Origin of the sequence: Exiguobacterium sp. E4787, from assembly GCF_018618375.1 — a bacterium.
GTDB classification, from domain to species: Bacteria; Bacillota; Bacilli; order Exiguobacteriales; family Exiguobacteriaceae; genus Exiguobacterium; species Exiguobacterium chiriqhucha.
The window spans coordinates 283,906-398,123 of record NZ_JACSLY010000001.1 but is presented as its reverse complement, the minus strand read 5'-3'; the positions used below and the strand labels follow the sequence as shown (position 1 = coordinate 398,123).

Here is a 114,218-nt window from a genome sequence, read left to right as displayed (position 1 = left end):
TAACGTCTTCCCTCATTTCGACATCAAAAAGTAATGAACGGGCAGGATATTTTTTTGTTGATGGGGAATGTTACTACTAGATTGGCCAAAAGGGGGATGCCGTTATGAAGATTCGAGAAGCCGTGCCAGAAGATGCCGCCACCATCCGCGACATTGCGCTCGCGACGGTCAGTGAACGAGACGAGGTTCGTTCGAAAGTAATGGAACGCGCCTATCAACAAGAAGAGATCGTCCGCGCCATCAGTTCAAGCGAGGAAGCGAAAGAGCAGTTGTTCATTGTCGGTGAGGCCGAAGGCGACGTCATCGGCTTCTATCACGCCATCGACCGCGGGGACACATGGGAAGTACTCCGTCTCTATCTTCATCCGGCTCATCACCGTCAAGGCCTAGGGACGGCACTGTTGTCGCATCTACGGGAACGGAAAGTCCAACCGATCGAGCTGTACATCGAAAGCTCGAACGAGCAAGCCATCGCTTTCTTGAGTCATGAGGCGTTCATCGAACTGAATCGAATCCAAGAGGAAGTGTACGATCAACCGATGGAACTGATTCATTTACGGTACGACCCGCGCTAAGACCCTAGACGGATTTTCAACCAAACATCAGTCTCGGCTGATGTTTTTTGTTAGTATAAAGATATGTGATAACAAAATGAGGTGACAGCATGGCTTATGAAGAAGAATCACGAAAAGGGGTCATCGTGATCGTGTATCCGCTCCAGTTCACGTCGCGTTTGAGTGAAGCGTTTTTAGGACGGTTGCGGGACGAGTATGAAGTCCTCGTCGTGACCGGCCAGACGGTCGGTTTGACGGCAGAAGACCATAAATTGTTAATCAAGAACACGTTACGTGAGGCGAGTCAGTACAAGCTGCCGATTCACGTCATCGCGTTCAGTCTCGGGGCGTTGTTGACGAACCGCTTGCTCCAGGAATATGACGTGCCGCTCGGCAGTCTGACGTACATCTCACCGCTGTTCGACTGGCATCCGTCCCGCCAAATCGGCGGACTGAAACAAGTCGTGGCCAGTGCGGTCGACCGTTTCCGTCCTGACCTTCCGCTCGGCATGATGACGTTCATGGGTGGCGGGGAAGAGTCGTCGCGCTTCGGGGAGATCACGTACGGTCAATACCGTGAAATCGAAGAGGAAATCGTCGAGCATCAAGAAGAGAAGAAACATTTGCCGCGTCTGCCGCTCGCTTGTTTCTACGCACCGGACGATCGCTTCGCCGATGTGAAATTGACACTCAACGTCTGCCGGAAAATCGGCGGCGACCAAGTGTATATCCGCCGGCTTGAAGGGTTCCCGCACTTCGGCTATGAACGATTGAATACGAAGTTCGCGGAGACGCTCATCACGTTTTATGAATTGATTCGAGAATGAAAACAGGCGACTCGCATGAGTCGCCTGTTTTTTTATGCTCGTTTTTCAATCGCCACGATGAACGGGGGATGATTGATTTGATTGATGAAACCGTAGCGGAGGACACCGGCCCGCTTTTGATCGAGCGCCTCAACGTAGGCGAGCACCTCGTCGCGCTCGACTTTGCCGCTCTCATGGCCATGGTAGATGACGACGACGATGACGCCGCCGACGGCCATGACGTCGAGCAGTTGCTCGAGGGCGTCGATGGTCGTATTGCCAGACGTCGTGACCGTCTTGTCGCTCCCTGGTAAATAACCGAGATTGAACACGGCCGCCGTGATCGGACGTGTCTCGTCCGCCACAATTTTTTGGACCGTGTCGTGGCTGTCGTGGATAACAGTGACGCGGTCCGTCAATGCTGCTTCCTCGATACGAGTGCGTGTCGCCTCGACCGCTGCTGCTTGAACGTCGAACGCATAAACGTGTCCCGTCTCCTCGACGAGTTCGGCTAAAAACAATGTATCGTGCCCGTTGCCGGCCGTCATATCGATGGCAATGGCACCAGGCGTGACATGTTCACGAAGTAGGTATTTTGCGAACGGTAAAACTCTCATTAATCCCATGGCTCTCATCCTTCTTTTTTCCTTGGAAAGAATCACGACGCATTAATTCGGCATCGATGGCGTTCAGGACGGCCATCTTGTGCCGGCTCCACGTCGGACCAATCAACAGATCAGGCGGCCCGTCACCGGTCAAACGATGGATGACCATCTCGGGCGGCAATACTTCCAATTGATCGCAGACGAGCGAGACGTAAGTCGCCTCGTCCATGAGCTCGAGCAATCCTTTTTCGTATTGTCTGGCGAGCGGTGTCTGTTTCAAGACGTGGAGCAAATGGATCTTGATTCCTTGTACGTCCATTTTAGCAACTTCTCGCGCTGTGTCGAGCATCATGTCCGTCGTCTCGCCTGGCAGGCCGTTGATGATATGGACAACGACGCTGATCTGGCGTCGCCGGAGTTTGTCGAGTCCTTCCAAGAACGTCCTGTAGTCGTGACCACGATTGATTTTCCTCGCCGTCACATCGTGAATCGTCTGCAGGCCGAGTTCGACCGTGAGTGACGTCCGTTCATTCAACTCGGCGAGATAGTCGACGACGTCGTCCGGCAGACAGTCCGGTCGGGTCGCAATCGATAGACCGACGACACCGTCCTCCTCAAGGGCGGGTTCGAATAATTCCCGGAGCCGGGCGACGGGGGCATACGTGTTGCTGAACGCTTGGAAGTAGGCGATGTAACTGGCGTGTTTCCATTTTCGGTGCAGCCGCGCCTTCACTTCGGCGAATTGGACCGAAATCGGATCACAGGCGTTGCCGGCGAAGTCGCCACTTCCGTCATCCGAGCAGAACGTACACCCGCCCTTCGAGACGAGTCCGTCCCGGTTCGGACAAGTGAAGCCGCCGTCGAGCGGTACTTTGAACACTTTCCGGCCGAACTCGCGGCGATATGCTTCATTTAATTTGTGATATCTGGCTTCGCCAAACGGATGTTGCATGAATATCCTCTCCTTCTTTGCTCATGCTATCACAAAGACGAGGCACCGTTATTTCATAATAAGTAATTTTTCTTGACACTTATGGAGTGTTCCGTTAGCTTGGAGGAGGACTTATTTTTGATTCGGCCGTCGTGCCGAATTTTTATCGTTTAACGGGAGTGAAAGGAGTAACTGGTATGAACAACAAAATGCCGATTTCGGTATGGATTTTGGTCATCGCGATGGCGCTCAATACGACGGCGGCGTCTTTTTTATGGCCATTTAACACACTTTATATAAATGGATATTTAGGCGAGTCGATGACGCTCGCAGGGGTGGCACTCCTCGTCAACTCGGCGCTCGCCATCGCCGGGAACTATATCGGGGGCACGCTGTTCGACCGCATCGGCGGGAAGCGGACGCTCATCCTCTCGGTCGGATTGTTGCTCGTGAGCTCGCTCGGGTTCTTGTTGTTCCATGCCACGTTCCTCGGCTACTTAGGTTGGCTCGGATTAATCGGCTTCTCCGGTGGTCTCGTCTTCCCGACGGTATACGCCTTTGCCGGCTTGATTTGGCCGGAAGGGGGACGTCGCTCATTCAACGCGATTTACGTCGCCCAAAACGTCGGGGTCGCCCTCGGGACAGCGATGAGCGGACAGATTGCGCGCATCGATATCGAGTTGATTTTCTATGCGAACTTCTTCTTGTCGGTCTTGTTCGTCGTCGTGCTCTTGTTCGGACTTCGTTACTTGAAAGACCCGGTCCGTCCGGTCGTTCAATCGCAGCTCGAAGCTGCTGCGACGACGCTCTCTGCCGCAACGATGAAATCGATGTGGTTCGTCGCCATCGGTTACGCGGCGCTTTGGTTCGTTTACGTGCAATGGCAAGGCACGATCGCCGTCCATTCGAAAGATCTCGGCGTGACGATTAGCCAGTATTCGCTCCTTTGGACGGTGAACGGTGCCTTAATCGTATTCGCCCAGCCGCTCCTCAACCGGGTGCTTCGTTACTTTAAAGATGATTTGAAGAAGCAACTCATCGTCGGCGCCATCATCTTTCTCGCCGCTTTCGCGGTGGTCCCGTTCGCGGGCGGCTTTACGATGTTCATGGTCGCGATGGTCGTCATGACGATCGGGGAGATGTTCATTTGGCCGGCCGTCCCGACGATTGCGGCGAAACTCGCACCGCCCGGGAAAGCTGGTCAGTTCCAAGGTCTCGTCAATATCGCGGCCTCGGTCGGTCGGATGATCGGTCCGACCTTATCGGGTCTCGTCTATGACGTATTCGGGATTGGCGCTGTCTTTACGATGCTCTTCTTGCTTACGGCGATCGCACTCGCGTTCTTTATTTTCATGAAGGACATCCGGATGCCAGAAAAATCAAGTTGACGCTCTAAAACGGATTGGGCTAAAATGAACGAGTGAGATAAAACACATGTGTTGAAGAGGAATAGTATCGTGACGTCTATATGTATAGAGAGCCGGTGGTTGGTGGAAACCGGTATGTGGACCGCGAGAACTCGCCTTGGAGCAGTTCGCCTGAACTAGAGTAGGGTGAACCGAAGTTACGCCTCGTTACCGGCGTCTCAAGTGGCAGAAATGCAACATGGGTGGTACCGCGGAGAGCTTTCAAGCCTTTCGTCCCATTACCGGGGCGGAAGGCTTTTTATTATGCAGAGGAGGATGAATGTTGGACTATTTTAAACATCAAGACATCGAGCCGAAATGGCAAAAGCGTTGGGACGAGAAAGACGCATTCCGGACGACGGAGGACCCGGACAAGGAGTGTTTCTACGTACTTGATATGTTCCCTTATCCGTCAGGAGCCGGACTTCACGTCGGTCACCCGGAAGGTTACACGGCGACGGACATCATCGCCCGCATGAAACGGATGCAAGGCTTCAATGTCCTCCATCCAATGGGTTGGGACGCGTTCGGTCTTCCGGCCGAGCAATATGCCCTCGACACAGGGAACGACCCGCGCGAGTTCACAGAGCGCAACATCGGCACATTCCGCCGCCAATTGAAAGAGCTCGGTTTCTCGTACGATTGGGACCGTGAAATCAGCACGACCGACCCGAAATACTACAAGTGGACGCAATGGATCTTCACACAACTTCATGACCGCGGACTCGCCTATGTCGACGAAGTCGCCGTCAACTGGTGCCCGGCCCTCGGGACGGTACTCGCCAACGAAGAAGTCATCGACGGATTGTCGGAGCGGGGAAGCCACCCGGTTTACCGTGTGCCGATGAAGCAGTGGGTGCTTCGTATCACAGAATACGCCGAGCGGTTGCTCGATGATTTAGAAGGGCTTGACTGGCCAGACAGCGTTAAAGAGATGCAACGCAACTGGATCGGCAAGTCGGTCGGGGCCGAAGTCGATTTCAAAGTCGACGGTCACGATAAAGTCGTGACGGTGTTCACAACACGTCCGGACACACTTTACGGCGCGACATACGTCACGCTCGCACCGGAGCACCCGTTCGTGAAAGCGATCGCGACACCGGAACAAGTCGTCGCCATCGAAGCATACGTCGAAGAAGTCTCGAAAAAGACAGACCTCGAACGGACCGATCTCGCCAAAGAGAAGACGGGTGTATTTACCGGCGCTTACGCCATCAACCCGGTCAACGGGGAGAAGCTTCCGATTTGGATCGCTGACTACGTGTTGTCGACATACGGCACGGGCGCGGTCATGGCCGTACCTGGACATGATGAGCGCGACTATGAGTTCGCGAAGACGTTCGACCTTCCGATCCGTGAAGTCGTCACAGGCGGCAACTTGGATGAGGCGGCTTACGTCGAGGACGGCGTCCACGTCAACTCAGGCAGCTTGGACGGCCTCAATAAAGCCGACGCGATCGCCAAAATCATCGAAGAACTCGAACTCGCCGGCACTGGCCGTGCGAAGACGACGTATCGTCTCCGCGATTGGTTGTTCAGCCGTCAACGCTATTGGGGCGAGCCGATTCCAATCATTCATATGGAAGACGGTACGCTCAAGACCGTTGCGATTGAAGAGCTTCCGCTCGAACTCCCGATTATCGATGAAATCAAGCCGTCGGGTACGGGAGAATCACCGCTTGCGAACGCCGACGAGTGGTTGACGTACACGGATCCGGTTACCGGTGAGAAGGGGCGTCGCGAGACGAACACGATGCCACAATGGGCCGGTAGCTGTTGGTACTACATTCGCTTCATCGATCCGCACAATGAAGACATGATCGCGGACCCAGAGAAGTTGAAGCGCTGGCTTCCGGTCGACTTATATATCGGCGGTACGGAGCACGCGGTCCTTCACTTGCTCTACGCTCGCTTCTGGCATAAAGTGCTCTATGATATCGGCATTGTTCCAACGAACGAGCCGTTCCAAAAGCTTTATAACCAAGGGATGATTCTCGGTGAGAACAACGAGAAGATGTCGAAGTCAAAAGGGAACGTCGTCAACCCGGACGATATCATCAAATCGCACGGTGCTGACACGCTTCGCCTTTACGAGATGTTCATGGGACCGCTCGACGCAGCCATCGCCTGGTCGACGAACGGCCTTGACGGCGCTCGTCGCTTCCTTGACCGTGTCTGGCGCTTGTTCGACCAGACGGAGCTCACGGACGGCGCTCCGACGGCCGACTTCGAACGGACGTACCATCAGACTGTGAAGAAAGTGACAGAAGACTACGAGGCGCTCCGTTTCAACACGGCAATCTCGCAACTCATGGTCTTCATCAACGAGGCGTACAAACAAGACACGCTTCCAAAACAAGAGATGGTCAACTTCATCAAGATGCTCTCCCCAGTCGCGCCACACTTGGCCGAAGAGTTATGGGAACGTCTCGGCATGACAGAAGACTTGACGTACGCGGCATGGCCGACGTTCGATGAGTCGAAACTAGTCAGCGACACGATTGAGGTCGTCATCCAAGTGAACGGGAAGCTTCGTGCGAAGATGCACGTGGCCCGCGACGCTTCGAAAGAAGCGCTCGAGGCCGATGCGCTTGCGAACGAACGCGTTCAAGAGTTCACGGAAGGAAAGACGGTCCGCAAAGTGATTGTCGTTCCAGGAAAACTTGTCAATATCGTCGTTGGATAAGCAAAGGAATGTGTGACATTGTCACACGTTCCTTTCTTTTTCGTCATGTCGTTTTCTTTTCGGGTCGGGTTTGTTACACTAAAGGGCGATACTGCATATAAAGGGGACGAAACGTCCATGAAACGTTCATACGTACTATATACGACGCTATTTGCCGTCGTCGTCGGAGTGATTTTATGCTATGTGTTCGTCTTTTCGGACGAGGACATCCAAAGCCAAATCGCCTCGACGTTTGAGAAAATCGATATTCAAACGAGCCATCAATCGACTTCGGTACCTCCCGTCGAAGCCTCGCCGGACGAGGAGGACATCGATACGACCGATGCCCTCGAACAGATTCAAGAGATTGATGAAGTGTACTATAGTGACACGATCGGATCGTATCTCGTCTTGACGAAAAATAAAGAGTTCTTCGAAGTGAGCGGGAACGCCAATCGCGTAAATTCGTCGCTCATATTGGAGAACGAAGCGCAACCCTATCGGTTCGGCGAGTTCATCGGCATGCGCATGATTTCCGAAGACAAGATATATGCCGTCACGGCGAACGGGGTTCTTGTGACAATCGAGCGGGTAGAAGGCCGTTGGACGGAACAACGACGCAAATTGATTAAAGGAATCGCCTCGACAGATCGGTTGTTCGGCCTCGGTTACGATGAAGAGACGAAACGATTGATTATCATGAGCCGTTTGGAGGACACGCCGGATGTAGAACTGTTGTACGTCCAAGAACGGACGCTCGAGGAAGAGACAGTCGACGACAGTGAGGCGGAAACGGATACATCGTCGGAAACCGATTCAGACGACGATTCGACATCGACGACAGATGAAGCAGATGCTGAAGCAGCACCGGAACCGAAGACGGAATGGGCTGTCGAGTCGAGAAAACCGCTCACGACCGAAGGAATGAGCGCCTCGATTCAACAGAAGTTCGAGAACTTCCGCGGTGTCGGCCTCGTCGAACGCCAAGGGCGCATTTACGTCCTTGATTCGGAAGAACTCGTCCTCTATACGGTCAACCCGGACGAAGGGACGATGAACGGACAGATGGTGACACCCCGCGTCTACGGCTCGACCGGCATGTTCCTGCAAGACAATGAGATATTCGCCATCGTGCGACCAGATGTGTTCGACCTTGACGATTTCGTCTCGGTCGACTGATAGGAGAGAATGAGATGAGCAAACGTTACTTTTATGAAGAGGTTCGCCAGTTCCACAAGACATTCGGACACCCGGAGGCGAGTGCACCGCAACCGCTCGGCTTAGACCGTGCCGTCAAACGTTCGGTCTGGACGGCAGAAGAAGCTGTCGTCGAATTTTTACATCAATCGGCACGGAATGAAGAAGAGTTCCTTGCTGCCGTCGCCACGTTCCAACAAGGATTCGAACAGGCGGTTCAAAAATCGCTCCAAGACGCACCGCCGACGGACGACGTCGCTCGCCTCGTCGGACAAGGTGATGCGCTCACGGACGCCCTCTATTTCGTGATGGGCAGTTTCGTCGAACTCGGGCTCGACCCGGTTCCGTTGTTTGAAATCGTGCAGCGTGCCAATATGGCGAAGCTCGGACCAGACGGCAAGCCGATCCTCCGTGAGTCAGACAATAAAGTCATGAAGCCGGAAGGCTGGTTGCCACCCGAGCCAGAGCTCGAGGCGGAAGTAAGACGTCAACTTGAAGCAAAACAGTGACACTAAAAAGAGAGCCGATCGCACGTGCGATCGACTCTCTTTTTTTATACGGTCGTGCGTACCGCGAACTGTGCCGCGTGTGAACCGGCACAGTGTCCGGTCGTGAAGGCGGCCGTGATGTTATAACCACCCGTATAGCCGTGAATATCGAGCACTTCGCCGGCGAAAAACAAGCCGTCTGCTTTCTTCGACATCATCGTTTGTGGGGCGATTTCTTTGACGGAAACGCCGCCGCCCGTGACGAACGCTTTATCGAAATCGAGCGTTCCGGTGGCGTGCAACTCGAACGTCTTCAATCGGGTCGCGAAATCGATGACCGATTGTTTCTTCAGTTGGCTCGCGTCCTCTTCGCCGAACGCGAGGTCGGCCAACAACAAGTCGAGCATCCGTTCCGGGATGAATCCTTTCCAGACGTTCTTGACGGCCCGCTTCGGTTGGTCTTGTACTTGGTTCCAAAGCTCTTGATACAGCTCGTCACGTGCCATGTCCGGGAACAAGTCGAGCGAGAGGGCGACGACGCGCTCTTTGCTACGTTTGCGTTCTTTAATCGTATATTGACTGCACCGGAGGGCAATCGGACCCGAAATGCCGAAATGCGTGAAAATCATGTCGCCGCGGTGTGTCTTAATCGGCTTGCCTTTCTTGGCGTGAACGGTGAGGGCGACGTCACGGAGCGACAACCCTTGAAGTTGTTTCGTGCCGATGAACGCATCGTTCAACAAAATCGGTACTTCGGTCGGGAACAGCTCGGTGATCGTATGGCCGGCTTTCTCGGCCCATGGATAGCCGTCCCCGGTCGAGCCGGTGTGAGGGACGGATTGTCCACCGACAGCGATGACGCAAGCACCGGCCTCAATCCGCTCTCCGTCCTCGAGTTCGACCGCTTCGAACTCATTTGCTTCATTAAAATGGAGCGTCTTCACTTTCGCATTTTTGCGAATCTCGACACCGAGTTGGTCGATGGCCTCGAGGAGCGTGTTGACGACGTCTTGCGCTTTATCCGTCACCGGGAACATCCGGCCGTTATCTTCCTCTTTTAAAGGGATGCCGAACCCGGTGAACAAGTCGATAATCGACTGGTTGTCGAACTGGGCGAGGGCGCTATATAAGAAGCGTCCGTTCCCCGGGATGAATTGAATCAACTCGTCGACGGGCTTACGGTTCGTCACGTTACAGCGTCCTCCGCCAGAAATGGCGAGCTTGCGTCCGAGCTTCGAACCTTTATCAATTAGGAGCGTGTTCGCTCCGGCTTTGGCGGCGGCATAGGTCGCCATCAGACCGCTTGGGCCTCCTCCGATGACGATTACATCTTTCATCATGGTATCCCTCGTTTCTCTTTCAAATCAAATTCGTAACTTTATTATCTGCAACAGTAAGAGTATAATGAGAAACGGTCGTTTTGTAAAATTAGGTACATTAGTTGTGAAACAATAGATGGAGGTATCTCATGTCATCAAGCGTCAAACAAGATTCAGGACGAGAGTCCTTCGTCAAAGGCACGCTGCTGCTGTCAGCCGGAAATTTGATTTCACGTGCACTCGGACTGCTCTATACGTTCCCGTTCCAAGCGATGGTCGGGATTGCCGGTGTCACGCTCTATCAGGCGGCGTACACCTATTATGCGCTCATGATTGCCATTTCGACGGCGGGGATTCCCGTGGCCGTATCGAAATTCATCGCCAAGTATAATGCGCTCGGCGAATATGGCACGAGTCAGCGCTTGTTCCGCCAAGGGATGAAGCTGATGCTCGTGACCGGAGTCGTCGCTTTTTTATTACTGTTCTTCTCAGCACCGTGGTTATCGGAACTCATGGTCCGAAACTCGGAGAACAATCAGCAATATATCGACTCGTTGACGCTCGTGACGCGTAGCGTCAGTTTCGCACTCTTGCTCATTCCGGCGATGAGTATGGTGCGCGGCTATTTCCAAGGACATCAGGATATGGCCCCGACGGCCATCTCCCAAGTCATCGAACAGATCGTCCGCATCATGTTCCTACTCAGCGGGACGATGCTCGTCTTGTTCGTCTTCTCGGACTCGGCACTCATTCGTCCGCTCGCCGATTCACTCGGTGGGACCGCGGCAGTGGCAACGACGGAGTTGAACGGCTTGAAAGTGCTCGCCGTCACGATTGCGACGTTCAGTGCCTTTATCGGTGCGATCGGGAGTATCGTCGTGCTCGCCATGTACTGGCGAAAACGGAAAGACATCCATCGTCAAACCGATAATCCGGCCGGCACACCGGTCCGCTCGATGAAGTCACTTTTGCTCGAGTTGCTCAGCTACTCGATTCCAATCGTCATGGTCGGTCTGTCGACGCCGCTCTATCAGTTCGTCGACCAGTTGACGATGGTCAATACGTTGCTCAACTCTGGGAAGTCGGTCGCCGAAGCGACGTCCGCGTTCGGATTCCTGACCGGGAACGCCCATAAAATCGTGTTGATTCCGGTGTCGATCGCGGCGAGTGTGTCGATGGCGACCATTCCGCTCGTGACAAAATCGTTCACGCACGGCGATATGAACAAAGTCCGCAATCAAGTGAACCATATTTTCCAAGTATCGTTCTTTGTCACCATCCCGGCCGTCATCGGATTGGTCGCGCTCGCGGAGCCGTTGTTCGGGACGCTGTTCCCAGGTGACCGCGAAGGGTGGGTCTACCTGCTTCACTACGCGCCGAGTGCGTTCTTCCTCGCTTATTACTCGGTAGCTGCGGCCATCCTGCAAGGGATTAACCGTCAATATTTCACAATCTTCGCGACGGCGATGGGTCTCATCACGAAAGCTGTGCTCAACGTACCGTTCGTGTATGCACTCGGCGGGATCGGCGCTGGTTATGCGACGATTGTCGGTTATATCGTCGCGATTATCCTCATGATTTGGAAAATCCAACGGGCGCTCCAGTTCCCTTATAAGCAACTGTTGCGTCGGACGATGCTCATGTTTGCCATGGGTGGCGCGATGTTTATTGTCGTGTATGGCTCACTATTCGTCACGCTCAGGAATGAACCGAGTTGGGGCAATGATATCGTTGCCACAATTGTCGGTTTCGGAATCGGTCTCGTCGTGTACGGCTATCTCGGGTGGAGAAGCCACTTGGCCGGAAAACTATTAGGGAAACGATTCCAGTATCGGAGGAAAGCTTAATGCGAATTGATAAATTATTGGCGAACATGGGATACGGTTCGCGCAAAGACGTCAAGATTTTACTGAAACAAGGGGTCGTCCGTGTCGATGACCAACCTGTCAAAGACGCGAAACGCCAAGTCAACCTTGAAACGGAACGGGTGACCGTGCAAGGCGAGGTCGTCGAGTACAAACCGTTCGTCTACTTGATGATGAACAAGCCAGCAGGTGTCATCAGTGCGACCGAGGACAAGGTCGAATCGACGGTTGTCGATTTGATTGACCCGTCCTACGCCCATTACGAGTTGTTCCCGGTCGGACGTCTCGACAAGGACACGACCGGTCTGTTGCTCCTCACAAACGATGGGGCGTTCAATCATGCGCTCATGTCACCGCGTAAACATGTCGACAAAGTGTATGTCGCCGAAGTTGACGGGGAGATGACGACAGACGATGTCCGTCACTTCGCAGAGGGTGTCGAGCTTGAGGACGGCTATACGACGAAACCGGCCCGCCTTGAGCTCATCAGCAAATCCGGACGTCGTTCGACGGTCCGTCTGACGCTCTCGGAAGGGAAGTACCATCAAGTAAAACGGATGATTGCCGCGGTCGGCAAACACGTCGAGCGGCTTGAACGGGTCCAAATCGGTGCGCTCGAGCTCGACCCGACGCTCGAACCCGGTGCGTATCGGGAGTTGAGCGAAGAGGAAGTCGACTTGTTTTTTACATGAAATGAAGGCACGTGTCAGCCGACACGTGCCTTTTTGGGCGCAAAAAAAGGGACCCGTTGTCGGAATCCCTCGTAACTTGTTATTTAATTTGCCGTCTTGAGCGAACGTTTTGACGACGTCCACGTTCCGCGACTCGGACTTTCAACCAGATTGTTGTATTCAAGCACGTTCAAATCACGCTGTACGGTGCGCGATGTGATCCCGAACTCCTCTACTAGTTCAGAAGTGGTGACGCATTCCCTTTCGTTAATGAACAAATAAATGGACTTGATGCGGGTTAGCATACGATCTGTTGAACCTTTCATTGGATGACCTCCCAATGCGTAGAATGATGAAAGACAAAACCTACGGACGACAAATGAAATATGAAATTGTTATTTTCTAAAATTACATCTTTAGTATACCGCTCCTACATAGAATTGCAAGGGAAAAGAACGAACAATCAAAATGTAAAGAAACGATTATGAACGTAAATATCGAATGAAGGATATGTAAAGACGTGAACAAAAGGCTAAAAGACGAACGAAAAAATATTTTCGAAATGAATGTTCGTCTTTCTAACATTTGGATATACTAATAAGGGAGAGAACATTCGCAAAGGAGAGATCCATATGAATTGGAGACAAGAAATCGACGCACGAAAAGACACATTTTTAGAAGATTTAACAGGGTTATTGCAAATCCCAAGCGTGCTTGATGAGACGAAGACTGGCCCGAACGAACCGTTTGGACCTGAAGTCCGCCGAGCTCTCGATTATATGTTTGCACTCGGAGAGCGAGACGGGTTCGCTACGAAAGACGTCGCCGGATACGCGGGGCATTTAGAATACGGCTCAGGGGAAGAAATCGTTGGCATCCTCTGTCACTTAGACGTGGTGCCGGCTGGGGAGGGATGGACGTATGGGGCGTTCAATCCTACCATCGCCGACGGGAAAATATACGCCCGTGGCAGCAATGACGATAAAGGACCGACGATGGCTGCTTATTACGGACTGCGCATCGTGAAGGAACTTGGATTGCCGCTATCGAAACGCGTCCGCCTGATTGCAGGTTGCGATGAGGAGAGCGAATGGCGTTGTGTCCGCGAATACTTCAAACAAGAGGCGATGCCGACATATGGCTTCGCACCGGACGCTGACTTTCCAATTATCAATGCTGAAAAGGGGCTATACGATGGCGTCTTGAAGCAGCTCCCAATTCAACGGGTGCCAGGCTCGAAACATCACTTGGTCTCGTTCGTGAGTGGAGAACGGCCGAACATGGTCCCGGACTTTGCGACAGCGGTACTTGAGACAGAAGACGTTCTCGAAGAAAAGTTTGAAGCGTATCTCGAAAAATATGAAGCGGACGGCACGTGCACATGGGACCAAGGGACGTATACGATCACGATGAAAGGTGTGGCCGCCCACGCCATGGAACCAGATAACGGAGTCAACGCGGCCTACGTCCTCGCTGGCTTCTTGTTGACGCTCCCGCTCGACATTCAAGGAGAGCGCTACATCGAGTTCATTCGTCACGTGTTCGCCGATTCACGCGGGATTTCACTCGGTATCGAAGCAAGTGATGAGACGGGCGATTTGACGATTAACGGTGGCGTGTTCCGCTATCAAGGGGACGAACGGACGGCGACGGTGAATATCCGTTATCCATACACCGCGAAATTCGAGGAACGGTTGCAAAACTTGAAAGAGATCGCCTTGTCGTTCGGGTTTGAACTGTCGACGCGTCATCATATGCCGCCGCACCATGTGGCCGAAGACCATCCGCTCGTGAAAACGTTGGCAGACGTTTATGAACGTCAGACCGGCGAGTCAGCGCACTTGATGGCCATTGGCGGAGGGACGTATGCGCGCTCGCTCGAGGCTGGTGTCGCTTTTGGGGCGCTGTTCCCTGGAGCGAAAGACGTCGCCCACCAAGTCGATGAATACATGGAAATTGAAGATTTACTTCGCGCCGCCGCCATCTATGCGGAAGCGATTTATGAGCTCGCTAAATAATAACCCGTGAGAGCTGACTGATTCGGTCGGCTCTCTGTCTGTTAGGAAGGAAGTTTACTTTGAACCAACAAAAAATATCGTTTCAATCGATTTACGTCGCCATTTTCTTTGCCCAAGGAGCCCTCATTCCTTACATGACGCTTTTCTTCTCCCAGTCACGTTTTGATTTGTCTCCGGGTCAGGTCGGGACAATCGTCGCCATCATGCCGATCCTCTCAATCGGTGTCCAACCGCTATGGGGCATGCTTGCCGACCGAACGGGGCGGGTTCGGGCTTGGTTGATTATCGCAATGCTCGGGGCGGCTGCCTTATCGCTCACGTTCTTGTTCGCGACGTCTTACGTATGGATTATTATGTTGATGATCGCCTGGTCCATCTTCCAATGTGCACACATCCCGCTCGTCGATATGATGACACTCGAGTATACGTCACGCGCCAAAATCGACTACGGGGCCATCCGTCTGTTTGGATCGGCCGGATTTGCGATTGCGGTGTTCGTCATGGGTCGCATCTCGGACACGACGTGGGGACTCGCGAGTACGTTTTTACTCAGCGCCGTCATGCTGGCAATCGGTACGCTGTTCGTGCGGAGCGTATCTGAACAGGAACCGAAGCAAGTGCACACGACGGCACCGTTCCAATGGTCGGCCGTCTGGAATGGGCCGTTCATCGCCTTTTTGATTGGGGGCATGCTCGTCTTCGGCCCTATTTACGCGAATAACTATTACTTCGGAATTTATGTGACGAGCATCGGAGGCTCAACGACGCTCGTCGGGACACTGTTCCTTGTCGCGGTATTATGCGAAATTCCATTCATGAAAGTGGCTTACCAAATCGTCTCACGTCTAGGTACGGTCAACGTGCTGGCGGGAGCCGCCTTGATTTCGGCGCTTCGCAACGGCTGGTTAGCACTTGAGCCCCCGATTTGGGTCGTTTGGATTCTTGCCATCGTTCAAGGACTGGTCGTCGGATTATTGATTCCGGTCGCACTTCAATTTGTCCGCAGCCTTGTCAGCCGCAACGTCGTCTCGACGGCGATTGGCGTCTATATGGCCATCACGTCAGGACTAGCGACGGCCGGATTCAACCTCCTCAGTGGATTTATCATTGAATATAACAGCATCATCGGTGTATTTTGGATGTACACGGTGGTCAACATCCTAGGAGCGGTCCTCTTCTTTGGACTGAGACGTTTTCGAGTGAAAGGATGATGGTCATGTCGACACATTATTTTTTGGCACTACCCATCGAGGACGAAAAGTTCGAACATGTACAGCGGGACATCTTGCCGTTTTATTCGTATCGTCGAACGTATCGTCCGGAGGAATTTCATTTGACACTTCAGTTTCTCGGTTCATTGGACGATGATGAAGTCGAGGCAGTGAAAGAACTCACACGTGAAGTGACAACGTCGACGGCCCCGTTCGCGCTGACGTTCCAGCAAATCGACCACTTCGGTAGACCGGATCGTCCGCGTGTCTTGACGATCGTCCCGGAACCGTCCGTGGACTTGACGGCGCTTACCGGGACGCTTCGACGAAAGTTATCCGAAGAGATTCCAGCACTCGACCGTAAACCGTTCGTCCCCCACGTCACACTCGCGAAGAAGTGGGACACAGGCACACGAATCCCGTACATCGCCCCGACGTTTACCATCGAGGAGCCGATTGAAACGGTCGTACTTTATCGAATCAATCCAAACCATACCCCTGCCTATGAGGCAGTCGAAGTATTTCCGTTACAGCGGTCAGAGGAGGACACATGGCGATCCCGATTAAAATTTTTGACGTAACATCTAAATATGAACGAAACATGCTCGACCAGTTCAATCGCTTTCAAGAGTATGTCGAGTCCGATGTCGCTCGCATGCGTCGTCTTCACGATTCCAATCGGTTGAATCCTCCCGAAATCATGGAGTTTGAGAACCCGTGGTGGAAATTTTGGCGCCGTACGGAACGCATCGAGCTCGAACCGACACCGCTCTCGGAGTCGCAGTTCCAGACGTTGCTCACGAACCGCCGTCATATCCAAAAACTGCAATACGCCTGTGAAGGGGCGACCGAGGCGGACGTCCCGTTGTTGCCGTTTTTGCGAGAATACGGATATCGCAAGATGGTATCCGAATGGAACGACCAACACTTCTTCATGTATCGTCCGGTCGTCGAATGGAACGGGGCGACGGTCGAACTGAGCCATCTCATCATCGGACCATCGCATATTTACCTGGTCGAATGGCTCGACGGCGACCGCAGCATCTATCACATATCGAAGCAGAAGACGTGGATTCATCAACCGCTCAAAGGGGAAAATAAACGTGTAGTCAACCCGCTCATCGCGTTGACGCGCACCGAAGAAATCGTTCGACAGTTTCTTCCGTCCTATGACGGGGTCATCCAAAAAGTGACGGTGGCCCCACAAGGCTATTTCGATCATGTGCCTGAAATTCGGTCGACTCAGTTCATCTCACGCGCGGATTATGAGCCGTGGATGAAACAAGTGAACACGAGGGCGCCGATCGTCAAAGCCCAACAAATTCGAGATGTGGCGAAACTACTAGATGCGACAGCCCAGATGCCGTTTCGACAATTTTTGGACCAGTAGGTAGGAGAGGATGGAACGCGTATGCATTACACACCAAATCAGCAAACGACGTCTCATGTGACGATTGAACAGGCTTCCTTGCTCTCATTCAAGACGATTCGACTCGAGGTCATTGCCGAATATGAATCCGTACCGGTACAAATCGAACAAAACGGTCGACCGGTCGATTATGTGGTGCTCAACGAATGGACGACAGAGGCGGGCACGATTGAACGAGATATCCAATTGACGCGCCCGGTTACGCTCGAAGCGGTCTATACCGTGTTTCACCCTGGACATAAGACGATTGTCGTCGTGCCCCGCGAAATTGTGCATACGGACGAGTTTGAACGTCGCTATGCCTATGACGGACCGCTCGGCCTTTCATTTTCCGGGCAATCAATTGAGGCATATGTCTGGTCGCCCGTCGCGTTTTCGATTTGGTTCGTCATCCATGATCCCGAAACGCATCGTGAGATTGAACGATTTCGCATGTCTCGGAGCGGTCGAGGCGTCTGGCATGCCGATGTTCCTAGACTGTACGAAGGCTATTTTTATCGACTGTACGTCAAGACACCTGTCGAAACGAACGAGGTCGTCGATCCTTACGCCAAAGCCGTCAGCCTAAATGGCGAATTTGGCGTATTGATCGATGTTGAGACAGCCGTCGCTGAGCACGTGGAGCCGGCAGAACGCCCGCCTCTCCGCAAAGCGACAGATGCCGTCATCTATGAACTGCATATCCGTGACTTCACGAGCCACCCTGCGTCGACGAGTCGACGGCAAGGGCTGTACGCCAGCATCGTCGAGACTGGGCTTAAAACCCGGGCGGGGAACAGTGCCGGTTTCGATTATTTGAAAGAACTTGGGGTTACGCACCTGCAGTTATTGCCGGTCCATGATTTTGGAAGCGTCGACGAAGCGACCCGGATGCCCTACAACTGGGGTTATGATCCGATCCATTGGTTCGGGTTGGAAGGCAGTTACGCCTCGAAACCTGACGAGCCGCTATCACGCATTCTAGAGTATGCCGAAATGGTCGATGCCTTGCATCGGCATGACATGCGCGTCGTCGTCGATGTCGTCATGAACCATATCTTCATCCGTGAGCAATCGTCGCTCGAAGCACTCGTCCCGTACTATTATTTCCGTTATGAACATGACGGGGCGGTCGCGAACGGGACCGGCGTCGGAAACGACACGGCCTCAGAACGGTATATGATGCGACGAATGATTGTCGATTGTGTGACGTACTTTGCCGAGACGTATCACGTCGACGGTTTCCGATTCGACTTGATGGGCATTCATGACGTCGAGACGATGAATCAAATACGGGCCGCACTCGATAAAATCGATCGCTCGATTTTGATTTACGGGGAAGGATGGGATTTGGCAACACCGCTCAGCCCGTCATTGAAAGCCTCGTCGCATAACGCGGCTTTCATGCCCCGAATCGGTCATTTCAATGACATGATGCGGGACGCCTTGAAAGGGTCGACGTTCAATGACCGGGAGCGCGGGTTCGTCTCCGGGAACGAGTGGCGGGAGTGGGAGCTTCGTGAATGCCTCACCGGAGCGGTACAGATCCCGAACGTCACCGTCGGGCGTTTCCCAAGCCCGCAGTATACGATCAACTACGTCGAAGCGCATGACAATTATACGACGTACGATAAATTGCTCTTGTCGTGTGAAGATATGGACGAGACGATGCGGTTGCGGATGCAACGGTTCGCCACAGCCATCGTCATCACGTCGCAAGGCGTCCCGTTCCTTCACGCCGGCCAAGAGTTTGGTCGGACAAAACAAGGGGTTGAGAACAGCTATAATGCACCGGACCGAATCAATCACTTCGATTGGGACTTACGTGACGAGCGGCAAAGCGAGGTCGAGTTCGTGAAGACACTACTCAAGTTACGGCGCCGTCACACGTGTTTCCGCTACGATACCCGGCAAAAAGTCATCGAACAGTTCAAGTTCCTACCGTCGCCCCCGGGCGTGATTGCATATGAGCTGACGGCGAGCCATTCTTATGATGCCTGGCAGCGCGTCCGCGTCTATCTGAACGGAACGTTCCACGATGTGACATTCCAAGCGGAGGGGGACTGGAACGTCTACGTCCAAGGGGAAACGGCGAGCCTCGTCCCGATTGAACGAAATCCGAGCCAGATTCAAGTCGAGTCGTTGTCAATGACGATTATCGCGTGTTAATATGGTGATTGTATCTTTGTAATTCTTAATGAGATTTGAGCGTGATGAATATGTATTCAGATATAATCGGTGCGCTCGGTGAAGAGTGGACGGTGGCTTCCGCAGGCGGCATTACAGGCGAAGCGTACGTAGCGACGACGCGCCAACAAAAAATCTTTGTCAAACGAAACTCGTCCCCGTTTTTAGCCATTCTTTCCGCCGAAGGCATCGTCCCCAAATTGCTGTGGACGAAACGGATGTTTAACGGTGACGTCCTCAGTGCCCAACAGTTCATCGAAGGTCGTGAGCTCTCGCCAGCCGATATGAAACGGGCTGATGTGGCGGCACAGCTTGGGAAGATTCATCATTCGAAAGAGCTATTATTCATGTTGCAGCAGTTGAATCATACACCGGTCACGTCCTCACTGTTGCTTCGGCAATGTGCCGCTTACGAGCAAGACGAGGCGGACGTGACGATTGATGAGGCAATCCGTTGGTTGTCGGTCCATCAGCCGATTGATGACGAACGTGAACTCGTCGTCTGCCATTCAGACTTGAACCATAACAATTGGATTGAGGATGAGACCGGTCTGTTATATTTGACCGACTGGGATGACGCCATCATCGCCGACCGTGCCTTTGATTTGGCCATGGTCGTCTACAGCTACGTCGACGAGGTAGACTGGGAGACGTGGTTCAGCCATTACGGCATCCGTTTCACCTCCGAGTTACACTATCGAATGCACTGGTATGCGATTGCCCAGACGGTTCTGACCTTATATGGGGAACAGAACGGCATCGCCCGAGCAGAAGGATTGACCGTGCTCCGGGAATTGCTCGATGAAGCAGAGGAACGGACACAATGAAAAAAGGGATGGATCACGAGTGTGAGCCATCCCTTTCCATATGCATCAGACATCATCAGGTTTCATGAAATACGCCCATACGAACGTCGCGATGACGGCGCCGAAGAACGTCAACGGAGCCGCGTAAAAAATAAGAAATTGATCTAACGTGCTCATCGATATAACCTCCTTGTGAAGGATGATTCATGTTCATTAAACAATGATTTCGTGTATAATCGCAAGGGGACTGCTCGCGCGAAGCGGCTAGTCAGCTGAAACTTGAACATTTCTTGAACGAAAGGTTGGAAAAACATGCGTTTACGTCACAAGCCTTGGGCTAAAGAATACATGGAAGCTCAAGAACACGTCTTTATCACTCATCCCGAAACGTTAAAAGGGAACTGGACATCAGAATTTAAGAACGACAATCCGCTCTTCATCGAAGTCGGGTCGGGGAAAGGGCAATTCATTTTAGGGATGGCCCAGCAGTTCCCGGACGTCAACTTCATCGCCATCGAGTTGTTCGAGAGCGTCGCCGTGTCGATCGTGCAAAAGCTCGTCGAAATGCCGATGCCGAACGTCCGCGTCTTGACTGTGGATGCCAAGCAACTCGTCGACTATTTCGAAGCCGGCGAAGTCGACCGCGTCTATTTGAACTTCTCAGATCCATGGCCGAAGACCCGACATGCGAAACGTCGTTTGACGTATAAGACATTCCTCGCCACGTACGAGGCTGTGTTGCCACGCGGAGGCGAGATTCACTTCAAGACGGATAACCGCGGACTGTTCGAATATTCACTCGAAAGCATGAGTCAATACGGCATGTACTTCACAGATATTTCACTTGATCTTCACGCGAACGAACCGGCAGATAACGTCCGTACCGAGTACGAAGAGCGCTTCAGCGCCATGGGACAACCGATTTATCGGATGGAGGCCGCGTTCCGCCCGAAAATTTGACACGCTTTTTTCTTATTTTAATAGCATTTTCTTCACACTTTTTTCTTTCTTCTTGGTACAATAGGAATGACGCTAAACTGGAATTAGAGAAGGGGGAACATGGGGATGTTGAAAAAAGCATGGGCAAGCCTGCTTGCACTAATCTTCATTCTAACAATCGCACCACTTAATACCTCGGCAAATGAGGCGTTCTTGGACGCCCTTGAAGAGGATTTGAAGGCCACGCACTATGATTACAAAGAAGGAACGGCTGAAATCGTAAAAGAAGAGACGCTCCGTCACTCGAATGGCAACGAAGTCATCGCGGCGGTCGTTGAAATTGATACGGTCCGTGACGGCATCTTCATCACACGTAAGACGGAGTTCCATTACTATGATGCGACGGACAACAAAATCCTCGCAACAGCTGACCTTGCAGAAGTCGAAGGCGCGACTGAATTTGCAGACGCAAACATCGACATGCTCGGACAACAAATCGTCTATTGGTTGCCTGTCTTGATCTTGTTACTTATGATCGCGATTCCGGCTGTCATCTTGTTCGTTGTCGTGCCACGTTTCTACTCGACGACTGAATACATGAACCCGATCTACGAGAAAAACGATAACCCACGTTAAAAAAAGAGCCGCGAGGCTCTTTTTTTATGCCATCTTTAACTGTTCGACGATTTGAGCAACGTCCATGCCGTTACCGGCTGAGACGGAAGCGACGAAGGCACTCTCGACGATTGGACCGTCATAAAACTGGACGGTTTTCTCGCCTTCATACATATCGACGGCCAGTTCGGCGTTCATCGTGGCCGAACCGATATCCGATAAGATGAGTGCCTCTTTGTCGACGGCTTCAATGGCCTCAAGGATTCGGGTCACATCAGTCCCGATGCTGCCGTCTTCAAGCCCGCTCGCTAAATGAATCGGAACGGACGGAGCCATCTCTTTCATCAAGTCTTGAATCCCTTCAGCGATTTTGGCGCTATGGGATACGATGATGATCTCTACGATATCACTCAACCTCCTTCATAATCGCTTTTAAGACGATTGAACTCGAGAGGGCCCCCGGGTCGACGGTGCCGCGAGAGTTCTCACCGAAATAAGACGCCCGTCCTTTCGTGGCGACCATATCCTCAGTCGCACCGACGAGTTGATCAAGTTTCGCGTCAAAGTCGTCGGACTCGTTCAAGTCATTCAAGAACGGATCCCACACATCGACCATCGTCTTTTGGCCAACTTCCGATTTCCCGCGCGCCTTGATCGCTGTCGCTGCTTCGACGAGCGCTTCTTTGACGAGATTGAAATCGGCTTCGGTCGCGTCACCAAATTTAGGCGCTGCCTTGACGAAGGCGGAACCGTAAAGTGGACCGGCTGCGCCACCGACTTTCGACATGAGCGTCATCCCGACTTTCTTACTCAAGTCGCCGAGAGTTGCGTAGTCATCATCGAGGACAGCGACGACCGCTTCAAAGCCACGCGACATATTGATGCCGTGATCTCCGTCGCCGATGGCGCGATCGAGATCGGTCAATGTATCCTTGTTCGCCTCAATCTCTGATTGGGCGTGCCGTAATGCTTGCTTGAATCCTTCAATCGTCAACATTGCATGAACACCTCATTCGTAGATTAGAGTTTGAAACCGAGTGCCGCCGATGGTGCATCGAGATAGCCCGTCAACTCTTCATCGAGCGGCAAGAGTGTGATCGAGAAGCCATGCATCTCGAGTGATGTCATATAGTTGCCGACGTATTTTCGTTTCAATGAATAGCCGGCATCTTCCAATTTTTTCGCGACGAAGTGATACGTCACGTACAGTTCAGATAGAGGCGTTCCGCCCATACCGTTGACCATGACGGCGACCTCGCCGGGGCTGACTTCTTTTTTCAAATGATCGAGCAAGTCATCGACAATCGCATCGACGTTCGTCGTCGGTTTCCGTTCGACGCCGCGTTCGCCGTGAATCCCGATTCCGATTTCCATTTCTTCTTCGTTCAAATCGAATCCAGGTTTACCGCTCACTGGCATATAGCAAGGTTCGACGGCCATCCCCATTGAGCGGACATTGGCCGCGACTTTCTCCGCAAGCGCTTTCACTTCGTCGAGTGATTTCCCGCTCGCTGCGGCTGCACCGGCAATCTTGTGGACGAACACGGTACCGGCGACACCACGGCGGTCTTCTTTATTCGTGATAGCGACATCGTCGGCGACGACGACGTGATCGACTTTAATCCCTTCGGCGTCCGCGAGTTCGGCGGCGAGTTCGAAGTTCATGACGTCACCTGCGTAATTTTTGACGACGAGCAATACGCCGTTGCCGCCATCGGCCGCTTTGATCCCTTCGAGCACCATGTCCGGCGTCGGGGACGTGAACACTTCACCGCATACGGCGGCATCGAGCATCCCATCGCCTACATAACCGGCGTGCGCTGGTTCGTGACCGCTCCCTCCACCTGAGACGAGTCCGACTTTCCCGGACTTGGCCCCGTCGGCACGACAGATGACATTGAATCCTTCCACACGACCGTACAGTTCAGGGTGGGCGTGGACCATACCTTCGACCATTTGTGACACGAGCTCGTTTGCTTCACCGATCAGTTTCTTCACGTGGGATCACTCCTTTTTGAGTTTGAAAAGTACCATATTCAATTTTCCACTCTTTTGGGTGAATTAAACAAAAAAAGTCGGCGAAAATATTCGCCGACCTCATCTCATGCATATTCAAGTAGAGCGCCAGTCTCTGAATCGACTGTGAATTGGTACGTCTTCTCTTCATCGTTCTCGAGAACCGAGATGCCGCCTTTGAAGACGTCGTACTCGCGTCCATCATACGTATAAATCTCAGGTGATGCCGAGATCCATGCCCCTTGGACGTGACCTTTGGCTGAAAATGCACGCTTCGTGTACTCAAGCGCATCCTCGGCCGATAAGCTTCGTTCATCTAACACTTTTTTCGTCATAAGTGCGGCTGCGATGGCAACCCCGATTCCAACTAACCAATATCTTTTCTTCATATGACTACCTCCCCTTGAACTATGGCTATCATGTACATCGTACCAAAACCTGTACCCCATTGGAACGAAAACCATTCGCATCTGTCGAAAAGTTCTGTATATAATGAAACAAGAACGGTTGAAGGGATGGATGGAAATGGAACAAAAAACGAGAGACTTATTCAAGACGTTAACAGAGCTTCCGGGCGCGCCCGGGTTTGAATCAGAGGTCCGCCGGTTTGTTCGCGACCGAATCACACCGCACGTCGATGAAGTCATGACGGATGGCATCGGCTCGATCTTTGGGAAACGAGTCGGCGATGAGGCGGGACCACGCATCATGATCGCTGGTCATATGGACGAAGTCGCATTCATGGTCACCCGAATCACAGAAAACGGGATGCTGTACATACAACCGCTCGGCGGATGGTGGAGCCAAGTGCTCATGGCACAACGATTTGACATCGTGACGGCCGATGGATTGATTCCAGGGGTCGTCGCATCGACGCCGCCGCACTTGCTTGGACCGGAGGCGATGAACAAGCCGATGGACATGAAGCAAATGTTTATCGATATCGGGGCCGATACGAAAGAAGAGGCCGAATCGTGGGGCGTACGTCCGGGTCTACCGGCTGTGCCGACGAGCGAATTCACGCCGCTCAAACATCCGAAAAAAATTATGGCCAAGGCATGGGACAACCGCTACGGCGTTGGGCTCGCCGTCGAGTTGCTCGAAGAGACGACAAAAGCCGATCACCCGAACATCTTGTTCGCCGGGGCGACCGTACAAGAAGAAGTCGGTCTCCGTGGTGCCCAAACAGCAGCCGAAATGATTCGTCCGGATGTCGCGCTCGTCCTCGACGCATCACCGGCCAACGATGCATCAGGCAATAAGACAGAGTTCGGACAGCTCGGGGAAGGGGCACTCATTCGTATCCTCGATCGGGTCATGGTCATGTCTCCTGAGATGCGTGACTTCCTGCTCGATACGGCATCTGATGAAAACATTAAGACCCAGTATTTCGTCTCGCCAGGTGGCACGGATGCGGGTCGCATCCACATGAGCGGGGAAGGGGTGCCGACGGCCGTCATCGGTGTAGCGGCGCGTTATATCCACACGCATGCCTCGATTTTGCATACGGACGACTACGACGCGGCGAAAGCGCTCCTGAAGGCACTCGTCAAACGACTCGATCGCTCGACGATGGAGACGCTCCGGGCTTCACGCTAATTGAACGAAGAACGTCACTCGGGGAGTGGCGTTTTTTTCATATTGAAATTTCACGAGAAACGCTTATACTGATAAAAGTGTGAAGACAGAAACTTTACGACTGACAAGACAGAAAAGAGGAATTTCTATGCTTAAGAAAAAAGGGATTACGCTCAGTCCGTCGCTCTATTTCGTGACGGCTCTCAGTTATATGGCACTCGGATTATTCAGTACGCTCATTATTGGCTTGATTATGAAGACGGCCGGAGGACAGTTGCTTGAGACGAGCCTGTCCGGATTTGGTTCGACACTCATCGAGATTGGTGACGTGGCCATCGGCTTGACCGGGCCTGCCATCGGGATCGCCATCGCCTATGCACTCCAGGCACCACCGCTCATCTTGTTCTCGGCACTCGTCGTCGGGGCGTTCGGCTATGAGTTCGGACCTGCCGGCAGTTATGTGGCGACGTTGCTCGCCGTCGAAGTCGCCAAGCTCGTCTCGAAGTCGACGAAACTCGATATTTTGGTCACGCCGTTCACGACGATCGGCATCGGTTATTTAAGTGCGACCTATATCGGTAAATACGTCGGGTTGTTCATGACACAGCTCGGCACATGGATCGAATGGGGAACGGAACAGCAGCCACTGTTCATGGGCGTCGTCGTCGCGACGTTGATGGGGCTCGCGCTCACGGCTCCGATCTCGAGCGCGGCCATCGCCCTCATGCTCGGTTTGAGCGGGATTGCCGCCGGTGCGGCGACGGTCGGGTGTGCTGCCCAAATGGTCGGGTTTGCCATCACGAGCTATCGGGACAATGGCATCGGAGGCGCCATCGCCCAAGGCATCGGTACATCTATGCTCCAAGTCGGGAATATTGTCAAAAACCCATGGATTCTGTTGCCGCCGACCGTGGCCGGCGCCGTGCTCGCGCCGATTGCGATTCTGTTGTTTGAACTCGAGAGCGTCGCGGCAGGCGCTGGCATGGGAACAAGTGGACTCGTCGGACCGATCGTCATGCTCGAAACGATGGGCTTCAGTTGGTATACGTTCATCGTCGTCTTCGGCTTTTTAATCGTCGGGCCAGCGGTGCTCAGCTACGCCGTCTATCAAGTGTTGGTCCGGATGAACCGGATTCGACCGAACGACATGAAAATCGAATATTGAACATACGAAAGAGAGCGTCCCGGCAAATAAGCGGGACGCTCTCTTTCGTTCACCACCCGAAAAAATTCCGGACGATTTCGACCGTTTCCCGCGGGACGCGGAAGCTCGCGAGGAATAGTACGAGCAAGACGGCATAGACGGGGAGTAAAAAACGTTTTCGAATGATGGGCAGCCTGCGCACAAGACGCTTGCCGACGCGTTCAAGTATGTAAATCACGGCGAATCCGACGACGAGCCAAATGAAAATCTCGCCTCGTGATTTGTCCGTATCGATGAACAAATAACCGTAGCGTAGAATCGCCAACATGCCGATGACGCCGACGAGTTGTTCAAGTGGATGCTTCATTTCTGGATTCAACTGTTCGCGTGTCCATTTTGTCATGACTTCACCTTTTTCACGTAGTCTTCACTCCCGACTATCATAAAACACGAGAGCGGAATGTGACAACGGACTTATGCTATCATGAATGAGGAAAAAAGAACAGGAGTGGTGAAGATGAAACAACTGACAACGATGAACGAATATACAGCAGCGAAACAAGGGAAGAGCGTCCTCATGTTTTCAGCAACGTGGTGCGGCGATTGCCGTTTCCTCGACCCATTCATGCCGGACATTGAAGCGAAGTTCTCAGACTGGTCATTTTATTACGTCGATCGTGATGAATGGATGGAGCTTGCGCAAGAACTCGACATTTTCGGAATTCCAAGTTTCGTCGCTTTCAACGGCGGACAAGAAGTCGACCGCTATGTCGGACGCGAACGGAAGACGCCGGAGCAAGTCGAAGCCTTCCTTCATGGGTTAGGGTGATTCAAATGGAGCGGAATGAATTACGTCGTCATCTCGAAAGTAAGTTCACTGACGGATACCGGACCTCGTACGACCGCGAGAATGAGGTGTTGCGCATCGAACGGGCGACCGATCGATTCGGCGTCAACATCCGTCTCGCCCCGCTCGTAGCGAAAACAAAAGTTCGAGGGGAAATCGCTGTCGATGAGGTCGTAGACTACATCAAGACAGCGCTCACCGCGGACGATGACATTACATTAGCGGGTAATGAGGCTAATCTTTATCCTGTCATCCGTTCTGCTTCGTTCTCGACCGAGACGAAACGGGGCGAGACATTGGCGATGACGCCGCATACAGCTGAGACCGCCGTCTTTTACGCCCTAGATTTGGGTAACGGCTATCGATTGATTGAAGAGCGACATTTGGGCGGAATGACGCTCGAACGCCTTGATGAGTTGGCGCGGAATAACGTCAAAAAATTACCGACCGATTTAAAAGAAGATACCGTTGCCGGCAACACGTTCTATTTCCTGGCGGCACGGGACGGCTACGAGGCGTCACGTATCTTGAACGATGACTTTTTACGAGTTATGGAACGCCGCATCGAAGGCGATATGCTCGTCGGAGTGCCGCACCAAGACGTCATGATTATCGCGGACATCCGCAACGATCAGGGTTATGATGCGATGCAACAGCTCATGTTCGACTTTTTCACGAACGGTCGGATTCCGGTGACGGCTCTTTCTTTCCATTATGAGGCTGGCGTACTCGAGCCAATTTTCATTGTCGGAAAAAAGAACCCACCAACCGACGCATAATCTGCTAAACTATTTGTGTCTAGTTTGAAAGAAGGGGCGTTTTTACGTATGCAAATCAATGCTTTTTATAACCGTGAAGGAATCGGCGATGTCCTCATGGTCCTGTTAAGAGAAGGCGATCGCCATCATCAAGTTGTTGAACGGAAAGACGATGTCGCCATCGTTAAGTCGACGACAGGGAAAGTCAATGGCTACAACGTGTTCAACGCGAGCAACTATTTTGATGTCAGCGATTGGCATGGACCGGTCGAATTGACGGCCGAATTGATTGAGACGCTCGGTGTCATCTTGCGCAAACAAAATATCGAAGCCGAGTTGTCGGGCGTGGACTTCACCCCTAAATTCGTCGTCGGCTATGTCAAAGAAGCTGAGAAACACCCGGATGCCGATAAATTGTCGATTTGTCAGGTCGAGACTGACCAAGGTATGGTCCAAATCGTCTGTGGCGCACCGAACGTCGCGGCCGGCCAAAAAGTCGTCGTCGCGAAACCGGGGGCAGTCATGCCATCAGGTTTGATTATTCGCCCGTCTACATTACGTGGTGAGAGCTCACACGGGATGATCTGTTCGGCGCGTGAATTGAACTTGCCTGATGCACCGCAAGAAAAAGGAATTCTCGTATTAGATGACGAATATGAAGTAGGTAAAGCATTTGAAATCGGTCGCTAAACTCGACCGATTTTTTGCTAAATAGGATTGAGTGAAAAAGCGAGGAATCAAGTATGGATGCATATGAACGTTCATTAAAACAGCAAGCAGACCGAATTCGACGCGAACTATCCCAAGAAGGGAAGAAAGGTGCGCCTGCACCGAAGCCCGAGCCGAAGGATGAATTTGTGCCGTCGGATGTACCGTCTCCGATTTATGGATACGCCCGACCGAAACCGAAAATCATCCTGCCGACTGAACATTCTCCGGAGACGCGAGACGATTCAGCGATGCGTCAAGCGAAGCGAGTGGCCGTCCCAGACGAGGAAATGTCAGAGGCGGTGCCGCCAAGCGTAGCGCCTGAGCCTGAGAACGAACCGGTAATTGATTCTGTAGATGAGTCGGTGATGGAGTCAGTAGACGAATCCGTTGTTGAATCAGTAGACGAATCAGTGGACGAATCAGTGGACGAATCAGTAGATGAATCGGCGCCGGACACGGACGAAGCGACGACGCCACAGTCCGACTTTGATGTCACAGCGGACGAACTGCCAGTAGCAGAGACGCTTGAGGAAATGGTGGCCGAGCAAACAGAGTCACCAATCGAAGCGTCGATTATTTCCACAGAAACGTCGGAACCGATTGATGAGAGTCCGACCGACTTGGAAGATGAGCAGGATGAATCAGACACAAAACCGCTCCTCGGGGAAGTCTCGATTGTAGAGAGCGGATTTGCTTCGGTCTTCATGGGGTCGACCGATTTGAAATCGTCAAAGATTGCCGTTCGTGAAGAAAAACAAGATGTGACCGAACCATCGTTGCCGACTGAAGCATCGGTCGAGACGGTGGCACCGATTGTTGAGGATGTTGCGAAAACATTACAGTCGGACGAACCGGTCGATGTGCCTGATGAAGAAACATTGACGCCCGCCATGGGCGTGTCATACAAAGCGGATGGCCCTCCGCTCAACGTCATGATGACACCGCAAGACCGGATGGCGATGTACAAGAGTCGCCGATTGGCTAAAAAAAACAATAATCTGTAATAGCATGACTCCGGTAGTTTTGCTATAATGACAAAGGTTTGTCGCATTTTTGAAACAGACCGCAATGAATTAGGGGGGCTATTTACAGATGAACCGTTATCACTTCGTCGGAATTAAAGGAACGGGCATGAGTCCTTTAGCTCAAATTTTAAATGACATGAATAATGAGGTCCGAGGTTCGGACGTTGACAAAGCATTTTTTACTGAAGAAGCATTGAACCGTAAAGGAATTGAAATCCTTCCGTTTGACCCTGAAAATATTACTGAAGGGCAAATCGTCGTCCAAGGTAACGCCTTCACAGACGATCACCCTGAAGTTGTTCGGGCACGTGAACTCGGATTGACGATATACAAGTACTATGAGTTTCTAGGCGAGTTGGCTGACCACTATACTAGTGTCGCCATCACTGGATCTCACGGGAAAACATCGACGACAGGTCTGTTGGCCCACGTCATGCGTGGCATCGAGCCGACATCATTCTTGATCGGCGATGGTACGGGTGAAGGTGTCGAAGACTCGAAAAACTTCGTCTTCGAGGCTTGTGAGTATAAGCGTCACTTCTTATACTATCGTCCGGACTATGCCATCATGACGAACATCGACTTTGATCATTCTGATTACTTCTCAGGACTCGATGATGTCATCGACGCATTCCAAGAGATGGCCAAGCAAGTGAAGAAAGGCATCATCGCTTGCGGGGATGACGAAAATCTTCAACACATTCAAGCGAACGTGCCAATCGTCTATTACGGTTTTGGCGCTCATAACGACTTCCGCGCCGAGAACGTGAACTCGACGGATAACGGGACGACGTTTGACGTGTATTTGCGTGACGACTTCTATGGGACGTTCCGGATTCCAGGATACGGGAACCATAGCGTCTTGAACGCACTTGCCGTCATCGCGACATGTGACTACGAGAACTTACCGAAAGAGTTGGTCAAAGACCGCCTCGAGACGTTCAACGGCGTGAAACGTCGTTTCAGCGAATCGACGCTCGGAAGCCAAGTGTTAGTGGATGATTATGCCCACCATCCACGGGAAATCAGTGCGACAGTGGAAGCGGCGCGTAAAAAATACGTCGGCCGTGAAGTTGTAGCTATCTTCCAACCGCACACGTACACGCGTCTTAAATCATTCATGGATGATTTCGCTGCGGCATTAGCCGAAGCGGATGCCGTTTACTTGTGTGACATCTTCGGTTCGGCTCGCGAACAAGAAGGTACGGTCACGATTGAAGACCTGCAATCGCGTATCGAAGGCGCGAACGTGTTGAAGCGCGGCGGAACGCAAGTGCTCCAGGCACATGGCAATGCCGTCCTCCTGTTCATGGGGGCTGGGGACATCCAGACCTATCAACGCGAATATGAGAAACACGTCCAACTTGAAGCGTGAATCGAGAGCGAACGGCTGATGCCGTTCGTTTTTTTGTGTTTAACATCGAGCTAAGACGGTAATAATACTAGCGACTGAATTTGGAAAAGGAGATGTTAAGGATGGCAAGTCAAGGCGCACTAAACACATTGAACAAAGAGGTAGCCAACTATGGCCTCTTATTCGTCAAACTGCACAACTACCATTGGTACATTAGCGGCCCTCACTTCTTCACGTATCATGAAAAATTAGAGGAACTGTATAATCTGGTCGCCGAACTGTACGATGACGTGGCGGAACGTCTATTGATGAACGATGGCGAACCGTATGCGACGATGAAGGAGTATCTCGAACATTCGACGCTGCAAGAAGGGGACCGCCACGCGGATACCGAGCAGATGATCAAAGATGTCATCAGCGACTTCAAACAGATTCGCCAAGAGATGCAAGACGCGATGGAGAACTTCGAAGACGGGGACGAAGCCATCGAGGACACATTCGTGTCTCATATCGAACGACTCGAGAAAGAGATTTGGATGATGTCGGCTGCACTCGGCAAAAAGACGAAGCTGTAACGAAAAAACAAGCGTGCCGCCATCGGCACGCTTGTTTTTGTTATTTCAAGTTCTCTGGGTTGAGTGGCAAGAGCGAGTCGACGACGAAACGACCGTCCTTACGAATCAAGACGTCATCGAACCAAATCTCACCGCCGCCGTAATCAGGGCGTTGGATATTGACAAGGTCCCAATGGATTGACGAGTTGTTGCCGTTATAAGCGTCGTCATACGCCTGACCCGGTGTAAAGTGGAAACTGCCGTCGATTTTCTCATCGAACAAGATATCCTTCATCGGATGTTGGATGTACGGGTTGACGCCGATGGCGAACTCGCCGACGAAACGTGCCCCTTCGTCCGTATTGAACACTTCATTGATTCGGTCTGTGTCGTTCGCTGTCGCATCGACAATCTTTCCATCTTTGAACGTCAACGACACGTTCTCGAACGTGAAGCCGTGATACGGTGACGGCGTGTTGTACGTGATGACACCGTTGATCGAATCTTTGACCGGCGCTGTGAACACTTCACCGTCCGGAATGTTCATTTGGCCAGAACACTTGATGGCCGGAATGTCTTTAATTGAGAACGTGAGGTCCGTCCCTGGTCCTTTGATTGTGACACGGTCGGTCGCATTCATGAGGCTGACGAGCGCGTCCATGGCCCGGTCCATCTTACCGTAGTCGAGTGTGCAGACGTTGAAGTAGAAGTCTTCGAACGCCTCAGTCGATTTACCAGCGAGTTGTGCCATCGACGGCGATGGATAACGGAGCACGACCCATCTCGTTCCTTTGACGCGGTCCTCGGTATGCATTTTACCGATAGTGGCCCCGACGAGTTTTTGTTGCTCGGCCGGAACGTCTGACAGTTCGTTGATGTTGTCACCGGCACGAAGGCCGATGTAAGCGTCCATCGCTTGCATCTGTTTGCGTTCGATATCGGCCATGAGTTCGAGCTGTTCCCGGCTCGCTCCCGTATAAAGTTTGCGCAAGATGCGGCTCTCTTTCAATAAGACGAACGGATGCCCCCCAGCCTCATACGCCTTTTCGACGAGCGCTTCGACAAGCGATTCCTCGACGCCGAAATTTTCAATGAGAACGCGTTCCCCCGGTTTCAATTCGACTGAATAATTGATTAATCCATCAGCGAGTTGCGTGATTCTTGGATCTCTCATACGAACACCCCTTTTAACTTTTTTAAATTTATTTCTATTTTAGTGTAATCGAAAACATAAAAACGGGTAAAGGAATAATCAGACCGGATGGCGAAAACGGTTGTGACAAATCTTTTGAGTCATAATGGTGCTATAATGAAACCACCACATTATCGAATAGGAGGAATGGATGCATGGAAATCACATTAGGAGGCATTGCAGGGCTCGTCGCAGCACTCGCATTTGTCGTACTCGTATTTTTCTTGGCACGTGTCTTGTCGAACGTCAATCGGACACTCGGCAGCGTCGCCAACACGACTGAAAACTTAGAACGTCAATTAGACGGAATTACAATGGAAGTGACGGCGCTCTTACATAAGACGAACCGTCTCGTGGATAACGTCGAAGAGAAAACGGAATTGCTCGCACCGGTGGCACACGCCCTTGATGAGCTCGGCACGTCACTCAACGAAGTGACAGAGTCGGTACGGACGGTTTCTTCTTCTGTTCACGTAGCAGCAGACGAGAATAAAGAGCAGATTGCCCAAGCGGTACGTTGGGGATCGGTCGCTGTAGAATTATTTAAGAAAAACAAAACAGAAACGTCTTCAGACGAACGACCATCACGTCGTCGCGGCCGTCGGGACCGTAAACAAGAACCGACTACGGTTTCACCAGGGTTGATTGCGACAGACGATACAATCAAATCATAACTATCACAAGGAGGAAGTAACGATGACATACGACAAAAACAAGACATATACGACTGAACAGCAATCAAGCGGTGGGTTTTTAGCAGGTGTCGTCCTCGGCGGCGTGATTGGTGCAGCAGTAGCACTCCTCACATCACCGAAGAGCGGACGTGAAGTACGGACATACCTCGACGAGAAAACGGCGACGTCGCGTGAGCGATTGACCGTCAAGTCGAAAGAAGTTCGTGAAAAAGCAGAACCGGTCGTCGGCGAATGGATTAAAGTAGCGAGCGATAAAGCGGCTCCGGTCTTAAACCTCGTCAAAGACAAGGCCCGTGAAGCGGCTGAATTGAAACAACAAGTCGATGAAGACGAATTGTCAATCGAAGAAGCGATGGAGAAAGCTGACCAACTCGTAGCGGAGGCGGAAGCCGAAGTGAAAGAGCAACTCGATAAGGCTTCAGAAGAGCAGTCGAACGAAGCAAAAGCTTCGAACGAAGCGAAAGCCTCAAATGAGTCAAACGAGTCGTCGAAGTCAGAAGCGTCGACAGACAAACCGAAACAATCAGACAGTAAGCCGAACGCGAACAAATCGAACGCGACGAAATCGGCTGCAAACAAACAAAACACAACGAGCAGCCGTGACCAGTCGGAAGACTATGAGTCAGACTTCGAGGCACCTGTGAAAGACTTGCTCGACGATGAGTCGAAACAAGAATTGAACAACTTGAAGCAAGACCTTAAAAACGGCAACAAATAAGTGATGATGCGTCCGGGACCATCCGGGCGCTTTTTTTGTTGATTTTGTGTCGTCAGCCCATTTCCCTATGACAAAGCGATTAAAGTTCGTTATAATTAGGAATCTGGAAAGAACGGCTTAGAAATGAGAGGGTAATTATGAGTCCACAAGATCAGTTGAATCGATTACGTCGCGAGATGGATGAGTTGAATCGTGAGATGCTCGACTTGCTCAGCCGCCGCGGCACACTCGCTGTTGAGATTGGAAAAGTAAAACGTCTGCAAGGTGTGGAGCGATACGATCCGGTACGTGAACGTGAGATGCTCGACTTCATCGCGGCAGAGAATCCGGGTCCTTTCGAGACGGCTCGCTTGCAACATCTGTTCAAAGAGATGTTTAAAGCTTCGGCCGAACTGCAAGGCGAAGACCGTGACAAGACGTTGCTCGTTTCACGGAAACGCCAAGCCGAAGACACGATCGTCACGCTCGATGATGTCAAAATCGGCAATGGACGTCCGCAACTGATTGCGGGACCATGTGCGGTCGAATCGTTTGAGCAAGTGAACGCCGTCGCTGAGAAATTGGCGCTGTCCGGAGTGAAAATCTTGCGGGGCGGGGCGTACAAGCCACGTACTTCACCATACGACTTCCAAGGTCTCGGCTTCGAGGGATTGAAAATGCTGAAGCAAGCGGCAGATCGTCATGACTTACGGGTCATCTCTGAAATCATGACGCCTGGTGCGGTCGAATCGGCACTTCCATACGTGGACATCATCCAAGTCGGTGCGCGCAATATGCAAAACTTCGACTTGCTGAAAGAAGTCGGGAAGACGGATAAACCGGTGCTCTTGAAGCGTGGCTTATCGGCTACGATTGAAGAGTTCATCTATGCGGCCGAGTACATCATGGCGAGCGGCAACAGCCAAGTCATCTTGTGCGAGCGCGGCATCCGGACATATGAACGGGCGACACGCAACACGCTCGACATCACCGCGGTCCCGATTTTGAAACAAGAGACGCATTTGCCGGTCATGGTCGACGTGACTCACTCGACAGGACGACGCGACTTGTTACTGCCAGCGGCCAAAGCGGCGCTTGCAGTCGGGGCGGACGGGGTCATGGTGGAAGTACACCCGAACCCGGCCATCGCCTTATCGGATGCCCAGCAACAACTCGATTTCGATCAGTTCGATCAATTCGTGGACGGGCTAACGGCCCAGTTCCCTCAACTTGATTTGGTGAAAAAGTAAACTTTCCAATTGGAAACGTTTTATATAGCGTGAAGACAGGGTAAAATGATGACAGATACCTGTCTTCCTTTTTTGACACGTTTTTTGAAAATCGTTTGAAAATCATTGCTTGTAGGAGGAGTTTTAATGAATAGTAACAATGTAACCATCTATGATGTCGCACGAGAAGCCGGGGTGTCGATGGCAACCGTCTCACGCGTCGTCAACGGAAACCCGAACGTCAAACCGACGACCCGCAAGAAAGTCCAGGATGCGATTGACCGTCTCGGCTATCGTCCGAACGCTGTCGCACGTGGACTGGCCAGTAAGAAGACGACGACGGTCGGCGTCATCGTCCCAGACATCTCGAACATCTTCTTCGCAGACCTTGCTCGCGGAATCGAGGACGTCGCGACGATGTACAAGTACAACATCATCCTCGGGAACTCGGACTCGAACCGTGACAAAGAGATCCATTTGTTGAACACATTGCTCGGGAAACAAGTCGACGGCATCATTTTCATGGGCGGTCGTCTGCACGAAGACCTCGTCAACGAGTTTAAAAAGTCACCGGTCCCAATCGTCCTCGCGGCGACACTCAACCAAGGGTATGACCTCCCTGCGGTCAACATCGATTATGAGCAAGCGGCATACGATGCGACCGAAATGTTGATTGGCCACGGCCATAAACAAGTCGGCTTCATCACAGGTCCACTCGAGCAACAAATCAATGGCGAGAAGAAATTCTCTGGTTACCGCCGTGCCCTTGACGACGCCGGACTCCCGTTCCGTGAGAGTGACGTCGTCCTTGGGAATTACACGTACGCATCAGGCCTTGAGGCGATGCAGAAGATGCTCGAACGTGACGATTGCCCGAAAGCGATTTTCGCCGGTACGGATGAGATGGCACTCGGTGTCATTCACGCGATTCAAGACGCCGGTTTCTCGGTCCCGAACGATTTTGAAGTCGTCGGCCATGATAACACGCGTCTCGCTACGATGATTCGTCCGAAATTGACGACGGTCGTCCAACCGATGTATGACATCGGTGCCGTTGCCATGCGTCTCTTGACGAAAATCTTGAATGCGGAAGAAGTCGAAGAGAAGAACGTTGTCTTGCCGCACCGCATCGAACGTCGCGATTCGGTACGTCAAGACTGAATAAAAATCCCCTCGCCTGCCGGAGTCACTCCGCGGACGAGGGGATTTTTTTAGACATATAGTGATTTGCGATCGTTCGAAATGAACGGCCAGAACGCCCGTTTCGTCACTTCCCAATTTTTCTCCTCAATTTGTTGGCGTCGGGGAATATGTTGGAACGTGTACGGATGGTCATCCCAGCGTGTCGGCAAGGCTAAATCCGCTTTGTCCTGCCACTGCTCGATCCATTCGGGCGGAATGTCGCCGCTGTACGGCGCCTCGCGCGTCAGTCCGGCCCACACTTGCGCCCAAGCCCGGGGTACGGTCCGATACCAATCATAGCCGCCGCCGCCGAGGGCGACGAGTCTTCCTTCCGTATACTCGTCGGCAAGTCGAGAGGCTATTTGAGGAATCTGTTCGAACGTCCGAATCGTCGAGGCAAGGTGTGTCAACGGATCAAAGGCATGGGCGTCGGCACCGTTCTGCGTCACGATGATATCCGGCTTGAACCATTCGCACGCTTCCCGGAACACTGTCTCGTAACAGCGCAAGAACGACTCGTCTTGGGTGAACGCATCGACCGGGACGTTCCAGCTATAGCCGTACCCATTCCCGTTGCCGCGCTCTGTGACGGCTCCTGTCCCCGGGAACAGGTAGCGGCCGGTCTCGTGGATAGATAACGTCATCACATCGTCATCGTCATAAAACAGCCATTGGACGCCGTCTCCGTGGTGGGCGTCAGTATCGACATAGAGGACCCGGCTGCCGTACGCTTTACGGACGTGGGCGATGGCGACCGCCGCGTCGTTATACACGCAAAATCCAGACGCTTTCCGCCTCATCCCGTGATGGAGGCCGCCCCCGACGTGAAAGGCGCGCTCCAGTTTACCGCTCGCGACCAAATCAAGCGCGTGAACGGTGCCCCCGACGAGCCGGGCCGCTCCTTCATGGATGGTTGGGAAAATCGGCGTGTCTTCAGTGCCGAGGCCGAACTTGTTCGCTTTCAATGTCGACAGCTCACCGGCCGCCGCCGCTTGAACCGCTTCGATATAATCAAGGTCATGGACGAGCGCGAGCGACTCGACCGAGGCGAGGGGCGGGGCGATACACTCGGAAGCCTGAAGTTTACCTGAGGCGATGAGCAGGGACGTCGTCAGCTCCAGGCGGACCGGATTGAACGGATGATCCGCATGGAAGCGGTACGAGTTCTCGTTCTCCCCGAATATGTAGGCCGGTCTCATTGGGACATCTCCGGACCGAGCACGTCATAACCCTCGCGTTTCAACCGTTCGATGATGCGGAGCGGATTCATCGTCTGGACGCGGAACGAGATGATGCGTTTATATGGGTCGGGCGTCGGGTGAACGAACACGTTGATGATGTTGACGTTCGTCTTGGCGAGGAGCCGGGTCACTTTCTCGAGCGTCCCCGTCGTGTTCTCGACCAAGAGCTCAATCTGAGAGCTCGGCTCGAGCGCGCCCGTCAATTGGACGAAGTAACGCAATAAGTCTGTCTCGGTCAAGACGCCGACGAGTTTGCCTTGTTCGACGATCGGCAGGCAGGTCAGGCGATACTCATAAAACAGAGCGGCCGCATCTTCGAAGAAGTCGTACGGATGTGCCGTCGTCACATCTTGACGCATGATGCTCGAAACGGGGTTTTTGAAGTCGGCGCTCTCACTCTCCGGATGGAACACGCTCGTCGCTCCGCTCATCTCGAACTGGCCGACGATTCCGACGACTTGTCGGGCCGGGTTGGTGACGATGAGATGGCGCACTTGATGATCACGCATGAGCTTGGCCGCATGGGCGATCGTGTTGGTCGGTTGAATCGTCACGACATGACGGTTCATCATTTGTTCAATCAACATCCAGTTCCCTCCTTAGTCATACATGAACCGGCGCCGCAGCCGGAGCGAATCGAAATGGTCGATCGTTTCTTGCCGGACGTTCTTGCCAATCCGTGCCATGAGACAGTTGGCCGGATGCGAGGCAATCTCGGGGTCATCGGTCGGGAAGAAGACGAGTCCGCCGTGGTTCATCATCTTTTCCATCACTTTCCGATAGTCCCAGATAGAGAGCCCGCTCCCTTTCAAGTCCCAGTGCCAATAATATTCGGTCGTCAAAATCAAGAAGTCATCCATATGCGCGTCCATCATCGACACTTCGAGCAGTTGCTTGCCAATCCGTTGGCCACGGAAGCGCGGGCTCACTTCGATCGCGCCGAGCTCGAGGATATAGGGGTCGTTCCCTTCGCTCCAACGTTCATATGGGTCCGGATATAAATACGTGACATAACCGATGACGAGGTCATCGACGCGGGCCACGATGATGCGGCCTTCTTTCAAGTCAGCGATTTCGACGAGCGCCTTGTGTTGGTCCTCAGGTTCACGAAATGCGGTCAATCCCTCATCGAGCCTATACGTGGCCAACACGTCGCTCTCGATCGGTCCATCGATGATTACGGCTCCGAGTGAGGTTTCCCACACCTTTGAATGATATTGTTTTTCCATGGAGTCACCACCTTTTCCACCTTCTATTATAGCGCTTTCATTTAGCTTGTTTCACACTCTTTTGGAGATTTTGGAAATTCATTGATTTGTCATAATATTAACACTATACTGAAAGTGGTTATACCATTCATTACAGGGGAGGCGAATCTTTAGTGATGGAAAAATTGAAAGCGTTATCAGGGGAACATCAATTGGCGTCGTATGAAGATGCTTGTCAGTCGTTCGAGTGGACACAAGCAGAAGCATTATTTTCTTGGGATTTGACGGGGAACGTCAACACGGCGTACGAAGCAATCGACCGTCACGCAGAAGGTGAACTCGCCACGAAGCTGGCGTTGCTCTATTTCGATGGGGAACGAGAAGAGCGCTACACGTATGAGGACATGAAACGAGAAAGCAATCGGGCCGGAAACGTTCTGAAATCGGTTGGAGTGGAGAAAGGCGACCGCGTCTTCATCTTCATGCCACGGAGTCCAGAACTTTATTTTATTTTGCTCGGTACACTCAAGCTCGGGGCGATCGTCGGTCCGTTGTTTGAGGCGTTCATGGAGCAAGCCGTCCACGACCGTCTGCTCGACTCGGAAGCGAAAGTCATCGTCACGACCGAGGCGCTCCTACCGCGTATCCCGGTCGATCAACTCCCGCACTTGGAGACGATTTTAATCGTCGGTGACGAGGTAAAAGAGGCAGGGAAAATCATCGACTACCGCAAATTGGCGGGTGATGCCTCGACCGATCTCGACATCACGTGGGTCGACCGCGAAGACGGTATGATTTTGCATTATACGTCAGGGTCGACCGGGAAACCGAAAGGTGTCTTGCATGTCCATAACGCCATGGTGCAGCATTTGATGACCGGCAAATGGGTGCTCGACTTGCAACCGGATGACATTTACTGGTGCACAGCCGATCCAGGTTGGGTGACGGGTACGAGCTACGGGATTTTCGCACCTTTCTTAAACGGGGCGACGAACGTGATCGTCGGGGGACGATTCAATCCTGAGTTCTGGTATTCGGTCATCGAACGGTTCGGTGTCACGGTCTGGTACAGCGCGCCGACAGCGTTCCGGATGCTCATGGGTGCCGGAGAAGAGGCGTTTGAAAAATATGATTTGTCGTCACTCCGCCATATCCTGTCGGTCGGAGAACCGCTCAATCCGGAAGTCATTCGTTGGGGGAACGAATCGTTCGGATTGCGGATTCATGACACGTGGTGGATGACAGAGACCGGTGCGATGATGATTTGCAATTATCCGACGATGGATATCAAACCGGGGTCGATGGGCAAAGCTATCCCGGGTTGTGAAGCGGCCATCTTAGACGACCGAGGTCAACCACTCCCGCCGCACCGGATGGGCAACTTGGCACTCAAGACGCCATGGCCGTCGATGATGCGGAAAATTTGGAAGAATGACGCCAAGTATGAGAGCTACTTCTGGGGTGACTGGTACGTCTCGGGTGACTCGGCGTATATGGACGAGGACGGTTACTTCTGGTTCCAAGGCCGCGTCGATGACGTCATCATGACGGCAGGGGAGCGGGTCGGTCCGTTCGAAGTCGAGAGCCGTCTCGTCGAGCACCCAGCTGTCGCCGAGGCCGGTGTCATCGGGAAACCGGACCCGGTACGCGGGGAGATCATCAAGGCGTTCATCGCGCTCCGTAAAGGCTATGAGCCGTCGGACGAGTTGAAGGCGGAGATTCAAAAATTCGTCAAAGAAGGTCTCGCGGCTCACGCGGCTCCGCGTGAGATCGAGTTCAAAGACAAATTGCCGAAAACGCGAAGCGGGAAAATCATGCGTCGCGTCTTGAAAGCATGGGAGTTGAACCTCGAGACGGGTGACTTATCGACAATGGAAGATTGATCGACAAAAGGTCGACACGCGACGTGTCGACCTTTCTTGTCGGATTAGGCGCCGTCTGCAGCTTCGGCGTCTTCTTTCTTCTTGTCTTCCTCAGCCTTTTTCTCAGCTTCGGCTTTCTTCTTTGCTTCTTCTTCAGCTTTCTTCTTATCAGCTTCCGCTTTTTTCTTTGCGTCGGCTTCTGCTTTCGCTTTTGCGTCAGCCGCTGCCTTTTCCTTCGCAGCAGCGTCAGCTTCCTGTTTCTGTTCTTCAGCCTCTTGTTTCTTCTCTTCGGCTTCTTCTTTCTTCTTCGCCTCTTCTTCGGCTTTCTTCTTCGCTTCCTCTTCCTTCTTCTTCGCCTCTTCTTCGGCTTTCTTCTTCGCTTCCTCTTCCTTCTTCTTCTTCTCTTCGACTTTTTTCTTCTCAGAGAATGAACCAGAGTCACCGAAGTCGCCAGCTCTTACGCTAGCCGGTTGTACGAAGCGAGCGTTCGAATTGAACACTTCTGGACGATCGAGATAGACGTTGTTGGCAATCTTAGACCACATACCTTGTGTCCGTTGGTAGTAACGGCCATAGACACCTCCGTCTGTCAAACCATTTTCTTTATCATAACCGGTCCAGACGGCAAGAGTGACACCTGGCGTCGAACCGACCAAGTAGGAGTCGCGACGATCTTGGGTGGTTCCGGTTTTGCCCATCCAGTCACCTGGGACGTTCAAGAGCGAGTTGGCATACGTCGCTGTTCCTGACGTGTAGACGTCACGGAGCATATCGACAATCAAGTAGGCTGTACGATCCGAATAGATGCGTGTCTTCTTCGGATTTTTCTCGTAAATGACTTCGCCTTGGTACTCGACACGGTCGATGATATACGGTTCGACGTGTTCACCGCCGTTGGCGAGCATCGCATAACCCGAAGCAAGGGAGGCTAACTTAACTGAACTAACACCGAGTGCCATTGATGGGGCATCACGCGTATCTTCAGGAACATTCATGCCCATTTGGAGCAGTTTCTCCGTGGCCCCTCTGAAATCGCCTTGTTCTTCGTAAATTTTAACGGCAGGAACGTTTCGAGATTGTTTCAGCGCATCACGAGCTGTCATCGGTCCTCGGAACGTCAAGTCTTCATTGTTAATTTCAACGGTGTTCGGATTTGAACCATTTTGATATTTGTACTTTTCATCAATGATGACGGTGTCCGTCGTGATGAATCCTTTCTCGATTGCATTCGCATAAACGAGTAGCGGTTTCGCCGTCGATCCAATTTGACGTTCCATTTGACGGGCGCGATTAAAGTCATCGGCCTTGCCGTTTACGTAGCGACCACCGACAAATCCGAGGATGCGACCGGTCTTGTTCTCGAGCATAATGGCTGCCGTTTGCTCCGGACCTTGGTCAGGGTCGACTTTCGGTGAGTTGTTAGGTCCGAAGTTATTGACGTTTCGGGCCGGCTGTTGCATCGATTCGTGGACTTGTTTATCAAGCGACAAATGAATCTTGTATCCACCTTGGCGGAGTGCGTTGTGAGCGCGACGTCCGTACGTGCTCGTAATTTCTTTGCGCTCTTCTGCGCTCAATTCGTTCACGTTCACGCCGTCTTGTTTAAGCATGTGGTCCCGAACGATAATGAGGGCATCTTCTTCAGCCCATTGCACGACATATGGATAGCGGTCACGCGGCTTCGATTGCGTCTTCATGAAGTCTTTTGTGATGTCGTAGTTGTATGCGGCATCATATTCTTCTTTTGTGATTTTCTTGGCCACATACATCCGGTTGAGTACCGTCTTCATACGATTGATAGCCGGTGCCACGTCCTCTTTAATGACACCGCCTTGGTAGTACGGTGTGTACAAGAACGGGTTTTTCGGAATCCCGGCGAGGAAAGCAGCTTGTGGCAACGTCAACTTCTCAGCCGATGTGTTGAAGACACCGCGAGCGGCCGCTTCAATCCCTGAGATGTTGCGTCCCATCGAGTTTCGCCCGAATGAGACGACGTTCAAGTACGCGTTCAAGATCTCATCTTTGTTCATTGCTTTCTCGAGGCGAAGGGCGAGTAAAATCTCTTTCGCTTTTCGTTCGAACGACACCTCGTTCGTCAGCATTTGGTTCTTGATGAGCTGTTGGGTGAGCGTTGAGCCACCGGTCCGGTCTTCAGACCCGGTCGCTTCTTGTAAGATGGCGCGGAGCGTCGCTTTCGGGACGACACCAACGTGTTCGTAAAACTCGACGTCCTCTGTGGCGAGCAACGCGTCGACGACGAACGGAGAGACTTTATCGACGGCAACCGGAACCCGTACTTCATCCGTCGTATAGTTTCCGATTCGTTCACCGCTTCCAAAATAAATGTCAGAAGTCGATGAGTAGGTGTTGATTTGTGACGTCATCGTCTTATATGCAGGTGCCGGCATATCCTTGACGAGAGAAGCGAAATACCCCGCTCCGATCCCGGCGCCTAAAAATCCAATGAGAACGACCGATATAATCGTTAGGAGCAGGACGTTCCACGACACATCGTAAAATACATTGGCATAACGGCGGGCTTTCAAGGACTTAGGTTGGTTCCATATGTCTCGAATCTTTTGCAGCATGACAGCCTCCTTAATATGGTGTAAAACTATTTTGGACAGTAATATATACGATTATAGCACAACTCGTTGCCGACCTTCCTCCCAATCCACTGTCGGATGCAAGTTTCCATCTTCCAGTTGACAATTTGGAAATGGAACTTATAAAATGTAAAGCATAGTCCATAAACAAAGACGCTATGAAGAAAGCGAAGTAGTCGACTGACCGCTTGTCCAGAAAGCTAGTGGGTGCTGTGAACTAGCCAATGTCAATCGATGAATTACACTTTTGGAGCGTGCCGTTCGGCCGGGTCGAGACCGTTATCTCTCGCTACAAGTGGCCACAACTGTGGCAATTAGGGTGGTACCGCGGAATCTCCGTCCCTTCTCATATGAGAAGGGACGTTTTTTTATGTCAATCGAAGGAGTGGAACAGATGGAATTATTGAAGGATTTAGAATTTCGAGGTCTCGTCAACCAATTGACGGACGAAGCAGGGTTAGCTGAACAACTAAAAAAACCGACGGCATTATACACGGGATTCGACCCGACGGCGGACTCGCTCCATATCGGGCACTTGCTCCCGATTTTGACGCTCAAACGTTTCCAAGAGGCGGGACATCACGTCATCGCTCTCGTCGGTGGGGCGACCGGCATGATCGGTGACCCGTCCGGTCGTTCGGACGAGCGTTCGCTCAACACGCTCGACACGGTCAAAGAATTTTCGGATCGCATTAAAGACCAATTGAGCCGTTTCCTCCCGCTTGAAGGTGAAAATCCGATCTCAATCCGCAACAACTACGAGTGGACGGAAGAGTTGTCGATTATCGACTTCTTGCGTGATATCGGGAAACACTTCCCGATCAGCTACATGCTCGCCAAAGATTCGGTCGACTCGCGTTTGGAGAACGGAATCTCGTACACGGAATTCTCATACATGCTGTTACAATCGTTCGACTTCTTGAAGTTGTACGAAAACGAGAACTGCCGCCTTCAAGTCGGGGGCAGCGACCAGTGGGGCAACATCACGGCCGGTCTCGAACTCATCCGCCGCTTCGGTCACTCGGAGAAGGCGTTCGGGTTGACGGTGCCACTCGTGACGAAGTCGGACGGTCAAAAGTTCGGGAAGACGGCGGGTGGTGCAGTCTGGCTCGATGCCGACAAGACGACACCGTACGAGTTTTACCAGTTCTGGATTAACGTCGACGACGCTGACGTCATCAAGTTCATCAAATACTTCACGTTCATGTCGCACGAAGACATCTTGGCGCTCGAAGCAGAAGTGGCCGCTGCACCTGAGAAGCGTGCCGCCCAACGTCGCCTCGCCGAAGAGATGACGAAGCTCGTCCATGGAGAAGCGGGTCTTGATCAAGCGCAACGTATCACGACTGCCTTCTTTAGTGGCGACTTGAAAACGCTCAAACCAGAAGACATGGATGCCGCATTCAAGGGCATGCCACAGTTCGAGCTCGACGGCGAGCGCAACCTTGTCGACATTCTCGTCGAAGCGAAGATTGCACCATCGAAACGTCAAGCCCGTGAAGACGTTCAAAACGGGGCGATTTACTTGAACGGGGAGCGGGAACAGTCGCTCGATAAAATGGTGACACGCGCCGATACGCTAGGTGAGTTCACCATCATCCGTCGCGGTAAGAAAAAATACTTCGTGATCCGTCACGTCTGATGCATGCGTCCATGTCCGCCAATGTTGCGAACATGGACGTTTTTTTCTGACTCAACATCGATTCGGTCTGCTACGATAGCAAGTATAGACGACAAGGAGGCTTTATTATGGATATTGAAGAATTTTTTGGCGAGCAGTTCCATCAATGGCGCGAGCGGTTCCGGTACTACGAGATGGCGATCACTGAACTCGAGAGCGATCTCGGCATCATCGACCTCGATTGGCAGACGCGGCTCGGCTATTCGCCGATTGAACACGTGAAGACGAGGATGAAGACGCTGCCGTCCATCATTCGGAAGATGAATCAAAAAGGACTTCCCCTAGAAGTGGAAGCGCTGTGGGAGAATATATCTGACGTCGCCGGAGTGCGGATCGTCACGAGTTTTCGTGATGACATCTATGCCATCCTCGATCATTTGAAAAAACGGGACGATTTAGAAATTGATGAGATTAAGGATTACATCCAACATCCGAAACCGAGCGGCTATCGGAGCTTGCATCTCATCGTCCGAACGAAAGTGTATTTGGCGGAACGCGTCATCTGGGTGCCAGCCGAGATTCAAATTCGCACGCTCGCCATGGACTTTTGGGCGGCGACGGAGCATAAGCTTCATTATAAATACCAGAACGTTGTCCCGGAGGCGTCGAAACTCGAGTTGATTGAAGCGGCGAAGATGGCGGATGCCCTCGATACCCAGATGGGCCGGATTCGTGAACAGATTTTAAAGAAATAAAAAAATCCCCTTTCCTGCCGAGGCAGGAAAGGAGATAAAAGCATTAACGTGAGTAGTACTCAACGATGAGTTGCTCTTTGATTTGGTCGTTCAATTCAGCGCGCTCAGGAAGACGTACGAATGTACCTTCGAGCTTCTCAGCATCGAATGTGACGTAGTCTTTTGTAGCTGGTGCTACTTCGAGAGCTTCAGCGATCGCTTTGAAGTTTTTAGACTTCTCGCGAACTGAGATGACTTGACCTGGTTTTACACGGTAAGACGCGATGTCTACACGTGAACCGTCAACTTGGATGTGACCGTGGTTGACGAGTTGGCGCGCTCCGCGACGTGTGCGAGCGAGACCCATACGGTAAACGAGGTTGTCAAGGCGTGACTCGAGCAAGAACATGAAGTTCTCACCGTGGATACCTTGCATTTTCCCAGCATCGTTGAAGATGCGACGGAATTGCTTCTCGTTGATTCCGTACATGTGACGGAGTGCTTGCTTCGCTTGAAGCTGAAGACCGTATTCAGAGATTTTACGACGACCATTTCCGTGTTGACCTGGTGCGTAAGGACGTTTTGCTAATTCTTTACCCGTTTCGCTAAGCGAGATGCCTAAGCGACGCGAGAGTTTCCAAGCTGGACCTGTGTAACGAGCCATGTTTGGACTCCTCCTTGTTGTTCATGTATTTTGCACAAAAGAACAACGATGTCAAAGACGGGTGACGCCCCTTTCTAGGTTCAAGCACCTTCACTTGATAGCGAAGCTACGAGATGCTCCTCCGACTCAGTCGAGGCCCGAAAGGTGGATACGTCTGTCAATGACTGCTATCGTCATTTCATGCACAAAAATCAGTATACGACGAAACGATTCGCTTGTCAATCAGATGAAGCGAAGTAATGTCTGGCAAAATTGCTCGAGCCCTTGGCGGTCGACATCTGAGAAGCGGTCGAACTCGGGGCTGTCGATATCGAGGACACCGATCGTCTTGCCGTCGCGAACGAGCGGGACGACGATTTCTGAGTTAGAAGCCGCATCACAAGCGATATGGCCAGGGAATTGATGAACGTCTGCAATGAGTTGCGTCTCTTGCGTCGAGGCCGCAGTGCCGCAAACTCCTTTACCGAACGCGATATGGACACAAGCCGGAAGGCCTTGGAACGGTCCGAGGATGAGGGCATCTTCTCCCTCTGTTAAATAGAAGCCGACCCAGTTGATGCGGTCGAGGAACTGGTTAAGCAATGCGCTCGCGTTCGATAGGTTGGCGACACGGTTCGTCTCGCCTTCTAAAAGTGCTGCCAGCTGTTTATTGAGTAGGTCGTACCCGGCGGCCAAGTCGCCAGTGTAAGTCGTTGTTTGAAACATTTGATTCCCTCCTATGAATGAATGCATGATGAATTAGCATTATGGTACACGCATTTTTTCGGTTTGTCTTCTTAAAAGATTCGCGTGAAAAACAACATTCTCTCCCTAAACCGTTGGAAAACCTATGCAAATCATTGGTTCTATAATATGATTAGTATTATCTATACTCATAAAATACTTCATTTATTCATTTAGATACATAAGTCCATGAAAGCGGCTTGGAGGTTGTGACAGAGATGGATTACGGAATCTACGGAATTTTAATTGGAATCATTGTCATCGCATTAGGGGCCATGCTGGGAAGCATGCTCGTACGAAGGAATTTTTACCAGAAAATTGATGATTTAGACATGCGCAAACAAAGTGTGCTCAGCGCCAGTGTGCCGGCTGAACTGCAGAAGTTCAAACAATGGCCGATGGAAGGCGAGACGAAAGAAAAGTTCGAACGATGGCATCAGTCGTGGGACGAACTCGTCAGCGTACATACGGGACAAATCGATGAGGCGCTCTATCATGCCGAAGAAGATTTGGACAAATATCGCTTCCTTAAAGTGAAATCCGATTTGAACGCGACGGAACAGTTGATTGAAGAGCTCGAGTCGATGGTACACGCCATGCTCGATGAGATGGATGAGTTCAATCAACACCATTCGTCGCTTCTCGATATCGTCAAAAAAGACGAGAAAGAGTTGTATCAATTCCGGAAGACACTCGTCGCCCAAAACAGTGCGTTTGGCCCGACATACGAGCTCGTCGAGTCTGAAATCGCGGCAGCGGAAGCGAAGCGGACCGAGATGATCACGTTGAAGCAAGAAGGACAAGTATCTGAGGCGTATATCGCCGGCCAAGTCTTGTCTGAGAAAGTGACGAAGATTCGTGAACTCGTCGGCGTCATCCCGCAGTTCGTGCGCACGGTGCAAATCGATTTGAAACAACAGCTCAACCAGTTGCGCTCGGGTCATAAAGAGATGCAAATGGACGGCTACGCGCTTGAGCCGCTCGGTTTAATGGAAGAGATCGAGCAAGCGGAAGATCGCCGGGCCGCGCTCATGGACCGGATTGAACAACTCGACTTCGCTCATTTCGAGATGGACATGCAACAGCTCAGCTCGGACATCGATCAGCTGTTCGAAGCGTTCCGGACCGAAGTCGATGCACGCCAATACGTGAAAAAAGAATTCGCGACCGTGAAAGAACGTGACCGCCAGACGAGTGAAGTCATGGCTCGTCTCCATCAAGAGATGACCCGCCTCGTCAGCAATTACGAGATTAATGCCCGTGTCGGCGAAGAGTTTGAACAGCTCGAACGGGAGCGTGCGACGCTCACGGCGAACGTACTCGACATCGAACAGGCGCTCGTCGCCCAGATGATTCCGTTCAGCATGATTAAATCAAAAGTACAAGAAGCGAAACGTTCGCTCGATCAGTTCAGTGCGATGCATGAACGGTTCATCGAGAACACGAACTCCCTTCGCAAAGAAGAACTCGAAGTCCGCAACAAACTCGAGTCATGGAAGCGCGAACTGTCGGCCCATCGCCGTTTGCTCGCGAAGAGCGCCATGCCGGTCGTTCCGACTGATTTGACGAGCGATATGCGCCAGTTGCAAAAAGGCGTGCAATCGTTGGATGAACAGTTCGAGAAAGCACCGTTTAATATGACGTATATCGTCGGCCTCAGCCACGACGTCGAAGAGACGATGGACAACTTCCGGGACCGGGTCAAAGCACTCTTGCGCCAAGTCACGTACGCCGAACAACTTCTGCAGTATGCGAACCGCTATCGCCGTCGCGACAACGAGGTGCATATCGCTTTGACGCTCGCCGAGAACAAGTTCTTGCATGGGGAATATGGGACGGCCGTCGAGATTGGCGAGCGTGTCCTCGGACGTTTCGATGAAGGAGCGGCCCGTGAGATTCGCCAACGCGTCGAAAAAGGATTGGAACAGCAAGAGCTATTACGAAAATAATGATGCATGAAGATTGACGTAAACGGGAATTAACGTGTACGTCAATCTTTTTTGAATCGAGGAGGAATTTTGTGATGGGAACGCTATGGGTTAACGGAAAGATTTATACGATGAACAAAGAGCATGAACATGCTCGTGCCATGTACGTGGAGCACGGCCGGATCTTGAAGATGGGGGAAGAAGGCCACCTTCGTCGTACATACGCCGGAAGAATCAAGCAGATTGTGAATCTTGAAGGGAAGAGCGTCTATCCGGCGTTCACCGACTCACACATCCACTTGATCGGGTACGGGGAAGCGCTCGACCGGATCGATGCGACCGAGACGACGGACTTGCAAGCTCTGCTCGAATCGATGAAGCAAAAGGATGGTAACGACGATTGGATTGTCGCGGAAGGGTTCAATGACCGTCTGCTTGGCGAGATGCCGACGCGTGAGATGATTGATGCCGTCATTCCGGACCGGCCCGTCGTCTTGAAACGGGTCTGTCGTCACGTTGCCGTCGTCAACTCGAAAGGATTGGAGCGGCTCGGCTTGATTCATCATACTGTCATCGAAGGCGGGAAGCTCGGACGCGATGCGGATGGCAAGTTGAACGGGGTGCTGTACGATGCGGCGCTCGACCTGCTCCACAAAGAGCTGGGCGGAAATCGCGAGAAAAATGTCGCCTCGCTCCACCGGGCCATCGACTCTCTGTTCGCCCACGGCATCGTCAATGCCCATACGGAAGACTTGTTCTATCACGGTGATCCGCTCGAGACGATTCAAGCGTATGAAGACGTTTTGGCGGACCTCCCGTTCCACGCGCATCTGCTCGTCCATGAACAAGTCGTTGATACGTTGATTCGTCACGACGCGCTCGCCAAGCGCCCGCGTTTTGATTTCGGGGCGATGAAATTATTCGTCGACGGATCGTTCGGGGGACGGACGGCACTCTTGTCGGAACCGTACACGGATGATCCGGCACAGCGGGGAATCGAGGTTCATCGTCCGGATCATCTCGAGGCGCTTGTCAAAAAGGCGCGGTCCTACGGGATGAACGTAGCGGCCCACGTGATTGGGGACGCCGCCGCCGAACAGTTCATCACGCTGCTCGAGAAATATCCGGCCAAGCGTGGGACGCGAGACCGAATCATTCACGCCTCACTCTTGAACGACGCGCTCTTAAAACGGATTCAAGCGCTGCCGGTGTTGATTGATGCCCAACCGATCTTCTTGTCGGACGACATGAACTTGTTGTTCGACCGGCTCGGCAACGAGCGCGTCGATGACGCCTACCGCTTCAAATCGATGCTCGATACCGGAGCGCTCGTCCTCGGAGGCAGTGACGCCCCGATTTCTACCGTCGATGTACGGAAAGGTTTATATGCGGCGGTCACCCGTCAGTCATTTGAGGAGTCGGGGGCGCTCAACCCGCCGGAACGCCTATCGATGTATGAGGCGCTCCGCAGCTTCACGTATGCACCGCGTGTCGCGACAGGCACACACGGACGCGACGGCTTGTTGATTCAGAGCTATAACGCGACGTTCACGGTGTGGGAAGAGGACTTCTTCGACCTGCGTGGACGCGACATCCTCGACAATCGACTCGTCATGACGGTCGTCGAGGGGACGCCGGTATACGAGGCCAATGTCGTCAACGCATAAGGAAAGGCTAGCCATCCACGAGGGACGGCTAGCCTTTTGTCGTTTAGAAAAATGAACGCTGGACTTTGTGCCAGAACGAGTTGTTTTTCAGTTTGACGGTCTTAATGACCTGATCAGAAAGTTCGATATCGATGCGGTCTGTATATTTCAAGCTGAGCGCCTCGTTGTCCATGCCGATAATCGGATAGTCGTTCCCATCCTCAACGATGCGGAGCGAGAGTTTGCGCGAGTCGTGCACGATGAACGAAGAGCCGAGCGTGCGGTAACGATTGTTGTTCACCGAGGCGATCTCGCTCACTTGCATACATGGGATGAGCGGATCGACGATAGCGCCGTCGAGTGATTTGTTGTACGCTGTCGAGCCGGTCGGTGTCGAGACGACCATGCCGTCGCCGCGGAACGTCTCGAAATGGAGGTCGTCGATGTACACTTCGATGGCGAGCGATTTGATGATACTCGACTTGATTGAGGCTTCGTTCAAACAAAGCATCGGAGTCGATTCATTGATGGATGCCGACAAGAGCGGGTATTTCCGCACCTCGAGACCGGCTTCGATACGGGCGCTGTTGTCCGAGAACAAGCGATCGACTTCGTCGAGTTTATGTATATCGAAATCGCAATAAAACTCGTTCAAGCCGCGGCCAAACCCGACGTAAATGGCATCTTGACGGAATCCCGTATAGCGGACAGCCTGCAAGAACGCGCCATCTCCCCCGATGGCGACGATGATGTTGGCGTCTTCAGGGCGATTGACGACGTTGAAGCCGTATTTCTCACCGATTTCGATTAATTTTTTTACTTCTTTTGTAAAGTCGTTGACGTTACGATGGTACAAAAAAACGTTGTTTCTCATCCTAGTCATCCCCTTTGTCAATTGAGTCTCTTTCATTATACAGCGTTTTAGACGCTCGATATAGGGAAAATCACAATCAGGCCGTCTGAGGCAGGATGCTTGTCATCGAGACGGCGCCATCGCTATGATGAAGAAGTATAAATCATGCAAAAGGGGATGAAACGATGCCAACATTTAAAGGCAATACCGTTACACTGCAAGGGAACCCGGTCAAAGTCGGAGATACTGCACCGGACTTTACAGCGCTCACGACGGCACTTGAAGAGGTGACGCTCGCGTCATACCCAGGCAAGAAATTGATTAGTGTCGTTCCATCGATCGACACAGGTGTCTGTGACACGCAAACACGCGCATTCAACGAGAAGGCGTCATCGCTCGGCGGTACCGTCTTGACGGTGTCAAACGACTTACCGTTCGCACAGCGTCGCTGGTGTGCGGCGTCAGGACTTGATAATGTCGTCATGTTATCGGATCACCGCGACCAATCGTTCGCGAAATCGTACGGCGTATTGATGGAAGAACTCCGTCTTCTCGCACGTTCGGTATTCGTCATCGACTCGGCCGGTACGGTCCAGTATGTCCAGTACATGGATGAGATGACAGAGGAAGTTGATTTCGATGCGGCGCTCGAGGCGTTTGACGCTGCGAACTGATTCGCTTGGCGAAACGACCACGAATCGCTTACACTAATAGAAGTGAACCGACCGGCTCTCCACAAGAGGGCCGGTTTTGTATGGAAAGGATGATCGAAGATGGAACGATTTGAACAACTGTATCGGGATTGGAAGAAAGAAGCGAAGAAGCTGACGACAGACCTTGACTTATTGCCGCTCGAGGCATTGATTGAAGTGTTTGAGCGAGTCAATGTCGAACAGGAGAAAACGGATGATGTCCGCAAAGCCGTCAGTCTGCTCGTCCTCGAGGAGACGACGACACTCCCGCCGAACCATCAACCGACACCGGACGCCGTCAGCCTGTTCATCGGGTACTTGGCGACGAAGCTCGTCAAGGACGGGGCGAACGTGCTGGAACTCGGCAGCGGAACGGGCACGCTCGTCCACGCCGTGTTGACACAATTGAAAGATGCCACCGCGCAGGCGGTTGAAGTCGACGAGACGATGCTTCGCCTGTCGTACGCAATCAGCAACTTGCTCGGTAAGCCGGTTTCGTACTTCCATCAAGACGCACTCGCACCGCTATTCGTCGAGCCGAGCGACTTAGCGCTCGTCGATTTGCCGATCGGCTATTATCCGAACGACGACATGGCATCCGGCTACGCCTTGAAACGGGATGAAGGCCATTCTTACTCGCACTTCTTGTTGATCGAGCAGGCGATGCGTCACTTGAAACCAGGCGGTCACGGGATCTTTGTCATCCCGAACAATTTGTTTGAACAGGATGACGAAGGGAAATTAAAACAGTGGATGGACCGTGAGGCCGTCGTCAAAGGTGTTCTTCAATTGCCGACGACGATGTTCAAAGATGAGCGGTATGCGAAAAGCCTATTGATGTTACAAAAGCTTGGGGAAGGCGTCAAACGCCCGAAACAAGCACTCCTCGTCGAGTTGCCATCGTTCACGGATGTACGTGCTGTTGCCAATATTGTGAAACAGATTGATGATTGGTTTAAAACAACATAATTTTTATTGGGCAAAAGACTTGAAAAACATATGCCATATCAAGTATCTTCATTATGATACAGTTATCGGTTTTTAAGAGAACAGATAAAGACTCGTGTTTAAATCGAAAGGTAAGAGGTGTATGACATGACAAAAATTATGGCAGTCAACGCAGGTAGTTCGTCATTAAAGTTCCAACTTCTCGAAATGCCATCTGAGAAGATGCTCGCCGTCGGGCTCGTCGAGCGTGTCGGAAAAGAAGATGCGATCTTCACGATTAAATATGGCGAAGGACAAAAGTTCCATATCGTCACACCGCTTCATTCACATAAAGAAGCGGTCGAGCTCTCGCTCGAAAAATTGATTGACCTTGATGTTATTCAGTCGTTCGACGAAATCGCAGGCGTCGGTCACCGTGTCCTTCATGGAAAAGAGTTGTACGCGGATTCGGTCGTTATCGACGATGAAGTCATGAAGAACATCGAATCGTTCGTCGAACTCGGACCGCTCCACATCCCGCCAAACTTGACGGGGATTCGTGCGTTTCAAACGATTTTACCGAACGTACCGCAAGTCGCGGTCTTCGACACGGCGTTCCACCAGTCGATGCCAGAAGAGAACTTCTTGTACAGCCTTCCGTATGAGTACTACACGGAGCACGGCGTCCGGAAGTACGGTTTCCACGGAACGAGCCACAAGTACGTCACGCAACGTGCGGCAGAGCTTCTCGGTCGTCCGCTTGAAGACCTTCGTTTAATCTCGTGCCACCTCGGTAGCGGTGCTTCAATCGCAGCGGTTGCCGGTGGTCGTTCGATCGACACGACGATGGGCTTCACGCCACTCGAAGGAATCACGATGGGAACACGCTCGGGATCACTTGACCCGGCCCTCATCCCGTTCTTGATGCAGAAGACTGGCAAGTCGGCTGAAGACGTATTGAACGTCATGAACAAAGAGTCAGGTGTCTACGGTCTCTCGGGTATCTCGAGTGACTTGCGTGACATCGAGCAAGCAGCGGCTGAAGGCAACCACCGTGCCGAAGTCTCGCTCAAAATCTTCTCGAACCGCATCCACGGTTATATCGGTCAATATGCGGCAGAGATGAACGGTGTCGATGCGATCATCTTCACAGCTGGTGTCGGAGAAAACTCTGACGTCATCCGTGAGCGCATCCTTCGTGGCCTTGAGTTCATGGGCGTCTACTGGGATCCATCACTCAACAACGGAGCACGTGGCAAAGAGTTGTTCATCAACTACCCGCACTCACCGGTCAAAGTCATCATTATCCCGACGAACGAAGAATTGGTCATCGCACGCGATACTGTTCGCATCGCCAACCTCGTCGAATCACACGTTTAAGCTGTTACAGCGTCCGTGCCGGATTCATCCGGCACGGGCGTTTTTTAGTGCTTTTGGCATACGGCACGAGATGGTTTTGTGACGATGGACCGAATCGAAAGTGATTGTTTGTAACATTTGGCGTAAGAAAACATGGTTTCCGTAACAAAGCAGATATATTTATTCCTTTAATTGGGAATTGATATGACGAAACCTAAAGAATTTTATTTAAACCGTCATCCAGGCTTAAAGGATGACGGTTTTGTAATGTAATCGTAACTTAGCTGACACTCAAATGAATTTTAGTTGTAAACGCACGGTCATGCGATTCGTCATATAGTTATCTGGACGAAACATTCCGTAATCGATACGACATGTTTCAACTGGAACAGCACCACAGATTCGACAACACGAACTTACTACGAACAAACCGACTAGGAGAGGACAAACCACATGCTCAAAAAAATTGGAACGGTCTTACTACTGACGGTCATGACACTCGCTATGCTCTTACCCCAACAACAAGTTGAGGCGTCTTCAAAAGTATACGTACAAAGCCAAGTCAACGGATTGAACGTCCGCTCGGCAGGGACGCTCAGCGGTAAAGTGATTGGGAAGATCAATAAAGGACAACAACTTCAGCGTACTGGCTCAAAAGGAGCTTGGATTCGCGTCAACTATAAAGGGAAAACGGGTTGGGTCTCTGCTAAATACTTAAAAGCAGTAAAGAAATCTGCGAAGTCGGTAGCAAAAACCAGTATGAAGTCTAAAACGTATAAAATGAATGCTTCAGCTTACACACCATATTGCAAAGGATGTTCAGGCGTTACGGCGCTAGGCTGGAACGTACGTGCGCAAAAACGTAACGTCATCGCTGTCGATCCGCGCGTCATCCCGCTTGGTAAGAAAGTACAAGTATATGTCGCAGGAAAGTTGATGGGCACATATACAGCGGCTGATGCAGGCGGCGCCATCAAAGGTAACAAAATCGACATCTTGATGTACTCGCAAAGTGCGGCTCTTAAATTCGGTCGCAAAACAGTGACTGTCAAAGTGTTATAATACGTGAACGAGGGGCTATCGCATTTGCGGTGGCCCTTTTTTTGATTCGCTGAAACGGATTGCACCGGATGAAGATCGAGGTGTGGCAACTTGAGTAGAAGGAAATTGAATGGTTGTCGAGAAGACCGTATGCAGGTTGAAAGGGGGGAAGGTGACGTGGAGACGACTTACAGTGCATTGATCTCATATGTAAAAGATATTCAGCACCTCAATCAAAGCAGTGCCGCCGCGCTGCTAGTCCTGCAAGACGATCGCATCGTGTTCGAACATTATGACGGCTTCCATTCGAATCATGATTCAAAAGTGGTTGACGTCAATTCGATGTTCAACGTCGCTTCGGCCCGTAAAAGCTATTTGGGACTGGCGATTGCCTATGCGTTGTATGAAGGAAAGATTCGGCATCTCGATGATTTGGTCTCTGATTATTTTGACGAGTATGACGTGGGCACGTTTCGAGGGACGACGATTCGGCATTTGGTCACGCACTCGCACGGATTGAACTAGGATGAGACGGGTTTGGTATTTCGTGAGTTCGATGCAGGTGAGGGATGGGCATATCAGGGTGTGAACGTCGAAATCGTGACGAATTTGTTTAAACGGTTGTACGGATATGATTTCACTCACTTATTAAGAGAGCGGGTGTTTCAGCCGATGGGACTCTCACGAACGGAATGGGCGACTCGTGCGGCACCGAGTCTTGTCAAAGTCGTGGACGTTCCTGACGAGGAAGCGTCGTATAAGTTGTATCCTTTTGATGATGGGATGGGGTCGAATCTACATACGACTGCGCGAGAATTCGCTGCATGGGGCAATCTTCATTTGAATAACGGACGTCATCGAGGCGTTCAGATTGTGCCGGAAGAAGTGATTCGTCTCGCGACCTCGATTCAAAGTCCCGAGTATGCCAATTCAACGTTCCCGACAAACGGGCTGTTCTGGTATGTCCAAGGCGTGCCGAAAGCGTGGAGCGAACTAGGGGAGGCTGTACCGACAGGGTCGTATCAAATCCTCGGGAACACCGGACCATTGCTATTGGTCATTCCCGCCTATCGAGCCGTCGTTGTCAGGATGTATAACAAACGCTATAACTATGGGGGCGACCGCTATCTCGATTATCTTCGCGAGTTCAGCAATCTGGCGGCTGAGACGCTTCGGCCGACCGACAACCCGATATCATAAGCAACCCCACACGAAAGGGCCAACGCGTGCGCGCTGGCCCTTGGCTTGTTATTGGCGGACAATGAGAACGTCACACTTCGAGTAGCGGACGATGCTTTCAGAGACGCTACCGATGAAGAAGCGTTCGACGGCGTTCAACCCGGTTGCTCCACAGATGATGAGATCAATGTCGTGATTCGGTGCGATTTTTTTAGCGATCGTCACTTTCGGAGAGCCGTACTCGATGACCGTCTCCACTTCTTTGACACCTCGTTCTTTCGCGCGATTGACGTAGTCCTCGAGCAGTTCTTTCGCATACGTCTCAGCACGCTCGGTAATCGTCCGGTCGTACGCTTCAACCGTGGCGAATGTCCGTGTATCGATGACGTGTCCGATATACAGTTTGCCATCGTTTCGAAGTGCGACGTCGATTGCTGTTTCAAATGCACGTTCGGCCTCTTTCGAGCCGTCGACGGCAGATAGAATATGTTTGTAGACAATTGCCATGTAAATCCCAACCTTTCGCTTGAAATGTACGTGCGGCTTACATGTATAGTATACCACTTCTGCTTCAATTCACGCCCGGTTCTTTCAGAAATGTGTGAAATTTTCACAACTTTCTGATGGAACAGGTTGAAGTTTGGAAATGGGCAAGCGGAACGGGTAAGATGATACAGAGGAGGGATGACGATGAAACATGTAGTCATCACGGCCGGTGCGAAAGGGATCGGCCGCATTGTGACGGAACGATTATTGGAGGAAGGTTGGCACGTCAGTGTATTGCAGCGGAAGCCGATCAATTGGCAACATGAACGGTTACATATGGTCGAGGCCCCGTTGACGGACCGCGAAGCTGTTCTGAGTGGCTATGAAGAGGCGGTGGCCAAATTCGGAGAGCCGGACGCGCTCATCTTGAACGCCGGGCCTTACATCTTCGAACGGAAGTGTCTCGTCGATTTGACGGACGAGGAGTGGGACGAGGTCATCAGCGGCAATTTGTCAGCCTCGTTTTGGCTGATGCGCCGGGCTATCCCGAGTATGCGGGCAAAACGATTCGGCCGCATCATCACATATGGCTTCCCGGAGAGTGGGACGGCACCGGGCTGGGTTCATCGGTCGGCTTTCGCGGCCGCCAAAACCGGGCTCGTCAGTTTGACGAAATCGGTCGCACTCGAGGAAGCGGCACACGGCATCACAGCCAATATGATTAACCCGGGCAATATCGTCGGCGCGCAAAAAGAAATGCGAATCGAAGCGGCCGAACCGGACGACCAGACCCCGGTCGGACGACACGGGACGGGCGAAGACATCGCCCGCATGATTCTATTCCTGCTCGCCCGCAATTCCGATATGGTCACAGGTGCCATCATCGATGTGACCGGAGGCGTCAACGTCGTCCATCAATACCGAAAATAAGGGGGAAACCGCATGAAATTGGCCATGTTGACCGATATCCATGGAAACGTCCAAGCGCTCGACGCGGTGCTGGCCGAGCTCGATTGCCAGCAGGTCGACGAGATTTGGAGTTTGGGCGATATGATCGCGATGGGGCCCGACTCGAACGAAGTGATGGCGCGTCTGCTCGACCGTGGTGTACACTTGATCACCGGCAACCATGATGAGGCCGTCTTATCGCTTATGGCCGGGACGGGTCACCCCGACAGTTATGCCCATACCCGTCCGCATCATGAGTGGGTGGCGCGCACGCTCAGGCCTGACTATGCGGACGCGCTCTTCAAGTTGCCGCGTACGATTGAACGCGTTGTCGAGGATACGCGGGTATATGGGATTCATTATCATATCCCGAGCGAGAAGCGGGACGTGCCGATCACCGAGGAGCCGTTCCATGACATCGTCGAGGCGACGCTCTCGAACATGCAGTCGCTGTACGGGTCTTATGAAGCGGACGTCATCTGTTTCGGGCACCATCATCCGGAGCATGTGTTCCATGACGACACGAAACATTATTTCAATCCCGGTGCGCTCGGTGTCGCCCGTGACGATTTGGCCCGTTACGGCATCCTCGAGTGGGATCAGACAGGCTTCGCCATCCATCCGCAGTCGGTCCGTTATGACAAGCGGGCATTTCTGGAAACGATGGAACGGAATGATGTGCCGCAACGTGACGTCATGTTCAGACTCTTTTATTGACCGTGAAAAAGACCAGCCGCGTACGGCTGGTCTTTTTTGTGACTCAATTGATTTCTTGGAGCGTCTTCGGGTAACTCGTCAACAAGATCGGACCATTCTCGGTCATGACGATATCGTCCTCGATGCGGACGCCGCCGACGCCAGGGAGATAAATTCCTGGTTCGACGGTGAACGTCATCCCGACTTGGGCCGTCATATCATTGTTAGCAGCCATCGACGGGAATTCGTGCACCTCGATGCCGATTCCGTGTCCGACGCGATGCGTAAAGTATTCGCCGTAGCCGGCCGACGTGATGACTTGGCGAGCCGCAATGTCGATTGACCCGAGCGTCGTCCCGACGTTCGCCATCTCGATGGCGGCTTCTTCGGCCTTAAGGACGGTCTCATAAATTTCACGTTGCTTCGTGCTCGCTTCGCCGTAGACGACGGTACGCGTGATATCCGAGGCATAGCCTTGCCAAATGACACCGAGGTCGAACAAGGCGAAGTCGCCTTTCTTCAAGCGGTTATTGCCGGGTACGCCGTGCGGATCGGCACTGTTCTCGCCGAACAAGACGAGTGTGTCGAACGACATCTCGCGGACACCTTGTTTCTTCATCGCATATTCGATCTCGGCGATGACCTCGAGCTCGGTCACGCCTTCACGCAAGGCGCGAATTCCTGCCTCAATCGCCATATCAGCGAGTTCGGCGGCGCGTTTCATCAGGCGGACCTCGTCCGGAGACTTGATCATGCGAAGCGCCTGAAGCTCTTCGGTCAAGTCGATGATCGAGAGACCGGCAAAGCCGGCCCGGAGCTGTTCGACACGGTTGTAGGTCAAATGCTCGCCTTCAATCCCGATGCGCTCGGGGATAATCTGTTGGTCGAGGAACAGTTTGACGACTTTGTCCCATGGATTTTCGTGGTCCATGTACGTGACGATATCGCCATTCCAGTCGCTCGCCTCGACAATGCCTTTTTCAAGTGCCGGACAGACGAGAGCGGTCGTGCCGTTCTTTAAGACGAGGATGGCGATGAGCCGCTCATGTGCCTCGGCATATACTCCCGAAAAATAAAAGACCGATGCTTTCGACGTGACAAAAGCAGCGTCTAACCCTTTAGTGGCCAAAGATTGTGCAATATGGTTGGTTCGTTGATTCAACTCGTTTCCCTTCCTTCTCGTTCATTGGCGTTCTGTTTCATTATACCGTTTTCCAAAACGGAAAGGAAATGTCACATTTTCAGTAGTACAGTTTGAAGAAGGAAGACTGATACAGTATACTGAAGATGACAGAAAATGTATTGAGGAAAGGGACTCGTGACATGACAACAAAACATGAACAGATCATAGCACATATCGAGTCGCTCGATGTCGGATCTAAAATTTCGGTCCGCCAAATCGCGAAGGAATTGGCAGTATCAGAAGGAACGGCGTATCGGGCCATCAAAGAAGCGGAGAATTTAGGCTTCGTCTCGACGATTGAACGGGTCGGCACCATTCGCATCAAGCGTAAACATAAAGAGAATATTGAGAAGCTGACGTTCGCAGAAGTCGTCAATATCGTCGACGGACAAGTGCTCGGTGGCCGAGACGGGCTCCATAAAACGCTCTCGAAGTTCGTCATCGGGGCGATGAAGCTTGAGGCGATGATGCGATATATCGACGTCGACTCACTCGTCATCATCGGAAACCGGGAAAAGGCGCATGAACTTGTGCTCCAGTCCGGTGGCGCCGTGTTGATCACGGGGGGATTCGACACGACCGATGAAGTGAAACGAATGGCCGATAAGTATCACATGCCGGTCATCTCGACGTCGTATGACAGTTTCACCGTCGCGACGATGATCAACCGGGCCATCTATGACCGCTTGATTAAAAAAGAGATTCTACTCGTCTCGGATATCGTCATCCCGCTGCACGACACGTTCTATTTGAAAGTGGACGATACGGTCAAACGGTGGCACGAACTGAACGAACGGACGAAACATAACCGTTATCCCGTCATCGACGAGCAGATGAAAGTCGTCGGCGTCATCACGGCGAAAGACTTGCTCGACCGTCCGCACGACACCGAAATCGAGAAAGTGATGACGAAGAGCCCAATCACGGTCGGCGTTCAGACGAGCGTCACCAATGCGGCTCACCAAATGGTTTGGGAAGGCATCGAGATGCTCCCGGTCGTCGACAACTATGGCCGTCTGCTCGGTATCATCAGCCGCCAAGACGTGTTGAAGGCGCTCCAACTCGCCAACCGCCAACCGCAAGTCGGCGAGACGTTCGACAATATGATCACGAATCAGTTGAAAGAAGACCCAGCTTCGAACGGGACGGCGTTCACCGTCGAGGTCGCGCCACAGATGACGAGCCACATGGGGACGGCATCGTCAGGGGTGTTGACGACGTTGCTCGTCGAAGGAGCGACCCGCAGTCTACGTCATATGAAAAAAGGCGACCTCGTCGTCGAAAATATTACGGTCTACTTTATGAAACCGATTCAAATCGAGAGCCAAATTCGCGTCTCGGCCAACGTGTTCGACCTTGGCCGGAAGTTCGGGAAAGTCGATGTCGAGATGACACAAGGCACCCAACTCGTCGCCAAGGCGCTCGTCACAGCGCAATTGATTGACCGCTAACAAAAAAACGAGCTGATGCCATCATCAGCTCGTTTCTATTTCTCTTATGATTGGTTGATTGGCTCTTCGCTAGCGAGCGGATAGATTTTACGATAGCGAATGAACCCGACGATGGCGTTGCCGACACCCAAGACGAGCATAGCGATGCTGACGATCCAACCGATCGTCGAGCCGAGCCCGAGTCCGCCAACCATTTGGTTGATGGCGAAGAGTGCGAGAAACATGCTCAGCCAGATGAGCGCTTGCGTGTTGAACAGTGCTTTCCGGTACGGTGTCTTCGTCAAATAAGCGCGTCGTTTGGAAACGAAGTAAGCACCTAACGAAAACAGAATGAGTCCGATCATAACTAATTGACCCAAGTGAAGAAACCCCTTTCAGACGTGTAATCTGTTATCATCATACCATAGAATAGTGTTCAAGAAAGCGAGGAATGGCAATGGCACATTGGCCAGAGGCAGCAACGATATTGAAATTGATTGAAGCGGCGGACACGATTATGATTCATCGACACGTCCGTCCCGACCCTGACGCGCTCGGGAGTCAGCTCGGATTAAAGCGGATTCTTGAAGTCGCCTATCCGGAAAAACAGGTCTATGTCGTCGGCGGTATCGTCCGTGATTTAGAGTTTTTAGGTAAGATGGAGCATGTCGAACCGGAGATGTATCAAGAGGCGCTCGTCATCGTGCTCGATACGGCTAACCATGAACGAATCGATGGGCCGCACGCCTTGACCGGCAAAACCGTCGTCAAAATTGACCACCACCCTGACGAGGATGCGTATGCGACCCATCAAATCGTCGACACGACCGTTAGTTCAACCTCAGAGATGATTGCTGAACTTGCAGGGATTTGGGGGCTTGAACTTGACGAGGCGTCCGCATTCTTGTTGTTCGCCGGAATCGTAGGCGACACGGGACGGTTCCAGTTCCGCAACGCGACGCCACGTACGTTCGAAGTCGCGGCCGAACTGATTAACCATGGTATCGATACGAACCGGCTGTATCGTCAAATGTATAAGACGAATTTGGCGACGTTGCAACTCCAAGGCTATGTCTTACAAAACGTCATTGTGACCGACGCGGGTGTTGGCTACGTCAAAATCGATGCAGACGTCTTGCGCACGTTCCATGCGACACCGGAAGCGGCGTCGTTGCTCGTCAACAGCTTCTCTGGCCTCGAAGGGCTGAAGTGTTGGGTCATGTTCGTCGAGAACAAGGACGAGATTCGTGTCCGGATCCGTTCGAAAGGACCGGTCATCAACGAAGTGGCGAAACGCTATCGCGGCGGTGGTCATCCGATGGCCGCCGGTGCCACGATTGACAAGTGGGAAGAGATGGACGAGGTGATCGCGGCGCTCGATGAAGTCGCGGCCCCGTTCACGTTCGAAACAGAAGAGAGCTGACCGGTTGGTCAGCTCTCTTCAGCGTTTATCCTCTTCTTGTGGAATGAACCACGTACCACGGTCGGTCACATCCTCGACGACATCGAGTTGATACTCGGTGATATAACGTCGGAGTCGTTCGATAATCTCCGGACTGTCGGCGAAGACGGTCTGGCCGTTCTGTAAATTCTCTAGCTTGTCACGTGCGATTTTACCCCGATTAATAATCATACGGTTTATACCCCCTTTTAGGAGAAGTTTTGTCTATAATTATTGTATCAGACAAGTGCCAAAATGAGTTTGACAATTGTGAAAAAAGAAAGGGGGACTCTTGTGATCCACTTAAATGTACGATCGGCTTATAGCTTGATGCAAAGTACGATTCGGCTCGAACAGTATGTCGCCCAGATGGCCGAACGGGGGAGTCGAGCAGTCGCCTTGGCCGACGATGCGTTATACGGCTTGCCGCAATTCGTCCGATTATGTGAACGCTATGCGGTTAAACCCGTTATCGGATTACGGACGACGCTGCGAATGGATGGATTCGATGTCTCCGTTCTCGTCTATGCGTTGACAGATGAACAAGTGCCCGAACTGTATCGCATCGTCCAGGCCGATGGCTTGACCGAAGCGACCGAACTGGCCGTGCTCATCTTACCGGAGAACTGGAAAACGAACGACCCGGTTCACCGCCGCCGCCTCTATAACCATTTGCTCGGTTACGTGAATGAAGACAGACTGTGGCTCGGGTTGCCGGCGCCGCAATCGACGGAACAGACGCTGATGCTCCGGCAATTACGCGAGATGCGTGACGAACTGGGGACACGACTCGTACCGGCCCCGGACACGTGTTACATGAGACCGGAGGATTTCGAGGCGTATCGCGCCATCGTCGCCATCGGTGAAGGCGAGCTCATCTCACAAGAAGATGTGCATCGGAAAGGAAAGTACGTAAGACTGCCGAGCGAAATGAACGATTGGTTCGAACCGATCGAGCTTGAGGCGTTGGACGAGTTCGAATCCCTCATCTCGGTCACACGCTTGCCGGAGGCGACCTCGTCGATTCCAGAGATTGAACATGCGATCGACCGACTGAAGCGTCTCGTCGCCGAACGATTGAAGGCGCTCGACTTGTTCCAAGAGGAATATATCGAACGAGCCCGCTATGAACTCGACGTCATAGCGCGGACCGGTTTCGCCTCGTATTTCCTCATCGTCGAGGATATCGTCCGCTACGCTAAGGAGCAAGGCATTGAAGTCGGTCCTGGGCGTGGGTCCGCGGCCGGATCACTCGTCAGTTTCGCGCTTCACATCACCGAGGTCGACCCGGTCCGGTTCGAGCTGTTATTCGAACGCTTTTTGAACCCGGAACGAATCACGATGCCGGATATCGATTTAGACTTCGAAGACGAGCGGCGCGATGAGGTCGTCCGCTATGTCCTCGATAAATACGGGGCCAACCACGCCGCCCAAATCGGGACGCTCGCGACGTTCGGCGCGAAAGCGGCGCTACGTGATGTCGCGCGGGCGCTCGGGCTGACGCTTGAAGAAGGGCAGGCGGCCAGCAAACAAGTGAAAGACGACGGGTTGGCCGGGATTTTGGCCAATCCGACAAAGATGAAATGGTTTGCCGGCAGTCAGAAGCGGTCGCAACTGTTACACATCGCCGCCCAGCTCGAAGGATTGCCCCGTCAAGCCTCGGTCCACGCGGCCGGACTCGTACTCAGTCGCGACGCGCTTGATGACGTCACCCCGTTACAGCCGACAGCAGGGGAGCAAGTGACCCAATATAATATGAAGGATCTCGAAGCGCTCGGCCTGTTGAAAATCGATTTGCTCGGCCTGCGCAACTTGACGAGACTCCGTCAGATGGAGACGCTCATTCGCGAGACGGATGAACTGTTCTCGCTGAAGACAATTCCATTGAATGACGCCAAGACGTTGCGGGTGCTCGCTCGCGGTGACACGGACGGGATTTTCCAGTTCGAATCGGAAGGGATGAAACAAGCGCTCCGGCAAGTGAAGCCGACCACGTTCGAGGATATCGTCGTCACGATGTCGCTCTATCGTCCAGGTCCGATGCAGTTTATCGATACGTATGCGAAGCGAAAGCATGGCATGCCGCATCAGCCGGTCCACCCGGTCGTCGGTGAGATTATGCGTACGACGAACGGCGTGCTCGTCTATCAGGAGCAAGTCATGCGCCTCCTGCGAGAACTTGCCGGCTACTCGTATGCCGAGGCCGATTTGATTCGCCGTGCCATCGCCAAGAAAGATGTGGCGGCCATCGACGTCGAGAAGAGTCGATTCTTGGAACGTTCGTCGGAGCGGTTCGACAGCGACTCGATGCGACAAGTATTCTCGTGGATTGAGAAGTTCGCGGGCTACGGCTTCAACCGTTCACACGCGGTGGCCTACAGCTTGATCAGTTATCGCTTGGCTTTCGTGAAGGCGCACTTCGAACGGATTTTTTATCTCGTCACGTACGACAAGACGAACCAACTCGTTCGCATGCTGCGAAAAGGGAAAATTCCCGTCTATGCGCCGGACGTCCTTCATGGCCAAGCTGGTGCTTTTTTAGAAGGGCCAGGGGTCCGTCTTGGGTTGAAGGCGGTCCAAGGCTTGACGAAACGCGACGTCGAACGGTTGATTGAACACCATTCCGAATTCACCGACGTAAAACGTCTGCTCGAACTGATGGAGTGGGGCTCGAAAGATCAGCCGAAGTTGCGGCGCCTGCTCGGAGCCGGTGCCCTCGACCGGATGTATCACGGCGATCGCCACCGTGCGTTCGAGGCCGTGGAACGGCTTCGCGAGGAGACAGAGACGCATCTGCTCCCGGATGAGCTGTCCGCACTCGGTTTGAAGCGCTCGGCACCAATCGAGCCGAATTGGTCCGAAGAAGAACGGGAAGCACTCGGGACGTGGATCGTCCATTCGCCGTTGACGACGGTCGCCCCGCTCTCAATTGAGACGGTGACGATCGATGAAGTGTTGAACGGCGAACGTGGATTCATCGTCGTCTACGTCGATGCGATTCGTACGTTCAAGACGAAAAAGAATGAAGAGATGGGTGTCGTCATGGTCGATGACGGCGTCTCGCAAGACGAGGTCGTGATTTTTCCACGCGTGTTCACCCAATTCTCTCGTTCACTGTATGTCGGGAACGTCCTCTTGCTCGAGGTGCATCCGAATGAGCGGGACGGGCGTCGCCAACTCGTCGTCGAACGCGTCCGGCCTCTCCACGGCCAAGCGTTGTTCGTCCGATTGCGTCTGGATTCGTTCGCCGATCTTGAAGAACTATTGCGAACAGCGCCAGGGGATGTCCCCGTCATTTGCCGATTCTCTGATTCGAAAGAAGTGAAACAACTCGCCTCGACATATGCCGTCAATCCGACAGAAGCATTGTTGCAAGGATTGAGGCAGCGGTTCGGCGATACGGATGTCGTGTTGAAACGGGTCGACTCGAAATTGCCCGGCACGAGAACTAGTACCAAGTCATAAAAAGTGGTATAATCTGTTTAATTGGTCTGACCACTTTAGAGATAATGCCATCCAAAAGGGAGTTGAACGGTCAGATGCATGGAAAACACGCATCCTCATTTCACGAAAACATTTCTAAAATCAGAACGTTAATCGTCCAGGCCGCACTCGAGCCGGGCGACCGTCTCCCGTCAGAACGGGAACTCGCTGAAACGCTGTCCATCAGCCGTGCCTCAGTCCGTGAAGCATTACGGGCTCTCAGCTTCCTTGGGATTGTTGAGACGAAACACGGCGGCGGCACGTTTTTGTGCGAACAGGATCGGCATCGTTACATTGAAATCTTGTCAGAGTTCATCGTCACGAAACAGACGAAGGCGTCGGACATCGTTGATATGTTGCGTTTGCTTGAGCGCTTGGCGTTGACGGAGGTCGAACCGACCCCGGAACGCATCGCGTTGCTTGAGTCGAGCGTTGAGACGGACCGCGCCTTCAGGCAAAACCTTATCTTCGGATTAAAGAATGAACTGTTCATTCGAATCTGGAGCGAAGTTAACCGGTTTTATGACGGCACGGACGCAGGCGACCTATATACGGAAGACGAACGTAGACGATTGTTGGAGATGTGGCGTGGGGCGGGGATGCCGGAATGAACGAGGGGGAAGCGATGACTGCTTTTTTCAAGAAACCTAAACGATATATGCCATTGCGTCAACGAGAACCAAAGATTGATGCACCACAAGGCTTGATGACGAAATGTCCATCTTGTAAATATATGCATTACACGAAACAGTTAAACGAGAATCATAAAGTGTGTGATTGCGGCTACCATTTCCCGCTCAGTGCAGATGAGCGGATTCACATGTTGGTCGATGGTCAATCGTTTGAAAAATTTGCGGGACCGCTCGTTAAAGAGAACCCGCTTGATTTTCCAGATTATGAAGATAAATTGAAAAAAGACAGGGAACGAACTGGGATTGAAGAAGCAATCGTTTGCGGTCGTGCCACAATCGACGGTCTGCCGGTCGTCGTCTGCGTCATGGATGCCCGCTTCCGTATGGGGTCGATGGGCGCCTACGTCGGAGAAGCGATCGCCTCGGCGGTCCGGACCGCGACGAAAGACGGATTGCCGGTCGTCCTGTTCACGGCCTCGGGTGGTGCCCGCATGCAAGAAGGCATGGTCAGCTTGATGCAGATGGCCAATACGTCAATCGCCTTGAAAGAACATGACGAGGCGGGTCTTCTGTATGTCGCCTACTTGACGCATCCGACAACAGGTGGCGTGTCGGCGAGTTTCGCGATGCTTGGTGACGTAAACGTTGCCGAACCGGGAGCGTTGATTGGCTTTGCCGGTCGTCGCATCATCGAACAGACAATTCGTGAAAAATTGCCAGACAACTTCCAAACTGCCGAGTTTCTATTAGAAGCGGGTCAACTGGACGCCGTTGTTCATCGTGAACAGATGCGTTCGTTCTTGAAGAAGATGATTGAGTTACACGGCGGGGAGGTCCATCATGTTTGATCCAATCAAAGAAGTAAATGAACAGCTCGGGAAGTTGCGTGAGACGGCGGAGACGAAAGGAATCGATTTATCCCGTGAGATCCGTCACCTTGAAGCGAAGCTTCATCGATTAGAAAAAGACATTTATGGGAATATGAAACCGTGGGATCGCGTGCAGCTGGCGCGAAATCCGAAACGGCCGACGACGCTCGATTATATCGATCGCCTGTTCCCGGATTTCATTGAGTTGCACGGTGACCGTCACGGCTACGATGACGCTGCGATTGTAGCGGGATTGGCCACACTCGACGGTGTCCCGGTGACGATTATCGGTCATCAACGTGGGCGGAACACGAAAGAGAACATGAAACGCAACTTCGGGATGCCTCATCCAGAAGGCTATCGCAAAGCACTTCGTTTCATGAAGCAAGCAGAGAAGTTCAATCGTCCGGTCATTACGTTCATCGATACAAAAGGCGCCTACCCTGGGAAAGCGGCCGAAGAGCGTGGACAAAGCGAAGCGATTGCCCGCAACTTGTTTGAAATGGCGACGTTGAAAGTTCCGATTATCTCGATTGTCATCGGGGAAGGCGGATCGGGCGGTGCGCTCGGGATTGGTGTTTGCGACCGGTTGCTCATGCTTGAAAACAGCACGTACTCGGTCATTTCACCAGAAGGCGCGGCTGCCCTGCTTTGGAAAGACGCGAAGCTTGCGGAACGCGCTGCGGAAACGATGAAGATTACTGCACAAGATTTGTTGAATTTAGGGATTGTCGATGAAGTCGTCACCGAGGTGTTCGGTGGGGCCCATATCGATGTGTCATTACAGTCATCGCTCTTAAAGCCTGTATTAGCACAACACATGACTGAGTTGCGAGGACGGACTCAAAACGGGTTGTTGCAAGGGCGCGCTACCAAATATCATGAAATTGGCACAATTGGCTCGTGAAAACGTTAACAATCGCTTTGCGTTCACGTTAAATCACTCACGGGTTGACTGCTTTTGAGCACACCCCATGCTTTTTTTTCACATACTTGTGTTGTAAAACAAAGGTCAGACATGGTATTTTATTTTCAGATTTCGTTAAAACACATAAGAGGTGAGTGACGTGAATTTAAAACGTATTGCGGTATTGACAAGTGGGGGAGACGCCCCCGGAATGAACGCTGCAGTCCGTGCCGTGACCCGAAAAGCGATTTTCGAAGGTCTAGAAGTGTACGGTGTGTATAACGGCTATCAAGGTCTAATCGAAGGAGATCTCGTTGAATTGAACCTCGGTTCTGTCGGTGATATCATCCAGCGTGGAGGAACTTTCTTACGTTCTGCCCGTTGCCCTGAGTTTAGAACGGAAGAGGGCCGTGCCAAAGCGGTCGAGCAGTTGAAGAAATTCAATATCGACGCGCTTGTAGTCATCGGGGGCGACGGTTCTTACCGTGGCGCCCAGAAGTTGACGGAACTTGGATTCCCGACAATCGGGCTTCCAGGAACGATCGACAACGATATCCCAGGAACGGACGCGACAATCGGGTTCGATACGGCGCTCAATACGGCGCTTGACGCGATTGATAAAATCCGTGATACGGCGTCGTCGCATGAGCGGACGTACGTCATCGAAGTAATGGGTCGTGATGCAGGTGACATCGCACTTTATGCCGGTCTTGCCGGTGGTGCCGAGTCAATCCTCGTCCCAGAACGTCCAGAAGATTTGAGTGCCATCGTCGACCGCATCAACCATGGTGTGGCGCGCGGTAAGAAACACTCAATCGTCGTTGTCGCCGAAGGCGCAGGCAGTGCCGAAGAAATCGGAAAAATGATCGCTGAGAAGACAAACTCAGAGACGCGTGTAACGATTCTTGGACATATCCAACGCGGCGGTTCCCCGACTGCTGCTGACCGTGTGCTTGCGAGCCGCATGGGTGCATATGCCGTCGAGATTTTACTCGAAGGCAAAGCCGGACGTGTCGTCGGTATTCGTGGCGGTAAGATGATGGATCTTGATATCGATGAAGCGCTCGACCATAACAAACACACGCTCGATATGCAGTTGATCGATCTTTCGAACCAACTTTCGATTTAACGAGTAGCAGTGAACTCCACAGAGACGGGATCAGGTCGGTCGACCCCCCGTTTTCTGTGTGTAAATGCAATACATCCCCTAGGAGGTTTTTATTTATGCGTAGAACGAAAATTGTATGTACGATTGGACCAGCTTCAGAGAAACGTCTTCCGGAAATGATTGAAGCCGGAATGAACGTCGCTCGTCTCAACTTCTCACACGGTGACTATGAAGAGCACGGCGCACGTATCCGTGACATTCGCGAAGCATCAAAAGCTGCCGGTAAAGTCGTGACAGTACTTCTTGACACGAAAGGTCCTGAAATTCGTACACATACGTTTGAAGAAGGAAAAGCACTCCTCGAAAAAGGCAAAGAAGTCATCATCGTCTCGACAGAAGAAATCGTCGGAACGAAAGATCGTTTCTCAGTCACGTACGAAGGCTTGTACGAAGACGTTGAAGTCGGTTCACGCATCATGCTCGACGACGGACTCATTGGTCTCCTTGTCGTTGAGAAACTCCCGAACCGTGACCTTCGTTGCGTCATCGAAAACGAAGGCATCATCAAGACGAAGAAAGGTGTCAACTTGCCTAACGTCAAAGTGAACCTTCCTGCCCTTACAGACAAAGACATCGCCGACATCGAGTTCGGTATTTCTCAAGACATCGATGTCATCGCGGCATCGTTCGTCCGCCGTGCGTCTGACGTCGTTGAGATTCGTCAACTTCTCGAGCGCAACAACGCGTCACACATCAAAATCTATCCAAAAATCGAAAACCAAGAAGGTGTCGACAACATCGACGAAATCTTGGCGATTTCTGACGGTTTGATGGTCGCTCGTGGTGACCTCGGAATCGAGATCCCAACAGAAGAAGTCACACCAGTTCAAAAAGAATTGATCAAGAAATGTAACGACCTCGGGAAACCGGTCATCACGGCCACACAAATGCTTGATTCAATGCAACGCAACCCGCGTCCAACACGTGCGGAAGCATCTGACGTTGCCAACGCCATCCTCGATGGTACGGACGCAGTCATGCTTTCAGGTGAGACGGCAGCAGGGGACTACCCAATCGAGTCAGTTCAAATGCAAGCAGCAATCGCTGTTCGTACTGAGCAAATGCTCGACTACAAAAACTTGCTCAAAGATCGTCAGAAACGCAGTGAGCACACGGTAACGGATGCGATCTCACAAGCGGTTGCCCACACGGCAATCAACTTGAACGCGAAAGCGATCTTGACACCGACACAATCAGGTTACACGGCTGCTCGTACAGCGAAGTATCGTCCAGAGGCGAACATCATCGCGGTCACAGAGTCAGAGCGTGTGGCACGTCAATTGAACCTCGTTTGGGGCGTGTACCCAATCGTGGCTGACACGATGCCGAACAACACGGATGAGATGCTGGTACAAGCTTCAGAAGCAGCTCGTCACGCTGGATTCGTTACAGACGGTGACCTCGTCGTCATCTCGGCTGGTATCCCGGCTGCGACAGCTGGTACGACGAACATGATGAAAGTTCATATCGTCGGTCACGCCCTCGCAAACGGACGCGGCATCGGTGAGCGTGGTCTCGTCGGTGAAGTCGTCGTTGCGAACAATGCAGACGAAGCGAATGCGAAAGCGAAAGAGGGCATGATCCTCGTCGCACCATTCACAGATAAAGAAATGATGCCAGCGATTGAAAAAGCGGCTGGAATCATCACAGAAGACGGTGGATTGACGAGCCATGCCGGTATCGTTGGACCATCACTCCGCAAGCCGGTTATCGTCGGTGTCGAATCAGCGACATCAACGTTCCGCGACGGACAGATGATTTCAATCGACCCACTTACTGGTAAAATCTACAACGCGTAATCGAATGCCAATCGAACCGACCTTTTCATGAGGTCGGTTCTTTTTCCATTCAGAAAGAGAGTGTGTGATGAGTGCCTATTTATTCTTGCTGTTGCTCGTATTGATTGGGGTTATCTCCCATAACCAGTCGGTCATCATCGCCAGCAGTGTCCTCTTGATTATTAAAGCGGTCGGATTCGGCGACCAATTGTTCCCGACGCTCGCCTCAAAAGGCATCCATTGGGGCGTAACGATTATTACAATTGCCGTCCTCGTGCCGATTGCGACAGGCGACATCGGATTCCGGGAATTGTGGAATAGTATTAAAGGTCCAGTCGGCATCATCGCGTTCGCCTCTGGAATCTTCGTCGCGCTCGCCGCCGGCCAAGGGGTTCAATTGATGCGGGTCGACCCCGTCGTGACGACGGCATTGCTCGCTGGGACCATCCTGGCCGTCGGTTTCATGAAAGGCGTGCCGGTCGGACCGCTCGTCGGAGCCGGCATCGCCGCCTTGATTTTAGGTGGATTTAGCCTGTTACAAAAATGGTTTTGACATTTTTTGACGGCTGGATACGCTTACATTTCTTTTTTTCAGTAAATTGTTTATACTAGATAAAGGACAGGGTGGAGCGAGCTCGAAACGGATTGGGGAGAGTCTTCGACTCCTCGCCCTTATTCCCTACACACAGACTGTATATGCGGTCGATCACTTTTAAAGACTGAGGGGGAGTTATTGATGTCAACGACAAAAGGTTTAGAAGGAATTGTGGCAGCGGCCTCAAAAGTCAGTTCGATTATCGACGGACAATTGACTTACGGAGGATACACGATTGACGATTTGGCAGATCATGCCACATTCGAAGAGGTTATTTTCCTATTATGGAACGACCGCCTTCCGAAAGCAGATGAATTAACCGAGCTCTCAGCAGCGCTCGTGAAAGAAGCCAAATTGCCAGAAGACGTCATCGCGACGCTCGAACGGGCACCGAAATCGGCCAATGCGATGGCGACGATTCGGACTGCACTTTCACAGCTCGCGCTTTATGATGAAGAGTCTGAAGATATGAGTCCGGAAGTGAACATGCGCAAAGCGATTCGTCTCCAAGCGCAAATCGCCACGATTGTGACGGCATTTGCTCGTCTTCGTAAAGGCGAACAACCGGTTGCACCAAAACAGGGCTTGTCTTATGCGGGCAACTTCTTGTACATGTTGAATGGAGAAGAGCCGAGCGAGGTCGCCGAGAAGACGATTGACAAGGCACTCATCCTTCACGCCGACCATGAATTGAACGCTTCGACGTTCACGGCCCGCGTCTGCGTCGCCACATTGTCGGATATTTATTCAGGTGTGACGGCGGCGATGGGCGCCCTTAAAGGCCCGCTCCACGGTGGTGCGAACGAGGCGGTCATGAAGATGCTTCATGAAATCGGATCGGTCGACAAAGTCGAAGACTACGTCCGCGGCAAGTTCGAACGCCGTGAGAAGATTATGGGCTTCGGTCACCGTGTCTATAAGGACGGCGACCCACGCGCGAAACATTTGAAAGAGATGAGCCGCCAATTGACGGCCCAAATCGGCGAACCGGAATGGTACGAGATGTCTGAGAAAATCGATCATCTCGTCGAGACGGAAAAAGGCTTGAAACCGAACGTCGATTTCTATTCGGCGTCAACATATTACGCGCTCGGTCTCGACGAAGAGTTGTTCACGCCAATCTTTGCTGTCTCACGCATGTCGGGCTGGATTGCCCACATCCTCGAGCAGTACGCGGACAACCGTTTGATCCGTCCTCGCGCTGAATACATCGGCGAGACGAACCGGTCATACGTCCCGGTGAACGAGCGTTAATTGACGCCGAACGAGAAGTTCGAGTCACAATTTAGACATAAACTTTGGTAAACTAACAATTGACGTAGGTCGGCGCTCGCGTCGGCCTACATAAATGTACTTAGGGGGATTCATTATGTTGACACAAAACGAAAAGATTACAGTTGAAAACGGTGTATTAAACGTACCAAACGTACCGACGATTCCATTTATCATCGGCGACGGCACAGGACCTGATATTTGGAACGCATCAGTGCGCGTCTTCGATGCGGCTGTCGAAAAAGCATATGGCGGCGAGAAGAAAATCGAATGGATGGAAGTGTACGCTGGGGAGAAGGCCTACAACCAAAAAGGCGAATGGCTTCCAAACGAGACACTCGATCAAATCCGTGAATATTTGATTGCCATCAAAGGTCCATTGACGACACCGGTCGGCGGCGGAATCCGTTCACTCAACGTAGCACTCCGTCAAGAACTTGACTTGTACACGTGCTTGCGCCCGGTCCGTTACTTCACAGGCGTCCCTTCACCGGTCAAACGCCCAGAGGATACAGACATGGTCATCTTCCGTGAGAACACAGAAGATATCTACGCAGGAATCGAATACGCGTCAGGTAGCGACGAAGTGAAGAAGTTGATCTCATTCTTGAAAGAAGAGATGAACGTCAACAAAATCCGTTTCCCAGAAACGTCTGGAATCGGGATCAAGCCAATCTCGTCTGAAGGTACAAAACGTCTTGTTCGTGCGGCTCTCGAGTACGCCATCGCGAACAACCGTAAATCGCTCACGCTCGTCCATAAAGGGAACATCATGAAGTTCACAGAAGGCGCCTTCAAAAACTGGGGCTATGAGCTTGCAGAAGAAGAGTACGGCGACAAAGTCTTCACATGGGCGCAGTATGACCGTATCAAAGAAGAGTCAGGCGAAGCGGCTGCGAATGAAGCGCAATCGAAAGCAGAAGCAGAAGGCAAAATCATCGTAAAAGATTCAATCGCTGATATCTTCTTGCAACAGATTTTGACACGTCCTCGTGAGTTCGATGTCGTGGCAACGATGAACTTGAACGGTGACTACATCTCGGATGCACTCGCTGCCCAAGTCGGTGGAATCGGAATCGCCCCTGGAGCAAACATCAACTACGTGACGGGCCATGCCATCTTCGAAGCGACACACGGTACGGCACCTAAGTATGCCGGCCTCGACAAGGTCAACCCATCATCGGTCATCTTGTCAGGTGAAATGATGCTTCGTCATATGAACTGGAACGAAGCGGCTGACCTCATCATCAACTCGATGGAAAAGACGATTGCCTCGAAAGTCGTCACATACGATTTCGCTCGTCTCATGGACGGCGCGACAGAAGTGAAGTGTTCAGAGTTTGCGGATGAATTAATTAAAAACATGTAAGACATCAGCTAAACCAAGGGGGAGAGCACAATGATTCGTCGCAATAAAATCTCGGTTATCGGTAGCGGATTCACGGGGGCCACGACGGCACTGTATTTGGCTCAAAAAGAACTCGGTAACGTCGTCTTGCTCGATATCAAAGAAAACGAGAACCCGACGAAAGGAAAAGCGCTCGATATGCAAGAGACGGCGCCGATTCAAGGGTTTGACTCGTGGATTACAGGGACGTCGGACTATGCCGAAACGGCGGGCTCGGATATCGTAGTCATCACAGCGGGAATCGCGCGCAAGCCAGGCATGAGCCGGGACGACCTCGTCTCGACGAACGCCAAAGTGATGCGGGCGGTCACGAAAGAAGTGACCCGTTACTCACCGGATGCGATTATCATCGTCTTGACGAACCCGGTCGACGCGATGACGTATGCCGCCTTCAAAGAGTCAGGCTTCCCGAAAGAGCGTGTCATTGGTCAATCCGGTGTGCTTGATACGGCCCGGTTCCGGACGTTCGTCGCTGCGGAGTTGAATATATCCGTGAAGGACGTCTCTGGATTCGTGCTCGGTGGGCACGGGGATGACATGGTCCCGCTCATCCGCTACTCGTATGCGGGGGGAATCCCGCTCGAGAAATTGTTGCCGACCGACCGCATCGAAGCGATCGTCAATCGGACCCGTAAAGGCGGCGGTGAGATTGTCCAACTGCTCGGGAACGGATCGGCCTACTATGCGCCGGCCGCGGCCATCGTCGAGATGGTCGAAGCGATTCTCAAAGATCAACGGCGTATTTTACCGGCCATCGCGTATCTCGACGGCGAATACGGTTTCCACGACATGTATCTCGGAGTTCCGACGATTCTTGGTGCGAACGGGATCGAACGTGTGCTCGAACTTGAATTGACGGAAGCCGAAACGGCGGCGCTACAGCGATCAGCCGACTCGGTCCGCTCCGTCCTGAACGTCCTCAACTGAGGGCTTACCTCGTCTGCCATGGCAGACGAGGTTTTTTGTATGCGTGGCACATGCTACACTGAAAGCAGAACGTGGATTTGTTTTGTTTTTGTAAAGATTTGCTTTGAGGTTGGTCGTACGTGGCATTGATTTGTAAAATAGGTAGTGTACATGACTGAACAGATAGATTAGAGGAGGAACTAAGCGTGGCTGATAAAGTAATTGTTGTCGATGACGAGGTGTCGATTGCGACGTTATTAAAGTTTAATTTAGAACAAGCCGGGTTCGAAGTCGAGACGGCGCACGATGGAAAGACCGGACTTGAACTGGCCGAGAAACAAGATGCCGTCTTGATTGTCCTCGATTTGATGTTGCCTGAGATGGACGGTCTTGAGGTTTGTAAACGGCTCCGCCAACAAAAAGTGAACACACCGATTCTCATGTTGACGGCGAAAGACGATGAGTTCGATAAAGTGCTCGGCCTCGAACTCGGTGCCGATGACTATTTGACGAAGCCGTTCAGCCCACGGGAAGTCGTAGCCCGGGTCAAAGCTATCCTACGCCGTTCGGCCCCACAAGAAGCGCGGGCGACGGACACGGACGTCATCGAGATTGGCGACGTGAAAATCATCGCGTCGAACTATGAAGTGTTCAAGAACGGCGAACGCCTCGAATTGACACCGAAAGAGTTCGAACTGTTGGCCTACCTGGCCAAGAACAAAGGACGCGTCTTGACGCGCGACCAGCTCTTGTCGGCGATTTGGAATTACGACTTCGTCGGAGATACGCGCATCGTGGACGTCCACATCAGCCACCTCCGCGAGAAGATTGAGCCGGTGACGAAAAAACCGACCTATATCAAGACGATTCGCGGCCTCGGTTATAAGATGGAAGAGCCGATGGCCGAATGAAGACGTACCGCTCGCGGTTTTTGACGACGCTCATCCTGCTCGTGACGGGCGTCTTATTGACCCTCGGAATCGTGCTCGGTCAATTGTTCAAAGACTTTTATTTGGATTCTGAACGCGACCGGTTGAAAGAAGACGCTGAGTTGGCCGCGCTCTATTTAGACGGAGGCGACCTTGCGGACATCCAAGACTACGTCGGTCAAATCGATGATGAGAGCAGTTTCGATATCTTGCTCCTCAATCGTCGGATGGAAGTCATCGCCGGGACACCGTTTCGGGTCGGTTCCTTTGATTTCCGGATGGATGCCTCGTCGATTCCGGAAGGCGGGACGTTCGGCAACGAGACACGCGAGGACTTGATTCAGTTCACGAAGCCGATCGAACTGTCATCCGATGACACGGTATATTTGAGTTTTATCCGTTACGTCTCCGATTTGGAAGGGGTGTATGACCGGATTTGGCTGACCATCGCGCTAGCCTTGATTTTCTCGTTCTTCTTAATCCTTTTCGTGTTACACAACCTGACGAACCAATTCATCCGACCAATCGACGAGGCGACCATCGTCTTGCGAGAACTGGCGGACGGGAACTATCGGGCCCGAGTCTACGAGTTGCGAAACGATGAGGAGACGGGCAGCCTGGCCGGGTCGATTAACGTGCTCGCCCGCAACTTGGAGACAATCTCACTCGGGGAATCGGTTCAACGGGCAAGGCTTGAGTCGCTCATCGAGTATATGGGAGCAGGGTTACTTTTGGTCGACGAACGTGGCATCGTGACGCTCGTCAACCGCTCGTATCGCGACATGTTCCAATATGATGAGTTGATGATCGGTCAGTTTTATCATGGGATCTTGCCGAGCCCGGACGTTGAGACGCTGATTGAAGACGTCTATTTGACAGAGGAGCCGCATCGCCGACAACTATCGATTCGGTCCGGTTTCAACCAAAAGACGTATATGGTATCGGCCGCACCGATTTTCAGTGATACAGGCATGTTGCGCGGGACGACGCTTCTCTTTAACGACATCAGCGAGTTGAAGCGACTTGAGAAGATGCGCAAGGATTTCGTCGCGAACGTCAGTCATGAACTGAAGACGCCGCTCACGTCGATTCGTGGTTTCAGCGAGACGCTGCTCGACGGGGCGAAAGAAGTGCCGGAACTACGCGATCAATTCTTGGATATCATTCAAAAGGAAGCGACGCGCATGCAGATGCTCGTCGAGGACTTGCTCGAACTGTCGCGGCTCGAACGGGAAGACTTCCATTTGGAGTTCACCCCGGTCCAACTCAATCAGCTCGTCGAGGAAGTCTGTCTCGTGCTCAGTCAAAAAGCGGAGCAGAAATCGATTCACTTGGAGTCGCGTCATGATGGGGAAGTCGTCTTGCAGGCGGACATGAACCGAATCAAACAAGTCATCTTGAATCTCGTCGCCAATGCGATCAATTACTCGCCGGAAGGTAGCCAGGTCGAGATTGCGGTCGAGAAGAGACCGGACGGCTCTTATTTGATTGTCAAAGACAACGGCATCGGCATCGCGCCGAAAGAAGTGGGCCGAATCTTTGAACGGTTCTACCGGGTCGATAAGGCGCGGAGCCGAAACTCCGGCGGGACGGGTCTTGGTCTTGCCATCGTCAAGCATATCGTCGATCTCCATCACGCGACGATTCAAGTCGATAGCGTCGAAGGCGAAGGAACGACGTTCACCATCAAATTCCCGAGTGCTTAACAAGGAATTCATGGTGAATTCATACCGGCTTTACAAAGCGATGCTACTCTATGGATGAGACCTCTTCATCATCTCGTGTCCCGATTGGTGCTCATCTCCACTCGATCGGGAAGATCGACCCTTTTCTAGTACCTAGAAAAGGGTCTTTTTTTTCGAACGCATGTACCCGTATGATATGATGGAACCAGATAGAATGGAGGTTGTCCAATGAATAAACTACTACTCCTTGACGGAAACTCACTCACGTATCGTGCCTTTTTCGCGTTGCCTCCGATGACGGATGCGAGCGGTCGAAACACGAACGCCGTGTACGGGTTCACGATGATGTTATTGAAGCTGATGGAAGACGAACAGCCGACACATTTCGCGGTCGCGTTCGATGCGTCGAAAAAGACGTTCCGCCACGACACGTATGCCGACTATAAAGGCGGACGGCAAAAGACACCGGGTGAGCTCCGCGAGCAATTCCCGATTGTCCGTGAGATTTGCGAGGCGTTCGGTATAAAAGTGCTCGAACTCGACCAGTACGAGGCCGATGACATCATCGGGACGCTTTCAAAAAATACCGCGTTCGACCAAGTGACGGTCGTCACGGGTGATAAGGATTTACTGCAGTTGATTGACGACCGTGTCACCGTCTATTTGACAAAGCGCGGCATCACTGACGTCGAGACGATGGACGCAGCGGCGTTCCACGAGCGATACGAGGGACTGACCCCGCTTCAAATGATTGATTTGAAAGGTCTGATGGGCGATAAATCCGATAACATCCCCGGCATCCCCGGTGTCGGTGAGAAGACGGCCCTCAAATTGCTCACAGCTTACGGTTCTGTGGAAGGCCTATATGAACATACGCATGAACTGAAAGGGAAGCAAAAAGAGAAGGTCGAGGCGAACGAGCGGGAAGCGCTCATGTCGAAACAATTGGCGACGATTTTTACCGACGTGCCGATTGACGTTACCATGGACGAGCTCACGTTCCATCCGTATGACGCTGGAAAAGTGAAGCCGCTGTTCATGAGCCTGCAGTTCAAGTCGCTTCTCGGGAAACTGAGTCTCGACGCGGCGAGCGAGGAAGCCGTGGAAGTGCGTGATGTGAACCATATCGGGATTGACGAGCAAGACTTGACAGAAGCGGTCCTCTTCCTCGAGCAACTTCGCGACGATTATTTCGAAGAATCGGTCATTGGCGTGGCCATCGCTTCAAAAGCCGGGGTGACCGTCGGTGACGTGTCGCTCTTAGACGTGCCGGCTGTCCGCGAATGGCTGGCGGATGAAAACCGGGCCACGATTTGTCTCGATGCGAAACAGACGATCATTCAATTGAAACGCCACGGCGTGTCGCTCCGAGGCTACGAGGACTTGCTCGTCGCTGGCTATTTGCTCAACTTGTCAGGCGGGACGACGCTCGACTCGATTGCCGCCCATTTCGAATACGCCTTGCCGGAAGATGAGCCCGTGTATGGAAAAGGGGCAAAACTGCACGTGCCGGAACAAGATGTCCTCGAGCAACACCTCGGGGAGAAGGCGATGGCCATCTTGACGTTGTTCGTGAACGTCAGTAACGAGCTTGTCCAAAACGAACAGACATCGCTGTATGAAGATTTGGAACGGCCGCTCGCCTCGGTGCTCGCTGAGATGGAGTGGGCCGGGATTCACGTCGACGTGGCGACATTGAAGGTGATGGAAGACGATCTCCGCGAACGCTTGCTTCAACTCGAGACCGAAATTCACAGCCTCGCTGGCGAAACGTTCAATATCAATTCACCGAAGCAACTCGGCGTCATCCTATTCGAGAAGTTGGCGTTGCCGCCGGTCAAGAAGACGAAGACGGGATACTCGACGGCGGCGGACGTACTGGAAAAACTCGCACCGCTTCACCCAATCGTCGAACATATCATGCATTACCGTGAACTCGGAAAGTTGCAGTCGACGTACGTCGAAGGGCTACAAAAAGTCATCAAGGACGACGGGAAAATCCATACCCGTTACACGCAGACGTTGACGCAGACGGGACGGTTATCTTCGGTCAACCCGAACTTGCAAAACATCCCGATTCGCTTGGAAGAAGGACGTCGCATTCGTAAAGCGTTCACAGCGAGCGAGGCAGACTGGGTACTCTATGCGGTCGACTACTCGCAAATCGAGCTCCGCATCATGGCCCACATGTCACAAGATGAGAAGATGCTCGAGGCGTTCCTGCATGACGAGGATATTCATACGTCGACGGCAGCCAACGTGTTCCGGGTCGCCAAAGAAGAAGTGACGTCGCTCATGCGTCGTCAAGCGAAAGCGGTCAACTTTGGGATTATCTACGGCATCAGTGATTATGGGCTGTCGCAAAACCTCGGTATCAGCCGAAAAGAAGCGCAGACGTTCATCGATACGTACTTCGAGCAATTCCCAGGAGTGAAACGGTTCATGGATGCTGCCATCGAACGGGCCCGGGAACACGGCTACGTCGAGACGATGTTGAAACGCCGCCGCAATATCCCGGACATCCATTCACGCAACTTCAACTTGCGCGGTTTCGCCGAACGGACGGCCATCAATACGCCGATTCAAGGGACGGCAGCCGATATTATCAAGAAAGCGATGATTGACGTCGACGTGGCGCTCCGAGAGTCGGGACTTAAGTCGAAACTATTGCTTCAAGTCCACGATGAACTCATCTTCGAAGGGCCGAAAGAAGAGACGGAAGCGCTCGAAAAAATCGTCAAACAAGCGATGGAGCACACAATCACATTGGACGTCCCGCTCCGCGCGGACGGTTCGTTCGGTGAGACGTGGTTCGACACGAAATAAGATCGAGAAAGGAAATCAATATGCCTGAATTACCAGAAGTGGAGACGGTCTGTCGCCGATTGCGACCGTTCGTCTCCGGAAAAACGATTGCAAATGTCGAGGTGCTCGACGCGAAAATCATTCGGGGACACGAACCGGAGATTTGGGTTCAACAGTTGCTCGGTGAGACGATTCAAGACGTCGAACGGCGCGGGAAATTTATTTTGTTCAAATTGACGAACGGATATCTCGTTTCGCATCTCCGCATGGAAGGGAAATTCTTTCCGCATGACGAAATGGTCAATCCGGTCAAACATACGCACGTCGTCTTCACGTTCACGGACGGGACGACGCTCCATTACAACGACGTCAGAAAGTTCGGCACGATGGAACTGAAGACGAATGACGACTTGTATGTGACACCGCCGTTGTCGTTGCTCGCGCTTGAACCGTTCGATCCGGAAGTGACGGCGGAGACGCTCCACACCCGATTGAAGCGGATGAACGTCCGGGCCATCAAGACCGCACTCCTCGACCAGTCGATTTTCGTCGGCCTCGGTAATATTTATGTCGATGAGACGTTGTTCCGGGCCGGTGTCCATCCGACCCGGCCGGCCGCCTCGCTCTCGCTAGACGAGGTACGTTTAGTGCACCAAGAGGCTGTGGCGGTGTTGACGGAAGCGATTGAGCGCGGCGGGAGCACGATTCGAAGTTATACGAATCCCGACGGTGCGAGCGGGACGTATCAAGAGACGCTCTACGTGTATGGTCAGACCGGTGAGCCGTGTAAACGTTGCGGTCGACCGATTGAAAAGATGAAATTGGGCGGACGGGGCACGCACTACTGTCCGCACTGCCAACAGTAAGAGGTGGACACGATGTTGAAGATTGGTTTGACAGGTGGAATTGCGACAGGGAAGTCGACCGTATCCCGCCTGTTTCGAAAGCAAGGCATCCCGATTATCGATGCCGACAAGATGGCGCGAATCGTCATCGAGCCGGGAGGTAAGGCGTTCGCGGCCGTTCGTGAGGCGTTCCCACAATGTTTCTCCGGTGACACGTTGAACCGTCAAGCGCTCGGGCGTGAGATTTTTCATGATGACGCCAAACGCCAGTTGCTGAATCAACTCATGCATCCGGCGATTCGTGAGGAGATGCTCGAAGAGATGCGTGGCTACGAGGCGGCTGGGCAGACCGTCGTCATCTTCGACATCCCGCTCTTGTTCGAAGGGACGATGCGCGACCTCGTCGACTATACGGTCGTCGTCTATTGCCGCGAAGAGATTCAGTTGATGCGTCTCATGGAGCGGAACGGCTTGACGAAAGCGGAAGCGTTCGCGCGCATCCATGCCCAAATGCCGATTGAAGAGAAGAAGCAACAAGCTGATTTTTTAATCAACAATAACGGTGCTTTAGGCGATTTGTCGGCCCAAGTGGCCCACCTCGTCGAACAATTCGAAGACATGAAAAAAGAAGGCGGCTGAGCGCCTTCTTTTTTTGTTCAGTTCAACGGGTCTGAGTCCGGTCGGCCTTTCTTCCACGTATCGAAGATGGCTCGGCCGTCACTTGGGTGACCGTTCGAATAATAAATCGGATAGAGCGAGAAGAAGACGTAATAAAACGAGAAATACGCGAATTGATACGTATAGAGCGTCGGTTCAATCTCTCGCATCAAGATGAAGGCGTTCACGAGCAAGATGCTCGATAAGTTAAAAATCGAACCGCCCGCGTAGACGAGACTGCGGGTCAAGCGGTTGCTATACTTCAAGTCGCTGAATTGACACCACGCGTCATAGAAATAGACGCGGTTGAACTGCAGGCGTCCGACTTTGAATAATTTTTTACCGGTCCCAATCTCCATATCGAGCGAACCCCCAAATAGTTTCGCGAAGAAGAAGTGGCCGAATTGATGGATAATCGTCACAATCGGCAAAATGATGAAAAACGAGATGATAAATTTGTCTAAATCGGTCCAATCGAACATGCTGTCCTAGCTCCTTTCCAAGCTCTACACCAAATTTCCCTCTTTTTCAAATCTGAAACTGTAAAAAAGCGAAAGAAATGTGACGATTCATAGTGAAAACGCTTCCATTTTTCCGTTATAATGGTGTCGTAACGCAGAAAAAAGGGGGACTTTACATGGGGACGAAAGTTGCAATCAATGGATTTGGTCGAATCGGAAGAATGGTGTTCCGGAAATTGATGCTTGAAGGGCGTCACGACGTGGTCGCCATCAATGCGAGCTATCCGGCGGAGACGCTCGCCCATCTGATTAAGCACGACACGGTCCACGGACCGTTCACACTCACGGTGAGGGCGCATGGGGATGCGCTTGAAGTCGATGGGAAACGCATCATGCTCGTCTCCGAGCGTGATCCGGAGCGGTTGCCGTGGAACGAGCTCGGCGTCGAAATCGTCATCGAGGCGACGGGGAAATTCAATTCAGACGTCGGGGCAGCAAAACATTTGACGGCCGGTGCGAAAAAAGTCATTTTGACGGCGCCAGGGAAAGGTGAGCTGCGGACGATTGTCATGGGGGTGAACGATCGTGATTATTTACCGGAGCACGATCACATCATCTCGAACGCTTCGTGCACGACGAACTGTCTCGGCCCGGTCGTGAAAGTATTGGACTCGACATTCGGCATCGAGACGGGGCTCATCACGACCGTGCACGCCTATACGAATGATCAAAATAATATCGATAATCCACATAAAGACTTACGGCGCGCCCGTGCTTGTGGTAGTTCCATTATACCGACTTCGACCGGGGCTGCCAAAGCCATCGGACTCGTCTTGCCTGAACTGCAAGGGGAATTGAACGGGATGGCGCTTCGCGTCCCGACACCGAACGTCTCACTCGTCGACCTCGTCGTCGAGTTACGACGGGACGTGACGGTCGATGAAGTGAATGAGGCGTTCGAGCGTGCCGCTCACGGAGAGATGACGGGCATCCTTGGTGTCTCGAACGAACCACTCGTCTCAATCGACTTCAACGGGGATGAGCGTTCGTCGATTATCGATGCCGATTCGACGATGGTGCTCGGGGGCAATCACGTCAAAGTCCTCGCCTGGTACGATAACGAATGGGGTTATTCGTGCCGTGTCGTCGACCTGTTGGATATGGTCGCGAGCTACTTGCAAATCGGGCAACAAGAAACCCACGTCTGAAGAAATATATTTACACAAAAATATTTTTAAGGAATTGAAACAAATGTCTTGTATCGACGTCCCAAACGCGATACACTCTAACTCGTGAACTTCAATTGGTCTGACAAACGCAACTTAAAGGGTTAGGACCTCTTTGGACTAACTTGCCCCCGTGGTTGTGGGCGATTCAGGCACAAAGTGAGTGATCATCAACTACTTTGAGACCATTGATGTAAAGGGGGATCCACTAATATGGATACTATGGGACGTCACATTATTACAGAACTTTGGGAGTGCAATCCCGACAAATTGAACGATATTGACTACATCGAGCGCTTGTTCGTCGATGCAGCACTTCGTTCGGGCGCTGAAGTCCGCGAAGTCGCTTTCCACAAATTTGCGCCACACGGTGTAAGTGGAGTCGTTATCATCTCAGAATCACACTTAACGATTCACAGTTTCCCAGAGCATGGCTACGCATCAGTCGATGTGTTCACATGTGGGGACCGAATTGATCCGGCCACAGCTTCGCAGTACATCGCGGAAGGCTTGGAAGCAAAAGTTCGTGAGGACGTTAAACTTGATCGCGGAATGGGGCCGATTCGTGTTCCGGAAGCACAAGTTGCAATCAGCAAATAATCAGATTGACCTTTTGAGGCTGGCCGAATTTCGGTCAGCCCTTTTAATTGTTTTGTTAACCGCTTAATTTTGATATGCTTAACCTATATAAATAAGGTGTCGAGGTGGATAATGGGATTATTGGATAAGTTTCAAACACATGTCCAGACGGACGATTTGCATAAAAATGAGGCGCTACGCACACGTTACGTAGCAGCATCGCCGACCGCCGTGCTCACATGGCTCCGCGAACGGATTGAAGCACAAGGACAAACGGTTCGCCGGGTCGATGCAGACCGGGGCGAAGTGGCGTTTTACGGTGACGGCTGGGATGCACTGGCGACAGTCATTCAAGTGGATGGCGGACGCACGGCTGTCGACTTCACGTTGAACCGTGACCAGATGCTCGGACCGGACCTTGGTCAAATCGTCACCGCATACTATGAGGCGCTACAAGTGAAGTTCCCGCTCCGCGCCATCGGGAATCAATCTGTTGAACGATAAGGAGGGCTGAGCATGCGTTGTCCTAAATGCGATCATAATGGAACGAGAGTGCTCGACTCCCGACCAGTACAAGATTTCTATTCGATTCGTCGCCGTCGCGAATGCGAGGAGTGCGGCTATCGCTTCACCACGTTTGAAACGGTCGAACAGACCCCGCTCATCATCGTTAAAAAAGACGGGAATCGGGAAGAGTTCAGCCGGGAGAAAGTACTTCGCGGGATTATTCGGGCGTGCGAAAAACGACCGGTCACGCTAGAGCAACTCGAAGGCGTGGTCACGAAAGTCGAACAACAGTTACGCGCGCTCGGTCAGTCCGAGATTCCGAGTGAGCAAGTCGGTGAGCTCGTGATGAATGAATTGGCACGTGTCGATGAAGTTGCCTACGTCCGCTTCGCGTCCGTCTATCGCCAGTTCAAAGATATCTCTGTGTTCTTTAAAGAACTTGAAGATTTAATGAAGCAAGAAAAATCGACCAACTAGAGGGGCGGCCTGCTGGTCGCCTTTTTCAGGGGAGACCTATCATGGAAAAAGAACGAATCTTGTACGGGACTGACGAACTGTTGATTATGAGCACTGGGCTCATCGATCGCGAGTCGTATCAGTCGTTGTACCACTTATATCAGCCGGTCATCGGTGTGAAGGCACTTGCGATGTATCAGACGCTTTGGAGCGAGCTCAAGCCCGGGAAGATGAAATCGAATTATATGTCGCACAGCGCGCTCTGTGAAATGCTAGATTACTCGATTAACGAGCTGACGGACTGTCTGTTTCGGCTCGAGGCGATTGGTCTCGTCCGGACGTATAAGACGAAAGACGAGCGTTTGACTCAGTACGTATATCAATTGCGTGTCCCGCTCGCACCCCATACGTTCTTGAACGACGGACTGTTGTCGAGTTTTCTTTTCTATAAAGTCGGGGAAGTTCGCTTCAAACAGTTGCAAGGACGATTCACGATCGATCCATTGCCGGCCGGGATTATCGAGGTGACGAAAGACTTTAATGAAGTGTTCGACGTCAAAGGTGTCAATCACATGGCGTTCACCCAAAAGAACTACGAGAAACCCGACCGCGCCAAAATCGAGATCAACTATACGTTCGATATGGAAATCGTCAAAAAACTGACGAACTTCCCCGTCGGCTTTTTCACGAAGAAGCTCGATGAGACGATCACGAAGCTTGCCTACGTCTCACAAATCGATGAAGAGACGATGGCCGAGATGTTGAAGGAGTATTTCGTCCACGAGGCGTATCTACCACTCAGCGAGCAAGAGAAACGCGACGGCTGCCGCCAAATGGTGTTGCAGTTGAAGAAGAAACAAACGCGACATCGGAAAGTGAAGTTGGACGAGACGGTAAAAGCAGAAATCGGTGATTTGCATGACGTGACGGTCATGGAAGAAGCGCATCCGCATCAATACGTGTCGACGTTACGGAAGACGCCACAACTGTCGAAGAGTGATGAGCAACTCATTATCGATCTCGTCGATACGCTCGGGCTCGCACCAAGTGTCATCAATGCATTGTTCTATTACTGTATCGAAGTGAAGAAGCAGACGCGGCTCAGTGAGAACTATGTCATGCGGATCGCGACGAGTTGGAAGACGGCGGGCTATTTAAACGCCAAAGACGCGTTGGAACAAGAAGCGACACAAGATGCGCTCATCGAGAAGAAACAGCAGAAACGGGAAAATGTGCAACAGCGGACGACCGTCGGCTCGAGACGCAAAGACAAGACCGAGATGCCGAAATGGCTCGAAGACGAGGCGAAAGAGCAACGGACGTACGATCAAAAACGAAAACAAGAGCTCGAGGCATCGGTCCCAGACGACGCGGAACTCGTTAAGCTGTTGAATGAATTGAAAGAGAAAGGATGAGGGACATGGAACGCATCAATCAAACGCTCGCCCAAATGATGAACCGGAAAGAAGTGCGGGAAGCGTACGAATCGATTCGCCGGCGCACCCTCGAACATCCAGAAGTCGTCGCTTTTTTAAAGGCGCATCCGGAGTTAGACGAGACGGCGGTCGAAGTCGGCTTTACGAAGCTCAGTGAATATGCGGAACAGATGGACGGTAAGAAGCTCGTCGAGGAGCAAGCCGTCATCCCGGGCCATCAGCCGGTGCTCTATGTCGACCTCGGTCAAATCGCAATCCGTTATGAAGAGACGGTGAAGCATCGTCAAGCACGGCGCCAAAAAGAGATGGACCGGAAGTTCAAGAGTCTATTCTTGCCGGAGGAAGTGCGAGAGGCGAGCTTTGAATCATTCGACTGGTCCGATGACGCCCGTAAAATCGCACTCCGTGAATCGATGCGGTTCGTCTCAGGCATGAAGACCCGCCAAAAAGTGAACGGTTTATACCTTCACGGTAGCTTCGGCGTCGGGAAGACGTACTTGCTCGCGGCGATTGCTAATGAGCTGAAAGTGGCGGACATCGAGACGATCCTTGTCCACGCCCCGGGATTCGTCTCGGAAGCAAAACGGAAAATCCGGACCGACTCGTTCGATTCGTTTTTGACGTCATTCCAACACGTGCCGGTGCTATTGATTGATGACATCGGGGCCGAGGCAATCAGTCCGTGGGTACGGGATGAACTGTTCGGGATCATTTTACAGTATCGCATGATGCATCGCTTGCCGACGCTTTACAGCTCGAACTTTAGCGGAGAAGAGCTCGAGACCCACTTCTCAATCGACGGTTCGCCACAGAACAAAATGAAGGCGCAGCGGCTTATGCAGCGCATCTCGACGACGACGACGCAAATTGAGTTAAAAGGTGAGAATCGACGGCGGTAAAGGGATTGTATTTCTGGAACGAGTTGACTATACTAATAAGCATATAACCGATGCATTGAAGAGGACATGAGACGTCGTAACGGGTTTCAAAGCGAGGGAAGGCTGGTGAGAGCTTCCTAAACACGCCGATCGCCTTACTCCCTCCGAGCACCGTACGGGTCAATCGTGCGGCGATTCACACTCGTTATCGTGTGTTCGAGCCAAGCGGATTGCTTGGGAACGAGGGTGGTACCACGAGAATCAAAGCTCGTCCCTTTCATAGGGATGGGCTTTTTTTATTTATTTTTAAATGTAGAGAGGGGAAGTTGACACATGATTCAATTGACATTTCCAGATGGGGCCGTCAAAGAGTTTGAGGCCGGAATCACAGCAGAAGAAGTAGCAGGTTCAATCAGTCCAGGGCTTCGTAAAAAAGCAATCGCGGCAAAAATCGACGGTGAGATGATCGATTACCGTCGTCCGATTGAACAGGACGGCAAAATCGAGCTCGTCATGCCTGACTCAGAAGACGGCATCGATTTGATGCGCCACTCGTCAGCCCACTTGATGGCCCAAGCCATCAAACGGTTGTACGGCGAAGAAGGTAGCATCTACCTCGGCATCGGACCAACAATCGAGAACGGGTTCTATTATGATATCGAGATGGACCGCCGCATCAACGAGGAAGACCTTCCAGAAATCGAGAAGATGATGAAACGAATCGTCGATGAGAACTTGGACATCACTCGCGAAGTCGTCTCGCGCGACGAAGCGCTCGAGCGCTATAAACAGCTCGGAGACCCGCTCAAAATCGAATTGATTGAAGATATCCCGGCGAGCGAGACGCTTACGATTTACCATCAAGGCGAATTCTTCGACTTGTGCCGCGGACCGCACGTCCCGTCGACATCGAAATTGAAAGTGTTCAAGTTGATGAGTGTGGCTGGCGCATACTGGCGCGGCGACTCGGATAACAAAATGCTCCAACGGATTTATGGAACGGCATTCGCGACGAAAGAGCAACTCGCGGAACACTTGCGTCTGCTAGAGGAAGCGAAAGAGCGCGATCACCGCAAGCTCGGGAAAGAACTCGATCTCTTCTTCGTGTCGCAAGAAGTCGGCCAGGGTTTGCCGATGTGGCTCCCGAAAGGTGCCTCGATTCGTCGTACGGTCGAACGTTATATCGTCGACAAAGAGCTCGAGCTCGGGTATCAGCACGTCTACACACCGGTCCTCGGTTCGGTCGACCTGTATAAGACATCGGGTCACTGGGATCACTATCAAGACGATATGTTCCCGAAAATGGAGATGGACAACGAAGAACTCGTCCTTCGTCCGATGAACTGTCCTCACCACATGACGATCTATAAACATGAGCCGCGCTCATACCGCGAACTCCCGCTTCGCATCGCCGAGCTCGGCGGTATGCACCGTTACGAGATGTCAGGGGCGCTCACAGGCCTCCAACGCGTCCGTTACATGGTGTTAAACGACGGGCATACGTTCGTCACACCTGAGCAGATGAAGCAAGAGTTCAAAGATATCGTCCATTTGATTCAAGAAGTGTATGCCGACTTTGGCATCAAGGATTATCGCTTCCGCTTGTCGTACCGTGACCCGGCCGATAAAGAGAAGTACTTCGACAACGATGCGATTTGGGAAACAGCCCAACGTCAATTGAAAGAGACGATGGATGAGCTCGGTCTCCCGTATTTCGAAGCGGAAGGCGAAGCGGCGTTCTACGGACCGAAGCTTGACGTCCAAGTCCGGACGGCGCTCGGCAAAGAGGAGACGTTGTCGACGGTCCAACTCGACTTCTTGCTCCCTGAGCGATTCGACTTGACGTACACAGGACCAGACGGCAAAGACCATCGCCCGATCGTCCTTCACCGTGGTGTCGTCTCGACGATGGAGCGTTTTGTCGCTTACTTGATCGAAGAGTATAAAGGAGCGTTCCCGACATGGCTCGCCCCGGTTCAAGTCAAATTGATTCCTGTTTCGCACGTTCACGACGAATATGTCGCAGAAGTGAAGGCAGAGCTCGTCAAGCGCGGTGTCCGTGTCGAAACGGACCTCCGTGACGAGAAGCTCGGCTATAAGATCCGAGAAGCACAGATGAAGAAGATTCCGATGACACTCGTCCTCGGTGATAAAGAGCGCGATGAGCGTGCGGTCAACATCCGCCGCTACGGACAGCAAGAACAAGTATCGGCCACACTCGATGCGTTCTTGGCATCCCTCACAGAAGAAATCGCGAACCGTTCACGTTAATCGGTCGACCATCCTTCGCCGGAAGGGTGGTCGTTTTTTCGGTCTCAAGACGGATGCGGAACGAGTGATGGAAACGTAAGGTAGAAGAAAGGAGTGATTCATTTTGAATTATATGAAACCATTAGTGGCGTTGACGATCGGTTCGGTCGTCGCGACAAGCATGATTCCAAAAGTAAACGCAGAAGCCATCGTCGATGACACGATTGTCACACTCGGTGAATCATTATCAGCCAGCCAACGGGATTGGGTGCTCGAACGAGTTGAGGCACCGGCTGGGATTGAACCGATCATCACGACCGCGGCCGATGAAGATAAGTACTTAGGGGATGCCGTCCCACAAGCACAGCGCGGCGGAGGTATGTATTCATCAGCCCGTATCAAACTGACTGACGGGACTGGACTCGATATCAAAACGGAGAACGTGACGTGGGTCACCGAAGATATGTATGCGAACGCACTCGTGACCGCTGGTGTCACCGATGCCGACATTTACATCACATCTCCGATTCGTGTCACCGGGACGTCGGCCTTGACGGGCATCATGAAAGCGTACGATCAGACAGCGGAAGAGACAGGAATCCAATTGTCCGAAGAGCGGAAAGACTTGGCGCAGGAAGAACTAGCTGTCACGTCTGAAATCGGGAAGACAGTCGGTCAAGAGGATGTGGCCGGTCTCATGAACGAGATCAAAGCTGAGATTGCGAACAAGGCACCGGAGACGAACATTGAGATTCGCGATATCGTCATCCAAGTGTTGAATCAAAACAATGTCCAATTGTCTGATACGCAGTTAACGCAATTGACGACGCTGTTTGAAAACATGCAACAAGCGAACCTAGACTGGGGCGCAATCAGCAACGGGCTGCAAGGTGCCGGACAAGACGTCCAGGCGTTCCTCGAGACCGAGGAAGTCCAAGGTTTCTTCGCCCGCTTGTTCGATGCACTCAGCAACTTCTTCAAGTCGTTGACGAATTGATTTACATTGACCACGTGACAAATGGTATTGAAAAAAGGGCGAGCGCCCTTTTTTCAATACCATCGTTTATGGATATAGTCGCGAGCGGACTCATGGTCGTCGACAATCTTCAATGTGATTCGGTTCATTTCTTCTAATAAGTCCGTCAAAATCGCTTCGAGCTTGGCATCACTCACCTCATGGTGGCGCATCGTCTCTTGTACGATGTGTTTGATTTGGTCATGATAATCATGGTCGTCTTTCACTTGCTTTCTCCAAGACACGGTCCATCCCTCCTTTTTTATTTTATTCCCTTGGAAAAGGTATTGCGAAACAGCGAAATGACTGTTATCATCATAAAAGTGTGAGCTACCAATTATTCATGCGCGAATTCTTGACATCTTAATCCTATTGGTGTTAAGATGACATAGTGATTAAATACAACAAAGCAGAAGCGCCCGCTTCTCACCTCGTCCGAACAGATTCGGTCAGGTCCATCATGTACGTGAAGCAGTCGAGCCTTGGTCTCTGCTGTATCCGAAATGATGTGTGGGCGGGAAACTGCCGACGCTTTTTTTATTGCCATGTTGTCTTATCAATCTAAAACTCGTGCAACCGCACGATGGAGGTGCTAACCATTAGCAAAGAGCTCTTTATCAACGAAAACATTCGTGCCCGTGAAGTTCGCTTAATTGGAGCGGACGGTGCACAACTCGGTGTGCAATCGCGTAATGAAGCATTACGTTTAGCAGAAGAGGCTGAACTCGATCTCGTCTTGGTCGCCGACAAAGCTAACCCACCGGTCGCTAAAATCATGGACTATGGGAAATACCGTTTCGAACTCCAGAAAAAGGAGAAAGAAGCGCGTAAAAACCAAAAGGTCATCCAATTGAAAGAAGTGCGCCTCAGCCCGACAATCGAGGAAAACGATTTCCAAACGAAATTGCGTAACGCTCGCAAATTCCTTGAAAATGGTAACAAAGTGAAAGCGTCGATCCGTTTCCGCGGACGCGCCATCACACACTCGGAAATCGGCCGACGCGTCATGGAAAAATTGGCGGCGGAATGTGCCGACTTGGCAACAGTTGAGCAAAAGCCGAAGATGGAAGGACGCAGCATGTTCTTAGTGCTGGCTCCGAAGAAAGAAGATTAATCATCGAGTCATAGTGGGGAGGAAATACTCATGCCGAAAATGAAATCGCACCGTGGTGCTTCTAAACGTTTCAAACGTACTGCATCAGGTAAACTCAAGCGTTCACACGCTTACACAAGTCACTTGTTTGGTAACAAATCGACTAAAGCGAAACGTAAGCTCCGTAAAGGTGCTATCGTCTCAGCTGGAGACTTCAAACGCATTCGCAACATGATCGCGAAGTAATACAGAAAGAATTTAGGAGGGAAACCATATGCCACGCGTAAAAGGCGGTTATACGACTCGTCAACGTCGTAAAAAGCAAATCAAGCTTGCCAAAGGTTATTTTGGCTCGAAACACATTCTATTTAAAGTAGCAAAACAACAAGTCATGAAGTCACTCATGTACGCTTACCGTGACCGTCGTCAGAAGAAACGTGATTTCCGTCGTCTTTGGATTACACGTATCAATGCGGCAGCACGTACAAACGGTCTTTCATACAGTCGTATGATGCACGGCCTCAAGCTTGCAGGAATCGACATCAACCGTAAGATGCTTGCTGAGCTTGCTGTGACAGATGCACAGGCATTCGCGTCACTTGCTGATACAGCTAAATCAAAATTGAACGCGTAATCGTTCAATCGACAGCGCCGAGACCTTATCTCGGCGCTTTCTTTTTTCTGATTAATTCCTTAAACTTAAGATAAGGAGGGCGGACTATGAATCCATCTGTCTTGGCCATCGTCGCGTTGGCACTCATCGTCTTGAACGTCTATACATACGTGCAGGCGAAACGTTACACGCTCGGCGAAGGTGATTTCAACGTCTTATATGCTTATGCCGGCGGTGCGATCGGTGCTCTGTTCGGACTTCATTTGACGCGGAAAAAGGCGGTTCATGCCCCAAAAAGCGTTCAAATACAAGTATTGATTTTGGCAGTCGGCTGGTCTTTAATGATTTTAGTACTGCTTTGAATGCAGAATAGGAGGAGCAACCGGTGAACTGGACAACATTATTTGATCGGCAGCGTGAATTAGATGAGCGGATCAAAGAAGAACATCAACTATCCGGGAACCAATTTGATGAGCGGCTGCTCGCTTTGCTCGTCGAACTTGGTGAACTCGCCAATGAGACCCGTAGTTTTAAATTTTGGTCAACGAAGGGCCCGTCGCCTCAAGACGTGATCTTAGAAGAGTATGTCGACGGCATTCATTTCTTATTGTCGCTCGGTCTTGCCCTCGGGTATGAACGCGATTCGTTCCCAACAGGTAGCTCGTATCTTGATGCGACTGACGCTTTTTTAGACGTGTTCCGCAAAGTGACGAACTTTGGTTTGTCGAAGACGGAACCGATGTACGAGACGCTGATGGCGGCTTATCTCGAACTTGGCTATACGCTCGGCATCAACGAAGAGTTGATGGTGATGGCGTATATGGCAAAAAATGAAAAGAACCATGAGCGACAAAATCAAGGTTACTAATCGAAACGAAGGAGCGATGTCCCATGAACGAATCATTACATATGCTTAAACGCTTGACGGATGCCACCGGTGTCCCGGGAAATGAAGGAGAAGTCCGCTCATTGATGCGCGAATACTTGGAGCCTCACGTGGAAGCGTTCGAACAAGACGGACTAGGCAGTCTGTTTGGACGGGTGACGGGCAAGGCAGACGGCCCACGTGTCATGATTGCCGGCCATATGGATGAAGTCGGCTTCATGGTGACACGAATCGAAGAAGGTGGCTTCTTACGTTTCCAAGCGCTCGGTGGCTGGTGGAATCAAGTATTGCTCGCGCAACGCATGGACGTCGTCACACGCTCGGGCGAAAAAATCCCTGGAGTCATCGGTGCGAAACCGCCGCACGTGCTTCCGCTCGAGGCGCGCAAGAAACCTGTCGAGATTAAAGACATGTTCCTCGATATCGGTGCGACGTCGAAAGATCAAATCGCGGAGTGGGGCATTCGCCCGGGCGATACGGTCGTCCCGCACTGTGAGTTCACGGTCATGAAAAATGAAGACTTCTTGATGGCCAAAGCGTGGGATAACCGAATCGGTTGTGCCATCGCCATCGAGGCGGCGAAACGATTGAAAGACGACGAAGTTCCGGGTGTCGTCTTTACAGGAGCGACGGTCCAAGAAGAAGTCGGGTTACGCGGTGCCGTCACGGCTGCCAACCTGGTCAAACCGGACGTCGCCATCGCCGTCGATACGGGAATTCCAGGAGATACACCAGGGATGACACCGGCTGAAGGATTGTCGAAACTCGGGGAAGGCGTTCAAGTCATCTTCTTCGATGCGACGACCATCACGAACCCGCGCCTCATCGATTTGATCGTCGAAGTGGCGAAAGAGAACGACATCAAGTACCAATTGGATTTGACGCCGGGCGGTGGAACGGACGCTGGACGCTTCCATTTGGCAGGTGTCGGGATGCCGGCCGTCGCGCTCACGGTACCGGTCCGTTATTTGCATACGAATGTCTCAATCATTCACAAAGCAGATTATGAAGCAGCCGTCGATTTGGTCGTAGCGCTCACGAAACGACTCGACCACGAAACGGTTCAATGGTTGAAAGAGGGATAATATGACGAAAATCACGTCTACGAAAAGTGAGACGATTAAGCGCTTAAAGCGTTTGATGACGAAAAAAGGCAGACAAGAGTCCGGACAATTTTTGGTCGAAGGCGAGCATTTGGTCGACGAGGCCATCCGTGCCGGACGTCTCGTCCAGCTGATTATGGGGGAGTCGTATACCCCGAAAGGATCATGGCGCCTTGATGAGATGCCTGTCCTCGAACTATCCGACCATGTGGCTGACTTATTGTCAGAGACAGAGAAAACGCAAGGTGTTTTCGCTGTCGTCAAGATGGCCCCGGTCGAACGAAAGATGAATCATGTGCTCGTCCTCGATCGCATCCAAGACCCAGGTAACCTCGGGACGATGATTCGAACGGCCGACGCGGCCGGCTTTGACACGGTCCTTCTCGGTAAAGGGACGGTCGACCCGTTCAATGCCAAGGTCGTGCGCGCGACACAAGGTTCCTTGTTCCACGTCAATGTGAGCTCGGTCGATTTACTCGAGACGTTGCCTGAATTGAAGAGCGAAGGCTTCCATATTTATGGCACCGCGCTCGCGAAAGCGACGTCTTACGAGCAAGTCAAGTTCAGTGAGAAGGTCGCGCTCGTCATCGGCAACGAGGCGCAAGGCGTGCATCACGACGTGCTCGAATTATGTGATACCCGTGTCCATATCCCGGTTCTCGGCGATGCCGAATCGTTGAACGCGGCCGTCGCGGCCGGTATTCTCATGTATCGGATCGCGCTACAATAACCTTGTCAGCACTGACGAATCGTGATAGGTTAATTACATCGAACAAAATAATGGATAGACGTTGAAAGAGCATAGTACGCGAACTACCGAACGAGTACAGGGAGCATGGGCCGAGACTGCGAGCCGATGCCTTGGTCGGCGCCGAATTCACTCTCGAGTCGTGTTGGAGACAACACCGGGGTAGCATCCCGATACCGATGCTCTCAAGTGGGCCGATTTCGGCCAAGTAGGGTGGTACCGCGATTATTCGTCCCTTCAGTCATCGACTGAAGGGACTTTTTTTGTAGAGGAGGAAATAAATTATGAAAGAACAGTTGGAACAATTACAACAAGAGGCGTTGCAGGAGATTCAAGCGGCGTCGTCACAAAAAGAGTTGAACGATATCCGCATCAAATATTTAGGAAAAAAGGGGCCGATGACCGAGGTGCTCCGCGGGATGGGGAAACTCTCACCTGAAGAACGACCTGCCGTCGGTGAACTCGTCAACACGGTCCGGACGACAATCCAAGACACGTTAGAGGCACGAATCGAGGAAGTGAAGGCAGTCGAACTCGAAGCGAAACTTGCGGCGGAAACGATTGATGTCACGCTCCCGGGTCGGACGTCTCTGCCAGGACACACCCACTTGCTTCAACAGATCATCGATGAGATGGAAGACTTATTCGTCGGTCTCGGCTACACGATTGCCGAAGGTCCGGAAGTCGAGACGGATTTATACAATTTCGAGATGCTCAACCTCCCGAAAGATCATCCGGCCCGCGATATGCAGGATTCGTTCTATGTGACAGACGAGACGCTTCTCCGGACACATACGTCTCCTGTCCAGGCGCGGACGATGCTCCAAGCCGAAGGGAAACCAATTCGCATCATCTGTCCGGGTAAAGTGTACCGTCGCGATGAGGATGACGCGACGCACTCGCATCAGTTCATGCAAATCGAAGGGCTCGTCATCGATGAGCATATCTCGATGGCCGATTTGAAAGGGACGCTCGAATCGTTCGTCAAGCAGTTGTTCGGTGAGACGCGTGAGATTCGTCTCCGTCCAAGTTTCTTCCCGTTCACGGAGCCGTCGGTCGAAGTCGACATCTCTTGTTTCAAGTGCGGCGGCAAAGGCTGCAACGTCTGTAAGAAGACAGGCTGGATTGAGATTCTTGGTAGCGGGATGGTGCATCCACGCGTGCTTGAGATGGCAGGCTATGATTCGACGAAGATGTCTGGATTCGCATTCGGAATCGGTGTCGAACGGATGGCGATGTTAAAACATGGGGTGGACGATATCCGTCACTTCTATACAAACGATTTACGCTTCATCGAGCAATTCTAAGGGGGATCACACATGTTATTATCAAAAAAATGGTTGAATCAATATATTGATGTATCCGATTTGAGCGGACAAACGCTCGGCGACTTAATTACAAAAAACGGGATTGAAGTGGAAAGCGTCGTCAGCCGGTCGGAAGGCTTGTCGGGACTCGTCGTCGGGCATGTCCTCGCTTGCGAGAAGCATCCTGAGGCCAACAAATTGAACGTGACGACGGTCGATATCGGTGCGGACAGCCCGGTTCAAATCGTCTGTGGCGCGCCGAACGTCGCCGCCGGTCAACACGTCATCGTGGCGACGGTCGGAGCTCGTCTCCCAGGACTAAAAATCAAGAAAGCGAAGCTGCGCGGCGTCGAGTCGCAAGGGATGATTTGCTCGCTCGAGGAACTCGGGTTCGAGAAAAAACAAATTCGCGAAGACGAGCAGGACGGCATTCACACGTTCCGCGAACCGGTCGAAGTCGGTGCGGACGTCATCCGCCTGTTAGACCTCGACGATGAAGTGATCGAGCTCGGATTGACACCGAACCGTTCGGATTGCTTGAGCCTTTATGGGATCATTCATGAAGTCGCGGCCATCCTCGAGCGTCCATACACATTACCGACTGCCGACGTGACGACAGATGTCGCGAACACGGTCAGCGTTCGTCTCGAGACAGATAACTGTCCGTACTATGCGACACGCCGTGTCGACGGCGTCGTCATCGGTGACTCGCCGCAATGGTTGAAAAACATCTTGATCGCAGAAGGTGTTCGCCCAATCAACAACGTCGTCGATGTGACGAACTACGTCATGCTCGAGCTCGGTCAACCGCTTCATGCGTTCGATACGGCGAAACTCGGAACGACGATTGCTGTTCGCCAAGCGCATGACGGGGAAGAAATCGTCACACTCGATGACGTGACGCGAACGCTCGATACCTCGATGATGGTCATCACGAACGGCGAGCAGCCTGTCGCCATCGCTGGCGTCATGGGGGGGGCGAACACCGAAGTCGATGCGACGACGTCGAGTATCATCCTCGAGTCGGCCTACTTCGCACCGGCATCGGTCCGTAAGACGAGCCGTACGCTCGGTTTACGCTCGGATTCGAGTGCCCGCTTTGAAAAAGGAGTCGACCCGGAACGGTTGCAATTGGCCCTTGACCGTGCGGCCGAACTCATCGTCGAAGTGAGCGGTGGCACAATTAGCGACATCGTCGTCGCTGGGGACAAAGAATCTGCGGCTCGGACGATTGATGTCTCGGTCGCTTATATCAACCATCGACTCGGAATGGACCTCGAGCAAGCGACGATTGTCCGCATCTTGGAACGTCTCGGTCTCGATGTGACCGGGGACGAGACGTTGACGGTCCACGTACCGTCGCGTCGCCCGGACTTGGAGTTGCCGGCTGACATCACGGAAGAAGTGGCACGCCTCTACGGCTATGACAGTCTTCCGTCGAGCCTTCCGGCGTCACACTCGAAAGGTTACCTCCCGAAAGAAAACGTGTTGCGCCGTCGCGTCCGTCGCGTCCTCCAAGGCGCAGGGTTGTCGCAAGCGATCACGTACTCGCTCACGAGCGTCGGGAACGCCTCGCGCTTCAGTGGAGCCGACTTGACGCAAGTGAACTTGGCAATGCCGATGAGCGAAGAGCGTTCGGTACTCCGGACATCGCTCATCCCAGGTCTGTTGGAGGCGGCTCGTTACAATACGTCGCGTCAACAAGCGAACGTGCGATTGTATGAGACAGGGCGCGTCTATGTCGAACAAGGCGAGACGTTGCCACGTGAAACGGAACGCGTCGCCGGCGTATTGACAGGACTTTGGTACGATCACCGTTCACAAGGTACGCGTGTCCCGGTCGACTATTTCGTCGCCAAAGGAGCCGTTGAGACGCTCTTATCTGCGCTACGTGTCGAAGCGACGTATGAGGCGGCCGTGATTGCGGATATGCACCCAGGTCGTACCGCAAACGTGCTCATCGATGGACGTGTCATCGGTTACGTCGGACAAGTCCACCCAGGCGTATCCAAAGACGTGTATGGATTGAAAGAAGTGTACGTGTTCGAACTCGACTTGGACGTGTTGCAACAGTCAGCCGAGCTCATCTATGAAGACGTCCCACGTTTCCCATCCATCACACGTGATTTGGCGCTCGTGTTGAAACGGGACATCCCGGCCGGTCAAGTCGAAGCGACCATCAAACAGGCAGCAGGACCGCTCTTGATTGACCTCGCCTTGTTCGATGTCTATATCGGGGAGAACGTAGGAGTCGATGAGAAATCAATCGCTTTCTCGCTCAAGTATCAAGATCCGACCCGCACCCTTCAAGATGAAGAAGTGACGGCGTCGTATGAAGCGATTCTCACTGCCGTTCAAGCGGCGCACGGTGCGGAAGTTCGCGCATAACCTAAAAAGGTGTCCACCACGTGTGGACACCTTTTTTGAGTTTACTGGACTTCAAGCGCCAAGTCGCCAAACTTTGTCCAACCGACGAGGCATGTCACTTTATACAAGACGAGCGTGATGACGGCCGGAAGGACGACTCCCGTTCCAACGAAGATGAGGAACGCGTCCATTCCTTGCGCGGCAAGGATGTTGAGCGGCGCAATCAATGAGTTGAGCCCAAGTCCCGCTATTTCATAAGGGACTTCGAGTGAGAAGACGAGCGTCGCAATCGGCGCGCTGATCATCGCCGCGATGAAAGGCGGCATGACGACGCGAGGATTTTTGACGACGTTCGGGAACTGGACTTTCGGTGTGACGAAGAACGAGGCGACCAAACCGCCCGGATCTGTTTGACGATATGCCATGAGCGTGAAGCCGACGAACTGGGCCGTACATCCGATCAACGCGGCGGCACTGGCGACCGGGTCGAGTTGAAGCGCGATGGCGAGTGCGGCCGATGAAGCAGGTGACATGAGCATGACACTAAATACGAGCGCGATGACGAGTGATGTCGCGATTGGTGACGTATTGACCGAAGCGGTGATGCTGGCGCTGATTGAGTTGATGAGCGGTGTCGTGACGGCTGCTGCGCCGACTCCGACGATGCCGCCTCCAAGGACAGCCGTGACCGGGACGACCATCATATCAAATTTCGTTTTCCCGAGGACACGTTTGCCTAACCAGACCGCAGCCGCTGCTGCAATCAAGGCGCTGATCGGTTGACCGGGCACGAGGACGAGCCCGCTCTCGGTCGCTTGGAGCGCCGCACCACCAACGGTTGCCGCAATCATCGAGCTGAACAAAATGAGCGTATTGCCGCCGAGCTGATAAGCGACACCGGCACCGAGTGCCGGGGCGAGCAATGATTTCGCGACTTGCCCGATCAAGACGAGTGTCTCGATGCCGGCCATCTTCCCAATCGTTTCAATCAAGAGTCCAACCCCGAGCGTGACGAGGACGGCGCTTGCCATTCCTGCTGATATTTTGATCATTCGGTCCATTGCGTACTGTTTCACTTCCATCATCTCCTCTATGTGTGTCAATCCAATAAAAAAACCTATCCGGATGGGATAGGCGCGTCGGTCATACCATGAGCGCCTCGTCCGAAACCATCGAAACAAGGGCCCAAAAATTCGTCTCGGTCATCGAGTCGATTTTCAGTCCCTCAGTCGAATAATAATCAGTAGGCCGTGTTGCGCATGGGTTTTCATCATTGCCAGCTCCTCCGTTTGTTAAGATTTGTCTAAGAGTAACATGATATTTTTCAATAATCAATATTTTCTGAAAATTAATTTGAAAAAAATTGAAAACCGCTCAAAAAGAAAGACGACCCAATGAAGGATCGTCTCGTATTAAGACGTGCTGGCTGCAAGTGAGCCAACTTGTTGATCGATGAATGCCATCGAGATTGAATTGAAATGATCGGGTTGGTCGACGTTGACGACATGGCCCGAGTCAGTGACGACTTGGACACGAGCCGTCGGCTGATGTTTCGCGGTCCGTTCGACGGCTTCGAGGAACATGTAGTCCTCGTCACCCATAATATAGAGAATCGGTACGTTCGTCTCGATCGAAGAGAAATGACGAAGCAACGGATTCATATTCTCGGTCATCTTGAACCAGCGGATGAACTCGCGTTGACACAGGTTGGCCGCATCGCGGACGAACATCATGCGTGATTTCTTATGACGCTTCTTCGGTAATAAAATCCACGCGAACAGCTGATATAGCCACATGTACGGCACGAAGCTCTGTACGAGGCTACCGAGGCGAATCAACAACGTCGAGCGGACGTTGAACTTGACGATGGCCCCGCCGAGCACGACTGAAGCGATTCGTTCCGGATGGTGCTCGAACATCGCTTGAATGACAATCGTCCCGAGCGATAGGCCGACCATGTGGCCTTTTTCAATCTGTAAGTGGTCCATGACCTCGACGACGTCTTCGACAACGACATCGAGCGTATACGCGTTCAGCGGTTGATTCAACGACTGTTCTGCGTTGTAAGAGCCGCCATGTCCGCGTAGGTCGAGCAGGAGCACGTTATATTTCTTTTTGAACGGCCGAATTTGACGATACCAATGCGACAGACTTCCACCCGCGCCATGGATGAAGATGACCCAAGGATGGTCGTCGCTTAATGTGTACGTTTTATAATGCAACATGAACGCTATCCTCCAAAAATTTTTAAGTTCATTAAACCCTAAAAACAATATACCATATCTACAAATGTAGAACTATCGTTTCAACTCGCTCAACCGGATTGCTTTTTTCGTGTTGGCGAAGTGAACTTTCGCGACCTCGTTCAAACAGGATTGACCATAACGAAGAATCAAATCGGCCGCGACTTGGTCGACTTTGGCGCCGGCGCCTTTCGGTAACGTGACCCCGAGTGTCGCACTTAACTTGTCCATTTCTTTTAAGAACAAGGCGCGAGCGAGAATCGAGGCGGCGGCCACGGCGACATGCAGTCCTTCCGCTTTCGTCGAGAAATAGACGTCGTCTTTGACGACTGCTTTTTCGGACCGAAGGTGGTTATAGTAGATGTTCTTTTCAGCGAACTGATCGATTAAAATGGCGTCCGGTGTCGCATCGAGCTTCTGTAATAAGGCCGACAAGGCGGCGTTATGGGCGATGGCCGTCATTTTGCCTTGTGTCATCGTCCGTTGCATTTTATTATACGCCGGATTGTGTAACGTCGCCTTCTGATAGGTGATGGTGACGTGCAAGTCTTTGGCGATTCGGACGATCTCTGTATCCGACAGCAGTTTGGAGTCTTTGACCCCGAGCTCTTTGACGAGAGCGATTTTCTCTTTTGGCACGTAGGCGGCGACGACGACGAGCGGTCCGAAATAATCACCTTTTCCGACTTCGTCGCTCCCGATGACAGACCAGTCCGAAAAGCCTTCCGGCAGAACATTTTTCGGAACGCTCGGTTCTTTTTTAATGCTCGTTCCCCATTTGGCGGCTTCCGTGTCGGCATCGCGTCCCTGGAACATGACTTTACCCGAATTGTAGACCGTAATCACACACTGAGGTGTTTTGGCACTGAATCGTGCGTGTGGCGGAGGATTGACTGAATGGGCCCGATAACTCGCGATGAGTTCCTCCTGGGCGGTAGCTGATAATTTAATGACTTGATTGCCCAATGTGAGCACTTCCTTTCTAACGTTAGCAAATCAATCTTACATTTTTTTTAGATATTTTGAAACCAAAGTTTCGCTCTAAACGTATAGACAAGTGAGTAAAGAAAGAAGCGAGGTGAGTCGGAGATGTGGTGGCGCGATGACACGGATGAAGATGAGGCAGAATCTCTCTATAAACATATTCTCGAGCTAGAAGCTCGGATTGCAAAACTGATCGCCCATCAAGTCAGGGTGCGTCGCTTGCTCATGCAGGATTCGTCGGAAGCGGCGACCGAGCAAATCATTGCGTTACAAGCGGAAGTCGATCACTATTTGTCACTTCTGCGACAAGAACGGATGGAGGCGGTCGACCGCTATGATCGCTTACGTCTCGAGCAGACGTTAGGACGGGTCCGACAGTCGGTCGATCAGCCGACCCGACCGTTGGCAGAGTGGGACACGATTGAACAGGCGCTCGCGCTCGAAGTCGAACATTTGCGCCGCGTCCTTTCGTACGAACGACAGCGTCGCGCCGAGGAGGAGTGGTAATGGAATCGTTAGATCAGCTGTATTGGTGGGTACTCATCATCGCGGGTCTCGGTACATTCGTGTACATGATTTTTTCAGATGCATTCGATGTATTTGATGGTTGGTTCAATCCCGCCGTCATCTTATCCTTTTTAGCACTCGGTGCGGGAATCGGATTGATTTTAAATGCGCTTGCCCACGTGTCGCCGATGATAGGGCTTGCCGTCGCCCTCGTCGGTTCATTCGCGCTCACGACGCTCCTGTACTTATTCGTCCTCTTGCCGCTATCGAACGCGGAAGAATCAATCGGGATGACCGATGAATCCCTCGTCGGCCTGATTGGTCGCTTGACGGTCCCGGTCCCAGAAGGTGGGTTTGGAGAAGTGCTCGTCGAATCGGTGACGGGATCCGTACTGAAAACGGCCAAGAGTGTCGACGGAAAAGCCATCGATACGACACAACGCGTCGTCATCATCGAAGTCGAACGAAACATTGCGGTCGTCATGGAGTATGACGAACCGACAATCCGAAAGGAGTTTTAACGTATGAACACAGCCATTTTAGCCAGTATTATCGTCGGGGTGATTTTGCTCGCCTTGATTTTCGTCTTCGTGTTGAAGTATCGCACGGTCGGACCAGATGAGGCGCTCATCGTCACCGGCAGCTATTTAGGAAAAAAGAACGTCCATAGCGACGCTTCGGGCAACCGCGTGAAGATTATCCGTGGGGGCGGAACGTTCGTCTTGCCGGTGTTCCAGCAGGCTGAACCACTCAGTCTTCTCTCGAGCAAGCTCGAAGTGACGACGCCGGAAGTGTATACCGAGCAAGGTGTACCGGTCATGGCGGACGGGACGGCCATCATCAAAATCGGCGGCTCGATCAGTGAGATTGCCACGGCGGCCGAACAATTCCTCGGCAAACCGAAAATCGAACGCGAGAACGAGGCGAAAGAAGTGCTCGAAGGTCACCTCCGTTCAATCCTCGGTTCAATGACAGTTGAAGAGATTTATAAGAACCGTGATAAGTTCTCACAAGAAGTGCAACGCGTCGCCTCACAAGACTTGGCCAAGATGGGTCTCGTTATCGTCTCGTTCACCATCAAAGATGTTCGTGACAAGAACGGCTATCTTGAATCACTCGGGAAGCCGCGAATCGCGCAAGTGAAACGAGATGCCGATATCGCCACGGCCGAAGCGGACAAAGAGACGCGCATCAAACAAGCAGAAGCGATGAAGGACGCGAAGAAAGCAGAACTTGAACGTGCTTCAGAAATCGCGGAAGCCGAGAAAGAGAATCAGCTTCGCATCGCGGCGTATCGCCGTGAACAAGACGTCGCCAAGGCCCGCGCCGACCAAGCGTATGAACTTGAAGAGGCCCGCGCCAAACAAGAAGTCACCGAGCAACAGATGCAGGTCCAAATCATCGAACGTCAAAAGCAAATCGAGCTCGAAGAGAAAGAAATCATGCGTCGTGAGAAGCAGTACGATTCAGAAGTGAAGAAGAAAGCCGACGCCGACCGTTACGCAATCGAGCAATCAGCCGAAGCCGACAAGGCACGTCAAATCGCCGCAGCCGACGCCGAGAAGTACCGCATCGAAGCGGAAGCGAAAGCCGACGCCGAACGGGTCCGCCTCGCCGGTGTGGCCGAGGCCGATTCGGAACGGGCCAAAGGGGAAGCTGAAGCCGACATTATCCGCTTGACGGGTCTCGCTGAAGCCGAAGCGAAACAAAAGATTGCCGAAGCGTTCGAGCAGTATGGTCAAGCCGCCATCCTCGACATGGTCGTCAAGATGCTTCCGGATTATGCGAAACAAATCGCAGCACCGCTTGGCAATATCGACAAGATTACGGTCGTCGATACGGGCAGCGGCAAAGACGGCGGAGCCGGCAAAGTCACGGGTTACGCCACCGACTTGATGGCATCGCTGCAACAGACGCTCAAAGCGTCGTCAGGAATCGATATGAAAGATTTACTCGACAACTTTGCTGGAAAAGGCAACGTTCAGCCGAGTGCGAATCGCGAGTTGAGCGAGTCAACGTTCGCCGCGACGGAAGAATAAGTAGGGAGCCACAGACAAGTCATCGTCTGTGGCTTTTTTTGTTTCACTCAAATTCCCCTAAATTTGAAACGAAAGGCTTCAAACTCAATCGGTTTCTGACGATAAGTGAGATGTCAGACCATTATAGAGAGGAAGTAGCGATTATGAAGAAATCACTCATCATCGGCTTGTTGGCCGCATGTGTGACTTGGTTGCCAGGTTGTCAGTCTGTGATTGACCAACCGGAAGCAACCGTTGAAACCCGTCAATCGATGGGCGTCGTCTTGTCTGATGTTGGTCTCGGGGACCAGTCATTCAGCGATGCTGCGATGCGCGGCATGGGACAACTCCGTGAGACGGGGGAATGGTTCGTCGATTACCGTGAGTTGGATGAGACGGAAACGTACAAGGCCGGGTTCGAACAGCTCGTCGCCGACGGACATGACGTCATCATCGGGCTCGGGTTCGCTTGTCAAGAGGACTTGGAAGCGGTAGCGGCCGAACATCCGGAGCAACAGTTTGCGTTGATTGATGCCGTATCGACGTTACCGAACGTCATGTCCGTGACGTTCAAAGAGACGGAAGGCAGTGCGCTAGCCGGGGCAGTCGCGGGGCTCGAGACGGAATCGAACAAAATCGGATTTATCGGGGGCGTTGACAACGAACTAATTCAAAAGTTTGGGACTGGCTTCGAACTCGGAGCGAAAAGTGTCAACGATGACGTGACGATGCTCGTCGACTATGCGAACGATTTTGCCTCACCTGAAATCGGGCGCGAATTGGCAGAGAAACAGATTGAAGCCGGAGCGGACGTGTTATACGCCGCTGCAGGACTGACAGGGGTCGGAGTTCTAGAGGCAGCTGAGCGGAACGGTGTGAAGGCCATCGGTGTCGACAGTGATCAATCGATGATTGCACCGGACGCGGTCATCACGTCGATGTTGAAACAAGTTGATTTGGCCATCGTTGAAATCGCGAATCGACTCGAGAACGAGGCATTCAACACCCACGTCGAACTCGGAATCGATCAAGGCGGTGTCGGTTTGGCCGCTCTTCGTCGTGTCCAGTGGGATGACGAAGAGACAAAACAGTTTGAGGCGTTTCAGAAACAGTTGATGGAGGGGACGCTGAAATGAGTTTACGGAAACGGTTTATCTTTTCGACCGTGTTCACGGTCTTGTTGATTGTGTTGATGATGAGTTACGTTTTGACGACACTCAATCGTCTACAGACGTACAATGAACAATACGGCACGCAAATGATTGAGCTGTCACAGCTCGAGACGTCGCTCTTGCAGGAACAGTCGCTTTGGACATCGCTCGGTGAGCAGATGAGTCAATCGACGCTGACGCAACTCGAGCGCATCCGGGCGACGAACGGAGAAACGTTTGCGATGCTCGAACAAACATATCTGATTCCGGAGTTCGCGACGCACCTTGAACGGGCGACGACGAAGTATGAACGGATTGAAGCTGAAGTGGAGACGGCCGAGGCTGGCGGAATTGCGGCCCGGATTCAAGCCGCCAAACTCGAAGGGGTATTGAACGATGTGAACACACTCCTCTTGAAAAATGGCACGTTCTATGAGGCGCTTCAGGCCGAGGCGGCGAGCGAGACGAAACGTCTCTTGCTCGTATCGGTATTGTTGACGGTCTTCGTCATCGGCGCACTCAGTGTCTATAACTTCTTCTTCGCTCGCTCAATCACCCATCCGCTCGAGCGAAACGTTGAGGCGGCGGAAGCGATCGCGGCCGGCCGGTTAATTACGTTGCCGGATTCGACGCGCCGTGATGAAATCGGACGGTTAGAGCGGGCTATGCAAGAGATGACGATGTCGCTCCAGACGGTCATCGGGTCCATTCGCGTCACGTCGATGAAAGTGAACGATATGACGGAGACAGCGGCCGCCGAGAACGAGGCCGTGGTCAGCACGACGTCGAACATCACGAATGCGGTCGATGAGATGGCGAACGGGGCGCAGTCGATTGCAACGGAACTGCAAGAGACGCTCGAATCGGTCGGCATCATGGCGACCTCGTTCGAGACGAGTTTGAACCAGACGAAGCAGACGACTGAACAGACGACCGAGATGACTCGTGAAGTCGCGGCCGGTATCGAGACGCTGACGGACCAGGAAGCGATTCTAGAGCGCTCGAGCGCGCGCAACGCATCACTCGTCAATCGGATGGATGACTTCGCCCGGAAGACTGAAGAGATTGAAAAAATGGCAAAACTCGTGGAAGACGTCGCCGCCCAGACGAACCTGCTCGCTTTGAACGCCGCCATCGAGGCTGCACGGGCTGGGGAGGCCGGACGAGGGTTTGCAGTCGTCGCCAGCGAAGTCAAGAAACTGGCTGAAGAAAGTAACGTGGCGACACGTTCGATTTTCGGGGTCGTCCAGACGATTCGCGATGAGGTCGCCCGCTTGACGGACATGGTCGAAGAGTCGAGTCGTGAGCAGACGGCACAGCTAGAGGCGTTCGGATTGACGAAGCAGGCGTTCAGTCGAATCCATGACCGGACCGACCACGTCGCCTCGTTCGTCGGGACGATCGAGCGCGAGATGGTCGCATCGAGCACGGAAGTCACGAACGTCTTGAAACGGGTCGAGGAAGTGAGCGGCGTAACCGAGGAACTCGCGGCGGGCAATGAAGAAGTCGCGGCCTCGATGAAAGAGCAACAAGCGAGCTTCGATCAAATTTTCGCCTTGATGCAGGAGTTAGAAGGGCAGGCCGCCGCACTCGCGAGTCAAGTCCAACATTTTGAAGAGCACTGAGACAAGTTTCGGCTTGTCTCTTTTTTGTCGTCTCGAAGCGGATGAGACACACGTCCATCAGGGTCATAAGCGCGTCAGAAACGTCAAAGGCGGAACGGGCGCACCGGTGTCTATTTGCTCATACTAGAGGGAAGACTCACGCGAGGAGGAGACGTATGGAAAAGTGGAGACGGTATGTCGTCGTGCTGCTCGTCGGATTATTCATTGGGGTGGGCTATATGTTTTACTCGAAAGAACCGGAGAGGCCGGTGGTCGAACAGTTCGTGGCGACACCCGAGCCGGAAATCGAGCCGAGCGTCCCGACCGAAATCGTCGTCTATGTGACCGGGGCGGTTGAGGCGCCCGATATGTATACGATGCCGCAAGGGGCCCGTGTCGGGGATGTGTTGTCTCTCGCCGTCTTGACGGCCGAGGCTGATCCCGAACAATTGAATTTGGCCCAATTGCTCGTCGATGGGACGAAAGTGAGCGTCCCGAAAAAAGGGGAGACGGTCGTTGTGCCGGCCGCTGAAGAAGCGGGCGGGGGGACGAACGGGGTCCATGTCAACAGTGCGACGAAGGACGAATTGATGACCGTACCGGGCATCGGTCCGGCCAAAGCCGAGGCGATTCTCAATCATTTGAAACAGCATGGACCGTTCAAGTCATATGAAGAGATCGGCAACGTCAAAGGGTTCGGAGAGAAGACGTTAGAAAGCATGGAAGGTTATCTCTTGGTTCCATGACATGCCACTGTATCCATTGTTGCCAATCAGCCTATTTATTGCCGGGATACACGGATCAGTCGCCCTCTGCCTCATGTTGTCTGTAGCCATCGCATTCACTTGGCGTGGTCAATCCGTCTATGCGCACGTCGGTGCCGTCCTGCTCGTCCTGTTCGTGTTCGTACGTTCTGACGCCGAACCGTTGCCGGCGGAGGACGGACCCTCTCTGTTCGCCATCGAGAGCCGGCGGGACAATGGCCAATCGGCGCGGCTGTATGGACAAATCGACGAAAAGAAGGGTGTATTAACCGGTCGTGACCTCTCGCTTGGTCGTCCCGGAGAGACGTGCCTCGTCACGTTCACGCAGATCCCGTTCGCACCGTTGCGCAATACGGGTGGGTTCGACGAGGCGGCTTGGGCGTACGGGGCCGGACTTGCGTTCAAAGGGAGTGACGTCGCCATCGAGGCGTGTCGTCCGAGTGACGGCATGAGTGGACGGATGCTTCGTTGGAAGGAACGACAGCTCGCGAGAATCGAGACGACGTATCGGCCGGATGTGGCGCTTTATATGGAGGCGTTATTGTTCGGAGAGAGTCGGTTACTCGATGAGGATACCTCGTTCTCTTACCGGGTGACCGGCCTGCTCCATCTGCTCGTCATCTCCGGGTCACATATCGCGCTCCTCGTGCTCGGATTGCGTTGGACGACGCGGCCGTTGCCGTTGCGACGTGAGACGAAGACAATGTTGATTCTCGTTGTGGTCACGTTGTTCGGATGGTTGACCGGGTTTTCGCCGCCAGTGGCGCGGGCCGTGCTCGTCGCCGACGTGTTGCTCGGGCTGTCACTGTTCGGTTACCGTGTCCGCGACCCGATTCGGTTGCTCAGTTGGTGCGCGGCGTTCTTGCTCGTCTTGCAACCGTACTTGCTATGGAATTTAGGATTTCAGTTGACGGTTGCGATGACGTTGTTCTTGCTCGTGACTCGTTCGATTTGGACAGGACCGTTTGGGCTGGCCGTATATGCTCAATGGTTCGGGCTCATCTTGTTATGGCCTGTTCAACCGATTATATCGGTGTTGGCACCCGTGTATAACGTCGTCGGCGCTTTCTTAATTTCCTGGATCGTCATTCCGCTCGCCCTGTTCGCGTATATCGTGCCGACCGCTGAACCACTCCTGCATCCGATCCTCGATGGCCTGAATGGGACGTTCGCCCTGCATCACGACTGGCGACCTTGGCTCCCGTTGCATGAGTTTACGTTTTGGCACGCTCTTGGCCTCGCTGTCGTCCTGTGGGGCGGATTGATGCTCCTTGAGTGGAAACGATGGAGTGGTTGGGGGCTTGCCGTGATTGCGCTCTTGCTCATGCATGGCGTCCTTGAATGGGTCGAAGAGCCGCGCGTCACGTTTTTAGACGTCGGACAAGGCGATGCCGTCGTCGTCGAATACGGCGAGGTCACGGGCGTCATCGATGTCGGCGGAGTGTTTCAAGACCCGAAAGAATCGAAACGGTCCACCTATGACCCGGGAGCGGACGTCGTCGCCCCGTACATATGGAAGCGAGGGGAGACGCGCCTCAACTTCTTGTTGCTTACCCATGCCGATCATGATCACGTCGGCGGACTGTCCGGTTTGCTCTCGTCCATCGAAGTCGATGAGGTGTGGCTCTCGGCGGAAGTAGCGGATCAAGGCAAACGAGACGAGTTACTGGCCGAGCTGGAGACCTATCAAGTCCCCATCCGGCTCCTGTCGAGCGGGGACAGGCCGTACCCGTGGATGTGGATCGTCGCACCGGATGAGGCGGGCGAGGACGAGAATGCGAACTCGGTGTCGCTGTTCATGCAGGTCGGGGCGCTCACGTATTTATTGACAGGGGATTTGCCGGACACGCGGGAAGATATGATTCCGACCGTTGACGTCGATGTGTTCAAACTAGGGCATCATGGGTCGAACACATCGTCAAGTGAGGCGCTGTTGAACCGAATCAATCCGGAGTGGATCATCATCAGTGTCGGAAGGAACAATCGTTATGGACATCCGCATCTTGACACGCTGCAACGTCTCGAGGGAAAGCGGGTATTACGGACGGACGAGGACGGGATGGTCATCTGTGAACGAAATCGGTGTCGTGGGATTGTGACGAAGGCAGTACCGCCATGAAAAACTATGATAAACTAAAAAAGCGATTGCTCCCCCGGGGCAATCGCTTTCTGACTGACTTATAAGCTCAAGAACTTGATGAGGACACCAATCGCGAAGATGGTGAAGAAAAAGCCGAACGGGACGATGAAGCCGATTGCTGAATCGATGGCATCGTTACGTTTGCACTGTACGTCGTTCTCGAACGGGTTTTCGCTTTGTGGGCGAACAGAGTTAATATGCATAGTGAGTCCCTCCTTGAAATGGTTCCGTCCTAAGTATAGCGAATCAGTGAAAGATAATCTATGTTTAGATAAGAATAAATTGTGAAAGTGGTGTGTGTTTTGAATGAACCGTGGCTGCATAACGGAAAGTTGTCAAACGTGTACGTCCTGTTTGGGACAGAAAAATATTTGCTAGAGACGTGGGAGCGGGCCATCATCAAAGCGGCCAACCCATCTGGTGACCACTTTGATGTCATGCAGCTCGACTTGCACGAGACGTCACTCGACACGGCGCTCGATGAGGCGGAGACGGTGCCGTTCTTTAGCGAGTATCGGACCGTCATCGTCAAACAAGCGCAGTTCTTGACGGGGGCAAAAGAGAAGCAAAAGCAAAACGTCGAGCGATTGACTGAATACGCGTTACAACCGGCGCCTTATTCCGTACTCGTCTTTATTATCGAAGCGGAGAAGCTCGACGAACGGAAAAAAGTCGTCAAGCGCTTGAAAGAGCGGGCCATCGTGCTCGAAGCGAAAAAGCCGAGCCAGTCGGAGCTGATGCGCTACGTAGGCGACGAATTGAACCGGCGCGGCCAAAAGATGGAGCGGGCGACCGTCGAACGGCTGTTATTCCTCTGTCAGGATGATTGGGGCAAACTCGTCCGCGAGCTCGAGAAGTTGCAACTGTACGCGAGTGAAGGGGCAGAGATTCCGATTGAGATCGTCAACGACCTTGTCCCGCGGACACTCGAAGACAACGTGTTCCAACTGTCCGAATTCTTAGTGGCTCGGCGTGCGGATGCGGCGCTTCGGCTCGTCCGTGATTTAGAGAAGCAAGGTCAAGAGCTGATCGGTTTGTTAGCACTCCTCGCGCGACAGTATCGGAATATGTATCTCGCGAAACAGCTGACGGAGAAGGGGTATGGCGAGAAGCAAATCGCCTCGAAAATCGGGGCGCATCCGTATACGGTGAAACTGGCCTCGCAAGCGAGCCGAAATTTCTCCGAGGCTCAGCTCGGACGGGCACTGACATTGATTGCCGACGCGGATGAGGCGATGAAGACGGGACGGGGTGACAAGCAGATCGTGTTTGATACGCTCGTCTGCCAATTGACATTACTGTGAGGTGAGGACATGGGGTTACAGGAAGTAGGGTTAGAAGCGGTGATTCCGCTTCGGCATGAAGTGTTGCGGCCGGGGTTGCCGGTAGAGACGTGTTATTTTGAAGGGGATGACGCGGAGACGACGCGTCACTTCGCCTGGGTCGAAGATGGTCGTGTCGTGTCGATTGCGACCGTCATGCGGCAAAGCCGTGAGTTTGCGGGCGACCGCGTGCCGTTTCAATTGCGCGGCATGGCGACCGCTCCCGATGTCGCCGGGAGGGGCATCGGCTCTGCCTTCTTGCAGGCGCTCCATCGTGAGCTCGATGCCGACTGGTGGTGTAACGCCCGAGCCATCGCGGTCCGGTTTTATGAACGGAACGGATTGGAGACGGTCGGTGACGCTTTTGACATCCCAGGCATTGGCGACCATTACGTCATGCGGACCCAAAAAACAGCCGGCTCCTAATGGAGGCGGCTGTTTCGTTTTAGTCTCTAATTAGAGAGCTGCGATGCGAGCTGCAAGACGTGATTTGTCACGGCCAGCTTTGTTTTGGTGGATAAGACCTTTTGCTGCAGCTTTGTCGATTTTCTTCGTAGCGAGGACGAAAGCTTCTTGAGCAGCTTCTTTGTTTCCTTCGAGTACGAGAGCGTCAACACGTTTCACTGCTGTACGCATTGCTGCTTTCTCTTGCGAGTTCGCGACGCGACGCTTTTCAGAAGTTTTTGCACGTTTGATTGCTGATTTGATGTTTGCCATTGTTTTGTCACCCCCTGAAACAAGAAAGTGTATGTTCTTATTACTTCAAGTAATCATTCAACAGAACAAGCACAATTGTAGCAAACGCTTATTCGAAAAGCAACCACTTGATGATTATTCTGAAAACTATATGTGGTATTGTTGAAGTAGGTCGTACACATTAACTTAGGATTTTGATATAATGACACGGTATGCATGAGAAGGATAGGTGAACCCATATATGAATAAACAAGAATTAGAGAATCGTCAGAAGAAGATTCGGAACTTTTCTATCATCGCTCACATCGATCATGGGAAGTCGACGCTCGCTGACCGGATTCTCGAAAGAACTGGTGCGCTCACGGCGCGTGAAATGAAAGAACAGACGCTCGATGCGATGGATCTCGAACGGGAACGTGGGATTACAATCAAGTTGAACGCCGTTAAATTGAACTATACCGCAAAAGACGGAGAAGAGTACATCCTTCACTTGATCGATACACCGGGACACGTCGACTTCACGTATGAAGTGTCACGTTCACTCGCAGCATGTGAAGGGGCTGTCCTCGTCGTCGATGCGGCGCAAGGCATCGAGGCCCAGACGCTCGCGAACGTTTATCTCGCGCTTGATAACGACCTTGAAATCATCCCGGTCATTAACAAGATCGACTTGCCATCTGCGGACGTCGAACGCGTCCGTCAAGAGATTGAGGACGTCATCGGTCTGGATGCGAGTGATGCCGTACCGGCTTCGGCCAAAGCGGGAATCGGGATTGAAGAGATT

Annotated in this window: 112 protein-coding genes, 1 pseudogene and 2 other annotated features (1 of these 115 running past the window's edge); of the genes and pseudogenes, 84 read left to right on the top strand and 29 right to left on the bottom strand. The window is 52.3% G+C overall.

Annotated features, from left to right (window positions below):
- Nucleotides 1-104 precede the first annotated feature (104 nt).
- Both KNP80_RS02055 and KNP80_RS02050 read left to right on the top strand, forming a co-directional pair.
- Nucleotides 105-575: a GNAT family N-acetyltransferase gene (locus KNP80_RS02055; RefSeq protein ID WP_214833463.1), complete on the top strand. Its 471-nt coding sequence runs from the start codon at nt 105-107 to the stop codon at nt 573-575.
- 89 nt (nt 576-664) lie between these two features.
- Nucleotides 665-1,381 carry an alpha/beta fold hydrolase gene (locus KNP80_RS02050; protein WP_021065554.1) on the top strand — a complete coding sequence of 239 codons (717 nt, stop codon included), beginning with the start codon at nt 665-667 and terminating at the stop codon, nt 1,379-1,381.
- 32 nt (nt 1,382-1,413) lie between these two features.
- Here KNP80_RS02050 and mnmM read toward each other — a convergent pair whose 3' ends face one another.
- Together mnmM and mnmL are read right to left on the bottom strand one after the other, a co-directional pair.
- Entirely contained in the window at nt 1,414-1,986 is a 573-nt protein-coding gene (mnmM, locus tag KNP80_RS02045; RefSeq protein ID WP_214831932.1) for a tRNA 5-(aminomethyl)-2-thiouridylate-methyltransferase MnmM, read from the bottom strand.
- The gene (gene mnmL, locus KNP80_RS02040) at nt 1,940-2,917 is read right to left on the bottom strand and encodes a tRNA modification radical SAM protein MnmL/YtqA (RefSeq protein ID WP_214833460.1); all 978 of its coding nucleotides are present in this window, start codon (nt 2,915-2,917) and stop codon (nt 1,940-1,942) included. Before mnmL ends, mnmM begins: the two co-directional genes overlap by 47 nt.
- Nucleotides 2,918-3,093: 176 nt before the next feature.
- Here mnmL and KNP80_RS02035 point away from each other — a divergent pair, with 176 nt between their 5' ends.
- The 4 genes from KNP80_RS02035 (at nt 3,094) to KNP80_RS02020 (ending at nt 8,673) form a co-directional block, all read left to right on the top strand.
- Entirely contained in the window at nt 3,094-4,284 is a 1,191-nt protein-coding gene (locus KNP80_RS02035) for an MDR family MFS transporter (protein ID WP_214833457.1), read from the top strand.
- Between the two features lie 42 nt (nt 4,285-4,326).
- Nucleotides 4,327-4,544: a binding site (T-box leader), on the top strand.
- A gap of 38 nt (nt 4,545-4,582) precedes the next feature.
- Nucleotides 4,583-6,988 carry a leucine--tRNA ligase gene (gene leuS / locus KNP80_RS02030; RefSeq protein WP_029595145.1) on the top strand — a complete coding sequence of 802 codons (2,406 nt, stop codon included), beginning with the start codon at nt 4,583-4,585 and terminating at the stop codon, nt 6,986-6,988.
- Between the two features lie 117 nt (nt 6,989-7,105).
- Nucleotides 7,106-8,146, top strand: coding sequence for a hypothetical protein (locus KNP80_RS02025; RefSeq protein ID WP_214831928.1), 1,041 nt, complete (start codon nt 7,106-7,108; stop codon nt 8,144-8,146).
- 14 nt (nt 8,147-8,160) lie between these two features.
- Nucleotides 8,161-8,673 (top strand): pyrophosphohydrolase domain-containing protein, encoded by a 513-nt coding sequence (locus tag KNP80_RS02020; RefSeq protein ID WP_214833454.1) that lies wholly within the window; start codon nt 8,161-8,163, stop codon nt 8,671-8,673.
- A gap of 44 nt (nt 8,674-8,717) precedes the next feature.
- Here the strand turns inward: KNP80_RS02020 and KNP80_RS02015 are convergent, their stop codons facing one another.
- Nucleotides 8,718-9,992: a BaiN/RdsA family NAD(P)/FAD-dependent oxidoreductase gene (locus tag KNP80_RS02015; protein WP_483297736.1), complete on the bottom strand. Its 1,275-nt coding sequence runs from the start codon at nt 9,990-9,992 to the stop codon at nt 8,718-8,720.
- 128 nt (nt 9,993-10,120) lie between these two features.
- Here KNP80_RS02015 and KNP80_RS02010 point away from each other — a divergent pair, with 128 nt between their 5' ends.
- Entirely contained in the window at nt 10,121-11,818 is a 1,698-nt protein-coding gene (locus KNP80_RS02010) for a putative polysaccharide biosynthesis protein (RefSeq protein ID WP_214833451.1), read from the top strand.
- Nucleotides 11,818-12,528, top strand: a complete 711-nt coding sequence (locus tag KNP80_RS02005; protein ID WP_214717591.1) for a pseudouridine synthase — start codon at nt 11,818-11,820, stop codon at nt 12,526-12,528. The genes KNP80_RS02010 and KNP80_RS02005 overlap by 1 nt, the downstream gene beginning before the upstream one ends.
- Nucleotides 12,529-12,611: 83 nt before the next feature.
- On the opposite strand, the gene KNP80_RS02000 is transcribed toward KNP80_RS02005, so the two are convergent.
- A complete protein-coding gene (locus KNP80_RS02000; protein ID WP_081637897.1) occupies nt 12,612-12,833 on the bottom strand; it encodes a DeoR family transcriptional regulator in 222 nt (73 codons plus the stop codon).
- A 306-nt stretch (nt 12,834-13,139) separates the two neighbouring features.
- On the opposite strand from KNP80_RS02000, the gene pepV reads away from it, so the two are divergent.
- Genes pepV through KNP80_RS01970 form a run of 6 tightly spaced genes read left to right on the top strand, consistent with a single transcriptional unit; the run spans nt 13,140 to nt 20,158 of the window.
- Entirely contained in the window at nt 13,140-14,525 is a 1,386-nt protein-coding gene (gene pepV / locus KNP80_RS01995) for a dipeptidase PepV (protein WP_214833448.1), read from the top strand.
- 59 nt (nt 14,526-14,584) lie between these two features.
- Nucleotides 14,585-15,736: an MFS transporter gene (locus KNP80_RS01990; protein WP_214833443.1), complete on the top strand. Its 1,152-nt coding sequence runs from the start codon at nt 14,585-14,587 to the stop codon at nt 15,734-15,736.
- 5 nt (nt 15,737-15,741) lie between these two features.
- On the top strand, nt 15,742-16,317 hold the full coding sequence (gene thpR, locus KNP80_RS01985) for an RNA 2',3'-cyclic phosphodiesterase (RefSeq protein WP_029595150.1): 576 nt from the start codon (nt 15,742-15,744) through the stop codon (nt 16,315-16,317).
- A complete protein-coding gene (locus tag KNP80_RS01980; protein ID WP_058764022.1) occupies nt 16,287-17,126 on the top strand; it encodes an NERD domain-containing protein in 840 nt (279 codons plus the stop codon). Before thpR ends, KNP80_RS01980 begins: the two co-directional genes overlap by 31 nt.
- Nucleotides 17,127-17,147: 21 nt before the next feature.
- Nucleotides 17,148-19,313 (top strand): type I pullulanase, encoded by a 2,166-nt coding sequence (pulA, locus tag KNP80_RS01975; protein WP_214831922.1) that lies wholly within the window; start codon nt 17,148-17,150, stop codon nt 19,311-19,313.
- Between the two features lie 50 nt (nt 19,314-19,363).
- A complete protein-coding gene (locus KNP80_RS01970; protein ID WP_029595153.1) occupies nt 19,364-20,158 on the top strand; it encodes a phosphotransferase family protein in 795 nt (264 codons plus the stop codon).
- A 45-nt stretch (nt 20,159-20,203) separates the two neighbouring features.
- On the opposite strand, the gene cydS is transcribed toward KNP80_RS01970, so the two are convergent.
- Nucleotides 20,204-20,314: a cytochrome bd oxidase small subunit CydS family protein gene (gene cydS, locus KNP80_RS16095; protein WP_021065570.1), complete on the bottom strand. Its 111-nt coding sequence runs from the start codon at nt 20,312-20,314 to the stop codon at nt 20,204-20,206.
- Nucleotides 20,315-20,449: 135 nt separating this feature from the next.
- On the opposite strand from cydS, the gene trmB reads away from it, so the two are divergent.
- The gene (trmB, locus tag KNP80_RS01965; RefSeq protein ID WP_214717585.1) at nt 20,450-21,097 is read left to right on the top strand and encodes a tRNA (guanosine(46)-N7)-methyltransferase TrmB; all 648 of its coding nucleotides are present in this window, start codon (nt 20,450-20,452) and stop codon (nt 21,095-21,097) included.
- A 105-nt stretch (nt 21,098-21,202) separates the two neighbouring features.
- Nucleotides 21,203-21,712, top strand: a complete 510-nt coding sequence (locus KNP80_RS01960) for a hypothetical protein (protein ID WP_251128810.1) — start codon at nt 21,203-21,205, stop codon at nt 21,710-21,712.
- A gap of 24 nt (nt 21,713-21,736) precedes the next feature.
- Here the strand turns inward: KNP80_RS01960 and dhaM are convergent, their stop codons facing one another.
- From dhaM to KNP80_RS01940, 4 genes are all read right to left on the bottom strand, one after another.
- Nucleotides 21,737-22,105: a dihydroxyacetone kinase phosphoryl donor subunit DhaM gene (gene dhaM, locus KNP80_RS01955; protein WP_251128809.1), complete on the bottom strand. Its 369-nt coding sequence runs from the start codon at nt 22,103-22,105 to the stop codon at nt 21,737-21,739.
- Nucleotides 22,098-22,688, bottom strand: coding sequence for a dihydroxyacetone kinase subunit DhaL (dhaL, locus tag KNP80_RS01950; RefSeq protein ID WP_214717581.1), 591 nt, complete (start codon nt 22,686-22,688; stop codon nt 22,098-22,100). The genes dhaM and dhaL overlap by 8 nt, the downstream gene beginning before the upstream one ends.
- 23 nt (nt 22,689-22,711) lie before the next feature.
- The gene (gene dhaK / locus KNP80_RS01945) at nt 22,712-23,689 is read right to left on the bottom strand and encodes a dihydroxyacetone kinase subunit DhaK (RefSeq protein ID WP_131471307.1); all 978 of its coding nucleotides are present in this window, start codon (nt 23,687-23,689) and stop codon (nt 22,712-22,714) included.
- A gap of 104 nt (nt 23,690-23,793) precedes the next feature.
- Entirely contained in the window at nt 23,794-24,096 is a 303-nt protein-coding gene (locus tag KNP80_RS01940) for a PepSY domain-containing protein (protein WP_021065576.1), read from the bottom strand.
- A gap of 136 nt (nt 24,097-24,232) precedes the next feature.
- Here KNP80_RS01940 and KNP80_RS01935 point away from each other — a divergent pair, with 136 nt between their 5' ends.
- Complete coding sequence (locus KNP80_RS01935) at nt 24,233-25,306, top strand: M42 family metallopeptidase (protein ID WP_214717579.1); 1,074 nt, start codon at nt 24,233-24,235, stop codon at nt 25,304-25,306.
- A gap of 127 nt (nt 25,307-25,433) precedes the next feature.
- On the top strand, nt 25,434-26,450 hold the full coding sequence (locus KNP80_RS01930; RefSeq protein WP_021065578.1) for a PTS sugar transporter subunit IIC: 1,017 nt from the start codon (nt 25,434-25,436) through the stop codon (nt 26,448-26,450).
- Nucleotides 26,451-26,499: 49 nt separating this feature from the next.
- Here the strand turns inward: KNP80_RS01930 and KNP80_RS01925 are convergent, their stop codons facing one another.
- A complete protein-coding gene (locus tag KNP80_RS01925) occupies nt 26,500-26,832 on the bottom strand; it encodes a hypothetical protein (protein ID WP_021065579.1) in 333 nt (110 codons plus the stop codon).
- Nucleotides 26,833-26,946: 114 nt separating this feature from the next.
- Between KNP80_RS01925 and KNP80_RS01920 the strand changes: the two genes are divergently transcribed.
- The 6 genes from KNP80_RS01920 (at nt 26,947) to KNP80_RS01895 (ending at nt 31,699) form a co-directional block, all read left to right on the top strand.
- Complete coding sequence (locus tag KNP80_RS01920) at nt 26,947-27,258, top strand: thioredoxin family protein (protein WP_021065580.1); 312 nt, start codon at nt 26,947-26,949, stop codon at nt 27,256-27,258.
- 5 nt (nt 27,259-27,263) lie between these two features.
- Nucleotides 27,264-28,055 (top strand): DUF1444 family protein, encoded by a 792-nt coding sequence (locus KNP80_RS01915; protein ID WP_214717575.1) that lies wholly within the window; start codon nt 27,264-27,266, stop codon nt 28,053-28,055.
- Nucleotides 28,056-28,103: 48 nt separating this feature from the next.
- Entirely contained in the window at nt 28,104-28,724 is a 621-nt protein-coding gene (gene ytpR / locus KNP80_RS01910; protein ID WP_214717573.1) for a YtpR family tRNA-binding protein, read from the top strand.
- Nucleotides 28,725-28,777: 53 nt separating this feature from the next.
- The gene (locus KNP80_RS01905; protein WP_214831920.1) at nt 28,778-29,749 is read left to right on the top strand and encodes a hypothetical protein; all 972 of its coding nucleotides are present in this window, start codon (nt 28,778-28,780) and stop codon (nt 29,747-29,749) included.
- An 88-nt stretch (nt 29,750-29,837) separates the two neighbouring features.
- Nucleotides 29,838-31,145 (top strand): UDP-N-acetylmuramate--L-alanine ligase, encoded by a 1,308-nt coding sequence (gene murC / locus KNP80_RS01900; protein ID WP_214717568.1) that lies wholly within the window; start codon nt 29,838-29,840, stop codon nt 31,143-31,145.
- A gap of 101 nt (nt 31,146-31,246) precedes the next feature.
- Nucleotides 31,247-31,699, top strand: a complete 453-nt coding sequence (locus KNP80_RS01895) for a Dps family protein (RefSeq protein ID WP_021065585.1) — start codon at nt 31,247-31,249, stop codon at nt 31,697-31,699.
- Between the two features lie 40 nt (nt 31,700-31,739).
- Here the strand turns inward: KNP80_RS01895 and KNP80_RS01890 are convergent, their stop codons facing one another.
- Complete coding sequence (locus tag KNP80_RS01890; protein WP_214831918.1) at nt 31,740-32,852, bottom strand: aminopeptidase; 1,113 nt, start codon at nt 32,850-32,852, stop codon at nt 31,740-31,742.
- A gap of 173 nt (nt 32,853-33,025) precedes the next feature.
- On the opposite strand from KNP80_RS01890, the gene KNP80_RS01885 reads away from it, so the two are divergent.
- The 4 genes from KNP80_RS01885 (at nt 33,026) to ccpA (ending at nt 36,652) form a co-directional block, all read left to right on the top strand.
- Complete coding sequence (locus tag KNP80_RS01885) at nt 33,026-33,544, top strand: DUF948 domain-containing protein (protein ID WP_021065587.1); 519 nt, start codon at nt 33,026-33,028, stop codon at nt 33,542-33,544.
- A gap of 22 nt (nt 33,545-33,566) precedes the next feature.
- The gene (locus KNP80_RS01880; protein WP_214833440.1) at nt 33,567-34,283 is read left to right on the top strand and encodes a YtxH domain-containing protein; all 717 of its coding nucleotides are present in this window, start codon (nt 33,567-33,569) and stop codon (nt 34,281-34,283) included.
- 137 nt (nt 34,284-34,420) lie between these two features.
- Nucleotides 34,421-35,512: a bifunctional 3-deoxy-7-phosphoheptulonate synthase/chorismate mutase gene (locus KNP80_RS01875; RefSeq protein ID WP_214717562.1), complete on the top strand. Its 1,092-nt coding sequence runs from the start codon at nt 34,421-34,423 to the stop codon at nt 35,510-35,512.
- A gap of 126 nt (nt 35,513-35,638) precedes the next feature.
- Nucleotides 35,639-36,652 (top strand): catabolite control protein A, encoded by a 1,014-nt coding sequence (gene ccpA, locus KNP80_RS01870; RefSeq protein WP_021065590.1) that lies wholly within the window; start codon nt 35,639-35,641, stop codon nt 36,650-36,652.
- A gap of 50 nt (nt 36,653-36,702) precedes the next feature.
- Here ccpA and KNP80_RS01865 read toward each other — a convergent pair whose 3' ends face one another.
- From KNP80_RS01865 to KNP80_RS01855, 3 genes are read right to left on the bottom strand one after another with little or no spacing between them, the layout of a single operon-like run.
- Entirely contained in the window at nt 36,703-37,872 is a 1,170-nt protein-coding gene (locus KNP80_RS01865) for an acetoin utilization protein AcuC (protein WP_214831916.1), read from the bottom strand.
- On the bottom strand, nt 37,869-38,501 hold the full coding sequence (locus KNP80_RS01860) for an acetoin utilization AcuB family protein (RefSeq protein WP_214831915.1): 633 nt from the start codon (nt 38,499-38,501) through the stop codon (nt 37,869-37,871). Before KNP80_RS01860 ends, KNP80_RS01865 begins: the two co-directional genes overlap by 4 nt.
- A 12-nt stretch (nt 38,502-38,513) precedes the next feature.
- A complete protein-coding gene (locus KNP80_RS01855) occupies nt 38,514-39,143 on the bottom strand; it encodes a GNAT family N-acetyltransferase (protein ID WP_029595165.1) in 630 nt (209 codons plus the stop codon).
- Between the two features lie 155 nt (nt 39,144-39,298).
- On the opposite strand from KNP80_RS01855, the gene acsA reads away from it, so the two are divergent.
- Entirely contained in the window at nt 39,299-41,005 is a 1,707-nt protein-coding gene (gene acsA, locus KNP80_RS01850; protein ID WP_214717554.1) for an acetate--CoA ligase, read from the top strand.
- Between the two features lie 44 nt (nt 41,006-41,049).
- On the opposite strand, the gene KNP80_RS01845 is transcribed toward acsA, so the two are convergent.
- Nucleotides 41,050-43,572, bottom strand: a complete 2,523-nt coding sequence (locus KNP80_RS01845) for a transglycosylase domain-containing protein (RefSeq protein WP_214831914.1) — start codon at nt 43,570-43,572, stop codon at nt 41,050-41,052.
- 167 nt (nt 43,573-43,739) lie between these two features.
- Nucleotides 43,740-43,937 (top strand) — a binding site (T-box leader).
- A 47-nt stretch (nt 43,938-43,984) separates the two neighbouring features.
- Between KNP80_RS01845 and tyrS the strand changes: the two genes are divergently transcribed.
- A complete protein-coding gene (gene tyrS, locus KNP80_RS01840) occupies nt 43,985-45,232 on the top strand; it encodes a tyrosine--tRNA ligase (protein WP_214831913.1) in 1,248 nt (415 codons plus the stop codon).
- 107 nt (nt 45,233-45,339) lie between these two features.
- Complete coding sequence (locus KNP80_RS01835; RefSeq protein WP_214831912.1) at nt 45,340-45,966, top strand: GTP pyrophosphokinase; 627 nt, start codon at nt 45,340-45,342, stop codon at nt 45,964-45,966.
- A gap of 43 nt (nt 45,967-46,009) precedes the next feature.
- Here the strand turns inward: KNP80_RS01835 and rpsD are convergent, their stop codons facing one another.
- Both rpsD and KNP80_RS01825 read right to left on the bottom strand, forming a co-directional pair.
- Nucleotides 46,010-46,609 carry a 30S ribosomal protein S4 gene (rpsD, locus tag KNP80_RS01830; RefSeq protein ID WP_029595169.1) on the bottom strand — a complete coding sequence of 200 codons (600 nt, stop codon included), beginning with the start codon at nt 46,607-46,609 and terminating at the stop codon, nt 46,010-46,012.
- A gap of 222 nt (nt 46,610-46,831) precedes the next feature.
- On the bottom strand, nt 46,832-47,314 hold the full coding sequence (locus tag KNP80_RS01825; RefSeq protein ID WP_131437138.1) for a GAF domain-containing protein: 483 nt from the start codon (nt 47,312-47,314) through the stop codon (nt 46,832-46,834).
- Between the two features lie 236 nt (nt 47,315-47,550).
- Between KNP80_RS01825 and ezrA the strand changes: the two genes are divergently transcribed.
- Together ezrA and KNP80_RS01815 are read left to right on the top strand one after the other, a co-directional pair.
- Nucleotides 47,551-49,281 (top strand): septation ring formation regulator EzrA, encoded by a 1,731-nt coding sequence (gene ezrA / locus KNP80_RS01820; protein ID WP_214831909.1) that lies wholly within the window; start codon nt 47,551-47,553, stop codon nt 49,279-49,281.
- Between the two features lie 74 nt (nt 49,282-49,355).
- On the top strand, nt 49,356-50,927 hold the full coding sequence (locus tag KNP80_RS01815; RefSeq protein WP_214833437.1) for an amidohydrolase: 1,572 nt from the start codon (nt 49,356-49,358) through the stop codon (nt 50,925-50,927).
- Nucleotides 50,928-50,970: 43 nt separating this feature from the next.
- Here KNP80_RS01815 and KNP80_RS01810 read toward each other — a convergent pair whose 3' ends face one another.
- Nucleotides 50,971-51,789, bottom strand: coding sequence for an NAD kinase (locus KNP80_RS01810; RefSeq protein ID WP_031199840.1), 819 nt, complete (start codon nt 51,787-51,789; stop codon nt 50,971-50,973).
- 155 nt (nt 51,790-51,944) lie between these two features.
- On the opposite strand from KNP80_RS01810, the gene tpx reads away from it, so the two are divergent.
- From tpx to KNP80_RS01785, 5 genes and pseudogenes are all read left to right on the top strand, one after another.
- Nucleotides 51,945-52,433: a thiol peroxidase gene (tpx, locus tag KNP80_RS01805; RefSeq protein WP_021065603.1), complete on the top strand. Its 489-nt coding sequence runs from the start codon at nt 51,945-51,947 to the stop codon at nt 52,431-52,433.
- A 99-nt stretch (nt 52,434-52,532) separates the two neighbouring features.
- Nucleotides 52,533-53,420 carry a class I SAM-dependent methyltransferase gene (locus tag KNP80_RS01800; protein ID WP_058764001.1) on the top strand — a complete coding sequence of 296 codons (888 nt, stop codon included), beginning with the start codon at nt 52,533-52,535 and terminating at the stop codon, nt 53,418-53,420.
- A gap of 126 nt (nt 53,421-53,546) precedes the next feature.
- The gene (locus KNP80_RS01795; RefSeq protein ID WP_214717537.1) at nt 53,547-54,758 is read left to right on the top strand and encodes an acetate kinase; all 1,212 of its coding nucleotides are present in this window, start codon (nt 53,547-53,549) and stop codon (nt 54,756-54,758) included.
- Nucleotides 54,759-55,190: 432 nt separating this feature from the next.
- Nucleotides 55,191-55,799 (top strand): 3D domain-containing protein, encoded by a 609-nt coding sequence (locus KNP80_RS01790; protein ID WP_214717535.1) that lies wholly within the window; start codon nt 55,191-55,193, stop codon nt 55,797-55,799.
- A gap of 129 nt (nt 55,800-55,928) precedes the next feature.
- A pseudogene (locus tag KNP80_RS01785) lies at nt 55,929-56,978 on the top strand (serine hydrolase domain-containing protein).
- Nucleotides 56,979-57,026: 48 nt separating this feature from the next.
- On the opposite strand, the gene KNP80_RS01780 reads toward KNP80_RS01785, so the two are convergent.
- Entirely contained in the window at nt 57,027-57,464 is a 438-nt protein-coding gene (locus KNP80_RS01780) for a universal stress protein (protein WP_021065608.1), read from the bottom strand.
- 183 nt (nt 57,465-57,647) lie between these two features.
- On the opposite strand from KNP80_RS01780, the gene KNP80_RS01775 reads away from it, so the two are divergent.
- Nucleotides 57,648-58,373, top strand: a complete 726-nt coding sequence (locus KNP80_RS01775; protein ID WP_214717531.1) for an SDR family oxidoreductase — start codon at nt 57,648-57,650, stop codon at nt 58,371-58,373.
- A gap of 12 nt (nt 58,374-58,385) precedes the next feature.
- Nucleotides 58,386-59,108 carry a metallophosphoesterase family protein gene (locus KNP80_RS01770; protein WP_214831907.1) on the top strand — a complete coding sequence of 241 codons (723 nt, stop codon included), beginning with the start codon at nt 58,386-58,388 and terminating at the stop codon, nt 59,106-59,108.
- 43 nt (nt 59,109-59,151) lie between these two features.
- Here KNP80_RS01770 and KNP80_RS01765 read toward each other — a convergent pair whose 3' ends face one another.
- Nucleotides 59,152-60,249 (bottom strand): M24 family metallopeptidase, encoded by a 1,098-nt coding sequence (locus KNP80_RS01765; protein WP_214717529.1) that lies wholly within the window; start codon nt 60,247-60,249, stop codon nt 59,152-59,154.
- A gap of 161 nt (nt 60,250-60,410) precedes the next feature.
- Between KNP80_RS01765 and KNP80_RS01760 the strand changes: the two genes are divergently transcribed.
- The gene (locus tag KNP80_RS01760) at nt 60,411-61,721 is read left to right on the top strand and encodes a DRTGG domain-containing protein (protein WP_021065612.1); all 1,311 of its coding nucleotides are present in this window, start codon (nt 60,411-60,413) and stop codon (nt 61,719-61,721) included.
- Nucleotides 61,722-61,765: 44 nt separating this feature from the next.
- On the opposite strand, the gene KNP80_RS01755 is transcribed toward KNP80_RS01760, so the two are convergent.
- Nucleotides 61,766-62,080 (bottom strand): YtpI family protein, encoded by a 315-nt coding sequence (locus KNP80_RS01755; RefSeq protein WP_251128808.1) that lies wholly within the window; start codon nt 62,078-62,080, stop codon nt 61,766-61,768.
- A 77-nt stretch (nt 62,081-62,157) separates the two neighbouring features.
- On the opposite strand from KNP80_RS01755, the gene KNP80_RS01750 reads away from it, so the two are divergent.
- Complete coding sequence (locus KNP80_RS01750) at nt 62,158-63,123, top strand: DHH family phosphoesterase (RefSeq protein WP_214717527.1); 966 nt, start codon at nt 62,158-62,160, stop codon at nt 63,121-63,123.
- A gap of 18 nt (nt 63,124-63,141) precedes the next feature.
- On the opposite strand, the gene KNP80_RS01745 is transcribed toward KNP80_RS01750, so the two are convergent.
- The gene (locus KNP80_RS01745) at nt 63,142-63,333 is read right to left on the bottom strand and encodes a YtzJ family protein (protein ID WP_021065615.1); all 192 of its coding nucleotides are present in this window, start codon (nt 63,331-63,333) and stop codon (nt 63,142-63,144) included.
- Between the two features lie 102 nt (nt 63,334-63,435).
- Here KNP80_RS01745 and dnaE point away from each other — a divergent pair, with 102 nt between their 5' ends.
- The 15 genes from dnaE to coaE all read left to right on the top strand — a co-directional run bounded on the left by dnaE (nt 63,436) and on the right by coaE (nt 83,062).
- Entirely contained in the window at nt 63,436-66,606 is a 3,171-nt protein-coding gene (dnaE, locus tag KNP80_RS01740) for a DNA polymerase III subunit alpha (RefSeq protein ID WP_353047956.1), read from the top strand.
- Between the two features lie 74 nt (nt 66,607-66,680).
- Nucleotides 66,681-67,235 carry a FadR/GntR family transcriptional regulator gene (locus tag KNP80_RS01735; RefSeq protein WP_021065617.1) on the top strand — a complete coding sequence of 185 codons (555 nt, stop codon included), beginning with the start codon at nt 66,681-66,683 and terminating at the stop codon, nt 67,233-67,235.
- A gap of 14 nt (nt 67,236-67,249) precedes the next feature.
- Nucleotides 67,250-68,104, top strand: a complete 855-nt coding sequence (gene accD, locus KNP80_RS01730; protein WP_214717523.1) for an acetyl-CoA carboxylase, carboxyltransferase subunit beta — start codon at nt 67,250-67,252, stop codon at nt 68,102-68,104.
- Nucleotides 68,097-69,032 (top strand): acetyl-CoA carboxylase carboxyltransferase subunit alpha, encoded by a 936-nt coding sequence (locus KNP80_RS01725; RefSeq protein WP_214833430.1) that lies wholly within the window; start codon nt 68,097-68,099, stop codon nt 69,030-69,032. Before accD ends, KNP80_RS01725 begins: the two co-directional genes overlap by 8 nt.
- Before the next feature lie 160 nt (nt 69,033-69,192).
- Nucleotides 69,193-70,161 (top strand): 6-phosphofructokinase, encoded by a 969-nt coding sequence (gene pfkA / locus KNP80_RS01720; RefSeq protein WP_214831905.1) that lies wholly within the window; start codon nt 69,193-69,195, stop codon nt 70,159-70,161.
- Between the two features lie 95 nt (nt 70,162-70,256).
- Nucleotides 70,257-71,999 carry a pyruvate kinase gene (gene pyk, locus KNP80_RS01715; RefSeq protein WP_214831904.1) on the top strand — a complete coding sequence of 581 codons (1,743 nt, stop codon included), beginning with the start codon at nt 70,257-70,259 and terminating at the stop codon, nt 71,997-71,999.
- Between the two features lie 67 nt (nt 72,000-72,066).
- Nucleotides 72,067-72,531 (top strand): DUF441 domain-containing protein, encoded by a 465-nt coding sequence (locus tag KNP80_RS01710; RefSeq protein WP_021065622.1) that lies wholly within the window; start codon nt 72,067-72,069, stop codon nt 72,529-72,531.
- Between the two features lie 183 nt (nt 72,532-72,714).
- Nucleotides 72,715-73,827 (top strand): citrate synthase, encoded by a 1,113-nt coding sequence (gene citZ, locus KNP80_RS01705; protein WP_214831903.1) that lies wholly within the window; start codon nt 72,715-72,717, stop codon nt 73,825-73,827.
- 118 nt (nt 73,828-73,945) lie between these two features.
- Nucleotides 73,946-75,214 carry an NADP-dependent isocitrate dehydrogenase gene (gene icd, locus KNP80_RS01700; RefSeq protein WP_029595182.1) on the top strand — a complete coding sequence of 423 codons (1,269 nt, stop codon included), beginning with the start codon at nt 73,946-73,948 and terminating at the stop codon, nt 75,212-75,214.
- Between the two features lie 30 nt (nt 75,215-75,244).
- Entirely contained in the window at nt 75,245-76,180 is a 936-nt protein-coding gene (mdh, locus tag KNP80_RS01695; protein WP_214831901.1) for a malate dehydrogenase, read from the top strand.
- A gap of 185 nt (nt 76,181-76,365) precedes the next feature.
- On the top strand, nt 76,366-77,070 hold the full coding sequence (locus tag KNP80_RS01690) for a response regulator transcription factor (protein WP_214717510.1): 705 nt from the start codon (nt 76,366-76,368) through the stop codon (nt 77,068-77,070).
- Nucleotides 77,067-78,794, top strand: coding sequence for a two-component system histidine kinase PnpS (gene pnpS / locus KNP80_RS01685; RefSeq protein WP_214831900.1), 1,728 nt, complete (start codon nt 77,067-77,069; stop codon nt 78,792-78,794). The genes KNP80_RS01690 and pnpS overlap by 4 nt, the downstream gene beginning before the upstream one ends.
- Nucleotides 78,795-79,001: 207 nt before the next feature.
- Nucleotides 79,002-81,599 (top strand): DNA polymerase I, encoded by a 2,598-nt coding sequence (gene polA, locus KNP80_RS01680; protein WP_214831899.1) that lies wholly within the window; start codon nt 79,002-79,004, stop codon nt 81,597-81,599.
- A gap of 20 nt (nt 81,600-81,619) precedes the next feature.
- Entirely contained in the window at nt 81,620-82,444 is an 825-nt protein-coding gene (gene mutM / locus KNP80_RS01675; RefSeq protein ID WP_214717504.1) for a DNA-formamidopyrimidine glycosylase, read from the top strand.
- Between the two features lie 12 nt (nt 82,445-82,456).
- Nucleotides 82,457-83,062 carry a dephospho-CoA kinase gene (gene coaE / locus KNP80_RS01670; protein ID WP_214833426.1) on the top strand — a complete coding sequence of 202 codons (606 nt, stop codon included), beginning with the start codon at nt 82,457-82,459 and terminating at the stop codon, nt 83,060-83,062.
- Between the two features lie 17 nt (nt 83,063-83,079).
- Here the strand turns inward: coaE and KNP80_RS01665 are convergent, their stop codons facing one another.
- Nucleotides 83,080-83,562, bottom strand: a complete 483-nt coding sequence (locus tag KNP80_RS01665) for a site-2 protease family protein (RefSeq protein ID WP_214717500.1) — start codon at nt 83,560-83,562, stop codon at nt 83,080-83,082.
- 155 nt (nt 83,563-83,717) lie between these two features.
- On the opposite strand from KNP80_RS01665, the gene KNP80_RS01660 reads away from it, so the two are divergent.
- The 8 genes from KNP80_RS01660 to KNP80_RS01625 all read left to right on the top strand — a co-directional run bounded on the left by KNP80_RS01660 (nt 83,718) and on the right by KNP80_RS01625 (nt 91,870).
- On the top strand, nt 83,718-84,749 hold the full coding sequence (locus KNP80_RS01660) for a glyceraldehyde-3-phosphate dehydrogenase (protein ID WP_214833423.1): 1,032 nt from the start codon (nt 83,718-83,720) through the stop codon (nt 84,747-84,749).
- 231 nt (nt 84,750-84,980) lie between these two features.
- The gene (gene speD, locus KNP80_RS01655) at nt 84,981-85,367 is read left to right on the top strand and encodes an adenosylmethionine decarboxylase (RefSeq protein WP_029595188.1); all 387 of its coding nucleotides are present in this window, start codon (nt 84,981-84,983) and stop codon (nt 85,365-85,367) included.
- A gap of 111 nt (nt 85,368-85,478) precedes the next feature.
- Entirely contained in the window at nt 85,479-85,850 is a 372-nt protein-coding gene (locus KNP80_RS01650; RefSeq protein WP_214717496.1) for a hypothetical protein, read from the top strand.
- Nucleotides 85,851-85,862: 12 nt separating this feature from the next.
- Complete coding sequence (nrdR, locus tag KNP80_RS01645) at nt 85,863-86,330, top strand: transcriptional regulator NrdR (protein WP_021065634.1); 468 nt, start codon at nt 85,863-85,865, stop codon at nt 86,328-86,330.
- A 41-nt stretch (nt 86,331-86,371) separates the two neighbouring features.
- A complete protein-coding gene (locus tag KNP80_RS01640) occupies nt 86,372-87,724 on the top strand; it encodes a DnaD domain protein (RefSeq protein ID WP_214717494.1) in 1,353 nt (450 codons plus the stop codon).
- A gap of 5 nt (nt 87,725-87,729) precedes the next feature.
- Complete coding sequence (gene dnaI / locus KNP80_RS01635) at nt 87,730-88,644, top strand: primosomal protein DnaI (RefSeq protein ID WP_021065636.1); 915 nt, start codon at nt 87,730-87,732, stop codon at nt 88,642-88,644.
- A 312-nt stretch (nt 88,645-88,956) separates the two neighbouring features.
- Nucleotides 88,957-90,894 carry a threonine--tRNA ligase gene (gene thrS, locus KNP80_RS01630; RefSeq protein WP_214717492.1) on the top strand — a complete coding sequence of 646 codons (1,938 nt, stop codon included), beginning with the start codon at nt 88,957-88,959 and terminating at the stop codon, nt 90,892-90,894.
- A 112-nt stretch (nt 90,895-91,006) separates the two neighbouring features.
- Nucleotides 91,007-91,870: a DUF1002 domain-containing protein gene (locus KNP80_RS01625; RefSeq protein WP_214718335.1), complete on the top strand. Its 864-nt coding sequence runs from the start codon at nt 91,007-91,009 to the stop codon at nt 91,868-91,870.
- A gap of 53 nt (nt 91,871-91,923) precedes the next feature.
- Here the strand turns inward: KNP80_RS01625 and KNP80_RS01620 are convergent, their stop codons facing one another.
- Nucleotides 91,924-92,133 (bottom strand): hypothetical protein, encoded by a 210-nt coding sequence (locus KNP80_RS01620; protein ID WP_021065639.1) that lies wholly within the window; start codon nt 92,131-92,133, stop codon nt 91,924-91,926.
- Nucleotides 92,134-92,471: 338 nt separating this feature from the next.
- On the opposite strand from KNP80_RS01620, the gene infC reads away from it, so the two are divergent.
- From infC to pheT, 9 genes are all read left to right on the top strand, one after another.
- Entirely contained in the window at nt 92,472-93,002 is a 531-nt protein-coding gene (gene infC, locus KNP80_RS01615) for a translation initiation factor IF-3 (RefSeq protein ID WP_021065640.1), read from the top strand.
- 30 nt (nt 93,003-93,032) lie between these two features.
- Nucleotides 93,033-93,227 (top strand): 50S ribosomal protein L35, encoded by a 195-nt coding sequence (gene rpmI, locus KNP80_RS01610; RefSeq protein WP_021065641.1) that lies wholly within the window; start codon nt 93,033-93,035, stop codon nt 93,225-93,227.
- Between the two features lie 28 nt (nt 93,228-93,255).
- A complete protein-coding gene (gene rplT, locus KNP80_RS01605; RefSeq protein WP_021065642.1) occupies nt 93,256-93,615 on the top strand; it encodes a 50S ribosomal protein L20 in 360 nt (119 codons plus the stop codon).
- Between the two features lie 86 nt (nt 93,616-93,701).
- A complete protein-coding gene (locus KNP80_RS01600; protein ID WP_128122206.1) occupies nt 93,702-93,956 on the top strand; it encodes a hypothetical protein in 255 nt (84 codons plus the stop codon).
- A 23-nt stretch (nt 93,957-93,979) separates the two neighbouring features.
- A complete protein-coding gene (locus KNP80_RS01595) occupies nt 93,980-94,462 on the top strand; it encodes a dUTP diphosphatase (protein ID WP_214831896.1) in 483 nt (160 codons plus the stop codon).
- Nucleotides 94,463-94,485: 23 nt separating this feature from the next.
- Nucleotides 94,486-95,565 carry a M42 family metallopeptidase gene (locus KNP80_RS01590; RefSeq protein ID WP_214717491.1) on the top strand — a complete coding sequence of 360 codons (1,080 nt, stop codon included), beginning with the start codon at nt 94,486-94,488 and terminating at the stop codon, nt 95,563-95,565.
- A gap of 1 nt (nt 95,566) precedes the next feature.
- Complete coding sequence (locus tag KNP80_RS01585) at nt 95,567-96,313, top strand: TrmH family RNA methyltransferase (RefSeq protein ID WP_214831894.1); 747 nt, start codon at nt 95,567-95,569, stop codon at nt 96,311-96,313.
- Nucleotides 96,314-96,615: 302 nt separating this feature from the next.
- Nucleotides 96,616-97,638, top strand: a complete 1,023-nt coding sequence (gene pheS, locus KNP80_RS01580) for a phenylalanine--tRNA ligase subunit alpha (protein WP_214717486.1) — start codon at nt 96,616-96,618, stop codon at nt 97,636-97,638.
- A 12-nt stretch (nt 97,639-97,650) separates the two neighbouring features.
- A complete protein-coding gene (gene pheT / locus KNP80_RS01575) occupies nt 97,651-100,026 on the top strand; it encodes a phenylalanine--tRNA ligase subunit beta (protein ID WP_214831892.1) in 2,376 nt (791 codons plus the stop codon).
- A gap of 41 nt (nt 100,027-100,067) precedes the next feature.
- On the opposite strand, the gene KNP80_RS01570 is transcribed toward pheT, so the two are convergent.
- The 3 genes from KNP80_RS01570 to rnhC all read right to left on the bottom strand — a co-directional run bounded on the left by KNP80_RS01570 (nt 100,068) and on the right by rnhC (nt 103,214).
- Nucleotides 100,068-101,090, bottom strand: coding sequence for a PTS sugar transporter subunit IIC (locus tag KNP80_RS01570; RefSeq protein WP_034796886.1), 1,023 nt, complete (start codon nt 101,088-101,090; stop codon nt 100,068-100,070).
- Nucleotides 101,091-101,417: 327 nt separating this feature from the next.
- Nucleotides 101,418-102,230 (bottom strand): alpha/beta fold hydrolase, encoded by an 813-nt coding sequence (locus KNP80_RS01565; RefSeq protein ID WP_021065650.1) that lies wholly within the window; start codon nt 102,228-102,230, stop codon nt 101,418-101,420.
- A gap of 72 nt (nt 102,231-102,302) precedes the next feature.
- Complete coding sequence (gene rnhC, locus KNP80_RS01560) at nt 102,303-103,214, bottom strand: ribonuclease HIII (RefSeq protein WP_214717479.1); 912 nt, start codon at nt 103,212-103,214, stop codon at nt 102,303-102,305.
- 123 nt (nt 103,215-103,337) lie between these two features.
- Here rnhC and KNP80_RS01555 point away from each other — a divergent pair, with 123 nt between their 5' ends.
- The 7 genes from KNP80_RS01555 to KNP80_RS01525 all read left to right on the top strand — a co-directional run bounded on the left by KNP80_RS01555 (nt 103,338) and on the right by KNP80_RS01525 (nt 111,395).
- Nucleotides 103,338-103,739, top strand: a complete 402-nt coding sequence (locus KNP80_RS01555; protein ID WP_128122213.1) for a hypothetical protein — start codon at nt 103,338-103,340, stop codon at nt 103,737-103,739.
- Nucleotides 103,739-104,260 (top strand): NfeD family membrane protein, encoded by a 522-nt coding sequence (locus tag KNP80_RS01550; RefSeq protein WP_021065653.1) that lies wholly within the window; start codon nt 103,739-103,741, stop codon nt 104,258-104,260. Before KNP80_RS01555 ends, KNP80_RS01550 begins: the two co-directional genes overlap by 1 nt.
- A gap of 3 nt (nt 104,261-104,263) precedes the next feature.
- A complete protein-coding gene (locus KNP80_RS01545; RefSeq protein ID WP_214717471.1) occupies nt 104,264-105,778 on the top strand; it encodes a flotillin lipid rafts scaffold protein FloT in 1,515 nt (504 codons plus the stop codon).
- Between the two features lie 143 nt (nt 105,779-105,921).
- Nucleotides 105,922-106,893, top strand: a complete 972-nt coding sequence (locus KNP80_RS01540) for a BMP family lipoprotein (protein ID WP_029595199.1) — start codon at nt 105,922-105,924, stop codon at nt 106,891-106,893.
- On the top strand, nt 106,890-108,533 hold the full coding sequence (locus tag KNP80_RS01535) for a methyl-accepting chemotaxis protein (RefSeq protein ID WP_029595200.1): 1,644 nt from the start codon (nt 106,890-106,892) through the stop codon (nt 108,531-108,533). The genes KNP80_RS01540 and KNP80_RS01535 overlap by 4 nt, the downstream gene beginning before the upstream one ends.
- A gap of 155 nt (nt 108,534-108,688) precedes the next feature.
- A complete protein-coding gene (locus KNP80_RS01530) occupies nt 108,689-109,258 on the top strand; it encodes a helix-hairpin-helix domain-containing protein (RefSeq protein WP_214717467.1) in 570 nt (189 codons plus the stop codon).
- A gap of 1 nt (nt 109,259) precedes the next feature.
- Complete coding sequence (locus KNP80_RS01525) at nt 109,260-111,395, top strand: ComEC/Rec2 family competence protein (protein ID WP_214831889.1); 2,136 nt, start codon at nt 109,260-109,262, stop codon at nt 111,393-111,395.
- A gap of 59 nt (nt 111,396-111,454) precedes the next feature.
- On the opposite strand, the gene KNP80_RS01520 is transcribed toward KNP80_RS01525, so the two are convergent.
- Nucleotides 111,455-111,619: a YqzM family protein gene (locus KNP80_RS01520; protein WP_016508105.1), complete on the bottom strand. Its 165-nt coding sequence runs from the start codon at nt 111,617-111,619 to the stop codon at nt 111,455-111,457.
- A gap of 90 nt (nt 111,620-111,709) precedes the next feature.
- Here KNP80_RS01520 and holA point away from each other — a divergent pair, with 90 nt between their 5' ends.
- Both holA and KNP80_RS01510 read left to right on the top strand, forming a co-directional pair.
- The gene (gene holA / locus KNP80_RS01515) at nt 111,710-112,720 is read left to right on the top strand and encodes a DNA polymerase III subunit delta (protein WP_286038505.1); all 1,011 of its coding nucleotides are present in this window, start codon (nt 111,710-111,712) and stop codon (nt 112,718-112,720) included.
- Between the two features lie 9 nt (nt 112,721-112,729).
- On the top strand, nt 112,730-113,164 hold the full coding sequence (locus KNP80_RS01510) for a GNAT family N-acetyltransferase (RefSeq protein WP_214717460.1): 435 nt from the start codon (nt 112,730-112,732) through the stop codon (nt 113,162-113,164).
- A gap of 30 nt (nt 113,165-113,194) precedes the next feature.
- On the opposite strand, the gene rpsT is transcribed toward KNP80_RS01510, so the two are convergent.
- Nucleotides 113,195-113,455: a 30S ribosomal protein S20 gene (gene rpsT / locus KNP80_RS01505; RefSeq protein WP_021065661.1), complete on the bottom strand. Its 261-nt coding sequence runs from the start codon at nt 113,453-113,455 to the stop codon at nt 113,195-113,197.
- A gap of 220 nt (nt 113,456-113,675) precedes the next feature.
- Between rpsT and lepA the strand changes: the two genes are divergently transcribed.
- A protein-coding gene (lepA, locus tag KNP80_RS01500; RefSeq protein ID WP_214717459.1) for a translation elongation factor 4 crosses the window boundary here: on the top strand, nt 113,676-114,218 show its 5' portion. The gene runs 1,281 nt beyond the window's last position; only the first 543 of its 1,824 coding nucleotides appear in the window; its start codon is at nt 113,676-113,678; its stop codon lies off the right edge, out of view.

What these genes read in the sequence shown, in the direction of transcription:
- KNP80_RS02055 (WP_214833463.1), top strand. Translation starts at nt 105, where the DNA reads ATGAAGATTCGAGAAGCCGTGCCAGAAGATGCCGCCACCATCCGCGAC.
- KNP80_RS02050 (WP_021065554.1), top strand. Translation starts at nt 665, where the DNA reads ATGGCTTATGAAGAAGAATCACGAAAAGGGGTCATCGTGATCGTGTAT.
- mnmM (WP_214831932.1), bottom strand. Translation starts at nt 1,986, where the DNA reads ATGGGATTAATGAGAGTTTTACCGTTCGCAAAATACCTACTTCGTGAA.
- mnmL (WP_214833460.1), bottom strand. Translation starts at nt 2,917, where the DNA reads ATGCAACATCCGTTTGGCGAAGCCAGATATCACAAATTAAATGAAGCA.
- KNP80_RS02035 (WP_214833457.1), top strand. Translation starts at nt 3,094, where the DNA reads ATGAACAACAAAATGCCGATTTCGGTATGGATTTTGGTCATCGCGATG.
- leuS (WP_029595145.1), top strand. Translation starts at nt 4,583, where the DNA reads ATGTTGGACTATTTTAAACATCAAGACATCGAGCCGAAATGGCAAAAG.
- KNP80_RS02025 (WP_214831928.1), top strand. Translation starts at nt 7,106, where the DNA reads ATGAAACGTTCATACGTACTATATACGACGCTATTTGCCGTCGTCGTC.
- KNP80_RS02020 (WP_214833454.1), top strand. Translation starts at nt 8,161, where the DNA reads ATGAGCAAACGTTACTTTTATGAAGAGGTTCGCCAGTTCCACAAGACA.
- KNP80_RS02015 (WP_483297736.1), bottom strand. Translation starts at nt 9,992, where the DNA reads ATGATGAAAGATGTAATCGTCATCGGAGGAGGCCCAAGCGGTCTGATG.
- KNP80_RS02010 (WP_214833451.1), top strand. Translation starts at nt 10,121, where the DNA reads ATGTCATCAAGCGTCAAACAAGATTCAGGACGAGAGTCCTTCGTCAAA.
- KNP80_RS02005 (WP_214717591.1), top strand. Translation starts at nt 11,818, where the DNA reads ATGCGAATTGATAAATTATTGGCGAACATGGGATACGGTTCGCGCAAA.
- KNP80_RS02000 (WP_081637897.1), bottom strand. Translation starts at nt 12,833, where the DNA reads ATGAAAGGTTCAACAGATCGTATGCTAACCCGCATCAAGTCCATTTAT.
- pepV (WP_214833448.1), top strand. Translation starts at nt 13,140, where the DNA reads ATGAATTGGAGACAAGAAATCGACGCACGAAAAGACACATTTTTAGAA.
- thpR (WP_029595150.1), top strand. Translation starts at nt 15,742, where the DNA reads ATGTCGACACATTATTTTTTGGCACTACCCATCGAGGACGAAAAGTTC.
- KNP80_RS01980 (WP_058764022.1), top strand. Translation starts at nt 16,287, where the DNA reads ATGGCGATCCCGATTAAAATTTTTGACGTAACATCTAAATATGAACGA.
- pulA (WP_214831922.1), top strand. Translation starts at nt 17,148, where the DNA reads ATGCATTACACACCAAATCAGCAAACGACGTCTCATGTGACGATTGAA.
- KNP80_RS01970 (WP_029595153.1), top strand. Translation starts at nt 19,364, where the DNA reads ATGTATTCAGATATAATCGGTGCGCTCGGTGAAGAGTGGACGGTGGCT.
- cydS (WP_021065570.1), bottom strand. Translation starts at nt 20,314, where the DNA reads ATGAGCACGTTAGATCAATTTCTTATTTTTTACGCGGCTCCGTTGACG.
- trmB (WP_214717585.1), top strand. Translation starts at nt 20,450, where the DNA reads ATGCGTTTACGTCACAAGCCTTGGGCTAAAGAATACATGGAAGCTCAA.
- KNP80_RS01960 (WP_251128810.1), top strand. Translation starts at nt 21,203, where the DNA reads ATGTTGAAAAAAGCATGGGCAAGCCTGCTTGCACTAATCTTCATTCTA.
- dhaL (WP_214717581.1), bottom strand. Translation starts at nt 22,688, where the DNA reads ATGTTGACGATTGAAGGATTCAAGCAAGCATTACGGCACGCCCAATCA.
- KNP80_RS01940 (WP_021065576.1), bottom strand. Translation starts at nt 24,096, where the DNA reads ATGAAGAAAAGATATTGGTTAGTTGGAATCGGGGTTGCCATCGCAGCC.
- KNP80_RS01935 (WP_214717579.1), top strand. Translation starts at nt 24,233, where the DNA reads ATGGAACAAAAAACGAGAGACTTATTCAAGACGTTAACAGAGCTTCCG.
- KNP80_RS01930 (WP_021065578.1), top strand. Translation starts at nt 25,434, where the DNA reads ATGCTTAAGAAAAAAGGGATTACGCTCAGTCCGTCGCTCTATTTCGTG.
- KNP80_RS01925 (WP_021065579.1), bottom strand. Translation starts at nt 26,832, where the DNA reads ATGACAAAATGGACACGCGAACAGTTGAATCCAGAAATGAAGCATCCA.
- KNP80_RS01920 (WP_021065580.1), top strand. Translation starts at nt 26,947, where the DNA reads ATGAAACAACTGACAACGATGAACGAATATACAGCAGCGAAACAAGGG.
- KNP80_RS01915 (WP_214717575.1), top strand. Translation starts at nt 27,264, where the DNA reads ATGGAGCGGAATGAATTACGTCGTCATCTCGAAAGTAAGTTCACTGAC.
- ytpR (WP_214717573.1), top strand. Translation starts at nt 28,104, where the DNA reads ATGCAAATCAATGCTTTTTATAACCGTGAAGGAATCGGCGATGTCCTC.
- KNP80_RS01905 (WP_214831920.1), top strand. Translation starts at nt 28,778, where the DNA reads ATGGATGCATATGAACGTTCATTAAAACAGCAAGCAGACCGAATTCGA.
- murC (WP_214717568.1), top strand. Translation starts at nt 29,838, where the DNA reads ATGAACCGTTATCACTTCGTCGGAATTAAAGGAACGGGCATGAGTCCT.
- KNP80_RS01895 (WP_021065585.1), top strand. Translation starts at nt 31,247, where the DNA reads ATGGCAAGTCAAGGCGCACTAAACACATTGAACAAAGAGGTAGCCAAC.
- KNP80_RS01890 (WP_214831918.1), bottom strand. Translation starts at nt 32,852, where the DNA reads ATGAGAGATCCAAGAATCACGCAACTCGCTGATGGATTAATCAATTAT.
- KNP80_RS01885 (WP_021065587.1), top strand. Translation starts at nt 33,026, where the DNA reads ATGGAAATCACATTAGGAGGCATTGCAGGGCTCGTCGCAGCACTCGCA.
- KNP80_RS01880 (WP_214833440.1), top strand. Translation starts at nt 33,567, where the DNA reads ATGACATACGACAAAAACAAGACATATACGACTGAACAGCAATCAAGC.
- KNP80_RS01875 (WP_214717562.1), top strand. Translation starts at nt 34,421, where the DNA reads ATGAGTCCACAAGATCAGTTGAATCGATTACGTCGCGAGATGGATGAG.
- ccpA (WP_021065590.1), top strand. Translation starts at nt 35,639, where the DNA reads ATGAATAGTAACAATGTAACCATCTATGATGTCGCACGAGAAGCCGGG.
- KNP80_RS01865 (WP_214831916.1), bottom strand. Translation starts at nt 37,872, where the DNA reads ATGAGACCGGCCTACATATTCGGGGAGAACGAGAACTCGTACCGCTTC.
- KNP80_RS01860 (WP_214831915.1), bottom strand. Translation starts at nt 38,501, where the DNA reads ATGTTGATTGAACAAATGATGAACCGTCATGTCGTGACGATTCAACCG.
- KNP80_RS01855 (WP_029595165.1), bottom strand. Translation starts at nt 39,143, where the DNA reads ATGGAAAAACAATATCATTCAAAGGTGTGGGAAACCTCACTCGGAGCC.
- acsA (WP_214717554.1), top strand. Translation starts at nt 39,299, where the DNA reads ATGGAAAAATTGAAAGCGTTATCAGGGGAACATCAATTGGCGTCGTAT.
- KNP80_RS01845 (WP_214831914.1), bottom strand. Translation starts at nt 43,572, where the DNA reads ATGCTGCAAAAGATTCGAGACATATGGAACCAACCTAAGTCCTTGAAA.
- tyrS (WP_214831913.1), top strand. Translation starts at nt 43,985, where the DNA reads ATGGAATTATTGAAGGATTTAGAATTTCGAGGTCTCGTCAACCAATTG.
- KNP80_RS01835 (WP_214831912.1), top strand. Translation starts at nt 45,340, where the DNA reads ATGGATATTGAAGAATTTTTTGGCGAGCAGTTCCATCAATGGCGCGAG.
- rpsD (WP_029595169.1), bottom strand. Translation starts at nt 46,609, where the DNA reads ATGGCTCGTTACACAGGTCCAGCTTGGAAACTCTCGCGTCGCTTAGGC.
- KNP80_RS01825 (WP_131437138.1), bottom strand. Translation starts at nt 47,314, where the DNA reads ATGTTTCAAACAACGACTTACACTGGCGACTTGGCCGCCGGGTACGAC.
- ezrA (WP_214831909.1), top strand. Translation starts at nt 47,551, where the DNA reads ATGGATTACGGAATCTACGGAATTTTAATTGGAATCATTGTCATCGCA.
- KNP80_RS01815 (WP_214833437.1), top strand. Translation starts at nt 49,356, where the DNA reads ATGGGAACGCTATGGGTTAACGGAAAGATTTATACGATGAACAAAGAG.
- KNP80_RS01810 (WP_031199840.1), bottom strand. Translation starts at nt 51,789, where the DNA reads ATGACTAGGATGAGAAACAACGTTTTTTTGTACCATCGTAACGTCAAC.
- tpx (WP_021065603.1), top strand. Translation starts at nt 51,945, where the DNA reads ATGCCAACATTTAAAGGCAATACCGTTACACTGCAAGGGAACCCGGTC.
- KNP80_RS01800 (WP_058764001.1), top strand. Translation starts at nt 52,533, where the DNA reads ATGGAACGATTTGAACAACTGTATCGGGATTGGAAGAAAGAAGCGAAG.
- KNP80_RS01795 (WP_214717537.1), top strand. Translation starts at nt 53,547, where the DNA reads ATGACAAAAATTATGGCAGTCAACGCAGGTAGTTCGTCATTAAAGTTC.
- KNP80_RS01790 (WP_214717535.1), top strand. Translation starts at nt 55,191, where the DNA reads ATGCTCAAAAAAATTGGAACGGTCTTACTACTGACGGTCATGACACTC.
- KNP80_RS01780 (WP_021065608.1), bottom strand. Translation starts at nt 57,464, where the DNA reads ATGGCAATTGTCTACAAACATATTCTATCTGCCGTCGACGGCTCGAAA.
- KNP80_RS01775 (WP_214717531.1), top strand. Translation starts at nt 57,648, where the DNA reads ATGAAACATGTAGTCATCACGGCCGGTGCGAAAGGGATCGGCCGCATT.
- KNP80_RS01770 (WP_214831907.1), top strand. Translation starts at nt 58,386, where the DNA reads ATGAAATTGGCCATGTTGACCGATATCCATGGAAACGTCCAAGCGCTC.
- KNP80_RS01760 (WP_021065612.1), top strand. Translation starts at nt 60,411, where the DNA reads ATGACAACAAAACATGAACAGATCATAGCACATATCGAGTCGCTCGAT.
- KNP80_RS01750 (WP_214717527.1), top strand. Translation starts at nt 62,158, where the DNA reads ATGGCACATTGGCCAGAGGCAGCAACGATATTGAAATTGATTGAAGCG.
- KNP80_RS01745 (WP_021065615.1), bottom strand. Translation starts at nt 63,333, where the DNA reads ATGATTATTAATCGGGGTAAAATCGCACGTGACAAGCTAGAGAATTTA.
- KNP80_RS01735 (WP_021065617.1), top strand. Translation starts at nt 66,681, where the DNA reads ATGCATGGAAAACACGCATCCTCATTTCACGAAAACATTTCTAAAATC.
- accD (WP_214717523.1), top strand. Translation starts at nt 67,250, where the DNA reads ATGACTGCTTTTTTCAAGAAACCTAAACGATATATGCCATTGCGTCAA.
- KNP80_RS01725 (WP_214833430.1), top strand. Translation starts at nt 68,097, where the DNA reads ATGTTTGATCCAATCAAAGAAGTAAATGAACAGCTCGGGAAGTTGCGT.
- pyk (WP_214831904.1), top strand. Translation starts at nt 70,257, where the DNA reads ATGCGTAGAACGAAAATTGTATGTACGATTGGACCAGCTTCAGAGAAA.
- KNP80_RS01710 (WP_021065622.1), top strand. Translation starts at nt 72,067, where the DNA reads ATGAGTGCCTATTTATTCTTGCTGTTGCTCGTATTGATTGGGGTTATC.
- citZ (WP_214831903.1), top strand. Translation starts at nt 72,715, where the DNA reads ATGTCAACGACAAAAGGTTTAGAAGGAATTGTGGCAGCGGCCTCAAAA.
- mdh (WP_214831901.1), top strand. Translation starts at nt 75,245, where the DNA reads ATGATTCGTCGCAATAAAATCTCGGTTATCGGTAGCGGATTCACGGGG.
- pnpS (WP_214831900.1), top strand. Translation starts at nt 77,067, where the DNA reads ATGAAGACGTACCGCTCGCGGTTTTTGACGACGCTCATCCTGCTCGTG.
- polA (WP_214831899.1), top strand. Translation starts at nt 79,002, where the DNA reads ATGAATAAACTACTACTCCTTGACGGAAACTCACTCACGTATCGTGCC.
- mutM (WP_214717504.1), top strand. Translation starts at nt 81,620, where the DNA reads ATGCCTGAATTACCAGAAGTGGAGACGGTCTGTCGCCGATTGCGACCG.
- coaE (WP_214833426.1), top strand. Translation starts at nt 82,457, where the DNA reads ATGTTGAAGATTGGTTTGACAGGTGGAATTGCGACAGGGAAGTCGACC.
- KNP80_RS01665 (WP_214717500.1), bottom strand. Translation starts at nt 83,562, where the DNA reads ATGTTCGATTGGACCGATTTAGACAAATTTATCATCTCGTTTTTCATC.
- KNP80_RS01660 (WP_214833423.1), top strand. Translation starts at nt 83,718, where the DNA reads ATGGGGACGAAAGTTGCAATCAATGGATTTGGTCGAATCGGAAGAATG.
- speD (WP_029595188.1), top strand. Translation starts at nt 84,981, where the DNA reads ATGGATACTATGGGACGTCACATTATTACAGAACTTTGGGAGTGCAAT.
- KNP80_RS01650 (WP_214717496.1), top strand. Translation starts at nt 85,479, where the DNA reads ATGGGATTATTGGATAAGTTTCAAACACATGTCCAGACGGACGATTTG.
- nrdR (WP_021065634.1), top strand. Translation starts at nt 85,863, where the DNA reads ATGCGTTGTCCTAAATGCGATCATAATGGAACGAGAGTGCTCGACTCC.
- KNP80_RS01640 (WP_214717494.1), top strand. Translation starts at nt 86,372, where the DNA reads ATGGAAAAAGAACGAATCTTGTACGGGACTGACGAACTGTTGATTATG.
- dnaI (WP_021065636.1), top strand. Translation starts at nt 87,730, where the DNA reads ATGGAACGCATCAATCAAACGCTCGCCCAAATGATGAACCGGAAAGAA.
- thrS (WP_214717492.1), top strand. Translation starts at nt 88,957, where the DNA reads ATGATTCAATTGACATTTCCAGATGGGGCCGTCAAAGAGTTTGAGGCC.
- KNP80_RS01625 (WP_214718335.1), top strand. Translation starts at nt 91,007, where the DNA reads ATGAAACCATTAGTGGCGTTGACGATCGGTTCGGTCGTCGCGACAAGC.
- infC (WP_021065640.1), top strand. Translation starts at nt 92,472, where the DNA reads ATGGAGGTGCTAACCATTAGCAAAGAGCTCTTTATCAACGAAAACATT.
- rpmI (WP_021065641.1), top strand. Translation starts at nt 93,033, where the DNA reads ATGCCGAAAATGAAATCGCACCGTGGTGCTTCTAAACGTTTCAAACGT.
- rplT (WP_021065642.1), top strand. Translation starts at nt 93,256, where the DNA reads ATGCCACGCGTAAAAGGCGGTTATACGACTCGTCAACGTCGTAAAAAG.
- KNP80_RS01600 (WP_128122206.1), top strand. Translation starts at nt 93,702, where the DNA reads ATGAATCCATCTGTCTTGGCCATCGTCGCGTTGGCACTCATCGTCTTG.
- KNP80_RS01590 (WP_214717491.1), top strand. Translation starts at nt 94,486, where the DNA reads ATGAACGAATCATTACATATGCTTAAACGCTTGACGGATGCCACCGGT.
- KNP80_RS01585 (WP_214831894.1), top strand. Translation starts at nt 95,567, where the DNA reads ATGACGAAAATCACGTCTACGAAAAGTGAGACGATTAAGCGCTTAAAG.
- pheS (WP_214717486.1), top strand. Translation starts at nt 96,616, where the DNA reads ATGAAAGAACAGTTGGAACAATTACAACAAGAGGCGTTGCAGGAGATT.
- pheT (WP_214831892.1), top strand. Translation starts at nt 97,651, where the DNA reads ATGTTATTATCAAAAAAATGGTTGAATCAATATATTGATGTATCCGAT.
- KNP80_RS01570 (WP_034796886.1), bottom strand. Translation starts at nt 101,090, where the DNA reads ATGATGGAAGTGAAACAGTACGCAATGGACCGAATGATCAAAATATCA.
- KNP80_RS01565 (WP_021065650.1), bottom strand. Translation starts at nt 102,230, where the DNA reads ATGTTGCATTATAAAACGTACACATTAAGCGACGACCATCCTTGGGTC.
- KNP80_RS01555 (WP_128122213.1), top strand. Translation starts at nt 103,338, where the DNA reads ATGTGGTGGCGCGATGACACGGATGAAGATGAGGCAGAATCTCTCTAT.
- KNP80_RS01550 (WP_021065653.1), top strand. Translation starts at nt 103,739, where the DNA reads ATGGAATCGTTAGATCAGCTGTATTGGTGGGTACTCATCATCGCGGGT.
- KNP80_RS01545 (WP_214717471.1), top strand. Translation starts at nt 104,264, where the DNA reads ATGAACACAGCCATTTTAGCCAGTATTATCGTCGGGGTGATTTTGCTC.
- KNP80_RS01540 (WP_029595199.1), top strand. Translation starts at nt 105,922, where the DNA reads ATGAAGAAATCACTCATCATCGGCTTGTTGGCCGCATGTGTGACTTGG.
- KNP80_RS01535 (WP_029595200.1), top strand. Translation starts at nt 106,890, where the DNA reads ATGAGTTTACGGAAACGGTTTATCTTTTCGACCGTGTTCACGGTCTTG.
- KNP80_RS01530 (WP_214717467.1), top strand. Translation starts at nt 108,689, where the DNA reads ATGGAAAAGTGGAGACGGTATGTCGTCGTGCTGCTCGTCGGATTATTC.
- KNP80_RS01525 (WP_214831889.1), top strand. Translation starts at nt 109,260, where the DNA reads ATGCCACTGTATCCATTGTTGCCAATCAGCCTATTTATTGCCGGGATA.
- KNP80_RS01520 (WP_016508105.1), bottom strand. Translation starts at nt 111,619, where the DNA reads ATGCATATTAACTCTGTTCGCCCACAAAGCGAAAACCCGTTCGAGAAC.
- KNP80_RS01510 (WP_214717460.1), top strand. Translation starts at nt 112,730, where the DNA reads ATGGGGTTACAGGAAGTAGGGTTAGAAGCGGTGATTCCGCTTCGGCAT.
- rpsT (WP_021065661.1), bottom strand. Translation starts at nt 113,455, where the DNA reads ATGGCAAACATCAAATCAGCAATCAAACGTGCAAAAACTTCTGAAAAG.